This window comes from Amycolatopsis sp. NPDC031561, assembly GCF_055580625.1.
On sequence record NZ_JBVILA010000028.1, the window covers coordinates 1 to 108530 of the forward strand.

Sequence of the window (108530 nt, forward strand, 5' to 3'; positions counted from 1 at the left end):
AATGCCTGGGATGAGTTCACGCCGTTCCTCGACTACGACGTCGAGATCCGGACGATGATCTGCTCCACGAACGCGATCGAGTCGCTGAACGCCCGTTATCGGCGGGCGATCCGCGCGCGGGCATTTCCCGACCGAGCAGGCCGCGATGAAGTGCCTGTACCTTGTGACCCGCAGCCTGGACCCCACCGGGACGGGCCGCGCTCGATGGACGATGCGCTGGAAGCCAGTGATCAACGCGTTTGCCATCACGTTCGGTGACCGCTGGCTGGGAGCCGAAACCTACTGATCAACAACGCCGGAAACACCGATCACGGGATAGACCCCCTGAGGACGAAGGATCGGCGTGACTGCTCAACGGTATGTCGAGTTGCTGAGCATGCTCGACGCTGAGAGCGGTGATCCGGCCGTGCTGCTGCGACGAGTGTGTGAACTGTGCGTCGAGGTGTGCGCGGTGTCCGGCGCCGCGATAGTCGTCCACGGTGATGGTGACGGCACTGCGCAAGCCCTCGCCTGCGCGACCGATCCGGTCATCCTTGTCATCGACGAGCTCCAGCGCACCGTCGGCGAAGGCCCCAGGACGGCGGCGCACACCCTGGGTGGCCCGGTGCTGGTCGCCGACCTGTCGACCGCGGGTACCCGCTGGCCCGCCTTCACCCCCGCGGCGCAGGCCTCCGGTGTGGCGGCGATGTTCTCGTTCCCGCTGCATGTCGGCGCGATCCGGATAGGCACGCTCGACCTCTACCGCGGCAGCGAGGGTTCCCTCGGCCGGGCGGAACTGAGGGACGCGCTGGCGCTGGCCGACATCGCCACCCACACGGTGCTCGACGATCTCGGCAGCCCGGACCCCATGGACGTCGGCTGGCTGTCCGACGTCCATGCCGTGGTGCACCAAGCCACCGGTGTCGTCACGGTCCAGCTGAACGTCTCCATGCACGACGCGTTGCTGCGCATCCGAGCCCACGCCTACGCTCACCAGACCCCCCTCGACGAGGTGTCCCGGCAAATCGTCGGCCGCCACCTCTACCTCGAGACAGGAGACTGACAGCATGTCAGAACAACCCCAGATCACTTCCCCGACGCGGGCCACCGCGGCGGTCACGGGCCGGGAGCAGCGGGTGGCCGACACCTTCGTCGCGCTGGCCGACACCCTGGTCGACGACTTCGACGTCCTGGAGTTCCTGCACATGCTGTGCGGCCAGTGCGTCGAACTGCTCGAGGTGTCCGCGGCCGGAGTGATCCTGGTCGACGAGCGCGGCGGACTCCGCATGGCAGCCGCATCCTCCGAACGGGCCGAACTGCTGGAAGTGTTCGCCGTGCAAACCGAGGACGGCCCCTGTATCGACTGCGTCCGCACCGGAGCGCCGAGTGCTAGCGCGGACATCGCCGCTGACGCCGCGCGATGGCCGCGTTTCGCCGCCGCTGCCCACGAGTGCGGGTTCCACGCCGTGCACGCGGTGCCGATGCGGCTCCGCCGTCAGGTCATCGGAGTGCTGACCCTGCTCAAGGCTGACAGCAACGGCGTTCACGACGCCAGCATCCGGCTGGGGCAAGCCCTGGCCGACGTCGCCACGATCGGCATGCTGCAACAGCAGGCCATCGGTAACGCCGACCTGCTCACCGAACAACTGCAGACAGCTCTCAACAGCCGAATCATCATCGAACAAGCCAAGGGAGTGCTCTCGGTCCACAGCGACAACCTGGACATGGACGCGGCATTCACCGCACTACGCGGCTACGCCCGTGCCCACAACCAACGTCTCTCCGACCTGGCCCGCGCGGTAGCGGACGGCACAGCGAACATCCCCGAAATCCTCGCCTACCACACCTGACCGTGGACGTCATGTCGCGGCTCGCCCCGCTCCTGGTGCCGGCGGAGAGCCGATCCGCCCGGATTCGGTCCGCGTAGCGCTCTGTGCCAACCGCTTCGGCGACGACCGGGACGTGTCCCGCGACAGCGGCAGTGGTGAAGCCTGCCCACCCAGTCGTCGAGGTAGGTCAAGCGACCGGGGGAGGACAGCGTCGTGGTGGTGAACATGATCGCGGTGACCGCGGGTCGCTGACCGTGGCGGACGAGGACGTCAGGATTTACGACCTCGCTGAGCCGACGGAAAGTGTTTGGTCGTACGAGAGAACCGGGTAGCCGAGGAGCGACCTGTGGGAAGTTCGGCGGTGAGGGTGGGGTGTATGGCTGTGGCGAAACGGCGTCTGGGTAGGACGACCATGGATGCGAAGTCGGCGCGTCGCATGGCGGTGACGTGGGATCTCTTCGGAGCTGCCTGGCTCATTTTGGGAGTAACCGATGTGGGGCCGATGGACTGGAGGAATTGGGTCAACGTCGGCCTCGGCACGATGTTGGTGCTGGGCAGTGGTTACTACTGGGTCGTGTTCCTGCGCCGGAACCGAAAGGACCCCTGAGCTGCCGGTATGGCGTCGCTGTCGGCGGCGAACAGCGCTGTCGTGATAACGAGCAGGGCGCGCAGGGCGAGGGTGACCTGGCGGGATGGGAGGCCGAACCGGTCCCACTGGGGTGGCGGAAGCTCTGCGGGGTGACCTGGTCGTCTACACCGAGACCGACCAGCTCATCAGGGCGTCGCGGGCGGACTCGGGGACGACCTCCAGCCGTGCCGTGTGCTGACCGAGACTCGAGCGAAGAGCCGGGTGAAACGCTCCACCGGGCCGTCCGGTGTAGGGGCTTCTCCGGTGAGCGAGTATGCGTTCGACCGTCTTGCCGTACCGCGTTATGGTCGGTGCCGTGCCGAGGCCGCCCTCGTCGCCACTTGACCCACGCGTGTTGCTGTCCCTGAGCAAGCCAGGACCACGAGGAGCATTTCCATGACGGTGACTCGTTTCGACTCGGTGGAACTTGTCGCGGTGGACGATGTCGTGCTTGATGATCTGGTCAGGGTGGCGGTCGAGGATGCCTCGGCCGACGACGTGACGCCGCCGCTGACTGCGGACGGCGCGTGGAGCGACGAGCGGATCGCCTGGCTGCGCGCCTATCATCGGGACCGTCGAGCCGGTCTGGCCGGGCTCTGCCGGGAACGTACCTGGGCGGTTCGTGCTGAAGGAATGATCGTGGGAGCGGTGCGCCTCGCCGTTGGCCCGAGCGGAGATGCGGCCGCGGAACTGGGGATCTGGCTTACACGATCGACTCGGGGCCGGGGCATCGGCGCTGAGGTGGTGCGTCTGCTGATCGATGAGGCGTCGGCGGCCGGTGTGGAGACGCTTAGTGCGTCGACTCGTGCGTCCAACCACGCCGCCCTGCGGATCCTCCGGTCCGCAGGCTTCACCACCGACCAGCCCAGTCCGGATGGAGCGGTCGAGGCGTGGCGAGCATCGTCACCGAGCGCTTCCGCCTGACCAATCGAGTTTCAGTCGGCCTGCAGCGTGGTCTAATGAGGCAGTTCTCGGGCTGGGGATGCGAGCCGTACGGGGCCTGTATGGGCGATGCGGCTTGGAGGTGCGGCTTTTCAAGGAACGCCGGGGCAATCGACAGCCGGGCTCCTGGGGGAGACAAATGACGACAGCGGCAGCGCCAAGCCCTGACGCTACTTGTCAGCGAGCTGCAGATGAGCTACAGCTCTCATGCCCCTCTGACGAGCACTGTGGTCGCTGGGTCGACGTCGTGGGCCCAGGCCAAGGTCGGTAACTCCGTTCCGGACAGCCCTGCGAGTTCTAAGGCGGCTTGCCCCGAAAGATGGGCGGACTTAATGGACTGCCCGTTGGCGACGGCGGCGTAGAACTGTGCGGCGTAGACGATGGCGTCCCCGTCCTCGATCTCAGCCCGGTGGTCGAGCGTGGGGTGTTGCCTGCGCTCGTGTCGTGGTCGCGGTTCGCGCTAGGTCAAGGGACGCGCTCGCCCTCGAACTCAGGTAAGCCCGCCACGTCCGACGACCGGCGCCTGCGCGCCGTCGTCGACAGGGCGAACTCTTGCCTGATGCGGTGCTAGCTGCCGGTTGTGCCGTCGAGCATCTCGCGCAGAATGTCCAGATGGCCGTTGTGGCGGGCCGTCTCCTCAGTGAGGTGGAGGAGGATCCAGCGCAGGTCGACGTGGAGGCCGTTGCGGACGGCTCGCTGGGCCTGCTTGTCCAGGCTGTTCCCTGCGACCAGTTCGCGGTGGTGGGCGCTCTGTTCGGCGTAGTCGTCGAGCACCTGCGTGAGCGGGGAGTCGACGGCGATACGCATCTCGCGGTCGGGGTCCTCGTCGGTCCAGGGGCCCCGGTCTTCCTCGCCGAGGAAGACCACTCGGAACCAGTAGTACTCGACCCAGCGGAGGTGATTGATCAGTCCGCTCATGGTCATCAGCGGCGAGCCCGGCAGAAGCGCCTTGCGCGCGTTCTCCTTTGAGACGCCAGCGCATTTGGCGCGAGCCGTGTCACGTGCGTAGTCGAAACGTGATGAGCTGGGTGCGTTCGTCCCACGCAGGCGGTGTGTCGTCGATTCTGGTCATCGTGCGAAGCATCTCCGATCGCCGCGCCGCCTGTCGAAGTATTTACCGGTGATCCCGGCGAACGGAGCGGCAAGCACGTCCGCGAACGCGTCGCCGTGCCACAACGCGAGCGCGTCACCGAGCGTGGCGGTGGCACGTTCGGGCTCGTCCGCCAGAAGCTCACGCCTGCCGTGCGCGGCCAGGACCTCGAACCGGTGCGCGTCCACGCTGTCGGCGGGCAGGGCGAGCCGATAACCTGCCACAGGCGACTTCCCGCTTCGGCAGCGAAAGCCGAAGCAGGAACTCGGGCCTCTTCGGGTTCGCGCTGCCCCGACAGTCTCAGGTGACTCTGCTCGGCAGTGCGCATGCGGCGAGCAGCGCCGCGATTATCCACGCCGTCGGGCCCACGCCCCACCACGTGGACAGGGCACCCGCGGTGACAGCACCGATCGTCTGAGCGCCGTAGAGCACGACGATGTACAGCGCCACCGCCCGAGACCGCAGCGAAAGGGCCACCGTCGCCTGCAGGAAGGCGTTGTTGACCGTGACCATCGACGCCTGCGTGGCACCGAATACGAGGCCTGCCAGCCCGACCTGCGCAGCCTCGCGGGGTAGGAGATCACGTTGTCCGCGCGCGGCGGCTCTCGCCCCATTTGCGGGTGATGAGGTCGCTGATCCGGGCTGGGGGAGGGTTTGGCGGACATGGCGTCACGGGCAATGAACTCACGGTCCGGGCGCCGTAGTGACGTGGCTGGTGCGCGGCACGGTGAGGTAGCCAGCGGTATCCAAGGGCCGGTCGGTGAAGAAACGCCGTGCCAGGTCGGCGACGTCGCCGGCGCGTTCGAGCACGACCCAGTGGTCGGCGTCCTTGATTGTGCGGAAGTGGCTGCCGGGAATGGTCGCGGCGAAAGCGCGTTGGCGGGCGGGTGAGCTGATGGTGTCGTGTTCGCCGGTGAACACGAGCGTCGGCACGCCGGTGAGACCCCCGGAGAACGAGTGGTCGCTAAGCAGAGCGCGGCGTAGATAGTCCATCAGGTTCGGGGTGGTCGTCGCGGCGTGCAGCATCGACCGCCTGACATACCGGTATACCAGGTCCCGCCGCGGGATGTAACGCTCTTGGTCGAGGCAGAGCTGTGCTTCGGTGGCCGCAGTGGCGAACTCGGCAATGCGACCGGCGGCAAGATGCTCGGCCGCCCGGCGTACCCGGTCACGCTGCGCCGCGGTGGTGTGCGGCACAGCACCACCGAGGGCCAGCCGGGCGACGAGCTGTGGCCTGCGTTGCGCGCACCGGAAGACCATCTCTGCGCCGTAGGAAAAGCCAAACAAGTTGACCCGTGGTTCGCCGAGGTCGTCGAGTATCCGGTCGATAGCTGTGCACAGCAGGTCGGTGCCCCGCTCGGCGGGTAGTGGATCGGCATCGCCCATGCCGGGCAGGTCCGCGGTGATCACCGACGCCGCCGGCGCGATCCGATCGTCCATGCTGGGCCAACCGAACATGCCCTGCAGGCCACCGCCGATCACGATGACCGGTTCGGTCTCCGGGGCGGGGTGCCGGAGCAGGCGGTAGGCGAACTGCACGTGGTCAACCGACAGCCGGCGGATGATCTCCTCAGGCATGATCCGTCTCCTTCGGGAAGCAGCGCGCCGCGTCAGCAGGTGCGGGTCAGCACGAGTGCGGCGTTGTGCCCGCCGAAGCCCATCGACGTCTTTACCGCGCAGTCGAACGACGCCGGACGGGCTTCTTTGGCGATCACGTCGATCGGGATGCGGAGGTCACGCGTCTGGAGATTGCCGGTGGGAGGCACCAGCTGGTGTTGCAGGGCGAGCGCGGTCAGGGCGGTTTCGATCCCGCCTGCCGCCCCCAGGGTGTGGCCGGTCATCGCCTTGGTGGAGGTCACCAGCGGTCGGTCGCCGAGCACACGGTGCAGAACGGTGCCTTCGGTCAGGTCATTGATCACGGTCGACGTGCCATGGGCGTTGACGTGCCCGATCTCGGCCGGGTCGATGTCCGCGTCCGCCAGCGCTGCCCGCAAGGCATCTTCGATGCCCGCGCCGTCGGGGGAGGGCGCGACCGCCGAGTACGCGTCGCTCGATGCCCCATACCCGGCGATCCCCGCCCGCACACGAGCGCCGCGGGCCCTGGCATGGTCCTCTCGCTCGAGAACCAGAAGACCGGCTCCCTCCCCGACAACGAAACCGTCACGGTCCGCGTCAAACGGACGACAGGCGGTCGCCGGGTCGTCCCGGCGGGTCGACACCGCCCTCAACTGACAGGCACTGGCGATCAGCAGCCGCGAACACACCGACTCCGCGCCGCCAGCGATCGCGATATCGCACGCACCGGAGCGAAGCAGCTGCAGGGCCGTCCCGATCGCCACGGTGCCGGACGAACACGCTGTCGCCACCGCGAGGCTCGGTCCTCGAACACCGAGGTCCAGGCAGACACTGCTGGCGGCGCTGTTCAACGTGGTCATCGGAGCGAGCTTCGGCGAGACGCGACGCGCGCCCTTCTCCGCGAGCACCGCGGCCTGCTCGTCGTAGAAGGGAAGACCGCCGTGCGCTGAGCCGATGACCACGGCCACCCGGCCGGCGTCCCAGGCTGACGCGTCCAGACTGGCATCGGCCACCGCTTCACGGGCCGCGATCACTGCCAGTTGAGAGAAACGGTCCATCATGCGCAAGGCGGGCAGACCCAAGAGCGCCTGGGTGTCCAGCCCGCCGATCGTGTACATGAAATCGCAGGACAACCCGGCGAGTTCGTTCCGGCGGCGCACGGCCGGAGCGGCCTCCGCTGTCGTCACGCCACGCCAAGTGGCATCGACGCCGACTCCGGCCGCTGTGACCAGACCCAGGCCGGTCACGGCCGCAGTGAGCCGACCCGATAACCGCCCCATCACTCCGCCACCTTGCTCTGCACGGCCTTGGTCAACTGGTTCACCGTCTCCCGCGACGTCAGCTGAACATCCTCGAGATCGATCAGCCACCGTTCCTCGATGAGCAGCCGCAATTCCTCCAGGGCAAGAGAGTCCAAGCCCAGGTCATGCAAAGGGGCCTCCGGCTCGACGGCGGATCGCGGGACACCGAACTTCTCGACGAGCAACAGCGTGACACCATTCGTCACATCCACGTGGTCATACTCCTATTCGGGACCAAGGCCAGCGAACCGCTCGAGCGTGCCCGGTGCCACCGAGCCGACGTCAATAGCACACCGAACGTGGCTACCTCGAGTCGTTGCACCGCCTGCATCATTCACGGCGAATTTCTGTTCGTGATCAACGAGTACGGATGATGTTTTCACGCCATCGAATCAACTCTGGCGAAAGTGCGCGGCACGGCGAAGCGATCACAGGCGGGACAGGGCTCGATGTTCACGATGGGGAGAGCGGGCGGACATCTGGACGGTAATGCAAAGGGGTTAAGAGGGCATGTCCCTGAATGGCAGCGATAGAGACTTGCTGCCGAACATGATGCCTCATGAACATTCCCGTCGCGCAGGGGGTGTCACGCTCCTGAAGACAACATCAACTATCCAGGCCATGCAGCGGGCGGATATTTTAACTCAAGAATCACGCACCTTGTGGCTGAGCAACGTCATGTTGACACCATCGGCTGGTTTCAGGAGTTCCTGGACCCTGTCTTTCGCGGGCGCACAACACGATGGCCGACGCTGTCTGTACTTCAGAAGCCTGGTAGGAAAGGGAAAACTGGCCCATCTTGGTGTTGCCGAGAGACGTCAGTCCAGTCGTGGCCTTCAGAAGCTCAACCGAAGATTGGACTCTATCGAGTGAGAAGGAAGACTGGCTCGCTGCGTCGCGACAAGCAAGCACGTGTCGCGTCATTCCTTCTGCCATCGCTCCAGAACAGGATGGCCGATTGGCACGGGCCGGACGAGCGCGAGCGAGAGTTGTGGGTATGTGCCCTGGTCGCGTTTCTCGCGCACAGCTTCGTCCCCGGTAGCTTTGTCACGCGACACTGCTGTCGTGTCGGTCAATGCCGACTCAATCATTTCCAGGCCCCGGGTGAGCAGCCTGTTTCCGGTGTCGAATCTGGGTGTCACGTAAAGGCCGGGGAACCCGCGAGCAGGCTAACCGGTGCCCAGGCGCGTGGCAGTTCACCGACGAAGCTCTCGGCGCCAGCGTGACGCCGCTTGTCCCTGATGCCGCACCGAGTGACCCTCATTGGTGTCATTTAGGCGTGCACGCGGTTCACCTTTCCGGTGTGCGGGCACCCGCGAAGATCCACAACGCGCTGAACCCAAGAGGGCCATATGCGGCAGAAGGATCCGAAGAGCGTGGACGTGCTGGGCGTCGCGTTTCCCGCGCCGTCGCGGGCGCTGGGGCGTGTCGCCAGGGGACTGGCGGGGCTCGCGCTCGTGCCGTGGGACGGCATTCGCGCCAGGGGAGCCCGGCGTGCGGTTTGGTCGTGCCCGGGAAAGCTCTACATCGAGACACACGGTGTGCAGGGCCCGGACGGTGCCCGGGTCGCCCAGCGTGTGGAACGAGCGGTGGCGAGCATTCCCGGCGTGCGATGGGCCCAGGTGAACGCGCCGACATCACGAGTGGTCATCGCGGTGGCAGATTTGGCACCACGCCGGCTGGAGCTGATCCGGGCCGTCGAACGAGCCGAGGCACGACCGTCCTGCGAGACCACGCGGACCGAGGAAGACGAACTCCACCACCCGGCCGACGGGGTAACGGCGACCCGGCTGCCGTCCACGCTGGCTGCCGACGTCGCGGGCCTGGCGCTGTCGATGGCGTCGAAACTCATGCCGTGGGCGCCGCTGCCCTCGGAGGCCGCCGCGCTGTTGTCGCTCGTGGATCTGCATCCACGACTCCGTGCGCTGGCGGATCGGAAACTGCACGGGCGCGAGCGGGCGGACTCGGCTACCTCGATCGGGACGGCAGTGATCCACGGCCTGGCGGCGGGAACTGAGGGAACCGTGCTGGGCATCGTGGTCCGCAGTACGCAGTGGCGGGAAGCCAAGGCGCACCAGCGGGCTTGGTGCGCGGCGGAGACACGGCTGGTCCGGCAGCGCGAGCACGCCGGCGCGGAGCCTGTGGAGGGGGAACGACCGTGGCCGCTGCCGGAGAGTGCCGCGGACCGGCACGCGCGACGATCCATCACGGTCGGCGCGGCGGCCGCTGCGGCGACCCTGCCGTTCGGCGGACCGAGGCGCGCCGCCGCGATCGGGATTGCCGCGCTGCATTGGCGTCGCAGCCGGTGATCGAGCAGGCCAAGGGCATGATCATGTTGTTGCGGAACTGGAGTGCCGATCAGGCGTTCGCCGCGCTGCGGCATGTCTCCCAGCACGCCAACGTCAAGCTGCACGACGTCGCGGCCGTGGTTGTGGCCGCCGGCACCACCGCTGAATCCTCAGACGTGGACCACGTAGTCACGCAACTGGTGCTGTACGAAGTCCGCCTCCACGTTCTGGGCGCGGGTTTCGGCCCCGGACGCCCCCGCGTACCCCGGCCCCGCTGATGCTCGGCGTCCCGCCGGCTCGCTGCTGAACCGGCAGGACGACGAACCATCGCGTGCTGCTCCGACGGTTCACCTCCGGGGTTCCGCAGCCTCACGGGGATAATTCCAACCGTCATGCGAACGCGGAGTGGTCAGCCGGGGATGTCGCTGGGGTCGTGGCCGTAGGTGTTGCGTTGGCCGATCTGGCCGTCCTTGTTCTTGATGAAGTGCTCGGCCTCCGTTCCCGCGCCATCTCCCGGCCCTTCTCGACCGCCTCAATCTTCGTTTCATGAGTACTGGCCGCACGGGTGCTGCCCTCGACCTTGTTCTTCCACTGGCCGCCCTCGAAGTAGGTTTCGATGTCGCCCTCCACCGTGGTGCTCCTTCCACACGACGTCACTGACACCCCGGATACCCCGTTTGGTGGCCGTCCGAACAGCGCCCGGTCGGCTCTCGCCGGTACGAACCGGGCAGATGTGTACCCGGTCCGCTGCCCCCGGCCTGGACCTCGCCCCGTGAAGCCGGACCGTCGGGCACACCTTCCCCTTCCGTCGCCGAGGGCGTGCCCTGTTCAGCGGGGAGGGGTGATGGCCGCGGCGTTGAGGGCGGCGGTCTGGTCGGGATGCACGGTGAACAGGTTCAGCAGGCCCATCAGTTCCAGCGGCCGCCGCACGATCCGCGGGCCGGGGACCAGAAGCAGCTGCACGTTCGCCTCGCTCGCCCGGGTGTGGAGCGCGACCAGCTCGGTGATCCCGGCTGTGGCGAGGAACGTGACCCCGGACAGGTCCACGACTAGAGAGGTGGTGTCCGGCCCGGGCTCCGCCGCCACTGCGTTCGTCAAGCGTGGCGTGGTCGCCATGTCCAGCTCGCCGGCGACGTCGACGACCACGCGCCCGTCGCCGAGTGGGGTCACGCTCACCTCGAACGCGTTCCCGCCGGCCGCGGCGGTCCGTGCGGCCACCTCGCGATGTTCTTCCGTGCTCATCTCGACCTCCTCTGCGGGACACCCAGCCCGCTGCCGCTTGTGACAACCGTTGACGGTAGCCGAGGTGCCGTGGCCCGCCACTCATGATCACCTGCACCCGAGCGCTGGGGGTTTGCGCGGAGCCGAGGGGTGGAATTCGGGAGCGCGGATCGTTTGTCGCTGGGGGTGAGCGGTCCGGGCCCGTCAGTCCAGCAGCGGGCTGGCGGGGCGCCCAGCCTTCCTGGCGCCCGGCCGGGACTGCTAGTCGCCGAACCCGGCTCCGAGGTTCCGCCGCTGGACTTCGTGCCGCACCCGCCGCGCGACGTTCCCGGTGACGCCGGAGGACTCGGCCCTGGTGCCGGAGGCGACGACCACGGCCGCGACGTCATGGAGCTTGACGTTGGCGTGCTGAGAGACCTCGCGTAACGCGGCGAACGCCTGGTCGGCGTTCAAGTCCCGGAGCATCATGATCATCCCTTTGGCCTGCTCGATCACCGGCTGCGAGGCCAGCGCGGTGTGGAGGTGATCGATCGCGGCCTGCAGGTCGGCCGGTTCGTTGGACGTACTCACCCCCCGAATTCTTCCGCATGGATGCTCGGCACAACCAGGATGTACCCGGCACGGATGCGATAACGGTGGCTGGCGCGAAAGCGACGGGACCTGCTCGGACCGGCCCTGCATACGGACGACGCGGTGATCGTGGACCTGTCGGCGGTAACGTACCCCGTCCAAGCCCTACGCCGTGTTTGGCGCGGTTGTCGGCGTCGCGATGATCATCTTCGATCTGGTGCGGTTCCCGCTGCGCGAGCCGTTCATCTGGCTCTGGCTGGCCGTCGCGGTGGGTGTCGTGGGCTTCAGCCTGTGGGCGGCGTTTGCCAAGCGCGGCGCCGAGAAAGTGGTTGTCGAAGATCGCCCGCAGTCGGATTCCTGAGTGGTACGTCCGAATTCGGTCAGTCCGTCTGATCGTCGGCAAGTGCTCGCGTCGCGGCCCCCGGAGGTCACCGGCCCGAGCAAGCGATAGGCACGTCATGCAGGCGAAACCCCATTGCTTGGTCAGAGCTTGACGGCGTGTCGATGCAGAGTTGCAGAGCATCGGCTTGGCCGCGTTGGCCGAGTGCTCGTCGACTTCGATGAGGTTGTGTGCAGGGTTTCGGGGTGATTGTCGCCCAGGATGCGGCGAAGCCGGTTCCGGCTCAGCCCAGCACCGTGCCCGAGTTCGCGGTGTTTCGGCTGCGCTTACGAGAGAACGCACACAGGTCGATCTCCAGGCCGGTGCGCGGGGCCCGGAACCGGACGGGCGACGCGTCGTGGTCGACGCCGTTCTCCACCTGGTTGATCAGCTCCGTCATCAGCTGCCCCACGACCGGCGCGTTCTTGAACTGGTTGCCGCTCGTTCCGATCGCGACGTAGAAGCCCTCGAGTTCGGTGCGGTCGTAGATCGGCGTCCAATCGTCGGTGACGTCGTAAACGCCCACCACGCCGCGCGCCCGGTTGGGCACCGCCAGATCGGGCAACCGCCGCGCGGCCCGCGTCACCTGAGCCTCGAAGACTGCGGCCGTCGGGTGGATGTCGACAGTGTCCGGGTCGTCGGTCCACTGCAACGGGTCACACTCCGGTTCCGTTCCGCCGACGAGCAGGCCCCCTCCTGCTTCACTGCGGAAATAGGTGCCCAGGTCCATGTCCGCCACCACGGGCCCGCCGTAGCCCTCCGGGACCGGCACGTGCGCCACTTCCTGCCTCATCGGGCGCACCCCGGCCGTGAAGTCGGAACCCACGCCGGCCAGCCGATTCACCGCGCCCGACCACGGACCGGCCACGTTGACCACGACGGCACAGGGAATCCGGGTGCCGTCCGACAGCCGCACCGACGTCACGCGCCCGCCGGCCTTCTCCACTGCTGTCACCGTGCTGCGAAAGCGAAACTCCGCCCCGGACGCCGAGGCAGCGGCGGCGAGGTTCACGGCGGCGAGGCTCGGGTCCGAGACGTAACCGGCGTCCGGCGTGTACACGCCACCGAGCGAGTGCTTTGCGTTCTCCCAGAATTCGTCCTCGTCGAGCCGCTTCGGCGGCCAATAGCGGCCGGCGTCGATACCCGGAACGCGCTCGGCCAAGGTCGCGCTGTCCCATTCCTCGTAGGGAACACCGATCTCATCGAACAGCGGAAGCCATGACGTACGCGGAGCCGCCTCAACGTCCAGCATGACCAACCCGCTCTTGCGGAACATCGCGAGGTCGCCGACGTCGTGCCCGAGGTGGCCGGCCCAGTCGAGCCAGCCGAAATGTGCCTCCCACGCCGTCGTCACCCCGGCGGTGGTAGAAAAGTTGAACCGGACGATCGCACTCGATGCCGAGGTCGATCCCTGGCCAGCTCCTGGGGCCCGATCGAGCACGATCACCCGGTGCCCTGCCCGGGCAAGCTCAAGGGCGATCGACGAACCGATCACCCCTGCCCCGATCACGACCACGTCGGCACTCATACGTCGCCCTCTCTCCTGAGGCACATCCGGTGATCGCGCTTACAGGGCACGGCAGGTCCTGAGGTAGCTGAGGAACGAGGCCTGCAGGCCGGTCAGGTGCGTTTCGCGTAGGACCGCGCTGGTGACTGCTCCGCCGCGTGAAGTGAGGGGGTGCAGGACGGTGGCCGTGTTCTGCGCGAGGTTCTGGTACACGGCCAGGTCTCCGAGAAGCTCTTGTTCGTTGAGGGTGACGTGAAGCTTGGCGGCAGGCAGGCGGTCGCCCAGTTCTTCGAGCATCGCGAAGACCTGACTGTCTTCACCGACGACACCGGGGCTGCCCGCTCCGATGCTCTCGAAGAGCGTGCTGCCGGTGAGCCAGGTGTAGAGGCTGAAGAGTCCGCCGTAGGAGTAGCCGAAGAGGCCGTGGCCGCTCGCGGTGGTGCCGTAGTCGCGTTCGATCCGCGGGTGCAGTTCCGCGGTGAGGAAGCTCAGGAACGCATCGGCCTGGGTGTCGTGCAATTCGGCGAGGTAGGCGTCGGCTTCCGCGCGGGTCATCGAGCCTCTTCGGATTCCCGTCTCCACGGCGTCGATGAACTCCTGGGCGATGGGCTCGCCGGGTGGCACGAGGTCTCTGTTGCGCAGCCGTGCCCAGTGCTGTGCGTCCTCGCCTGCGTAGCCGACGCTGACTTGGATGTAGGGCTGGATCTGGTGCATGGGGTCTTTCTGGGTGACGATGAGCGGAGCCGTCATGCCCACGGCCCAGTTGCCGTCGAGCACGTACACGGCAGGCGCGTGCGTCGTGGCTGGGTTGTAGCCCGGTGGCGTGGTGACCCAGACGCCGTAGTCGTGCCCGCCGCTGGAACGCAGCTCGAAATAGTCGGTGTCGGCGAGGCAGCCCTGCCACATGATGCTCATCGAAGGTCCTTTACAACTCGGCCGGCCTGGAGAACGAGGACGGCATTGGCGGGATCAGCGAACAGCTCGGGGTCTTCGACCGGGTTGCCGTTCCACAACACGAGGTCGGCCTGCGCGCCGGGAGCGATGACACCGACCTGGCCGGAGAGGCCGAGGATCTCGGCGTTGGTCTTGGTGGCCGCCACGAGAGCGTCCATCGGTGTTTCGAGCTTGGCGCGCAGCCTGAGCTCCTCGCCTCGACGGTGCTGAGCCGGGCCGATGAGATCGGAACCCAGCCCGATCCGTACTCCGGCCTCCTTGGCGACAGCGAGCGCCTCGGTCATCCGCTCACGAACACCCAGCACCCGGTCGCGGGTCGATTCGTCGAGGCCCGCTCCGGCGGTGTCGTGCAGCAGTTGCTCGACAACGGCGAACGTGGGCACGAGGGCGACCTCGCGACCGGCCATCAGGGTGGCCGTGGCTTCGTCGAGATCGGTGCCGTGCTCGATGCAGCGCGTCCCGGCCTCGATCGCGTTGCGGATGCCGTCGTTGTTGTGGGCGTGCACCGTCACGTAGGTGCCCCGCGCCGCGGCTTCCTGGACAGCGACGGCGATCTCCTCGATCGTGAACTGGGTGTCGGTCAGCCGGTCGTGCGCGCCGACCACTCCGCCTGTCACGCAGAGCTTCAGGAAGGAGGCTCCGCGACGGAACGCCTCGCGCACGTTGCGCCGCAACTCGTCCGCGTTGCCGGACATCATGGACAGCGCACACAGGCCGGGTAGGTGATGGCTGCTCCACAGCTCGGTGGGTTCCCAGTCGGCTCCGTAGTAGCCGTGTCCACCGATCTGGCACTGAACCGGTCCGCATGACAGGACGCGCGGCCCCCTGACCTTGCCCTTCGCGATCGTGGTGACGAGGCCGCCGTCGACCCCGCCTGTGTCCCGGACGGTGGTGAAGCCGGCATCGAGCGTCGCGCCGGCCGTGGCGAAGATGTCCGCCGCGAGCTCGGCGGCGCTGATCCGGAACGAGAACTGCGGCTGGATCGGGCTCGACAAGCCCAAGTGGACGTGAGCGTCGATCAGGCCGGGCGTCATCGTCAAGCCTCCGGCGTCGAGGCGCTCGCCGTGGGCGCCGGAGGCCCCGACCTGGGTGATACGCCCGTCTTCGATGGTGAGGTCAACGTCGACCGGGTCGCGACCCGACCCGTCGACAACCGTCGCGCCGACCACCTGCCACCGTCCCACGAGTCGTCCCTCCGCAGTTGCCATCTCTCTTTTCCAATGGATAAACTGTGAGGGTGACCCTGTCAAGCTCGGAACGCAAAGGCGACGCCCGCGAGCGGCTCTTGGCCCGGCTGCTCGACGCCTTCGGTGATGCCCTACCCGCACCGGAGGTGTCGCTCCGCGAGATCGCCGCCAGGGTCGAGACCAGCCACGCCCTCTTGCGCTACCACTTCGGGTCACTCCCGGGCGTCTTGGCGGCCATGCTCGAGACACAGCGATCTCGCGACAACGAGGCACTGCTCGAGACCGCCCGGCAAGGCACCTTCGACGACCTCGTCGTGGCGATCTGGCGGGCCTACACGCGCCCGGAGCAACTGTCGCGGATCCGCGGCTTCTTCCACGTCGTAGGGCTCGCCGCGTACGGCCCGGGGGACTTCCGTGAGTTCATCGACTCGCTCGCCGACCTGACCAAGATGCTGGCCTCGCTCGCCGAACGCGAAGGGCTCGACACCGAGGAAGCTCTGACTTTGGCCACCGTCACCGTTGCCGCGATCCGTGGCCTGCTCTTGCAGGAGGTGCTGACTCCAGCAGGCCATTCGGAGGACGCGGTCGCGTTGATCCTGCGCATGAGCAAGGACCAATCCGTTCCACGGACACGCCCAGGGCCTTGAACAGGTAGCCGCCTTTCGCCTGCCAGACACACCAAGGTCGGTGTCGACACCCCTTCGCCGACGGCGGCGGCGACCCACTACGTCCGCAACTCGGCATGACCGGATGTTTGATGCCGTCGCGCCCGTGGCCGCTACCGCGTCGGTTCATCGTGGAAATCCGGGCGGAGCCGCCAACCGAGCAATCCCTGAATCGGCTCATCGCGGCCGGCGGTCTCGGGGGCCGGGGTCGTGTCGGTAAGCGAGACATGGGGGAGATCGTCGAGGTGCAAAATGGGTTCATGGTCGAACTGCCAACACTCGTTCTCGTACACAGTCCGCTGGTGGGGCCATCGACCTGGGAGTCGGCGGCGGAATGTTTCCGGCGTAAGGGCTATCCCGTTGTGGTGTCTTCGCTCGACGGAGTCGTGGATGACGGTGCCCCGTACTACCGCGGGTTCGCCGAGGCCGCGGCCCGCGCTGTTGTCGCCACCGAAGGCGACCGTCCGGCGGTGCTGGTCGGTCACAGCGGCACCGGAGCGCTGCTGCCGTCGATCGCCGACGCCGTGGGAGACAGTGTTCACGGCGCTGTCTTCGTGGATGCGATCCTTCCGCACCCGGGCGGCAGTTGGTTCGATACCGCACCCCGCAACTGCGCGACCACCTGGCTGGCCTGGCCCAGGCTGGGTGGCTCCCTCCGTGGAACGAATGGTTTCCGGCTGAGGCGTTCGACACCTTGCTGCCCGACGAGGACATGCGAGAGCGGTTCGTCGCCGAGCTTCCGCGGCTACCGGTGACCTACTTCGAGGAGTCGGCGCCGGTCACGCACGGCTGGCCCGCGGTTCGCTGCGCCTATGTACGGCTGAGTGAGGCCTATGACCGGTCGGCGGATGAGGCAGTACGCCGAGGCTGGTGGGTGCACCGCGAGAATGCCGATCATCTGGCGATGCTCACTCAACCCGACCGAGTCACGGACGCGGTCGTCCAGGCGGTCGTCGCCGTGGCTGACATGTGACCGAGGTGCGCCTTCGCGAGATATCCCGCCATCCACACGGGGCACCTGCACCTGCTCATCGACACCCACCGTATCGCGCTGGCCAGTACCCAGGCGCTGGGTGACACCGAGGCTGGGGTGGAGATCCGCAAAGCCTCGGCCTTGGCTACTGGCGCGCAGGACGCGATCAACGAACATCACCACGCCCTGGAAGTGGACCGAGCCAACGACGACACCTGGGGTGCGGCCAAGACTCACAACCATCTCGGGTTCATTCACGCCCGCGAGGGCGACCACATCACAGCGCTTGAACACCACCAGCGGGCAGCCGAACTGTATGAGGAGACCGGTGACCGCTGCGGCATGGCACGGGCGCTGGTCGGACTCGGCTCCTGCACTACCACGCAGGTCGCGGCGGCGCAGGAGCCGCCCAATTCCGGCAGGCACTCCATCTCGCACGCGAGGTGGGCGACCGCTGGGCGAAGGCCTGGCCTCGATCGGCCTGGGCTTCACCAGCCCACCGCCCCACGGTCGGCAACACCTGGAACACGCCCTGCGGCTTACCCGCGGGACCGGTGACCGGTGGGCCGAGTCCATGGCACTGACCGGACTCGGCATGATCCTGACTGACGCAAACGCCGCCGACGAGGCCGTCAACTACTACCGTCAGGCCGGCAACCTCACCCAGGAAGTCGGGGACCATTGGTGGAAGCAGAGGGCCACCGCCAGCCTCGCCAGCCTGCGTCAGCACCTCGGGCGTCGTGTCCCGACCGAAACCCCCGGCTACCGCATAGCGCGGCACTGCCGACGCCACAACGCTCGGAAGCGCAGTGCCGGGACGATGCCGACACAACGGGTTCTGGCCAGTAGCTGATCTGTGGCATGAGCGGACGGGTGTGCCGTGGCGTGATCTGCCTGAGCGGTAGGGGTCGTGGAAGACCGCGCATGAGCGGTTGCGGAAGTGGACCGCGGACGGGACGTGGGATCGGAACCTGGAGCACGTCATCGTCAAAGACGCCTTACTCGGGACACTGGAAGACAATGTCGAGTTCGTGATCAGTGTCGATTCCACGAGCGTCCGGGCCCACCAGCACGCCGCAGGTGCCCGGAAAAAAGGGGCTGCGCGGACTGGATCGAAGACCTCGCGATCGACGGGGAATGCCTCGGACGCTCCCGAGGCGGACTAACCAAGAAGATCCACTTGGCCGTCGACAGCGTGGGCCTGCCGTTGGCGATGATCTTCACCCCAGGGCAGGCCGGGGACAACCCGCAACTCCTGCCGCTGCTGGACGACATCCGGGACCTCGACATGAATGGCCAGCGGGTGCGGGTCGGGAGAGTGCTGGCCGACAAGGCCTACACCCACCCGAGCACCCGCCAGGCGTTACGGGAAGGACGGATCAAGGCCACCATCCCCGAACGCGCCGACCAGATCGCCCGCCGCAAAGCCAAAGGTTCGGCCGGTGGCAGGCCACCGGCCTTCGATCCGAGCTCTACAAACTCCGCAACATGGTCGAACGCTGCTTCAACCGGCTCAAACAATTCCGAGGCCTGGCAACACGGTTCGCCAAACGGGCCGCCTACCACCGCGCTGAAATCATCCTCCACCTCAGATGAAGATCCGCAGGACACGCCTAGTAGGCATCGTGACTGGGACAGACCCCACCCGCGAACGGTTACGCGGGGTATTCGATGTGCCGCACACGTCGAAGTACACACGAAGCCGTGCACCATTGGACCACGAAATCGCAAGCGAAGAAGAGACACCCTGAACTTCTACGTAAACCAGAATGTCTCGGTAAATAGCGGCATAAATAGAACGCGTATGGTTCTCGAGGGATTCATTCGACCTATAGAATAGTTGTCTGGCGTCTAGCTGTGGGACCGTCCACTGTGGAGTTCTCCGCCTGCACCTGGGCCTTTCGTGATCGGCCGCACGCGATGCCTACCTGCTCTGGGTGGTCGAAAGTGGAGACTCGGCAGCGGCGACGTCCGCGTCAGGTGTATGAGCCTGGATGTCCCTCGATGGCCTTCCTTACACCTGTCCGACGGGGCCCCTGCGACCGGTTGGGCGTCGACGTCAGCGCGTGCTGGCGATGTCTGTGCTGGTCAGAGTTCTTGGTTCAGTGTGAGATGTGGCTCAAGTCGATCCACTCAGCCACCGTGCAGGCCGGGCTTTCCTGCCTAGGTCCGTCGGTTTTTCAACGCTCGAGACGCTGTCCGATGGGTCTGCTGCCAACCGTTGTCGGTGGCCCCAAACAGCGTTTGGGGCCACCGGTTTCATCTGGGTACATATAGAAGTTAACGGGGCTGGTTGGCCCACCATTTCTGGCCGGCTTCGGGCAGTGTGGAGATCGGGTCGTAGTAGGGGTAGCGGCGCTGCAAGGCTTCGGGGTCTTCGTGTTCGATCCCGGTGCGGTAGTTCTTGGTCCAGTAGGAGATCCCCAGCTCACGGTCATATTCTGCGAGCTGGTGGACCCAGCGCTTGCCCACGTACGGGACGTCGCAGACGATCCGTGGAGTCGCGTAACCGGGCAGATATCCCATGATCGCGTGCTGCAATTCTTGGGCTTCCCAGACTGCTACCCGCCAGTGTTCTGCGTTCGGGATCATGTCGCACATGTAGAAGTAGTACGGCAGGATGCTCGCTTCGCCCTGCAGCGCGAAGCACAGGTCCAGCAGCTCGGCCGGGGTCGCGTTGACGCCCTTCATCAGCACGCCCTGGTTGCGGACGTCGCGGACGCCGACGTCGAGTGCGGTCCGGGCGGCTTCCGCGACCAGCGGGGTGACCGACTGCGCGTGGTTGACGTGGGTGTGGATCGCGAGGTTGACGCCGCGGCGCTGGGCGGTGCCGGCGACGCGCTCGAGGCCTTCGACGACCTTCGGCTGGATCCAGTGCTGCGGCAGGGCGGCGAGCGCCTTGGTCGCGAGCCGGATGTCGCGGACGGTGTCGATGTCCATCAGCCGCATGAGGAACGACTCCAGCTGCGGCCACGGCACGTTCGCGACGTCGCCGCCGGAAACCACCACGTCGCGGACGCCGGGGGTTTTCTTCAGGTACTCGATCATCGCGTCCTGGCGGTCGACCGGCTTGAGCGAGAGCTTGTGCTTCTCGATCTGCTCGGTCGAGTTCCCGACCAGGTCCATCCGGGTGCAGTGCCCGCAGTACTGGGGGCAGGTCGAGATCATCTCGGCGAGGACCTTGGTGGGGTAGCGGTGGGTCAGCCCCTCCACGACCCACATCTCCGCCTCGTGCAGCGAGTCCCGTTCGGAGTGCGGGTGGCTCGGCCATTCGGTGTCGCGGTCGCTGCGCACCGGGAGCATGTAGCGGCGGATGGGGTCGGCGTACCAGGCCTCGGTCACCTTCGCCGGGTCCGTACCGGCATTGGGCGCCATCGTGTTGATCATCTGCGGCGGCAGCAGCATCGACATCGTGGCCATCTCGCGCTGGTCGGCGAGCATGTCCTCGTAAAAGCGCTCCTCGAGCTGGTCGCCCATCAGAGCGCGCAGTTGCTTGGCGTTGCGGATGCAGTGCACTCGCTGCCACTGCGCGTCGCGCCACTCTGCCTCGGTCACGTCGTGCCAGCCGGGGAAGCGGCGCCAGTCGGGTTCGATCAGCTCGACTCGGGTGTAGTCGTAGGGCTGATCGTAGGCGGCCACCGGCGAGGTCGGTTGCTGGATCGCAGTCACTTGTACTCCTCGTCGTCGGAAACGCGTGAAAATATCCTGTCACATCGTTCGGACGACGTAAATATTCCTGTCGTGCTCGGTGTGTCAGACGGACACTGCCTCCGGCTTTGAGCGGGTGCGAAGGTGATCGACAGCAGCGATTCCGGCGACCAGCGCGGCGGCGAAGACCAGTAGACCGGCCGAGTAGCCGAGGTGGTGAACCAATTCAAGCCGGGTCGATGGCGCGTTCTGGTCGCGGATACCGACCGCGGTCATCGCCCCGGTGCCGCCGAAGACCAGCATCGAGGCCAGCGGCCCGAGCACGGGCACGACGACACCGTCTTCCGCGAGCCGAGGACCGGTCGTGACGACCACGGAGACGACGGTCGCGCACAGCAGCGCCAGCAGCAGCGCTCCCGGGATCACCGCGTCGTGGTCGATCAACTTCTCCGGCACCCCGCCGGTCCCCAGATCCACGATGAACAGCACGAGCGCGGACACCACGGCCCCGCCGACGGCGAACTGCACCCTCCAGCGCGACGCGCCCACGAGACATCCGGCGGCGACCCCCACCGCGGCCGCCAGCCAGCTCAGCACCGGCTGGAACGCGACGGAGTACACCGCCAGCAGCAGCGGCGCCATCGCGCCCACCTGCACACTCGCCGACGTCGCCGCGGCGAAGGAGGCCCGCGATCCGGCGATCGCGCACGCGACGACCCCGCCGATGGCCACCGCGTGCCTGCCGATCGACGCGACAGGCAGTTCGAGGATTTCGCTGACCTTCAGGACGTCCACCGCGCCCGCGGCCAGGGAAAGCAGCACGGCCAGGATCGTGGCGGCCGCGAACCGGGCAGGCAGCGGACGCGGCTCGGGCCATTCCGGATCCTGCGTGCGGGAACCGCGCGTGACGACGGCCAGCACGGCTCCGGCCACGCTCAGCGCGGTGAGGACCAGATGCCAGACCAGGCCGCCTGTAGCGAGCATGAGCCACGACGCTCCCGCCAGGCTCGCGGCGAACAACTGCGTTCCCACGGTGAGCCCGATGAGCACGAGCCCGGCCGCCCGGGCGCCTCGCCGCAGGAGTTCCTGTGCCGCGGCGAGTACCGCCAGCAGCACCACCGGCGGCCCGGCCAGCGCGACGATCGTCAGCGACGGATGCCCGCCCAGGTCCGGGAACAGGCGCACGAGAGCGGTCGGCAGGGACAGGGCGACCCCCGCCACCAGCAGCCACGGCCACCATCGCGTCAGGAACACGGCGGCGAGCACCGCGGTCAGCGGCACCGGGGACACCAGCACCAGATCGGACGGTCAGCCCCGTGGCGCCGCCAGCGCGATCAACGGCCGCAGGATCGAGGTGTCGCGGACCGCGGCGAAAACGACCACCACCCCGAGCCCCAAAGCCGCCGACACAGTGGTCCCGACGACGGCGCGACCTGCTTCCGTCTTCATGTTTTCAGCTCCCCAGCTCATTTCATCGACCCTAACCACGTGGTGATCATCCGCACGCTGCAAACTCGGAAGGGTGACGAACGCGCGAACCACGCTCCTGCTCGGCGGGCGCATCTACAGCCCCACCGCCCCTGACGCCACCGCCATGGCGATCACGGACGGCACCGTCGTCTGGGTGGGGCAGGACGGCCCGGCCAAAGCACTGCATCCCGACGCCGAGGTGGTCGACCTCGACGGCGCCTTCGTCGCCCCCGCCTTCGTCGACGCGCACGTCCACGCCACCGCGACCGGCCTGCACCTCACCGGGCTGAACCTCGCGAACATCCGAAGCGCCGGCGAGCTGCTGGCTGCGGTCCGCGACGCGGTCCGGCCCGGCCAGGTGCTGGTCGCGCACGGCTGGGACGAGTCCCGCTGGTCCGACGGCAGGCTGCCCAGCCGCGCGGAGATCGACGAGGCCGCGAGCGGCACCCCGGTGTACTTGAGCCGGGTCGACGTCCACTCCGCGCTCGTCTCCAGCGCGCTCGTCGCTTTGGCGCACGGCGTACACGACGCGCCGGGCTGGTCCGCCGACGGACCGCTGACCCGCGACGCCCACCACCGCGTCCGTGCCGCGATGCGCGAGGCGATCACCCCGCGGCAGCGCCGCGAGGCCCAGCGAGCGTTCCTCGCCGAGGCCGCCGCGCGCGGGGTCGTCAGCGTCCACGAATGCGCCGGCCCGGACATCTCCGGCGCCGACGACCTCACCGATCTGCTCGCGCTCGCCGCGGAACCGGGACTGCCCGAGGTCGTCGGCTACTGGGGCGAACGCGGGGGAGTCGACACCGCCCGCGCGCTGGGTGCCAGGGGAGTCGCGGGCGACCTGTTCGTCGACGGTGCCCTCGGTTCCCGTACCGCCGCGCTGCACCAGCCGTACGCCGACGCCCACGACACCTCCGGGACGCTCTACCTCGACGCCCCCGCCATCGCCGAACACGTCGGCGCCTGCACCGAGGCCGGGTTGCAGGCCGGATTCCACGTCATCGGCGACGCCGCCGTCGCCGAGGTCGTCGAAGGCTTCCGGCTCGCGGAGAAGACTGTCGGCCGTCGTGCGTTGGCTGCCTGTCACCACCGGCTCGAACACGTCGAGATGATCGACGTCGAGCAGGCGCGGGCGCTCGCGGGCTGGGGTGTGGTCGCGTCGGTCCAGCCGCAGTTCGACGCGGAATGGGGTGGCACGCAAGGGATGTACACCGACCGCCTCGGCAGCGAACGGGCTGTGAAACTCAACCCCTTCGCCGCCATGGCCGCCGAAGGGCTCCTGCTCGCCTTCGGCTCCGACGCCCCGGTCACACCGGTCGACCCGTGGGCCACCGTCCGCGCCGGGACCTATCACCGCACCCCGGGATCGGGACTGTCCGCTCGCGCCTCCTTCACCGCCCACACCCGCGCGGGGCACCGCGCCGCCGGGGTCAACGACGGCGCCACCGGCAGCCTGGTCCCCGGCGCTCCCGCGCACTACGCGGTCTGGGACGCCACCGACCTGGTCGTCGCGACACCGGACTCGCGGGTGCAGCGCTGGTCGACCGATCCGCGGGCGGGCGTACCCCCGCTGCCGAACCTGGAAGAGGGAGCCACCTTGCCCCGCTGTCTGCGCACGGTCCGCGACGGGCAGGTCATCCACGACGCGTTCACCCGGACGGCCTAGGGTTCAGGGGTGTCCTCGACCGTGGCGAATCCGGCTCCCGAAGCAGACAGGCGAAAGCGGTTCTCCCGCGCCTGGCTCCTGCGTTTCCTCGTCGCCGCGGCGTCGGGTTTCACGCTGTACCTGAGTTTCGCGCCGCGCCCGTTGTGGTGGCTCGCTCCGCTGGCGTTCACCGGCTTCGCACTGGTGGTGCACGGACGCCGGTTCCGCGGCGCCTTCGGCTACGGGTTCGTGTTCGGGCTGGGGTTCTTCCTGCCGTTGCTGACCTGGTTGCTGGACTTCCTCGGGCCGGGCTTCGGGCCCTGGCCGTGGCTCGGGCTGGCGATGGCGCTGTCGGTGTATCTCGGCTTCGGCGGGGCATTCGCCACCGTGGTGTGGAGGCTGCCGCTCGGGCCGCTGTGGGCGGCGCTGGTGATCATCGCGATGGAGACCCCACGCACCTGGTTCCCCTTCGGTGGGTTCCCGTGGGGCCGCGTGGCGTTCAGCCAGCCCGAAGGCGCCTTCGTCTCACTGGCCTCGATCGGTGGCGCCCCGCTGGTCGGTCTCGCCGTCGTGCTGACCGGTTTCGGTCTCGCGGCGCTGTGCCTGCGGCTCAAGGCCGCCGATCCGCGGCGCTCCGTGTTGGCCGCGGCCGCCGTCACCCTCGTGCCGGTGGTGGCGGGCCTCGCGGTGTGGCCCACGATCGGCACCGAAGCCCAGGACGGCGAACTCACCGTCGCCACCGTCCAAGGCAACGCCCCCGACATCGGGCTGGCGCTGGAAGGCCGTCGTGACGAACTCCGGAACAACCACCTCGCCGAGAGCGCCCGGCTGCTCGAGAAACTCAAGGCGGACAACACCAAGGTCGATCTGCTGGTCTGGCCGGAGACCGCGATGGCGATGCGGACCGGTGACGCGGGCGTCGACCAGATGGTCCGCGACTACGGCGTCCAAGCGATCATCGGCGCGCTGGTCCGGCTACCGGACGGTTCGGCGCAGAACTCCGCGCTCGTCTGGGACCCCGTCACCGGTCCCGGCCAGCGCTACGCCAAACAGCAGCTCGTCCCGTTCGGCGAGTACGTCCCCGCCCGCGAGCTCGCGAAGCTGGTGACCCCGTTCGTCGACAGCGTCGCGAACATGACCCCGGGTGACGGCGGCAACTCCGCGCTGTCGGTCGCGGGGACCAAGGTCGGGGTCTTCATCTGCTACGAGACCGCGTTCGACTACCCGGCCCGCGAGTCCGTCGCCAACGGCGCGGAACTGCTCGTCGTGCCGACCAACAACGCTTGGTACGGGCCGGGGGAGATGAGTTACCAGCAGCTGGCGATGTCGCGGCTGCGAGCGGTCGAACATGGCCGCGCTGTGATCGTCTCCGCCACCAGCGGGGTCAGCGCGATCGTCGCGCCCGACGGTTCGATCACGGCCTCTACCAGCCTGTTCACCGCAGATTCCCTGGTGGGGCGCGTACCGCTGAGGCAGCAGACTACGCTGTCGGATCTACTCGGTGTGACGACGGAGTACGGGCTGCTCGCCCTGGCGATCGCCGGGGTTACCGGCGGGTACGTGCTGCGTTTCCGCACCCGGCGCGCGAGCGCCGCCAAGGCAACGAGGGAAGCGGCGGGCTGACCCGCCGGAACACGGAGGAAAAGCGGATGGCGCAGGCGCCACGGGGGGACCAGGGAATCGAGCCGGTGCTGGTGGTGGTCCCGACGTACAACGAGCGGGACAACATCGGGCCGATCCTGGAACGCCTGCTCAAGGCACTCCCGGACGTGAACGCCCTCGTCGTCGACGACGGCAGCCCGGACGGGACCGGCGACATCGCCGACGAGCTCGCGAAGGCCGACGAGCGGATCCAGGTCATGCACCGGACCGAGAAGGCCGGCCTGGGCGCCGCGTACGTCGCGGGGTTCCGCTGGGGTCTCGCCCGTGACTACGCCACGATCGTCGAGATGGACGCCGACGGCTCGCACGCGCCGGAGGATCTGCCCCGGGTGCTGGCGGCGCTCGAGGACGCGGACCTGTCCATCGGCTCCCGCTACGTTCCCGGCGGCAGCACGGTGAACTGGCCGTTCCAGCGCAAGGCGCTGTCCTGGGTGGCGAACTTCTACGCGAAGGTCGCGCTCGGCATGAAGATCAACGACATCACCGCCGGCTTCCGCGCGTACCGTCGTTCGGTGTTGGAGAAGCTCGCGCTCGACGAGATCGCCTCGCGCGGCTACTGCTTCCAGATCGACCTGGCGTTCCGGACGAAGCTCGCCGGGTTCGAGGTGGTCGAAGTGCCGATCACCTTCACCGAACGTGAGATCGGTCAGTCGAAGATGAGCGGTTCGGTCGTGCGCGAGGCGATCGTCATGGTCGGCATGTGGGGGATCAAGCGTCGCTGGCAGCAGCTTCGCGGGCTGGTCAAGAAGGGCTGACCCCCAGCACGCTCACGCCGAGCTTCCCCAGTTCCTTCACCGTCGGTTCGTCCGGCGCCGCGTCGGTGATCACACCCGCGACGTCGGACAGGGGGAGCACGGTGAACGGCGAGGCCGCGCCGATCTTCTCCGAGCTGGCCAGCACGTAGGTGTCGGCGGCGCGTTTGGCGAGCGTGCGTTTCATCGCGGCCTCGTCCGAGTCCCCGGTGGTGAGCCCGGTCTCGGGGTGCACGCCGGTGACGCCGAGGAAGAACAGATCGGCGTTGATCCCATCGGCGGCCTCCGCAGCGGCCGCGCCGCAAGTGACGGCGGAGTGCTTGAAGAGCCGTCCGCCGATCAGGAAGACCTCGACCTTCGGATGGGGGACGAGCGCGGCCGCGACCGTGGGGCTGTGGGTGACGATCGTCGCCTCGAGATCGACGGGGAGCGCCTTCGCCAGCGCGAGCGCGGTCGTCCCGCCGTCGAGGATGACGGTCGACCCCAACCGGATCAACGCTGCTGCACGTTTCGCGATGCGCTTCTTGCCCGCGATGCTGACCGCCATCCGCGTCGCGTAGTCCGCGGTGGCGGGGGAAACCGGCAAGGCTCCGCCGTAAACCCGCTGACAGAGCCCGGCTTCCGCGAGTTCTCGCAGGTCACGGCGAATACTGTCCTCGGACACGCCGAGTTCGGCGGCGAGATCCTTGGCCACGATCCGGCCCTCGGTCTTCAGTCGTTCCAGCAGCAGGTCTCGACGTTGCGCAGCAAGCATCTGCACGATCCTCCTTGTTCTTGCCGATTGTTGCACATTATGCTCCGGTTCATGACCAAACCTCTGATGATCCTCATCGCCGGCCCGTACCGTTCCGGCACCGGTGACGACCCCGAACTGCTCGCCCGCAACCTCGCCCGGCTCGAAGAGGCCGCCTGGCCGATCTTCCGCAGCGGGCACGTGCCGATGATCGGCGAGTGGGTCGCGCTCCCGGTGCTGCGCGGCGCGGGCGGGAAGACCGTGGCCGACCCGGTCGCGAAGGAGGTCATGTACCCCACGGCCGACCGGCTGCTGCACCACTGCGACGCCGTCCTGCGCCTGCCGGGGGAGTCCACCGGCGCCGACCAGGACGTCGCGATCGCACTGTCCCGTGGCCTGGCGGTGTACCACCGCGTCGAGGACATCCCCGGGTACCGCGCCTAAAGTTCCGCCAGCACCGCCTGGATCGCCGGGCTCGCCTCGGCGCTGCGGCGCCACGCCGCGTGCACCTCGCGCGTCGGCGGGCGTCGCAGCGGACGGGCGACGAGCCCTTCGGCCAGCGGCGGACGCGCCAGTCTCGGGATCAGCGCCAGGACCTCACCCGAGGCGACCAGCGACAGCTGCGTGGAGAAGTCGTCCACCAGATGCCGCACGTCGGGCTCCTCGGGCAGACCGGCGAACAGGCGGCGGAACCACTGGTGACAGACCGTGCCGGGCGGGCTGGTCACCCACGCGTACCCGGCCAGGTCCGTACTTTCGAGCGGCGGCTCGGCTCGCGCCAGCGGATGGGTCTCGGCCATGACGACGTCGCCGAGATCGGTATGCACCAGGCGCCGGGACAGCGCGGGCGACAGCGGGACGGGCAAACCGTCGGCGTCATGCAGGAGCGCGAGGTCGGCGGTTCCGGCGTCGACGGCGTGCAAGGCCTGGCCCGGGTCCTGCTCGCTGATGTGCAGGCGCAGGTCGGGGTAGCTCTTCAGCAGCCGCGGATGAACGGGCGCGAGCAACCCACGGATGGCGGTCGAGAACGCGGCCACGCGCAGGACACCACGGGGCGCACCCTCCGCGACCGACTGGGCGGCCTCGGCACAACGCTCGAGCGCCTGGAACACCTCCAGCGAAGAGTCGACGACCGCCTGCCCCGCCGGCGTGAGCACTACTCCGCGACCCGCCGGAGCGAGCACGGGCGTCCCGATCTGCCGCTCCAGCCGTTTGAGCTGCTGCGACACCGCGGAGGCCGTAAACCCCAGCTCGTCCGCCGCCCGCGCGAGCGTCCCGAGCGCGGCCACCGACCGCAACGCCCGTAAAGCCCCGACCTCGATCATGAAGCAAGGCTACGCAATATCGGCCAAAAAGCATCGCTGGACCGCAGGTATCGGCGCCGACAGGATCGAGCGCATGACCGAAACGCTCTTCGGCTCCAACCTCGTCGCCATGGTCACCCCGATGGAACCCGGCGGCGCACTCAGCGAACCCGGCCTCGCCCTCCTGGTCGACCATCTCCTGACCACCGGATGCGACGGCATCGTCGTCGGCGGAACCACCGGCGAGTCACCCACCCTCACCGACACCGAAGCCACCCTGCTCGTCCGCACCGTGGCGACGCGAACCGGGAACCGGGCCCGCGTGATCGCCGGCGTCGGCACCTATGACACCACCGCCTGCATCCGGCGGGCTCACGAAGCTCAAGCGGCCGGGGCGGACGCGCTCCTGCTGGTCTGTCCTTACTACTCCAGGCCGACACAAGCCGGGATCGTGGCGCACTGCCTGGCGGTGGCCGACGCCACCGAACTACCCGTGATGCTCTACGACGTCCCCGCCCGTACCGGAACGGCCATGGAAGCGGCCACCCTGCTCGAACTCGCCCGCCACCCCAGGATCCGGGCCGTGAAGGACGCCAAGGGGGACCTGTTCGAGGCGATGTCCGTCATGGCAGGCTCTCCGCTGGCGTATTACTGCGGTATCGACGAACTCAACCTGCCCTACCTCGCCGCCGGTGCCACCGGTCTGATCAGCGTCGTCGGCAACGCCTTCGCCGACCGCAACGCCCAGCTCATCAGCGCGGTACGCGGGGGAGACCTCGACACCGCGCGGGTACTCAACGCGGCACTGCACCCCTTGACCGAGGCGATCATGCGCACATCACAGGGGGCGATCATGGCGAAGGCGGCGCTGGCCGAACTCGGCATCATCCCGCACGCGACGGTCCGGCTGCCGCTGCTCGAATCGCCGCCCGAACACCTGCGGCGGCTGACCGACACCCTGGCGCCGCTGGTCGCCGGACTGGTCCCGGCTTGACCCCGGACATGACGAAGCCCCCGCGGAGGGAGGTCGCGGGGGCTTCGCCGTGTTCGTGGTGGGGCTAGCTACTTGGCCGTTGCGTCAGGCGGACCGGGTGGTCCTGCGTCCCTTCAGCTCGGCGAGACGTTCGTTGAGCAGATCTTCGAGCTCCGGAATCGAGCGGCGCTCCAGGAGCATGTCCCAGTGCGTCCTCGGGGGCTTGACCTTCTTCTGCTCCGGCTGTCCGCCGTCCACGATCTCGGACTCGCTGCCGTGCAGCCTGCACTCCCACACCGAGGGGATCTCGGCGTCGTCGGAGAAGGGCACCTCGAACTCGTGGTTCTTGGGGCAGGCGTAGCGCACGGTGCGCCGAGGAGCGAGATCGTGGTTGCGGTCGGTCTCGTAGCTGACCGCTCCCAGCCGGCTTCCACGGAGAACACGGTCGGCCATGATGGGGGTCCTTTCAGTCAGCTCCGGGTGGAGCCAGGGTGATGCTCACCCTATGCAACGACGGGGAGGGCCAGAGGATTCCCTGGACACCATGTCCTTGCTCACGATGAGCTGTGTCACCCGGTGGCAACAGCTTCTCCTAGTAGGAGTGGTTTCGCGCTCTGGCGTGACGTCAATACGGCCATCTTGGTGCGGATATCCCCCAGATGGGCTAGTAGTACGCCTGTCATGTCAACCGTAACTGACCGTGTTGGGCCGAGGTAGGCCCCAGGTCGCCCAGTCGAAAGTGCCGACGGCACAATACCTGATAACGGACAGTGTTCAATTCACCCTCAGAACGTGATGTCAATGAAGTTTCAACTAGCGGTTGCTCGGTATCCGCCACCACAACGGTGTCCCCGGCTCTCAGCACCTCACCGTCGGACACCCTCGCGTTGAACCGTCCCGTCTGCCCACACCAGCACAACACCTCGACCTGAACCGGCTGCAACTCGTCCGCCAGTTCGAACAACCGCGCCGCACCCGGGAACAACATGCTCCGGAAGTCTGTCGCGATACCGAAGCAGTACACGTCGATTTGGACGTCATCGGCCAGTTCAGCCAGCTGATCCACCTGAACAGGTGACAAAAACTGAGCTTCGTCGACGATCAAGTAGTCCACGTGCCGTCCCGCCGCCCACTGCTCACGCACCAGCAACCGCAGATCGGTCTCGTTCCCGACCTCGGTCGCCTTGCGCGTCAGCCCGATCCGGCTGGTGATCTGCGGCTCACCGGAGCGATCGTGCCGCACCAGCACCATCCCGCGACGACCCTGCCGCGCGTGGTTGTGGTCGATCTGCAACGCCAGCGTCGACTTCCCGCAGTCCATCGGCCCGTAACAGAACTTCAACTTCCCGACGACCGGCACACCCCGCCGTGAACCCGCCACCGGCACCGACGACAACGCGTCCGTGGGGTCCGGTCCACTTTCCTTCAGTACGGTCACGACGCCCGACCCTATCGGCACGCTCCCGGCTCACAGCACCGCCGGTGGTCGGTTACCCGCCGCCTCGATCGCCCGCCGCACCGGGACCAGCCACACGAACACGAAACCGAGCACGAAGAAGATCACCAACGCGATGATCGCGTACCGGAACGAACCGGTGATCTGCCCGACCGCGGCGAACAACAGGGGACCGAGCCACGACGTCCCCCGCTCACCGACCACGTAGAGCGAGAAGTACTGCGCGTCCTTCCCCTCGGGGATCATCTGCCCGAACAACGATCGCGACAACGCGTTCGTTCCACCGAGCACCAGCCCGATCCCGACCGCCACCACGTAGAACTGCAACGGCTGCCCAGCCTGGATGAAGAACGCGAAGCACAGCACGACCGTCCAGGCCACCAGGCTGCCCAAGATCGTCTTCTTCGCCCCGATCCGGGCCGCGATCGCACCGTGGATCATCGCCCCGGCGTACGCGAGGAACTGGATCACCAGGATCGTCACGATCAGCACCGTGGTGCTGTACTTCAACTCGTCCTTGCCGTACTGCGCCGACACCGCCACCACCGTCGTGATCCCGTCGGTGAAGACCAGATAGCTCCCGAGGAACGCCAGCGTCAGCGGATAGGCCCTCGCGTCCTTGATCGTCCGCTTCAGCTCCTTGAACCCCGCCGTCAGCACCGACAGGCCACGCTCGGCCGACTTCGGCACATGAGTCTGGGGGAGTGCCCGCACCGCCGGGAGCGTGAACACCGCCCACCAGATCCCCGACGTCAGGAAGCAGATCCGGATCGCGAGATGTTCGCTCACCCCGAACGCCTCATGACCCATGAAGAACCCGAGCTGCAACGCCAGCGCCAGGCCGCCGCCGAGATACCCGAACGCCCACCCCCTCGACGACACCGAGTCCCGCTCGTCCGGCTCCGCGATGTCCACCAGAAACGAGTAGTAGACGACAAGCGCGCCGCCGTACCCGATGTTGGCGAGGATGAACGTCCAGACGCCGACCTGCCAGTTCGTCCCCGCGATGAAGAACATCAGCGCCGACGCCACCGCGCCCAGGAACGCGAACCCGCCGAGGATCCGCCGCTTGTGCCTGCTCCGGTCCGCGATCGCACCGGCGATCGGCAACACCAGCACCTGCGTCACCGTCGCGATGGACAGCAGATACCCCCAGAGCGACCCCGCCGGGAAATTCAACCCGAACAACGACACGTCACAGCTTTGAAGAGTGCTCGAAGCACCACTCGAATCGGTGCACGGCCTGTCCCCGTTAAGGGTGAAATTCGCCTTGGCATCCGAGGACGCGATATCGCTCAAATAGAGCGCTCCGAACACCGTGATGACCGACGAATAGAACGGCGAATTGGCCCAGTCGTAGAGGTACCAAGCCCGCCATACCCGCTTGCGTTCACGGGTCACGGCCACCGTCATGTACTGCTCCTGAAGTCGAGAACGTCGAGGTCAGCGGGAGACTACTGGTGATCGCGGCCCCCTGTCCGGCACGAGTCCGGACCGTGTTCGTTTCGACGCGAGACGAACTCTTCCCGGCCACCTTCCCGACCATCGTCGGCGTGTCGCTGCCACGGTCGACGTGTGTTTCGTGTGAGGCTGGTGGTTGTGTTGTGACTCTTGTGAAGCAAGTGTCCGGTATTTACTGTTCCGCTCATGAGGACCCATCGCCTTCGCACAGCACACCGCGTAGTGGCGAGAACGCTCCTGCTCGCCCTCGCCGTGACGGGCCTGCAGATCGCCACCACCGGATCCGCCGCCGCGGATCCCCACGGCTCCCACTGGGCCAAGCTCCGCATGTGTGAATCGAGCGGGCGCTACAACATCAACACCGGCAACGGCTACTACGGCGCCTACCAGTTCGACCTGCCCACCTGGCGCAGCGTCGGCGGCCAGGGACGACCCGACCAGGCCAGCCCCCGCGAACAGGACTACCGGGCCCTCTACCTCTACCGCATGCGCGGCTGGCAACCCTGGGAATGCGCCGGCAAACTCGGCTTCCGCAACGACGGCGACGGCCGCAGCAAACGCGTCCCGTCCTACGACGACTCCGCCTACATCGGCGGGGGAGGACAACCCGCCCCGCCGCCCCCGCCCAAGCCGAAGCCCACCCCGCCAGCACCGCCCGGCGGCCCAAAACCGGCCTGGCCCGGCGTCGTCTACGCCTACGGCGACTGCGCGGCACCGCTCAAGCTGTTCCAACTGCGGATGAACGCCTATGGCTACGGCTTCACCGGAACCGGCTGCTACTACGAGAAGACCCGCGAAGCCGTCCTCGCCCTCCAGCGAGCCAACGGCATCAACGACTCAGGCCGTCTCGGACCCAAGACCTGGGACGCGGCCTGGAGCGGCAAACCACCGCGGTAACCCTTCCGCCCAATGCTATGAAAGGCCCGTTACTTGCAAAATTTGCAAGTAACGCGCCTTTCATAGCGCGAGCGGAGCGGCAGGCGAGTCACGAAGGCCAAGCGCCCCGCTCCTGAAGCACCTCACGCAGCAGATCCGGCCGATCCGTCACGATCCCGTGTACCCCCAGATCCAGCAGCGACCGCATCTCCGCCGGATCGTCCACCGTCCACGTGTGCACCTCGAAACCCGTCCGCGTCGCCAGCCGCAGGAACGACCGGTCCACCACCTTCAACCGCCCCTGCCGCACCGGCACCTGCGCCATCGCACCCCGCGACAACGCCCGCAGCGAGATCAGTGGCAGGAACCCGTTCGCCCACATCACCGCCACCGAACGCGGTCCCATCGCCGTCACCAGCTTCGGCCCCGCCAGCTTCCGGATCCGCGCCAGCCGCGCGTCGGAGAACGACGCCGCCGCGACCCGGTCGTGTGCCCCGGTCCGCTCGATCGTCCGCACGAAAGGCGCGACAGCCTCGTTCGACTTCACATCGATGTTGAACCGCGCCTCCGGCAACTCCTCGAGGACGTCCTCCAGCCGCGACAACGGCACCCGGCCCCCGATCTTGACGTTCCGCAGCTGCGCCCACGTCTGCCGGGAGATCAACCCCGCACCATCGGTCGTCCGGTCCAGCGAAGCGTCGTGGTGCACGACCACCACGCCATCCGAGGTCGCGTGCACGTCCGTCTCGAGATAGCGATAACCCTCCGTCACCGCCTGTCGGAAGGCGGGGAGCGAGTTCTCCAGCCCTTCCAGGTCACCGAGATGCCAGCCCCGATGGGCGAAGGCACGCGGGAGCGGATCGGCGAGGTACGGAAACAGTGTCGACACCCCACTAGTGTGCACTTCGGTCGTGGCCCCGGCGTGAGCGTCCGATGGCCAGCTAGGGTCTGACCCGTGAGGGAAGTGGCCGAGCACCCGAAGACGTCCGCCGAAGAGGTGTCCGAGTTACGTCGCGCGGGGGCACCCAAGCACTGCGGATGGTGCGGCAGGCGACTCGAACAGGGCGGCAACGTCGGCAGGCGCCGCCGTTACTGTGGGCAATCCTGTCGCCAGCGGGCCTACGAGCGCCGGACCGCCCTCCAGCGCAGCGGCCTCCCCGAGGACGCCGTCGTCCTCTCCGACACCGAGATCGCCGCTCTGCAGGACAGGCTCTTCCAACTCCGCTGCGCGGCCGAGGACGTCGTCACCGCGGCCGACGACGGAGCGTCCTTGGCCGAACTTCGCGGCCTCGCCGACGAAATCGCCCAGGCGGCCAAGGACCTCGAGCAGCTCCGCTGACCTACAAGATCCCGTCCAGCGCCCGATACGTCCGGTTGCTCGCGGCCGCCGCCCGCTGTTCCCGCCCTGTCGCCTCGATGTAGTTCTGACTGGTCGCCAAGCTCGCGTGCCCCAGCAGCGCCATGATCTCCGACGCCGTCGCACCGTCCTCGGCCAGCCGCGTCGCGAACGTGTGCCGCAACGCGTGCAGGTTCGCCCCGACCGGCACGCGGTCGTGCAGCCCCGCCCACCGGTAGCAGGATTTGACAAGGTACTCCAGTGCGCCGCGGCCGATCGGCTCGCCGGCACGATCCCGGAGGAGGGGAGTGGAGGGCCCGAACCGCTGCTGCGCGAAGCGACGGCGACAGGAAGCCAGATACTCCTCGATGATCTTCTCCATGATCGGCTGGACCGGGATCGACCGGTCGCGGCTTCCCTTGCCGTGAACGTGCAGCCGCATCTCACCCTGGCGGCCGACCAGCGACCGCGTGGTCAGGGCTCGCATCTCCGCGGCACGCAGTCCGGCGACCAGGCCGAGCGCGATCACCAGGACGTCCCGCTCCGGCCACGGATCCCGCGTCCGGCGGGAACCATCGGCGGCGGCCGCGAGCAGCTGCTCCGGAGTTTCCTCGCCCCGCAACGGTTTCGGCGTCAACGGCGGAGCCTTCGGCCGGGCGACCGCGCCCATCGGGTTGCCCGCGAGCAGACCGTCGGACACACAGAAGGTGAGGAACTGGTTCCAGGTCGACCACGCGCGCAGGACCGAGCTCTTGGCGTGCGTGTCCGCGAAGGCACCGAAGGCGTTCCGGAGTGCCTGAGCGGTGAGCATCTCGACGGTAAGTTCGTCAGGGGAGCGGTTCGACTCGCGGAGCAGAAGCTCCGTGATGCCGGCGAGGTCGCGGCGGTAGGCGTCGGTGGTGTGAGGAGAATCCTTACGGGGACGACGTGCGGCGAAAAAGGCTTGCTGTGCCTCGGAGACCCTCATGAGAACCTTGTACCGCATGACACCGACAGTCTTACACTGGGTTATATTCTTTTTCATGCATAATAGTGATTATGCATGAAACGGAGTGACGGGTCCGAAAGCCTCCCGCGGGGGATCCTGGTCCGCTCGTTGCCCTCCGAACGTCATGAAAGGGTCGTTCCTGACGCTTTTTGTCCTGAACGACCCTTTCATGACACCTGAGCCACCCGGGAGACCTCGAGCTCTAGGCGGCCTGGATCGGGCGGGTCATGTGTGGCGAGCTGTCGCTGGACGCCTCCGTTGATCATCAACGACCGAGACGCCTGGATTGATTCGTCACAGTGACGTAATGGGCTTGGGTGATCGGTCATCCGTTTCGAGTCGCCGGGGGTGCCCTGACCGCTTCAGGAGACCAAGGGGTGGCTGGGTTTAGGGAGGGCTGATAGGGGTCCATGCCCGCATGGCACGCGACGAAGGGAGCTTTCCCTGCGTGACATGCGACGAAAGGCCCCTTCAGCTCACGTCAGAAACCCCTCTCGGGCTTCGTTATCCAGGTCAGCCAAAGTGCCGATAATGTACATTATGTCAAGTAAGGCTGAGAAGGTGACCTAACCGGCCCCTGACTCGCTCGGCCTGATCGAGCCCGCGTTGGCCACGCGGACGTGTGGTTCGATGCCCTGGTGATTCCGACCGAAGCGGACCTCACGGACGCGTTGACCACGGCCGCTCGTGCCGCTGTCTCGGATCTGTTCCGCGGCAACCCCGGCCAAACCTTCTACTACGTCACGCTGACCACGCCCGGCGAGGCGTTCGGTCCGGCGCTGTCGGCGTGGTCGCGCGAGGCGCTGGCACAGCGATCGGATGCTGACGACATCCGCTACTCCTACGCCGATTCGCCGTTTTCGATCCAGGGTGAGCAGTATCTGAAGCCTGTCCGCGAGCTGTTCGCCGCCCGGCCGGCGGTGTTCGACATCGCCGATGACGACGCGTCCGACGCGGAGTTCGCTCTTCGGCTGCGTGCGATGGAGACAGCGCTGCGCAGGCTGGCTGATGAAGGGCTGTTCGGTGTCGGCGAGGCTCGGGCGGACGTACTGGCCCTGGTCGAGGTCGTTCCTGGCGACGAGGAAAACGTCGACCGAGCTACTCGGCTCAACCCGCCCGGACCGGCGCTGGATGCTTGGCTGGCCTACTGGACCTCGTAGAAACCGCTACTCCCCTGCAGGCCAGGAGCGTTCTGTGAGGACCTCGCGCTAGGGTCTTCCCCGGATCCAACTTGGGGGTTAGACGAAATGTCCGAGAACACCGCTGTGCGCGTCGACCCGTCCAACGAGCGGATGCTGCAGGCTTGGGACGGCAACGACGGCGCGCTCTGGGCGAAGCGTGCACAACGCTTCAACGACGGCGTCGCCGCGTACCGCGACACCTTCTTCTCTGCGGCCGACATCCAGCCGACCGACAACGTCCTCGACGTCGGCTGTGGCGCCGGCCAGACAACACGGGACGCCGCGGGGCAAGCCACTGCCGGTTCCGCGCTCGGCGTGGACCTCTCCAGCGAGATGCTGAGTGTCGCCCGTCGGCTCGCCGAACAGGAACGTGTTCCCAACGTCTCGTTCGAACAGGTGGACGCTCAGGTCCATCCGTTCCCCGAGGGCGGCTTCGATGTGGTGATCAGCAGGCACGGGTCGATGTTCTTCGGTACTCCCCTGGCCGCGTTCGCCAACCTGGCCCGTGCGACGCGGCCTGGCGGCCGTCTGGTCCTGTTGACGTGGCAACCGTTGCGGCTCAACGAATGGATCACCACTTTCCGGACGATCTTCGCCGCGGGCCGTGAGGTGCCGACCTCGAATCTCGCGCTCAGCGATCCGCTCGAAACCGAAGAACTACTGAGCTCCGCCGGCTACACCGACGTCCGGTCGACCGCGGTGGACAAGCCGATGTACTTCGGTCAGGACGTCGACGACGCGGCGGAGTTCATCGTCGAGCAGCACGGCGGACGGCTGAGCGACCTGGACGAGACCACGCGCGCCAAGGCCGTCGAGACCTTGCGCGCCGACCTCGCCGAACACCAGACCGACCGAGGCGTCTTCTACGGCTCGGCGGCCTGGCTCATCGAGGCCCGGCGTCCTTGAGCTACTTCTTGCGGACGATCAGATAGGCCTGCGGGCTGCTCTCGAATTCTTCGGACGGCTCCCGGACGAGCTGGGAAAGCACGCCGAACCCCGCCTCCCCCAGTTGCTCGGCGATCTTCTCCGGCGCGAGCCGGTACGCGTCGCAGGAGATGTCGTGCCCGTAGGCGTGCTCGATGTGGCGCACTTCGTCGCCGACTTGGAACGCCACCAGCAGATGTCCGCCTGGGGCGAGGATCCGGTGGAAGTCGGCGAAGATCTCCGGCAGCCGCTCCCGTGGCGTGTGGATGATCGAGTACCACGCGACGACGCCCGCCAGCGCTCCGTCCTCAATGGACAAACCGGGCATCTCCCCGATTTCGAAGTCCAGGTGCGGGTACCACTTCCGGGCGACGGCGATCATCTCCGGCGAGAGGTCGACGCCGCGGATGTCGAGCCCCAGGCCGTGCAGATAGTTGGTGATCCGGCCGGGACCGCAACCGATTTCGGCGACGCGGCCGCCGCCGGCGGCTTGGACGAGTTCCGCGTAGGCGCCGAGCATGGCTCGATCCCAGGTGGAGCCGGCGAGGTGGTCGCGGAGGAGTTCGGCGTAGTCGGCCGCGACGATGTCGTAGGCGGTTCGGGTCACTTGGAGGTAGTCGGTCACGGCGGGGACCCTATCCCCCGGCACCGACAACAATCGTCGCGTACAGCTCGTCGTCGGTGATCACTTCGGGCGTCAATCCGTTGTGTGCCATGGCTTCCGCTGTGCTCGCGGCCTGGCTCTCCCCTGTTTCGATCAGGAGGTGCCCGCCCGGCGCGAGCCAGTGCGAAGCTTCCGCGGCGACACGCCGGTGGACATCGACGCCGTCCTGCCCGCCGTCGAGTGCGATGCGGGGTTCGTGGTCGCGGGCCTCGGGCGGCATCATCGCGATGGCGTCCGTCGGGACGTAGGGCGCGTTGACGACGAGGAGGTCGACGTGGCCTCGCAGCGACGCGGGTAGGGGTGCGTAGAGGTCGCCTTCGAACACCTCTCCCCCGGCGTCGGCGACGTTGGCGCGGGCGCAGCGGACGGCGGCGGGCTCGATGTCGGCCGCGTAGAGCCGGATTTCGCCGAGTTCGGCGGCGATGGCGGCGCCGAGCGCGCCGGTGCCGCAGCAGAGGTCGAGGACGACCGCTCCTGGTCGGGCGAGGGTGACTGCGTGTCGGACGAGGAGTTCGGATCGTTGGCGTGGCACGAAGACGCCGGGTTCGACGACGATGCGGAGTCCGTGGAATTCCGCCCAGCCGAGGATGACTTCGAGGGGTTCGCCCGCGACGCGGCGTTCGATCATGGTGTCGAGTTCCGCGGGTGTGCGGGCTTCGGTGGCGAGGAGCCGGGCTTCGTCTTCGGCGAAGACGCACCCGGCCGCCCGCAGCCGGTCGATGATCGTCACTTGTCCCGCAGCCTGGTGAGGATGCCGTCGAGGGCCTGCCGGACGGTGTCGGGGACGCCGTTGGTGCGCAGGTCGGTGAGGAAGTGTTCGTTGAGTCCGCCGGGGGTCATGTGCTTGCCGACGAGGGTTTCGAGGGAGCCGTTCTGCTGGAGCAGGGATTGGCCGAGTTGGCCGAAGATGTGGCTGGTGAAGGCGGTGGCGGTGGTGTCTTCGATGCCTTGGTCGGCCATCCAGGCGGCGATGGTGCCGAGGTAGTCGAGGTGGGCGGCGAAGGTGGCCGTGGCGGCGCTGAAGATTTCGAGGTCTTTTTCGGCGTCGGGGACGACGCTGCCGCCGATGCTGTCGAAGAGGGCGCGTGCTTCGGCGTTGTCGGGGTACATGGCGGTGAGGCTTTGGCGGCGGGATGCCGGGGGCAGCGGGATGCTTCGGACGACTTCGCCTGCCGGTGCGGCCCACTCGCGCAGTTGCTCGAGGCGGACGCCGGCGAGGGCGCTGATCAGGACGTGGCCGGGCTGGAAGGTCAGGTCGCGGAGGACTTCCTCGGCGATCGGCGTGCGGACGGCGAGGATGATGGTCGTGGCGCTGTCGACGACGGCTTGGTTGTTGTCGCAGACCGCGACGTTGGCGAAGCGTGCCGAGAGTTCTTGTCCGACGCTGCGGCTGCGCGGTGAGAGGAAGATCGAGGGCGGCTCGGCGATGTCCTTGCTGAGGCCTTCGACGATGGCGGCGGTGATCTCGCCCGCGCCGATGAATCCGTAGTCCATGGTCACTCCTGCTCAGGCGCCGGTGTCGCCGTCGATGCGTTCGCGGATGAGGTCGGCGTGGCCGTTGTGGCGGGCGTATTCGCCGATCATGTGGACGTAGAGCATGCGGAGCGAGAAGGGGTCGCCGCGGAGGTCGAAGGTGTCGTCGAGGGATCCGTCGGCGGCGGCTTCGTCGGCCAGGCGGATTTCTTCGAGGAGGGTGTTGTAGGCCTCTTCGGCTTTGGTGGCGTCGAGGACTTCGAAGTCGTGGTCCTTGCCGAGGGTGGGGTCGTAGAGGGGTTCGATGTCCTGTGCGGTGTAGCGGAGGCGGAACCAGATGCGTTCGACCTTGGCCAGGTGGCGGATGAGGCCGAGGAGGGTGAGGTTCGAGGGCGGGACCGACGCCTGGGCGAGCTGTTCTCCGGTGAGGCCGGCGCATTTGCCGAGGAAGGTGCTGCGGTGCCACGCCAGCAGGGAGGGCAGGAGGATGCGTTCGTCGGCGGCGGTGTCGCCGGACGGACGGGTCACCTCGGGGGCGGTCCATGTCATAGCGGCGATCATGCCATCGGGTGACAAGGGGTTTGTGGTGAGCCGCGCGTCGGGGGCGTGAGCGAGGTCACGTGAGGCGGGCTGAATCCTTTCGCCGGGGTGGCGGCTCTTGTAGGGGCCGGGACGAGCTCGGCGTGGGAGGAGGGGTTGTGGTGGGGGCCGAGTGGCCGAGGGAGTCTTTGATCGTGGCCGCGCAGGGCGGGGACGAGTTCGCTATCGCCGCTCTGGTCTCGGGTTCCCATCCGCATGTGCAGCGGTTCGCGCGTTCGCTGTGCGCTTCGCCGGAGGACGCGGAGGATTCCGCGCAGGAGGCGCTGATCGTCCTGTACCGGAAGATCGGCACTTTGCGTGCTTCCGGGGCGCTGGCGTCGTGGATGTTTCGGATCGTGCGGAACGAGTGTCTTCGCCGGGCTCGGCGGGCGTGGCGTGGTGACGAGCTGATGGGTGCCGATGCGGTGGTCTCGGCGGAGGAGGACGCTCTGCAGCGGTTGGAGGCGCGGCGGGTGGCCGCGGCGATCGCGGAGTTGCCTGCCGATCAGCGTCGCGTCTTGATCATGCGTGACGTCCAGGGGTATTCGGGCCGGGCGGTCGCCGACGCGCTCGGGTTGAGCGCTCCCGCGATGAAGTCCCGGCTGCATCGGGCGCGGGCGACGGTCCGGGCGCTGTTGCAGGTTCGCTGACCTCTTTTCTCTTTTCCTGCTCTATCTCTTGAGGAGTCTTCATGCTCGAAATCGGATCCATGGCGCCTGATCTCGCTCTGGAGGACACCGCCGGGAAGGTTGTCCGGCTGTCGGATTTCCGCGGTACGGACGATGTGCTGCTCTACTTCATGCGCTCGACCACGTGCCCGGTATGCAATGGCCATGTGAAGGACCTCGCGAAGCTCGCCGATGTGCGTGTGCTGTTCGTCGTTCCGGAGGGGCGGGCCGAGGCGGCGGCTTGGCGGGCGAAGCGTGGGCTGTCGCTCCAGGTGGTGACCGGTCGTAGCGGTACGCCGCACGAGGCCGTCGGGTTGGCGAAGAAGGTGTTCGGTGCCCTGCAGCAGTCCGGGAGCGTGCTGATCGGGCGGGACGGGGTGGTCCGCCATGCGCACGGGGCGACCTTGCCCACCGCTGCCTATGACAGGAAGGGCATCGCGAAGGCGATCGAGGAGCTGGTTCGCACGCGTTGACTGAAGGTGTGAATCAGTGCTTCACTTCTTGAGTGCCGTATCGCCGTACACCGAAGGTCCAGGAGCGCCTGGACGCCCAGCGCGACGCCGTCCTCGCCGCTGCCATGGAGCAGCTGGCCGAGCGCGGGTACGCGGGTTGTTCGGTGTCGGCGGTCGCGGAGCGGGCCGGGGTGGCGGTCGGAAGTGTGTACCGCCACTTCCCCACCAAGGCCGCGCTGGTCGTGGAGCTGTTCCGGAAGGTCGTCACGCGTGAGGTCGAGGCGGTGCGCGCGGTGTCGGAGCGGCCCGGCACGCCGGCGGAGCGGGTCGTGGCGGTCTTCGACACCTTCGCGAGCCGTGCGCTGAAGACGCCGCGGATGGCGTACGCGCTGCTGGCCGAGCCCGTCGACGCGCCGATCGAGGCCGAGCGCCTGGTGTTCCGGCGTGCGTTCCGCGATGTCGTGGCCCAGCACGTGGCCGACGGTGTCCGGTCCGGGGTGTTCCCCGCTCAGGACGCCGACGTCACCGCGGCGGCGCTCGTGGGGGCGGCGGCCGAGGTGCTGATCGGCCCGTTGACCACCGGCAGTGCGGACGAGGTGTCCGGGCTGCGCACCTTTGTCCTGCGTTCTTTGGGAGGTTCCGATGCCGGTCACTCATGAGGTCACCAACCAGGTGCCGCCGCTGGCGGAGTACGACGCCGCCGCTGATCCGGCTCTGCTGGAGGGGCTGGAGCGGGCGGGTGCGGGCTGGGCGGTGGCGGAGGTGCACGCCCTCGGCAGGCTGGCCGGGAGCGAGCAGGCCCAGGAGTGGGGCAGGCTGGTCAACGAGAACGAGCCGGTGCTGCGGACGCACGACCGGGTCGGGAACCGGATCGACGAGGTCGAGTTCCACCCGTACTGGCACGAGTTGATGGACGTCGCGGTGTCCCACGGGCTGCACGCGACGCCGTGGCGGGATGCCCGGCCGGGTGCGCACGCGGCGCGGGCGGCGAAGATGTACGTCTGGGGTCAGGTCGACGCGGGGCATACGTGCCCGATTTCGATGACGTACGCGGCCGTTCCGGCGTTGCGGTTCAATCCTGAGCTTTCCGAGCGGTACGAGCCGCTGCTGGCGTCGACGGAGTACGACTTCGGGCTGCGTGAGCCGAGTTCCAAGCGCGGGCTGATCGCCGGGATGTCGATGACGGAGAAGCAGGGTGGTTCCGACGTCCGGGCGAACACGACGACGGCGCGGCCGCTCGCCGACGGCAGCTATGTGATCGTCGGGCACAAGTGGTTCACCTCGGCGCCGATGTCGGACATGTTCCTGACGCTGGCCCAGGCGCCGGGTGGGCTGTCGTGTTTCCTTCTCCCCCGCGTCCTGCCGGACGGCTCGCGCAACGGGATCCGGTTGCAGCGGCTGAAGGACAAGCTGGGTAACCGGTCCAACGCGTCGTCGGAGATCGAGTACGACGACGCGATCGGATGGCTGGTCGGCGAGGAAGGTCGCGGGGTGCGCACCATCATCGAGATGGTGAACAACACCAGGCTGGACTGCGCGGTCGGGAGCGCGTCGGGGATGCGGTACGGCGCGGTGCGGGCGGTGCACCACGCGCGGCATCGTCGTGCGTTCGGGGCGAACCTGCTGGATCAGCCGTTGATGGGCAACGTGCTGGCGGACCTCGTCGTGGAGTCCGAGGCGGCGACGACGGTCGGGATGCGACTGGCGGCGGCCACCGACCGGCCGGGTGACGAGCAGGAGCAGGCGTTCCGTCGGTTGGGGCTGGCGGTGACGAAGTACTGGGTGTGCAAGCGCGGTCCTTCGCATGCGGTGGAGGCGCTGGAGTGCCTGGGCGGCAACGGGTACGTCGAGGAGTCGGGGATGCCGCGGCTCTATCGCGAGGCTCCGCTGATGTCGATCTGGGAGGGCTCGGGCAACGTCGCGGCGCTGGACGCGTTGCGGGCGATGGCGAAGCAGCCGGAGTCGGTGGCGGCGTACTTCACGGAGGTCGAGCAGGCGGCCGGTGCCGACGCGCGGCTGGACGACGCGGTGGGCAGGCTGCGCAAGGAACTGTCCGATCTGTCGGACATCGAGTACCGGGCGCGGCGGCTGGTCGAGTCGATGGCGCTGGTGTTGCAGGGTTCGTTGCTGGTGCGGCACGGGGCGCCGGCGGTGGCCGACGCGTTCTGCGCGTCGCGGCTGGGTGGCGATTGGGGTGTCGCGTTCGGGACGCTGCCGTCCGGTGTGGACACCCGGGCGATCATCGCCCGTGCCGAGGTCTGATAGACGCTCAGTGTCCGCACGACCACGTGGTGCCGATTACCCCGGCCGGACCGGCTCCGAGCACTGCAAACAGCCGCAGGATTGCGGAATTCGGGTGCATCCAGGGCCGTGTGAGTCGGCTACGTTCGTCGGTCATGGTCGATCGCCGAAGATGCCTGGCCCTGGTTCCCCTCGCGCTGTTCGCCGCCGGTTGCGGGTCGGCCGAGCCGACGCCGATCTTCGCCGCGGCGAGTCCGAGGCCTTCGACCGAGAGTGTGCCGATGATGGAGGCGGCGGCCCCGTCCGGCACGCCGTTCGTCGCGGCGGACGGACGGGACTTGAAGGCCTGCGGTGACGGGGAGTGCGAAGTGCTGGTGCGGACCGGCGATCAGATCCCCAACGACGGCGGAGCCGGGCCGCTCTCGGTGACGATCCAGGCCGGGAAGGTGGGTCTCGCGCCCGCTTCCGGCGGGATGGGCGAGGCGGTGTCCGGTCCGCCGGGGATGGTCCATCAGATCAACCGGCAGGTGATCGTCGTCGTCGCGGTGCGGGACGGTGACGGGATCATCCGGCTCAGCAAGAAGTAGCGGGATCAGTTCAGCCCGGCTACGTCCTCGTCCTCCTCGGGGACGGGCACGCGGTGACCACGGTGTCGGCGCGGCTGGGCTGGGCGAACCCCACCAGCTTCATCGAGGCCTTCGTCGCCGTCGTCGGGGAAACCCCGGGTCGCTACCAGACCGGACTACGGCGAAGGTAGCTCTGTACCTACTAGTATGTACGGCATGCATGCGATGCAGTACGAGATCACCCTCCCCGCCGACTACGACATGGGCATCATCCGCGAGCGCGTCGCCACTCGCGGGCATCTGCTCGACGACTTCGGCGGCCTGGGGCTGAAGGTGTACGGGATCCGCGAGCGTGGCGTCGACGGCTCGACGCTGAACCAGTACTCGCCCTTCTATCTGTGGCACGACGAAGCCGGGATGAACGCCTTCCTGTTCGGCGGCCCGTTCAGCGGCATCGTCGACTCGTTCGGGCGTCCCGAGGTGCAGCACTGGACCGTGCTCGGGTTCGAGGAGGGACCGGCATTCGGCATTCCCCCCGTGGCGGCGGGAAAGCACGTCGTGCCCATCCCCGCCGAGACCGACCCGGTCGCCTTCCTGGGCGAGGCTCTCGACGGGCTTCGCGAGCACCTGCGACAGGACGGCGCGCATTCGGGGGCGCTGGCCGTCGATCCGCGGACCTGGCAAGTGGTGCGCTACAGCCTGTGGCGTGACCAGGCGCCGGAGTCGGACGAGGTCCGGTACCGGATCCTCCACCTGTCCTCGCCGCAGCTGGACGAGCTGCGGCGAGGACGGCAGTGGGATCAGCCGAGCAGTGCGGCGAACAGCGCGCCGGGATCGGTTTCGGGCGGCCCGGCGGGCCACTGATCCCGGTACGGGTACCAGAGTCCGTCCTTGCCCAGCCGCACCTGCACCCCCGTCCCGTGGACGGTGCACTGGTTGCGTTCGACGTCCAGGCCCTCGCCGGGATCGTCGACCACTTCGGTGAAGGCGGCCCGTGCGCGGCCCATCGCCTGCGGCGGCGGTGTCCACGCGGTCTCCAGGACGTCGAGACCGGCCCGGCCGCCGTGCCGCCAGGCGAGCACCGCGCGGTCGAACTCCGCACCGTTCTCGGCCGGGCGCAGCCGATCGGCGGTCTCCGGACGGGTCGCGGCGAGACGGACGGCGTCCTGTTTGCGGGTGAGCTTCGGCTGCGACGTCAGCAGCGCGCCCGCCGCCTGGCTCGCGTTGGCGGCCAGCAGGGCGAAGGTCTCCGCGGGGATGCCGGGCGCCCCGGGCACGGTCGGTCCTCCGGCGGGCGCGAACCCGGCGAGGTCCGGCAACGGGCCGGGCTCGTCGGCGTAGGCCCGCTCCGCAGGTGTGTCGTCGTCCCCGGTGCGCACGAACCGAGGCGCGTTGCGCCACTGCAGTTCGTCGAGGAGCTCCCGCTCCCCCTTGCCACGCATCAACAGCAACACGAACGGATCCGCGTCGAGCAGCCACGAGGCCTGGAACGACAGCGCCGCGGCGTGACGGCACGGCAGTTCCCAGCCGGGACAGTCGCAGTCCGGGTCGAGGTCGCCGATCCCGGGCAGCAGATGCACCCCGGCGTCGTCGGCCGCTTCGACGAGGTCGTGCGGCATGTCCCGGTCCAGCAACGCCGCGAGATGCCCGGCACGGGAAGCGACCCTGTCGAGGAAGCGGTCCCATTCGGTGTCGGTCAGTTCCGCGAGGCGGACCTCGGTGCGGTACTGGCCTTCCTGGTCGTCGACCACGGCGCCGATCCGCCCGGGGCTGACGGTGATCGGGCCGACCCGGCCCCCGGCGGCGTACTTACGGCCCTGTTTGAGCTGCCGCAGGTCCAGCGCGGTGTCCTCCATCGCGTTGATCCACGCGCGGCCCCACCACGAGCGGGCGAACTGGCCGTGTCCGCCCTGGGCCCCGAAGGCGGGGAAGCCGCGGACGCGATCGTCGGGCGTGCTCATCGGCGACTCCTCAACTCGACCAGGTCGGCCAGTTCCGCGTCGGTCAGTTCGGTCAGGGCGGCCTCGCCGCCGGCGAGCACCGCGTCGGCGAGCGCGCGCTTCTCCCGCAGCATCGCCGCGATCCGGTCTTCGACCGTGCCCTCGGCGATGAGCCGGTGCACCTGCACTGGCCTGGTCTGCCCGATCCGGTACGCGCGGTCGGTCGCCTGGTCCTCCACGGCGGGGTTCCACCAGCGGTCGTAGTGCACGACGTGGTCGGCGTGGGTGAGGTTGAGCCCGGTCCCGGCTGCCTTGAGCGACAGCAGGAACACCGGGACCTCACCGGCCTGGAACCGGCGCACGAGTTCTTCGCGTTTGGGCACCGGAGTGCCGCCGTGCAGCAGTTGGGTGGCGATGCCGCGCTGCGCGAGATGTCGTTCCAGCAGCCGTGCCATGGCGACGTACTGCGTGAACACCAGGACCGCGCCGTCCTCGGCGAGGATCGTGCCCAGGAGCTCGTCGAGCAGTTCGAGCTTGCCCGACCGGCCGTCCAGCACCGCGTCCGACGGTTCCTTGAGGTACTGCGCGGGGTGGTTGCAGATCTGCTTGAGCCCGGTGAGGAGCTTGACGATCCGGCCGCGCCGCGCGATGCCCTCACTGTCGGCGATCTCGGCCATCAGTTCGCGCACCGTCGCCTCGTACAGGGCGGCCTGTTCGGCGGTGAGCGTCACCGGCCGGTCGGTTTCGGTCTTGGCGGGCAGTTCCGGTGCGATCCCCGGATCGGATTTACGGCGGCGCAAAAGGAAGGGCCGCACCAGCCGGGACAGCCGTTCCGCGGCCTCGGGGTCCTTTCCGGACTCGACCGGTTTCGCCCACACACGGCGGAAGTCGGCCATGGTGCCCAGCAGCCCGGGCGTGGTCCAGTCGAGGATCGCCCACAGCTCGGAGAGATTGTTCTCCACCGGGGTGCCCGTCAACGCCACCCGGGCCGACGACGTCAGCGTCCGCAACGCCTTCGCCGTGCCGGAGCGGTGATTCTTGACGTGCTGGGCCTCGTCGGCGACCAGGAGTCCCCAGTGGACGCCTCCCAGCGGTCCCGGGTCGACGCGCAGGGTGCCGTAGGTCGTGAGCACGAATCCGTCGCCGAGTTCGTCGAGCGAGCGCTCGGTGCCGTGGAACCGTCGCACCGGGACACCGGGGGCGAACCGGGTGATCTCCCGTTCCCAGTTCCCCAGCAGCGACGCCGGGCAGACGACCAGCGTCGGGCCTTGCGCGCGGTGCAGGTGCAGCGAGATCAGCGTGATCGTCTTGCCGAGACCCATGTCGTCGGCGAGGCAGCCGCCGAGCCCGATCGACGTCATGGCGGTGAGCCACTGCAGCCCGCGCAACTGGTAGTCGCGCAGGGTCGCGGCCAATCCCCGGGGCGGGGCCTGCGGTTCCGGCGGCGCGAGCAGCCGTTCCCGCAAGGCGGCGAGCCACCCGTCGGTGAGGACGTCGACGCGTTCGCCGTCGACCTCGGCCGTCCCGCTCAAGGCGGCGCCGAGCGCGTCGATCGGGGTCAGTGGTTTCAGGGCGCGATCGCGGGCCTTGGCCGCCAGTGCCGGGTCGACGAGGACCCACTGGTCGCGCAACCGCACGACGGGCCGGTGGGCCTCGGCCAGCGCGTCCATCTCGGCCGCGGTGAGCGGTGCGCCGCCGAGGGCCAGCTGCCAGTCGAACTGCAGCAGGGTGCCGCCTGCGAAGAAGGACGGGAGGTCGTCCGGCGGTGCGTCACCACCGCCGACGACGGCTTTCGCGCTCAGGTCACGGGCGAGATCGGCGGGCCAGTGCACGTCGATGCCCGCCGTGGCCAGCACGGGAGCGGCCGTGGTGAGCAGCTCGGTGATGTCGGTGTCGCGGAGCCCGACCTCGTCGGGGACCGCCGCGCCGAGCAGAGGTTCCAGCGGCGGCCACAGCTGGGCCGCGCGGCGCAGGGCCAGCATCACGTCGATGCGGGCTCTCGGGCCGAAGCGGTCGTCGCCGGACCAGAGCGCGGCGGCGTCGATCAGGACGCCCGGATCGGCGAGGCTGTGCACCTGGACGACCCCGGTGAAGCGGCCGCTGGTGAAATCGTCGCCGGGTGCCTCGATCCGCACCGAGACCCGGACCCCGGAGTCCAGCCCGGCCGCGACCTCGGCAGCCCAGTCCCGCAGCGGCGGGACACGATGCGAGGGCGCGGCGGCGAAGGCTTTGACGCCTGCCGCCTGCGCGGCCGCGGGCGTGCGAGGAAGGGTGTCGGCGACGGCGTCGAGGAACGCGCGCAGCAGCGGATACCGGGCGGGCAGCAGGTTCCCGTCGCCCGGGATCGCCCGTGCCCGCGCCGGCATCGCCTCGGACAGTTCACGCAACCAGGCCGCATCGGCGGGCTCCAAAGGACCCGCGCGCCAGGCGTCCACATCGGACTCCGTGACCCCGGGAAGTAGCCTGCCCGCCTCGGCGAGCTTCAACGCCGCCGCGGCGGCCGTGCTCCAGAAGCGCGCCGAGGAGTCGTCACTCGTGCGCAGTCGCAGGAGGGCGGGGAGCGCTTCGGACATCGGGAGCCGGACACAGGGGACTGTGGCGACCTCGGGGAGGGCTACTGTCACCTCCCCGGTTCCCGGCGTGCCCCCCTCGGCGTTCCAGAAGACGAATCCGCTGGTCCGGGCCGGAATCTTCGGTTCGAACGCGACACTGTCGAAACCGTCGTGAGACGTCACTCAACCCCAATCTCTGTACGGTGTACAGTTCAGGATAGCACAACTCTGTACACCGTAGAGAGAAGCAGGATGACGGACGCGGACCACACCGGCACGGGCGATCCACGACGAACCATCGAGCTGCTCTGGGGCGTGCGGGAGAAACCTCGCCGCGGCCCCAAGCCGAAGCTCACGGTCGAGGAGATCGTCACCGCCGCGATCGAACTCGCCGACGCCGAGGGGATCACCGCGCTGTCGGTGCGCCGGGGCGCGGAGAGACTCGGCGTCTCCCCCATGTCCATCTACACCTACATCCCCAGCCGCGCGGAACTGCTCGACCTGATGATGGACCGGGTGCACGGCGAGCTGACCGACCCGCAGCCGAGTCACGACTGGCGGGCCACGATGACGATCCTCGCCGAGGACGCCTGGGCGATGTACCACCGGCACCCGTGGATGCTCCAGCTCACCACCAGCCGTCTCCCCCTCGGCCCGCACACCTTCACCAAGCACGAACGCGAACTGGGCGCCGTCGACGCCATCGGGCTCACCGATCTGGAGATGGACGCCGTGGTCGCGATGGTCAACGGCTTCGTCCAGGGCATCGCGCGGGGTTCGGTCGAATCGGCGAGTCTCGTGCGGCGGTCCGGGCTGACAGACCTGGAGTGGTGGACGGCCAGTGCCCCGGTGCTCGCGGAGATCCCGGAAGCCGACGCGGGCCTGTTCCCGCTGGCGGCGCGGATCGGCCAGGCGGCCGGGGAGGCGCACGGCGCGGCGAGCGCGCCGCTGCACACCTTCCGGTTCGGGCTGGCGCGGATCCTGGACGGGGTCGAGCAGCTGGTGACCGGGGAGGCGCAAGGCTCGGAACGGGAGCTGCCCTCGTGAGTGGTAAGGACGGTTAGAACCGTCCTTACCACTCACGAGGCGCCGGATTCTTCTTGCGCGGCACCGGCGATGTTGTGAAAGACGCCTTTATCCCGCCGCCCGCCACAGTGGCCTTCCCCTCAATAAGGACGCTCGCGGCGTCGTAGCAGCCAGCGGTACAGCAGCCACAGTGCCAGCGCGACCGGTGTCAGGACCGCCGCGAACAGGATTCCCGCGAACATTCCGTAGCCGTGCGGATCGGAGGACACACCGGTGGCGCTGAGCACCGCCGTGCCGACCAGCAGCACGATCACCGCGGCGACGCAGACGAACGCGCCGAGCACGACGCGCCGGATAACTGGCCTGTCCATAGAACATCACTCCAGGTCGGGAGTGCAGACGGTCAGGAACGACTTCCGGTTCTCGCGCTGGACGTCCGTGCCGTCCATCCAGCCGCGCTCACCGAACAGGTAGCTTCCGGACGGGTGCTGGGCCGACTCGCGCAGCACCTGGGCGACGTCGGCCTTGGCACCGTTCGCTTTAGGACCGTCGACGGCGACGGCGACCGAGCCCGCCTTGGTCCAGTCGTAGCCAGTGGGCAACGGTGTCCGCACCTGGAGAGGCCCGTCCGGCGACGATCCCCCGCCGGTTCTCAGCAGGTCCAGGCGTTCCACCTGCACCCCCGGCCGCGGCGCGGTCCACACCTGTTCCGTGCTCTGCTGGGTGCCGGAGTCGAAGGTCAGTCTCAGACCGGTGACGCCCTCGCACGGGGTGCCGGTCCACAGTTTCAGGATGCCGCCGTCGACGCGGAACCCGGCCGCGGGCGGCAGCGACGGCGCGAACTGCGCCTTGGTGTCGCACGCGGCCACCGCCACCACGAGCAAGGCGGCGCAGGCGGCGCGCGGCCACTTAATGGTATCCGCCATCGGACAGTCCAGCGTCTTCCTCGGTCTCGTTGCCGCCGGTGACCTGCTCCCACGCGTAGGAGGCGAGGAAACCCGTATAACCTTCGCGCCCCCATTGCTGGGAGTGGCGCTCTTCGTGGTGCAGCAGCCGGTCCATGTCGAGCGACCCCTGGGACGCGCCGTTGTCGTCCTCGTACCAGGCGTGGCCCGACTTCGCGACCTCGCGAAGCTGTTGTGCCGGGTCCTTCGAGTCGTCGATGTTCAGCATGAACGTGTCGCCCCAGGTCGTCCCGCCGCGCTGGCTGAACTGATCCTGGACGAGGTTCCCGCCCAGCCCCATCATCATGCCGTTCGGGGTGGTCACCAGCCGCCCGCCGTTGTCGTGCACGAAGCCGACGTCGTCGTCGTAGCTCCAGGAGTTCTCCCGTTGCCGCTCGGTGATCCGCCGCAGTTCCTCGGATCCGTACGGGGTCGGCGCGAAGTCGGTCTTTTCGCCTTCGGTGCCGTAGTCGGTGCCCGCGTTCATGACGTAGGTCATCCGCACCGCCTTGGCGGCGTCGTCCCCGCTGATGTCGGTCGGCATCAGGAAGTACGACTTGAAGGTCCCGTCGCCGTCCTCGTCCTCGCGGACCTCTTCCATCCCGTCGAGGATCTCGAAGTCCTCCGGCGTGATGTCGTGTTCGTCGGCGATCTTCTTGATCGTGTCGATCGGAACACCCCGGAGGACGGCGTTCTCGAGCCACTGCCGGTAGTGGCCGGACGCGGGCGGCCCGCTCAGCAGCCCGGCGTCGCGCAACGCCTGTTCCATCTCGACCACCTGGGCGTCGATCTCGCCGCCCTTCTTGGCGCCGGCCAGGGTGGTCGCTCCGTGGTCGCTGATCTTGCCGTCCTGCGCCAGCCGCATCACCCTGGCGAGGGCGGCGTCGATGTTGTTCGCCGTCGTGAGGATCGCCTTGGTTTCCTGCTCCAGCTGCTTCCTGATGGTTTCGCGGTGCCGCGCGGTCTCGGCGCGGTCTTCGGCCTCGAACCGCGACTTCGGCGGAGGGTCGGCGGGCTTGCCGTCCACGATCGCGCCGTCCGCGGCGATGCGGAACTGGTAGGTGTCGGCGAGGGAGTCGTTGTTGGCGACCCGGGTCTTCAGAGCGGATACGTCGTCCGACGCGTTCTGCAGGCCGCGTTCGACAGCGGACAACTCCGCGATCAGGATCTCGGCCTTGTCCCGCGTGTCTCCCAGCGAACCGCGGGCGCGCTCACCGGCGGGGCCGTGCCAATCGGGCAGCTTCCTGGCGTCGTCGAGTTCGTCCTGCAGCCCGATCAGTTTGTCCCGCCGCCCACTCAGGTTGGTGGCCGACGCGTTGAGCGCCTCAGCGTCCCATTTGCGGACGTCGTCGTAGCCGACCGTCATTCCCCGAAAGCCTCTTCCGCGGAGCGCTCGTTTTCGGAGTACGCCTTCGCGGCCGCCGTGATCGATTCACTCCACCGGTCGATCTCGTCGGCCCGCCCCTTCGCGCGCTCGTTGAACGTCGAGGCCAGAGTGGGCGCGCTCTTCGCCGCGTCCCCACCCGGCAACGCCGTCGCTATCGCGTCCAAGCCTGTACCGGGTTCCACGCCCCTGGCCTGGTCCGCGGCGGATCCCGCGGCCTTGGCCGCGTTCCGCAGCTGACCGATCTCGACCTCGTACCCGCTCACCGCCCGCGACCCCCAACCCTGGATAGGTCAGCGGACTCTACTTGAGCTCCGAGGCCTCCACACCCGATTCGGGCGAGAGAGCGGGCGCTTCCTCCACCACCGGCGGACGGGCGAGTTCGGCCAGCTGCCGGACGACGTCGTCGTACCGCGCCTGATCGGCGACCGCGCGAGCCTGCGCCCGCTCCAGTTCCTCGCCCAGCGCTGTCGCTCGCGCCTCGGCGAGGCTCCTGGCCGTGTGTTCTTCCGCGAGTGACGCCCGGACGCGGTCCAGATCTCCGCGCAGGACGGCGGATTCCGCCCGTGCGGCGACACAGTCCTTTTCGGACACCGTCACCCGGGCCTTCGCCTCGTCGAGCCGGTCCAGCAAGGCTTCGAGTTCGGCCACCGCGCGGGCCAGCGCCGTGTCCCGCTCACCCAGATCCGCTGTCAGCTGGGTCTTTTCCTCCCGGACGGCCGCGAAGTCCTCACGCAGGGTCCGGAGATCGGAGACCAGCGCGTCGCGGGCGCGTTCGGCCGCCACGGTCGCGGCTTCCGCGGCGCCTCGGGCCCGTTCATGGGCGGCGATCTCGGTCCACGAACGCTGACGGGTCTCCTCGGCGTCCTTCAAAGCCTGCTCGGCGGTACGTTCCGCCTTGGCCTTGGCCATCTTGTCGTCCCGGGACGCGGCCAGCGCGGTCGCGCGCGCCGTGTCGGCCTTCGCCGCCGCCTGCTGGGCGTCCTCGGCCTCGCGCTTGGCCGCGGCAGCCTCGGTCTCGGCTTCGGTGACCCGGCCCAGCGCCGCCTCGGCGGCGTCGTCGAACCGCGAGCGCATCGCGTCCAGCAGTTCCACGAGCGACGCGGCCGCCGGGGTGAACTCGTCGGCGATGCGGCGGACCTCGAGCAAGGGATCGGCCACGCTCGCCACCGCGGCGGCACGGCGGGCCCGCGACGCGGCGTCGGCGTGCGTCTTACTGCAGTAGGCCGACGGCCGCCCGCCCTTGCGTCTTCCCTCGGCGTCCACCGCGGGCGGGGGCAAGGGGCTCTCGCAGCCTTCCAGCGCGCACAGCCGGACCTCGTCGGCGTCCGTATCGATCACCGCAGCAGGGTAGCGCTGCCCCGTGGGGTGCGAAGCGGGGCAACGCCGGGAAAACCGTCGGACCCGCCGATAGGGTCGACTTCGTGCGTGTTCTCTTCACTTTCGCCGGCGGCAACGGTCACTTCCGACCACTTCTCCCGATCGCCCGCGCGCTCGTCGAGGCGGGCCACATCGTCGCGTTCACCGGCGAGCCGATGATGGTCCCGATCGTCGAGACCGCCGGTTTCCCCGCGTTCCCGTCAGGCCCCAACCTCGGCAGCAAGGGTGAACGGCACCCGTTGCTCCCCGTCGACCGGGACCGCGAAGACGCCGACCTCCGTGACGGTTTCGTCCGCCGCACCACACCCCTGCGCGCAAAGGACGTCTCGGCCCTGTGCGCGGAATGGGCACCCGATCTACTCGTCTGCGACGAAGCCGATCACGGCGCGATGATCGTCGCCGAACGGCTCGGTCTCCCTCACGCGACCGTCCTGGTCACCGCCGCCGGTGCCCTCATCCGCCCCGATCTGGTCGACGACGCGCTCAACGAGGTCCGCGCCGCCCACGGGCTGCCCCCGCAACGGGACCTGGAGATGGCCTACCGCCATCTCGTACTCTCCCCGTTCCCCATGAGCTTCCGCGATCCCCGCTTCCCACTGCCGCCGACCGCGCAGCCCTTCCACGAACCCGTCCCCTGCCGTGGACCGGCGCCGGAGTGGCACGTCGAAGGACAGCCGACGCTCTACTTCACCCTCGGCACGATCTTCAACACCGAGTCCGGCGATCTGTTCACCCGGGTGCTGGCAGGCCTGCGGGAGGTCGAGGCGGCCTGCGTGGTGACTGTCGGGAACCTCCTCGACCCCGCGGAGTTCGGCCCGCAGCCGGACCACATTCACCTCGCGAAGTACCTGCCGCAGGACGACGTCCTCCCGTACTGCGACGCGGTCATCAGCCACGGCGGCTCGGGCAGTCTGCTCGGCGCGCTCGCGCACGGACTGCCGATGGTCCTGCTGCCGATGGGCGCCGACCAGCCCCACAACGGCGACCGCGTCACCGAGCTGGGGCTCGGCACCGTCCTCGACGTCATCCACGCGACACCCGAGGACATCCGTGACGCCGTGACCTCCGCGCTGCGGGAACCGTCCTATCGGGACGTGGCCGAGCGGCTACGGGACGAGGTCACCGCGTACCCGCCGCCGGAGAAGACCGTTCCGCTGCTCGAGGGGTTGCTCGGGTGACCACCGAGCTCGACACCGCGATCACCCGGGCGTTCCGAGAGGAGTCCGGTCAGGTGTTCGCGACGCTGATCCGGGTCACCGGCGACTGGGACCTGGCCGAGGAATGCGTCCAGGAGGCGTTCGCGCTCGCGCTGCGCACCTGGCCCCGCGACGGCGTCCCGGCGAAACCCGGTGCCTGGCTGACCACGACCGCGCGCAACCGTGCCACCGACCGGATCCGGCGGGAAGCCGTCGGCGCGGAGAAACTGCGGGAAGCCGCCGAACTGATCGCGCCCGCCGAGCCGGAATGGGACGAGAGCGGCCTCCACGACGACAGGCTCCGGCTGATCTTCACCTGCTGCCACCCCGCCCTGCCGATGGAAGGCCAGGTCGCGCTCGCACTGCGGACGCTGGCCGGGCTCACCACCGCCGAGATCGCCCGTGCCTTCCTCGTCTCCGAGGCGACGATGTCGCAGCGCCTGGTCCGGGTGAAACGGAAGATCCGCACCGCGGGCATCCCGTACCGCGTGCCGCCGTCGGATCTGCTGCCCGAACGCACGGCCGCCGTGCTGGGGATGCTGTACCTGCTGTTCAACGAGGGCTACTCGGCCAGCGCGGGCACCGATCTGCTGCGGACCGACCTGTCCGCGGAGGCCATCCGCCTCGCCAGGATCCTCGCCGGACTGATGCCGGGCGAACCCGAGGTCCTCGGCCTGCTGGCCCTGCTGCTCCTGCACGACGCCCGCCGGGCCACCCGGGTCGACGGCGAGGGCACCCTCGTCTCGCTCGAAGACCAGGATCGCGGCGGCTGGAACACCGCCGAGATCACCGAGGGCACCGAACTGCTGGAGACCGCGCTCCACCGGGGAGTGCCGGGGCCGTACCAGATCCAGGCCGCCATCGCCGCCTGCCACGCGACCGCGGCCCGCGCTTCCGACACCGACTGGGCCCAGATCTCCGCCCTCTACGGGGAACTGCTGCGTTTCGTGCCCTCGCCGGTCGTCGAGTTGAACCGCGCGGTCGCCGTGGCGATGGCCGAAGGCCCCGAGGCCGGACTCGGACTGGTGGACAAGCTCACCGCGGACGGAAGTCTCCCCGGCTACCACCTGCTTGCCGCGACCCGCGCGGACCTGCTCCGGCGTCTCGGCCGGTTCGAGGAGGCGGCGGAGGCCTACCGCGAAGCGCTGACGCTCACCGGTACCGAGGCCGAGCGTGCCTACCTGACGGGGAAACTCGCCGAAATCTCCTGACGCCGGGATGTCGGTCACCGGTGACGCCGTTCGTCGGGTGGGCGACGACACGCTGCGCCTGCTCGACAGCGTCACCGACGAGCCCGCGGCGGTCTTCGCGTCGAGCGCCGGCTGCCTGCAGGCATTCGACCTCGTCGCCCGCCGCCCCGGCCGGGCAGCCCGCGCACGAGGCCGCCGTCCTCGCCGCCGGTCTTCTCGGGGTGAAGCCGACCCACTTCCCGGGTGACCATGGCGGTTTCGCCGGGGAGGCTGCTGCTTTCGCCTCGCTGCTTCGGGAGGCTCTGAGCGCCTGACTCCCGATGTCATGAAAGGGGCTTTCAAGACGTTTTTCGTCCTGAAAGCCCCTTTCATGACACTCGCGGAGCGGATCAGGCGCGGGCGTGCACGATCAGCCCGCCCACCAGAGCGCCGAAGCCGCCGATCGCGGCCAAGGTGCGGACCAGGTTCCACCGTTCCCAGACACCCTCGAACTTCGCCCGCAACGCTTCGAAGTCGGTGTTGGCGCCGTCGAAGCCGGCTTCGAGCGCGTTGTTCAGCGGCACGTTGATCGCCATGGTCACGATCAGCATCACCAGCAGCAGCACGAAACCCGCGATGATCCACGGCAGCGCCGACCGCAGCTCCGATCGGAAGTGCAGTGCCGCCGCCGCCGCGGCGAGCAGGGGCGCGCCGCCGAAGCTCAGCGCGAACCAGCCGTTGAGGATCGCGATGTTGATCTCCCGCATCCCCGTCACGTACGTCCGTGCGTCCGCCCGCGCCAGTCCCGGCATGACCGAGCACGTGTAGGCGTAGAACAAGCCCGCGATCAACCCCGCCGCGATGACGGCCGCGATCAGGACGATCTCGCTGAGCGTGGACATTCCCGTCGCCTCCCTTCCGATTCCCGTTCGTTTCATCGATTCCAGACCCCGGTGGCCGCGGCCTTCGCGGCGTAGTCGGAGAAGTCCCTCGCGGGCTTGCCCAGCACCTTCTCGACGTCACCGGTGAGCGAGGAGTTCCGGCCGTCGAGGATCCGCGTGAACAGGTCGGTCAGGCCCTCGATCTCTTCCTCCGGCACGCCCTGTTCGGCCGCGCCCGCGGCGAACTCCGCCGCGGAAACCGGAACGTACCGGACATCCCGCCCCGAAGCCTTGCCGATTTCCGCCGCCACGTCCGCGAAACCCAGCAACCGGGGACCGGTCAGCTCGTACACCCGGCCGTCGTGCCCGTCGGTGGTCAGTGCCGTCACCACGACGTCGACGATGTCCTCGACGTCGATGAACGGCTCGGTCACCTGCCCCGCCGGAAGCACGATCTCGCCGGCGAGCACCGGCTCCAGCAGGAAGTGCTCGCTGAAGTTCTGGGCGAACCAGCTGGCCCGCACGACCGTCCACTCGGCACCGGAGTCACGGACGCCCTGCTCGCTGACCACGGCTTCCTCCTCGCCGCGGCCGGACAGCAGCACCAGCCGCCGGACACCGTGTTCCACGGCCAGTTTCGAGAAGTCGCGGATCGCTTCGGCCGCGCCGGGGAAGGCGAGGTCGGGGTAGTAGGTCAGGTAGGCCGCGCCGACGCCGGTGACCGCGGCGGTCCAGGTCGAGCGGTCGTCCCAGTCGAACGCGGGCCGCGAGGCCTTCCGCACCTCGATCCCCCGCTCGGTCAGCTGCTGCGCGACCCGGCGCCCGGTCTTGCCCGTCGCTCCGAGGACCAGGACCGTTTCGGTGTTCTTCGTGTTTGTCATGGCACTAGTCAAGCGCCTCAGAATGAGACGGAACATAGTTCAAAGGCTCTGTTCCATGTTTCATCGTCTACACTTCGTGAGTATGGATCCCCTCGCCGGTCTGCTCGACGGACCCCGCGCCCGCGGTGCCTTCCTGCTCAAGTCGGTCATGACCCCGCCGTGGTCGCTGCGCGTCGAGGACGAGGCGCCGCTGACGGTGATGGCACAGGTCCGCGGCGAATCCTGGGTCGTTCCCGATCGCGGGGACGCCGTCCGTCTCGGCACCGGCGACATCGCCATCGCCCGCGGACCGGACCCGTATCTCGTCGCGGACGACCCGGCCACCCCGCCGCAGGCGATGATCCTGCCGGGACAGGAATGCCTGACACCGGACGGACAGCACCTCACCGAACTGTCCGACCTCGGCGTCCGCACCTGGGGCAGCGACCCGGACGGCCCCGTCGTCCTGCTCACCGGCACGTACCCGCTGGAAGGCGAGATCAGCAAACGGCTCCTCAACGCGCTACCGTCGCTGCTGGTCGTCCGGGACGAGGACTGGGAGAACCCGCTCGTGCCGCTGCTCGCCGGGGAGATCGTCAAGGACTCGCCGGGCCAGGAAGCCGTCCTGGACCGCGTGCTCGACCTGCTCCTGGTCGCCGCGCTGCGGACCTGGTTCGATCGGCCCGGCGCCGCGGCACCGGCCTGGTACCGCGCGCATAGCGACCCCGTCGTCGGGCGGGCGCTGAAACTGTTGCAGCACAAGCCTTCCGAGCCGTGGACGGTGGCGAGCCTCGCGGCCGACACCGGAGTCTCCCGGGCCGCGTTCGCCCGGCGGTTCACCGCCGCGGTGGGCGAACCGCCGATGGCCTACCTCGCCGGCTGGCGCATCGCGCTCGCCGCGGACCTTCTGCGCCAGCATCCCGACGTCACGATCGGCGCTGTCGCCCGGCAGGTCGGCTACGGCAGTTCGTTCGCGCTCAGCACCGCGTTCAAACGCGAGCACGGCGTCAGCCCGCAGGGTTACCGCACCGGCGTCGCGTAGCGCTCGACCAGTTCGGCGCCGATCCGCGCGAGCTCGTCCTGGACCGAGGGCGGGCCCAGCACCTCGATCATCGAGCCCCAGCCCGCGAGCTGCTGGGCGATCATCCACGCCACCGGCGCCGACACCGTCACCCGCACGCGCCCGTCGTCGAGCGTCTCCTCGACGACGGACTGCCGTCCGAAGTGGTCCTGCAGGATCGGCAGATGCCGCTCGGCGATGAGCACGGTCGCGTCCAGTCCCGAACGGCGCTGCTCGACCTGGTCGACCACCTGCTCCCATGCCCGCGACAACTCGAAGTCGTCCGGGCGCCCGGCGGGCAGGTCGCTCACCTCGGCGTCGGACATGCGATCGACGCGGAAGGTGCGCTGGCCCTTGTCGGTGCCCGCGATGAGGTACCAGACGTCGTCCTTGTCCACGAGCCCCCACGGATCCACGACCCGCTCGACCGGTTCGGCGCCCTTCTTCGCGTAACCGAAGCGGATCTTGCGGCGGCGGACGATCCCGGCCTGCAGCACGGTGAGCATTTCGGGGCGTTCCTTTTCCCGTTCACCCCACCGCGACGGGTCGATGACGACCGCGTCCGCGGCGGCCTGCGCGTCGGCCCGGAAGGTGTCCGGCAAGGCACGGACCAGTTTCCGCAGCGCCGACTTGACCTCGGGAGAGACCGACGCCGCCGGCCCGGCGAGCAGGAACAGCGCCTGAGCCTCCGATGCGGACAGTCCACTGAGGTCGGTGCGCGCGCCGCCGATCAGGGACCAGCCGCCGCCTCGTCCCGGCTGCGGGTACACCGGTACTCCCGCCGCCGAGAGCGCCTCGAGGTCGCGCCGGGCCGTGGCGATGGAGATCTCGAGTTCGTCCGCCAGTTCGGAAGCCGTGACGCGGCCACGGGCCTGCATCAGCAGGAGGGTGGCCACCAGGCGATCGGCACGCATGCGCCTCAGTCTGGCAGCCAAACCGCTCATCCGATGCGCACTTTGCCCGCGTTCCGAGGACGAAACGCGCTTGACCCTCACACTGATGTCAGGCTTTAGGGTCGGCCGCAACCGACCTCGAAGGAGCAGACATGGCAGGCACAGTGATCATCGGCGCGGGACCGGGCATCGGCCGCTCGGTCGCACTCCGGTTCGCCAGGGAAGGGTCGCCGATCACCCTGGTGGCCCGCAGCGCGGCGACGCTGGATCCGCTGGCCGCCGAGATCGGGACCGCGCTGGCGCTCGCCGCCGACGTCACCGACGAGAAGTCCCTCAAGACCGCTCTCGACACCGTGGTACGCGAGCACGGTGAGCCCGACGTCGTGGTCTACAACGCCGCGATCATCCAGGCCGACACCCCCGGCGAGCTGTCCGTCGAACGGCATCTCGCGGCGTGGTCGGTCAACGTCGTCGGAGCGATCACGACCGCCGCCCACGTCGCACCCGGGATGGCCGAGCGCGGTTCGGGCACGATCATCGTCACCGGCGGGATGCCCGAAGCCGTACCGGCCTACACGAGTCTCTCGCTCGGGAAAGCCGGTGTGCGGGCGCTGGTTTCGTTGCTGGACACGGAATTCGGCCCGTCAGGGGTGCACGTGGCGACGGTGACCGTCGCCGGGGCCGTCGCCAAGGGGACCCCGTTCGACCCCGACGACATCGCCGAGCACTACTGGCGGCTGCACACCCAGCCGCGGAACGAGTGGGAGCAGGAAATCGTCCACACAGGACTACCAGTGAGCGGGGTGTGAAAGCGACTCCGGCAGCTTCGTCGTCGCGTCACCCTTCGCGGCGTCCAGCTGTGACTGGATGAGGAAGAGAGCGTCCCGGAGATCGGCTCCACGGACGTCGGCGTCACGCAGGTCCGCCCCGATGACGTCGGCCTGCCGCAGATCGGCGCCCCGCAGATCCGCGCCGATCAGGTAAGCCCCGCGCAGAAGCGCGCCGCGCAGGTTCGACCCCTTGAGCTTCGCGCCGATGAGGTCGGCACCGCGCCGGTCCTTCTTCTTGCCCGGCACTTCGGCACGCGCGAGCTCGCTCGCGCGCAGCAGCAGCCCGTTCACCGAGCCCCGGTGCGCGTGGACGTCCAGTTCCCGCAGCACGCCGGGTTTCTCCAGGGTCATCCGCTCGGTCTGGTCGACCATCTCGGCCAGGTCGGCGCGGATCGGCGCCGACGACGGGAGCGCGGCCGCTTCGGTGAGGTAGTAGAGCAGTTCCTGCAGATCCCGCATGACCGGGAAGACCGCGAACATCGACCTCGCCGTCTTCGGCGCCTTCCGCCAGTCCTCGCCGCCGAAGGTGATCTGGGAGACCTTCTGACCCGCGCCGAAGCAGTCATAGACCGTGCAGCCGGTGAAACCCTTCGTGCGGAGCTTGTCGTGGATGCCGCACCGGGAGTCCTCTCCCAGATTCGGGCACGCTTGGCCCGCCGGTTTGGTGATCGCGAAATCGGCCGACGCCGCGAAGGCCGGGACGACACAGCACAGGCCGAAGCAGTTTTCGCAGTCGGCTCGCAGGCTCGAAGGGGCTGGCACGGTGGTTCGGACTCCAGATGCTCGAGAGGTGTTCCACCCACAGGGTACGGAGGGGCCGACGTGCACATTCCGTGCAGGGCACCCGCCGCCAATGGCCGCCAGACGAAGGTCGGGTCCTGCCCCATTCAGTCGGTATCGGACATGTCAAACGCTCAATAACCTCGATCTTCGTGGGATTCGGCAGGTGCCGTCCCATGCGGTCGAGCTGGACCGCTTTCCGCCGCTGTGGTCTTGACCGGCCGGTCCCCTGCGAACGACAGGACGAACACATGCGAGAGATGAGACAAGCGCGTTGGCTGTCGCGTGCCGGAATGGCGAGCGCCGTCGCGGTGGCGATCAGCGTGACCGCCGCTCCCGCGCAAGCCGCCGAGGGACAGATCCTCGCCGCGGGATCCCCCGAAGCGATCCCGAACAGCTACATCGTCACGCTGAAGGACTCCGGCGTCGTGGACGCGCTGGCCAGCCGCTTCGGCGCGAAGGTGGAGCGCGTCTACAGCAGCTCGCTCAAGGGCTTCTCCGCGACGCTGTCGGAGAGGCAGGCCAAGCGGCTGGCCGCCGACCCGACGGTGGCGTCCGTCGAGCAGAACCAGGTCGTCCACGCGGACGCGACGCAGGTCAACCCGCCGTCCTGGGGTCTCGACCGCGTCGACCAGCGCAACCTCCCGCTCGACAAGAGCTACAGCTACACCTCCACCGGCGCCGGCGTGAACGTCTACGTCATCGACACCGGTGTGCGGATCAGCCACCAGACCTTCGGCGGCCGCGCCCGCAACGGCTACGACTTCGTCGACAACGACGCCGTCGCCCAGGACGGCAACGGCCACGGCACCCACGTCGCGGGCACCATCGCCGGTTCGCAGTACGGCATCGCCAAGGGCGCCACGATCTACGGCGTCCGCGTCCTGAACAACTCGGGCAGCGGCACCACCGCCGGCGTCATCGGCGGCATCGACTGGGTCACCAAGAACCACGTCAAGCCCGCCGCGGCCAACATGAGCCTCGGCGGCGGTGCCTCCACCACCCTCGACGACGCCGTCCGCCGGTCGATCGCCGCGGGCGTCACCTACGGCGTGGCCGCCGGGAATTCCAACCAGAACGCGTCCGGCTTCTCCCCCGCCCGCGTGACCCAGGCGATCACCGTCGGCTCGACCACCAACACCGACGCGCGGTCCAGCTTCTCCAACTACGGCAACCTGGTGGACATCTTCGCGCCGGGCACGAGCATCACGTCGTCGTGGAACACCAGCGACACCGCGACGAACACCATCAGCGGCACCTCGATGGCGACCCCGCACGTGGTCGGCGTCGCCGCCCGCTTCCTGCAGAACAACAAGACCGCCACACCGGCGCAGGTGGCCACCGCGCTCATCAACGCGGCCACCCCGAACAAGGTGACCAACCCGGGCTCCGGTTCCCCGAACCGGCTCCTGTACTGGGCGCCGACCGCCTGATCGCGTTCCCGTACATGTCATGAAAGGGGCTTTCAGGACGAAAAACGTCCTGAAAGCCCCTTTCATGACACTCAGCTACAGCACCTTGCGGATGCTCGGCACCACGGCCGCGAGTCCGGCGGCGTTCGGGTGCAGTGGCGCGAAGCTGTTGTTCACCACCGACGGGATCAGCCCTTCGATCCATTTGACGCCGATCGGCTGACAGGCGTCGTGACCGATGCTCGGCGTCCGGATGTCGACGTACTTCGCGCCGTGCGCGGCGGACTGCTCGGCCATCCGCGCGTTGAGCCGGTCGATGTTGCCCTGGATGTAGTCGGCGTCCTGCGGCAGCACCGGGACGAGCGGCCAGCAGCCGCCGGGTTTGATCCCGGTCGGGTAGCCGACCATGACGATCGTGGCCCGCGGGGCGCGCTGACGGATCTGCTCGATGGCCGTGCCGTAGGTCGCGGCGAACGCGTCGATCTTGACGGCGTACTTGTCCACCCCGCCCGCGGTGTTGGCCGCCTTGCACGACGCGCCCACCGGAAGCAGGTTCACGCACGACGTGGCGAGCCCGACCAGCCCGATGTCGTTGCCGCCCATACCGACCGTCACCAAGGTCGTGTCGGCCGAGAGCGCGTCGAACTGCGGCGGGTTGGTGCCGGAGATGATGCCCTTCTGCGGATTGGTGAAATGAGCCGTGGTCGCGCCACCGCAGGTGACGTCGCGCAGTTCGTCGACCTTGAGCTGCTTCGCCAGCAGCCCCGCGTAGTTGATCGAGGAACGGGCACAGGTGAACAGATCCGACTGCGGCAGGACCACGGAGCCCGCCGAGAACGAGTCGCCCATCGCGACGTACACCTGGCGCTCCGCCGCGGCGAGGGCCGGTGTCCCGATTCCGACGAGGGTGAGTGCGGTGCCCGCCACCGCGGCGATCCGAGCGAGTCTTCCCCAGCGAGAACGTGTCACTGCCGCCTCCTGCATGCGTCGTCGAATGCTCTGGTCAGCGTCCGCCGGGAGCGCGTGAACCACTAGAACGGAGGCGCGCGTACTTGATCGGAGTTTTGTAGGTTGCCTCTATGACCATGCCGTCGGGACAGCCCTGGCGACGGCTCGACGCCTCGGTGCTGACCCGGCTGGAGCCGGACATCGCCGCAATCGCGTCCGCCGCGATGGACCAGGTCCGTGCCGGGCTTCGGACCCCGCTGGACGACCGGACGGCCGCGAACCTCCACCTCACCCTCGACGTCGCCCTGGACGCCTTCTTCAGCGAGATCGGTCATCCCGACGTCACCACCGATCGCGAGGTCTACCGCGCGCAGGGCCGGGCCCAGCACACCGCCGGGCGCAGCCTGGAGGAGATGCTCGGCTTTTATCAGTCGGCCGCACTGGGGGTCTGGCGGCAGCTCACCTCGGCGGCGCCCGCCGTGGAACTGCCGACCCAGGCGATCGTCGAACTCGGTGAGGCGCTTTTCGCCTTCATCGCCGAACTTTCGGCCGCTGCCGCCGACGGGTACGCTGAGGCGCGGTCACAGGCGGCGCGGGCCGGGCAAGCACGGCGGGACCGGCTTCTCGGCCTCCTGCTCACCGAACCGGCGGCCGCCCGGGAAGTGCTCGACGACGCCGCGAGCCAGGCCGCGTGGGTACTGCCCGGCCGTCTCGTCGTCGCCGTCACCAGCGCCGATGTCGCGCCGCAGCTGCTGGACCGGATGCCGGGGCGGGTGCTGATCGGCCGCCACCACGACCTCACGGCCGTGGTCATGCCCGCCGACCGCATCGAGTGGTATCTCGGCCGGTTACGGGACCTGCTCGGCCACCATCAGGCCGGGGTCGGCCCGGTGGTGCCGCTTCACTCGGCCGCGCTCAGTGCCCGCCGGGCGAGTGCGCTGTGGCGGCTGACCCGCACCGGCGCCCTCGGCGACAGCGCCCTCGTCCACACCACGGACCACCGCATCGACCTGCTCCTGACCACCGATCCCGAACTCGCCGCCGAGTTCTCGAAGGACGTCCTCGCGCCGCTGGCGGGTCTGCCGGAACCGGCGAGGCAACGGCTGACCGCGACTCTCGCGGCGTGGCTCGCGCGGCCGGACCAGCCCCAGGCGATCGGCGTCGAACTGCACGTCCACGTGCAGACCGTCCGATACCGGATCCGGCAGTTGCGGACGCTCTTCGGCGGCACGATCGACGATCCAGCCGGCCGGTTCGCCTTGGCCATCGCGCTGAGGATCGATCCACTGGTATCGAGGGAACCTACAAAGCACTCAGAGCGGGACGTCCATCCGCTGCGTCCCGACGACCGATAGCAGCCGCAACGCGTTCTCCGACGGACTTCCGGGCTCGGCGGTGTAGATGACGACCTGCTGGTCCCGGTCGCTGATGTCGAGGACGTCGCAGTTCACGTTGACCGGGCCGACCGCCGGATGCTGGAACGTCTTGCACAGGGTGGGCGCGGCGGAGACGTCGTGCGCGGCCCACAGCCGGGCGAATTCCTCGCTGCCCACGAGGAGTTCGCTGATCAGGCCGGTGATCTCGGGATCGTCGGGGTAGCGGGCGGCGGTGGCACGCAGGTTCCGGACGGCGCTCGCGGAGAACTCCTCGACGTCGGACACCCCGTACATCCGGCGGCTCGGCGATCCGAGGAACGCGCGCCGGACGAGGTTGCGGTCGCGACGGGGCAAGGCGGAGAAGTCCTCCATCAAGGCCGCGGCGAGGTCGTTCCAGGCGAGCACCTCGTAGGTCGCGGACAGCACGATCGCCGCGGCCTGCGGAAGCCGTTGTAGCAACGCGAGAATGCTCGGCCGGACTTCACGGGAGGGGCCGGGCGGCGGTCCCGGTGGGGCGCCGGCGAGATGGTGCAGGTGATCGCGTTCCGCGTCCGACAGCCGCAGCGCCCTGCTCAGCCCCGCCAGCACCTCACGCGAAGGCCGGGGACCGCGGGCCTGCTCCAGCCGCGTGTAGTACTCGGTCGAGATGAACGCCAGCTGCGCCACCTCCTCGCGGCGCAGCCCAGGGGTCCGGCGCCTCGGCCCGGCGGGCAGCCCCACGTCGGCGGGGGTGATCCGCTCGCGCCTGCTGCGCAGGAAGTCCGCCAGTTGTCGTCTGTCCACCCCTCCAGTGTGGACGATGGCGGCACGCCAGCCAGGTACCGCCGATGCCTGGATAGGCACCGGACGCGGGTGAAGTCTCGGTGCCATGACCACCACAACGACTGTTTCGGGCCTGCTGGACGGCAAGGTCGCCTTCGTCACCGGCGCCGGCCGCGGCATCGGCGCCGCCGCCGCGCGGCTGTTCGCCAGGGAAGGTGCCCGCGTCGTGCTCGCCGCCCGCACCGAGACCCAGCTGAAGACCGTCGCCGAGGAGATCCGCGCGGCGGGCGGCGTCGCGGACCACGTGGTGTGCGACCTCGGCGACGCGGCGAGCATCCGCGCGGCCGTCGGCCGTGCCGTGGAGTTGCACGGCAGGCTCGACGTCGCCTTCAACAACGGGGCGACGAACGTGCCGCCCGGGCCGATGGATCTGGTGACCGAGGCCGATTTCGACCACATCTACGCAGTGAACCTCAAGGGCCCTTGGCTGTCGATGGTCGCCGAGATCGAGGCGATCCGGGCCACCGCGGGGACCGGGGCCATCGTCAACAACACCAGCGTCGGCAGCCTCATGGCCAATCCGGAACTCCCCGCGTACGGCGCGATGAAACGAGGCGTCAACAGCCTCACCGCATCGGCCGCCGCCACCTACGGGCCGGAGGGGATCCGCGTCAACGCCGTCGCTCCCGGTACGACGATGACCGAGATGTTCGGCGAATGGATGGAGAGCTCTCCGGGCATCCTCGAACAGCTCAACGCCCAGACCCCGTTGGGACGCGTGGCCGAGCCGGAGGAGATCGCCCAGGCCGCCGCGTGGCTGCTGAGCGACCGCGCCTCCTACGTCACCGGAACGGTCCTGCGGGTGGACGGCGGCATGGTGAGCTAGCCCGTTCGCGTGAGGTGGCGCCGGAACCAGGCGACGAGACCGGCGTCTACCTCGCGAGCCGACGGCAGTTGCGGTGCGGGTTCGATGCCGGGCTCCTCGGCCAGCGGATGTTCCAGCCCGGGGATCGACAGCAGTTCGGACCGGTCCCCCAGCGCTTCGGCGAGCCGGATCGCGTCGGCGCGGAGATCCGGGTGGTCCTGCTCGCCGCTGACGACCAGCAGCGGCGCCCGCTCGGCGATGACGTCCGCCCGGGGAAGAAAGTCCAGACTGTCGACGGCCTTCTCCGACTCGGTGTCATACGGGTACTCACCGGGGAACAGGTCCACGACGGATCGCATCTTGATCGCGGCGTTGACGACGGCGCCGGCGAAGACCGGGATCTCGGTGTCGGCGAGAACCCGCAGTGCGACGGCCCCGCCCAGCGAGCCGCCGAGCACTCCGATCGGACCGTCACCGACCGGCAGCTGTGCCCGGATCGAGGCCAGCGCATCCGGGAATTCGTCGGTCGCCTGCTGGACGAACGGGTGCAGGAAGGACATCAGGACGTCCTCGCGCACCAGCGCCAAGCCCGCGTCCATGGTGCCGTCGACCATGCGCGCCCCGCACATCGGCATCCCGAGGTGCACCCGCCACGCGGGCAGGCCGTGCATCGGCAGCGCCGCGGCGAAGGCGGCGTCGGACCTTGGCGCGTCGAGCATGTGCCAGGTGACGATCAGCGGCGCGTTCTCGTCGCCGTCCGGTGGTAACGCGGTGAACGGCACTCCGGCGGCGGTGCCCGTGATCGGTGAGTTCATACGGCCACCGTAGGGCGGCGATCGCCCGCGGGGTGCCGGTATCGCCACCGGCGAAATCCGGTCGGTTCTCCTCGTCAAACTCCCTTTTTGAAGGCAATACGCGATACGTTAAACCGGTTACGCGTCTTTGCAACGCGTAACCGGGGTCGCAAGTATGCACAGTGATAATGCCCCTTATGACTGAGCATCCGGGAAGACAGCGTGCTGAGGCTCGATCGGCCGCTGCGCCCGCTCAGAAGTGCGGCGCGAAAACTGGGCACGTCGATCGCGAAGGCCGCTCGCGAGAATCGGAAATCGCTGGGGTGGATCACACCCGGAGGGCGGATTTCGGCGCTCAGCGGCGATCTGAGAGCGTTTTGCCTGGTCAGAGGCTTGTTATTTGCGGCCGGTGAGCCAGGCCGGGCGATCACAGGACGAGCATGAGCTTGCCGCCAGGGCGGCGGGACTGGCTGAGCTCGGCCGCTTCCTGGATCTGGTCGAGCGTGTAGGTGCGGGCGACCGGTACGACCAGGATGCCCTCGCCGGCGAGCCTGGCGAACTCTCCCATCTGGTCGTAGCGGATCTCAGTGGTGATCCGGACGCCCAGGTCGGCCGCCGCGGCGAAGTCCGAGGCAGTGAGGACGCGGTCGGGGTCGCCGGTCAGCTCGATCAGAATCGGCAGCGAACCGCCGGCCGGGCTGGGCTGATCGGCGCGGTCGATCCGTCCTCCGGTCGGTGTCGCGTCCAGGGCGCGGTCGACGCGGCCCCCGGCCAGCGCGCTGACGCGTTCGGCCATGCCCTCGCCGTAGGTGGTCACCTGGGCGCCGATCTCTTCCAGGGCGGCGGCCCGAGTGGGCCCGGCGGTGGCGATCACCCGAATATCCCGGTGTAGCGCGAAGCGCACCGCCGCCTCACCCACGGTGGTACCCGCGCCGTGAACGAGCAGGAGCTCACCCGGCTGGACGCCGAGATCGTCGAGCGCGCGCCACGCTGTCTCGGCCGCCATCGGCAACGCGGCGGCCTGCTCGGCGGTGACGCCGTCGGGGATGGGTGCCCAGGCCGGCATCAGTGCGTACTCGGCGGCGCCGGCCGTCGGGCCGTCGAAGGTGGCCGGACCGAAGACACGGTCGCCGATCCGGACGCCCTCGACGCCCTCCCCGAGCGCGTCGACGGTGCCCGCGATCTCGAAGCCGAGCCCGCGCGGCAGTGGCGGCAGATGGTCGGCGAGGAGACCGTCGACGACGTGCCAGTCGGCCGGTGTCAGGCCGCATGCCCGCACGGCGATCCGAATCTGACCAGGTCCGGGCTCCGGCTGCGGGACATCGCGGAGCACGATCACGTCGGGGGAACCGAACCGGTCGAACTGAAGAGCCTTCATGACGATCTCCTAGGTGATGACAGCATCTGTTGTCATCGACCGTACCAGCATGACGACAGATGCTGTTGTCGTACTCTGGCGGGTATGCCGCGATGGGAATCCGACGCACAGGGCCGACTCGAGCGCGCTGCGCTCGAACTGTTCGAGAACCAAGGGTTCGAGCGCACCTCGGTCGCGCAGATCGCTGATGCCGCCGGACTGAAGGAACGCTCCTTCTACCGCTACTTCCCCGACAAACGGGAAGTCCTCTTCGCCGGCAACGAGCTCGAGACCCGCCTCGTCGCCCAGGTCGAGGCGACCGACCCGGGCCTCACGCCGTTCGAGGCGGTACTGACCGCGCTGAGAACCGCCGAGGAGATCTTTCGCCCACGCGAGTTCCTGCTGCGCCGCGTCAGAGTGATCGCCGCCAACCCCGCATTGGCCGAACGTGATCTGATCAAGCTCGCCGACATCGCCGACGCACTGGCACGGGCACTCGAGCACCGCGGTGTCGAGCCTGGCAAGGCCCGCTTCATCATCGACGTGGTGCTGGCGATCCACCGTCGCGCCGTGTCCCGCTGGCTGGCCGAACCGGCCGTCTCACTCTCCCAGCTCATCACCCAGGCCGCGGACGAACTGCGCGAGGCCGGTCGCTGAACCGGCTCAGGAAGCCAGTCGAAGCTAGGCAGCCTCGAGGACGAAGAACAAGAAGCACAGGAAGGCCGTCTTGCCCGCAAGCTCCTCCGGGAACCGCTCGCGCGCACCCGGCGCAGGGTGGGGCTCGCTGACGACGGCAGTTCGGAAACCGGCCGCGGTGAAAGCGTCGGTCATCGCGTGCAGGGGCCGGTGCCAGTAGGTCAGCTCGGCTGTCTGGCCGTTGAAGCTGTACTCGTCGGACCACTTGACGGTCGCGAAGTAGTCGGCCTCGGGATAGAGCAGCTTGAAGCTGAGCGGGTGATTGACGGCCAGGATCAGCCGGCCGCCGGGTTTCAGCACGCGCCGGAGCTCGGCCAGCGGCGCGTCCCAGTCCTCCAGGTAGTGCAGGACGAGTGCCGCGACAACATCATCGAACTCGTCGTCAGGAAACGGCAATGGCTTGCCGATGTCGGCCACTCGCAAGGCCGCGTCGTCGCCGAGCCGCTTCCTGGCCAGTTCCACCATCTTGGCGCTGAGGTCGAAGCCGGTCATGTCGGCGCCCCGATCACGCAGAGCTTCGAACAGCGGGCCCGCCCCGCAGCCCGCGTCGAGGATCCGACTGCCGGACACGTCCCCGGCGAGATCCAGGATCGCGGGCCGCGTGTAGTAGGCGTTGATGAGACTGGTCTCGTTCTCGGCCGCATACGCCTCGGCGAAGGCGTCGTAGTCGTTCTCCGCGTGACTCTCGGAAGTGACAGGCATATGGCCCAATATGGCACAACCGGCTTGCTCCCGGTCCAGGGTTCGAACCTGGCCTGACGGAGTCAAAGTCCGTCGTGCTGCCGCTACACCAACCGGGATCGGGTGTGGTGCCCCCACCAGGATTCGAACCTGGACTGGACGCGTTCTGAGCGCGTTGCCTCTTCCGTTGGGCTACAGGGGCGTCGGCGCCGTGGCGCCGGGAGTGCGGTTCCGGGGATTCGAACCCCGACTGTCCTGGCCCTCGACCAGGTGCCTCTGCCAATTGGGCTAGAACCGCGAAAAGAACTGCGTCGACGAACAGTGGAATAGAAAAAGCCGCCCTGATCGGTTTTCCGATGGGCGGCTCCCTGGCATGACGTTTTCGGTCACGGCGGGGAGCCTGAACAGGCCAGAAGGCCTTGGTCGCACGACGAAAGCACGAGAGTGGACGTCCCCTGCTGTCGCGTGTTCATCATGGCTGCTCCTTTGAATTCCGGTATGCGACCATCATTGCCAATGTCGTCGACGGACGTCAATCGCATTAATCGGAAGACTCTCCACCGACTGCCCCGTCGCCCTGCTCACCGTGTCCCTGGGCTCCCAATGTCGCATTTGAGACGCTCATTGTCTCAAATGCGACATTGGGAACACCCGTCATTAGGTCAGGGTGCTGCCGAGGAGGGCGAGCAGCCGCTCCCAGTGGCGTTGTGATCCGGCGGGGTCGAAGGCGTCGGTGTCGGCCATGGTGAAGCCGTGGACGGTGCCCGGGTAGATCTCGCAGGAGTAGCCGACTCCGGCGGCGTCGAACGCCTGGCTGATCTCGGTGATGGCCTCGGGTGTCATGTCGTTCTCGGCGAGACCGAGGTGGACCTGGGCGGTGAGGCTCGGGATCTGCCGGTGCGGGCTGTCGGGTGCGTCGGTGACCAGGGCGCCAGGGTGGAATCCGGCGACGGCGGCCACCTTGCCGGGATGGGCGGTCGCGGTGCGCATCGCGAGGACGGCGCCCATGCAGTAACCGATCACGGCGACCGGTCCGGGACGGACCTCGGGCTGGTCGCCGAGAAAGCCGAGGAAGGCTTCGGCGTCGAGCAGGGTGCGTTCGGCGGTGTGCGCCTGGACGAGAGGCATGATCTCGCCGAAGAGCGCAGGCCGGTCTTCGGCGGTGATGTGCTCGGGAAGGTCGAAGACCGGTGCCGGGCGGTGCCGGTAGAAGACGTTGGGGACGAGGACGTAGTACCCGTTGTCGGCCAGCTCGCGAGCCATCTTCCAGAGGACGGGACGTGGTCCGAAGGCGTCCGGGTAGAGCAGGACGGCCGGGTGCGGACCGCCGTCGGGGAAGGCTGCGAAGGCGTCTGCCTGGCCGTCCGGGGTGGGGATCTGCGCTGTGATGGTGGGAATGGCGGTGCTTCCTTTCTTGCTACTCGGACAACGGAGCCTTCGGGCCGACGCGGATGTGCGCGCGTTCGCCTTGCCGTCCGATGAGACTCAGGTACTCGACGGGACCGGCGCCGGTGGCGCCGAACCAGTGCGGGGTGCGGGTGTCGAACTCCGCGGCTTCCCCGGGTTCGAGGAGGAGGTCGTGCTCGCCGAGGACCAGTCGTAGCGTGCCGTCGAGGACGTAGACCCAGTCGTATCCCTCGTGGGTGCGCAGGTCCGGCTCGGTGTCGTCGTCGCCCCGGGGAAGGACGAACTTGTAGGCCTGGATGCCGCCCGGCCGTCGGGTCAGCGGCAGGATGGTGGATCCGTCACCGCAGGCGATCGGGCGCAGGTTGATCCGGGGGTTGCCGGTCGGCGGCGCGTCGACGAGCTCGTCGAGGGTCAGGCCGTAGGCGTGGGCGAGCGGCAGGAGCTGCTCCAGGGTGGGGCGCCGCAGTCCGGCCTCCAGCCGCGACAGAGTGCTGACCGAGATGCCCGTTTCCCCGGCGAGGTCGGCGAGGGTGATGTCGTGGCGCTGACGTAGGTGCTTCAACCTCGTCCCGACGGCGTCGAGCGTGCGATCCAGCGCCTCGGCCATCCGTCCATTTTGCCATTCGGCAACAAAATTTGCCAGCTTGCCTTCACGGTCGTCACCATTACCGGAGACGACCGGAGAGGATCGACCGATGACGCACGGGTTCGACAAGGAGTACTGGGAAGAGCACTGGCAGCGGGACGGCGCAGGCAGCCCACCGAATCCGCATCTCGTCCGTGAGGTCGGCGAGCTGGCGCCTGGTACGGCGTTGGACGCGGGCTGTGGTGAGGGCGCCGAAGCGATCTGGCTCGCTTCGCGGGGGTGGGAGGTGACCGCCGCTGACATCTCGTCGGCGGTGCTGGCCCGCGCCGCCGAACGTGGCACGCCCGAGCTGCTGCGGTGGGTCGAGGCGGATCTGAGCACCTGGGATCCGGGCGTGAGATTCGACCTGGTCACCACGCACTACGCGCATCCGGCGATGCCGCAGCTGGAGTTCTACGACCGCGTCGCGGAATGGGTCGCGCCCGGCGGGACGCTACTGATCGTCGGGCACATCCACACTCACGAGGGCCACGGTCACCATCCGCCCGCCGAGGCGTCAGCCACCGCCGCGGCCATCACGGCGCGGCTGGACGAGGAGGCATGGGAGATCGTCACCGCCGAGGAGGGCCAACGCGTCCTTCCTGGACGAGACGCCCCGCTTCATGACGTCGTCGTGCGCGCGACCCGGCACCCGTAGGCCGGATCCGATCAGGCGCCGTGCCGGTCGAGGCAACCGTGGTGAAAGACCACCGCGCGCCTCGAGCGGCTGTTCACAGCCCTCCGGGATGGAGTCGGTCCACCAAGCCCGCCGCGGTGAACGCGGCCACCAGGTCGTCACGGCCTTCGGTGAAGTGCTCCCAGCTGTCGATGTGGACGGGGACGACGACGCGGACGCCGAGGATCCGCGTCGCTTCGGCGGCCAGGGCGCTGTCGAGGACGAGCAGCGCGCCGTCGAGGACCGGCTTCAGTCGCGGGGCCCCGACGAAGAGCACGGCGGCGTCGACCGGGTCGAACCGGTCGGCGACCTGACGGACGGCGTCGAGCGAGGCGTTGTCGCCGCTGACGTAGACCGTCGGAAGATCCTGGGCGGTGAGCACGAAGCCGACGACGTCGCCGGTCACCTTCTCCGCGCCCTCCGGACCGTGGAGCGCGGGTGCGGCGGTCACGGTCACCGTTCCTCCGCCCGGGCGGGTCAGCTCGACCGTCTCCCAGGTCTCCAGACCCTTCGCGGTGCCGCCCAGCCTGCCCGCGCCACTGGGTGTGGTGAGCGTCAGCGGTACGCCTGCCAGCAGTTCCCGGCCGGAGTTGTCGAGGTTGTCGGGGTGCTCGTCGTGGGACAGCAGGACGGCGTCGACGCGGCCGAGATCCGCCGGGCTCACCGACGGCGGTGCCGTCTTGGTCAGGCCGGGTCGCCCGTCGGGCCTCCCGTAGTGGCCGGGCTCGTCGAAGGTCGGATCGGTCAGGAACCGCAGGCCGCCGTAGTCGATCAAGGCGGTCGGCCCGCCGAAGACCTGGACGGAGAGCTGGTCGCTGATCTGGTTCGTGCCGGCTGCCATCATCCACCTCACGGATATGTATTCTTCTTTCCGTGAGGAACGTTATCTCGTTCTCACGGAAGAGTGCAACCATTTCCGTGAGGCTTTCTCATGGTTGAACCCGGCGCCTACCATGAGGACGTGCACGACAACGCCGGTACCGATCTCGACGCCGCTGCCCTGCCGCCCGCGCCGGGCGCCGAGCAGTACGTCGCGCTGGCGCTCGCCAACACCGCGATCGCGCTGCCTGGCGGCCAGTTCACCGATCTTCTCGGCAACCCGGCCCTCGCGACGGATTGGCTCGTCGAACACGGACTGGCCCCGGTCGACGCCGGTCTGCAGGAGATGTGCGCGGGACTGGTCCGCTCGCTGCGCGAACAGGTGCGTGTCCTGCTCGCCTCGAAGTCCTGCTCGGATCCGGCCCCGCAGAGCGCGCTCAACGCCGTCAACGACGCGCTGAGCAAGGCCCCGACGGCGGAGCTGCTGCGCTGGGATCCGGTCCACGGCCTGCATCGCATCGCGCCGCATCCGGTCACCCAGATCGTCGAGCACGCGTTGGCGACGCTCGCCGCCAACGCCGCGGACCTGCTCACCGGCCCGGACGCCGAGCGGATCGCCGCCTGCGGATCGGCTCCGTGCACCCGGTTCTTCCTGCGCAACGGACGCCGCCAGTGGTGCTCCGTGCGCTGCGGTGACCGGGCCCGCGCCGCCCGAGCCTACGCCCGGCGCTCCCAGCACGAGCCGGTCTGAACTCGTGAGTGGTAAAGACGGTTCTGGTGGACTCGTATTTGTCTACCCACTGGATCCTCATGTCGTCTCGGTGAGGTTGTTCTGGATGGTGATGTGGGTGAGTGGGGAGGATTTGGGACGTTGACCGTCTCAAATCTTCCCCGCTCGGCTGCCGTCCGCGGGGTTGCATGAGCTTGATCGACGGAGGATCGGGGACGTTGAGTGTCCCCGATCCTCCGTTGATCAAGCTCCGAGACCGGCCCTGCCCTCGACGATGAAGGAATCGGGACACTCAACGTCCCAATTCCTTCATCGTCAACACCCGGGACACGCGTGAGCCGCCATCCCGTAGTGGTCAGTGGCCGCGTGAACCGAGTGTGGAGGATTTAGGACGTTGAGCGTCCCGAATCCTCCACGCTCGAACCCTGCCGCGGTGAGATTCCGGTGTCATCGAGCCCCGAGACCGGAGCGACCCCCTCGACTACCGCACCTCACCTTCGCCCTGGTCACACGTAGGTAGGCAAATACCGGTCCGCTCTAACCGTCTTTACCACTCACGAGGGACCTGCACGGGGGTGCCGTAGTCGCCGGGTGGCAACGCGGGACGGCGGTGGTGCTTCCACACGCCGATCGCCGTCGTCCCGAGCGCGAGGACGGCATAGGCGATCAGCCAGCCGGTGAACTCGGCGGGCGCCTGGTCGCCGACGACCCTGGCGAACAAGACGATCACCGGGTAGAGACCGGGTATCGCGGCTTGGCTGTCCAGGACGCGCAGTTCGGTGTCGACGGCCGCCGAAGCGGTGTCCTCGGCGTACACCGGCCGGCGCAGGGTGCCGATGAGGATCACCGCGCAGCAGAGCGCGGCCCAGCCGAGCATGGCGGCCAGCCCCCACGCGTACGCCTTCGCCGGGGTGGTGAGGTGGATGGCCGCCACGAGAGCGGCTCCACCGCCGAAAGTGATCACGAACGAGGCCACGTACCAGCCGCCGAGGATCGCGAAGGCCGAAGGCCGCCCGGAGCGCCGGTCCATCACCGGCAACGGTCCCAGTGCCCGCTCGCGGTGCTGGTACGACAGCCAGAGTGCGACTTCCATGGAGGCACAGATGAGGCAGAGGAGGACCTTGTTGCTGTCGAGTCCCACGGATCCGAAGGCGATGCTCAGCAGGATGCTCAACGCCGCCGCTCCGGCGAGCCAGCGGAAACGGCCGGGTGAGCGCCGGCTCAAGCGGGCGCCGACCCGGGCGGCGAGCAGCCTTGACGGCTCCTCCACCTCGATTCCGCGTTTGCCCAGCCATTGCCTGGTCGCCGTGATCTCGTCGAACCCTGGTTCGCCGGGCCAGCCCGTCATCGCGTTCGCCATCGTTCCCCCTCGCGCGCCTGATGGATCTACGCCCGGCGCCGCGCGGTGGTTGCCTCAGCGGTAGGACGCGAATCGTTCCAGCAAGGGCTTCGGGGAGTCTTCGGCGAAGCAGAGCACGAGGCTTTCGGCGGATTCGGCAGCCGAGGCTTCGCTGCGCGGGAACAACGCCTTCTCGTATGCGGCCAAAGCGGTGTCGACGTCGCCGGGGTGAGCGGCGAGGGCCAGACCGAGTTCGGCACCGTCGATCATCGCGAGGTTGGCGCCCTCTCCGGCGAACGGAGACATCAGGTGGGCGGCGTCGCCGAGAAGGGTGACTCCGGGCACGCGGTCCCACCGGTGTCCGATCGGCAGCGCGTGGATCGGCCGCGGGGTCAGGGCTCCGTCCGCGTCGGTGATCAGTGCCCGAAGGCCGGCGTCCCAGTCGTCGAAGTGCTCCAGCATCGCGGCCTTCGCGGTGGTGGTGTCGGTGAAGTCGATGGTGGAGATCCAGTCTTCGGCGGTCTTCAACGCGATGTAGACGTGCAGGCTGCCTGCCGAGTCGTGGTGCGCCAGGAATCCTTTGCCCGCGCCGAGCGCGAAGAACATGCCCCCGCCGATCAGTGCGGTGCTCACGGGATGACGGGTCACGGCGTCGTGCAGGTGGACTTCGACGAACGAGAGCCCCTCGTAGGCCGGTTGGGCGTCGGAGACCAGGGGACGGACTTTGGACCACGCGCCGTCGGCGCCGATCAGCAGGTCCGTGGTGAACGTGGTGCCCTCGGCGAGGGTCACTTCGTGTGTGCCGCCGCCGAGCGGGCGGGCGCCGGTGATCTTGGCGCCCCAGCGCACGGTGCCTTCGGGCAGTGAGCCGAGCAGAAGGTCCCGGAGGTCGCCACGGGCGACTTCGGGGCGGCCTCCGTCGCCGTCGTCGGCTTCTTCGCGGTGGACGACGCCGTGGCGGTCGAGGATGCGCATGGCCTCCCCGCCGGGGTGCACGAGCGCGCGGAATTCGTCGTGGAGGCCGGCGGCCCGGAGTGCTTCCTGGCCGGATTCGTCGTGGATGTCGAGCATCCCGCCCTGCGTCCGGGCCGACCTCGACGCGTCGAGGTCGAAGACCGCTGCTTCGATGCCGTTGACGTGCAGGACGCGGGCCAGGGTGAGGCCGCCGAGGCCGGCGCCGATGATCGCGATGGGGTGATGTGTGGTCATGTCGGGTTCCTTTCGGGTGGTAGGGCGGTGTGCGTGATCCCGGTGATCAGCACCTGCAAGCCCCACGACATCCGCTGCTCGGGCCGTCCGGTGAGCAGATCGGCCGCGTGGGCGGCGAGCTGCGGGTGGGTCGTCTCGTCGGCGTCCCGTACGGCGAGGGCAAGCGCGTCCCAGTCGCCGTGCGATTCCTCGTCGGCGTGCTCGGCCGCGGTCGTCGTCGCGTACTGCAGGAGGAGGTCGATCCCCCAGGCGCGCCGTTCGGGAGGCACGTCGCCCTCGGCGAGCAGGACGAGCAGGTTTTCGACCAGGCCGAGGTAGTTCTCCCCGCTCGGGCGGGCCACCAGCGCGGACAGGGCGAGACCGGGGTATTCGAGCAGCATCGCGGTGTAGGCCGTGAGCAGCCGCTCGAGCCGGTCACGCCAGTCGCCCTCGGACGGCGGCGGGGCGATCGTGCCGAGGAGTTCGTCCAGGATCGCCGCGTGCAGCTCGGCGGTGCTGCGGACGTAGACGTAGAGCGAGGCCGCGCCGGTGTCGAGTTCCTGCGCCAGGCGGCGCATCGTGACCTTCCGCAGGCCTTCTTCCCGCAGGATCCCGACGGCCGCGGCCACGATGCCGTCGCGGCTCAGTGCGGGTTTGGCCGGACGCTCCCGGCGACTCTTCTCTGGTGCCATACGTCCACGATAGCGAACATGTTCGTGACGAACCAGTTCGTAGCGAACATGTTCGTCACAGATCACAGTGAAAGCAACGAGGATTTCGGGAAAACAGACTGTCCAGAGCGGACGAAAAAGGAGGGGTTCTCCCCCTCCCCTTCAAGGTATAGCGCACCCTGGGGCTTGCGGCAAGCCCCCCATCGTGCTTCACAATCACTCGCCGTAGGGCCTCAACCTGCGGAAATCAGGGGATTCATGAACCATGAGCTTGATCAATCGGGGGGACTCATGATCGACGTCATCATCGCCGGCGGCGGACCGACCGGCATGATGCTGGCCGCCGAACTGCGGCTGCACGGCGTGCGCGTCGTCGTGCTGGAACGGCTGACCGAGCCGACCGATCACGTCCGGTCGCTCGGCATCCACGTGCGCAGCATCGAGGTGATGGCCCAGCGCGGTCTCCTGGAGCGGTTCCACGAGACCGGCAAGCAGTACGAACTCAACGGCCACTTCGCCGCCATCGTCAAACCGAGCGCGCCGCGGCTGGACTCCGCGCACGCCTACGTCCTCGGTATCCCGCAGCCCGCCACCGAGCGGCTGCTGACCGAGCACGCCGTCGAAGCGGGGGCTGAGATCCGGCGCGGCGCCGAGGTCGTCGGGCTGAGCCAGGACGACGAGGGCGTAGAAGTCGAGCTGGCCGACGGCACCCGGCTGCGGTCTCGCTACCTCGTCGGCTGCGACGGCGGGCGCAGCACGGTGCGCAAGCTGCTCGGTGTCGGTTTCCCCGGTGACCCGGCCAAGAACGAGAACCTGCTGGGCGAGATGGAGGTGACCGCGACGGCGGAGGAGATCACCGCGGTGGTGACCGAGATCCGCAAGACCGAGAAGTTCTTCGGCCTCGGCCCGTCCGGCGAGGGCGTGTACCGCGTCGTCGTCCCGGCCGAGAGTGTGCGGGAGGACCGCACTGTCGAGCCGACACTGGAGGAGTTCAAGCAACGGCTGCGGCACTACGCGGGCACCGATTTCGGTGTGCACTCGCCGCGCTGGCTGTCCCGGTTCGGCGACGCGACCCGGCAGGCCGAGCGCTACCGTGCCGGCCGGGTACTGCTGGCGGGCGACGCCGCGCACGTCCACCCGCCGCTGGGCGGGCAGGGGCTCAACCTCGGCATCCAGGACGCGTTCAACCTCGGCTGGAAACTGGCCGCCGAGATCGCGGGCTGGGCACCGGAAGGCCTGCTCGACAGCTACCACGCCGAACGGCACCCGGTGGCCGCCGAGGTCCTGGACAACACCCGGGCGCAGGCCGAACTGATGTCCACCGAACCCGGCGCCCAGGCCGTGCGGCGGCTGCTGTCGGAGCTGATGGACTTCGAGGAGGTCCACCGGTATCTGGTCGAGAAGATCGTCGCGATCGGGATCCGCTACGACTTCGGCGACGGCCACGCCCTGCTCGGACGGCGGATGCGGGACGTGGCGCTGAAGGACGGCCGCCTGTACGACCTCACCCACGCCGGCCGCGGCCTGCTGCTCGACCAGACCGGACGGTTTTCGGTCGGGAGCTGGGGAGAACGGGTCGACCACGTCGTCGACGTCAGCGAAGAACTGGACGTACCGGCGGTCCTGCTGCGGCCGGACGGTCATGTGGCGTGGGCGGGCGAAGACCAGGAAGGGTTGGACGCCGCGCTGCGCCGGTGGTTCGGAGAGGGCGAAGTCCGGGAGTCGGCGGGACAAGGCTGACACCCCGGGGCCCGTGACCGGACCGGTCACGGGCCCTGCGGTCCCCGGTAGGGCAGCGTCTGGTTGTAGACGATGTTGGTGTTCGTGCTCCCGAACAGCGCGAGCTCGTTGACGATCTCCTCCAGGCGCCCCATCGACGGCGCGGCGATCTTCAGCGAATAGCAGTCGTCGCCGGTCGTCCGGAGGCATTCGAGGATCTCGGTCCGCTCCGCAAGGAGCTTGTACAGCGGCGTGTGCTTGCTGCCCGGGTACTTCAGCCGCACCACCGCGAGCACCACGTACCCGGCTTTTTCGAGGTCGATGTCGGCGCGGTAGCCGGTGATCACCCCTGCCGACTCCAGCCGCTTGACCCGTTCGGTCGTCGCCGACGCGCTCAGGCTGACCCGTTTCCCCAGCTCGGTGAGCGGGAGGCGCCCGTCCTTCTGGAGCTCGATCAGGATCGCCCAGTCCGTCGCGTCGAGAGTCTCGGCCATCCGGCCAGAATACCGGCAGATCCACGGCGGGAACGCCCGCACACCGGGAAAGATCTCTTCCCGGGTCGCCGTCGCACGGATAGCCTTGACCTGTGCGAATAGGTGTCAATGTCCCGAATTTCGGACCGGGGACCGACCCCGGGATCCTCCGCGGCTGGGCCACCACGGTCGAAGGCCTCGGCTACGACCTGCTCATGGTGTCCGATCACGTCGCCATCACCCCCGACGTCGCCGAGCAGTACCCGGCGCCGTTCTACGAGCCGTTCACGACGCTGTCGTGGCTGGCAGGCGTGACGACCAGAATCCGGCTGGGCACCACCGTGCTCATCGTCCCGTACCGCCATCCGCTGCTGATCGCCCGCATGGCCGCGAACCTGAACCAGCTCAGCGGCGGACGGCTCGTGCTCGGTGTCGCGTCCGGATGGGCCCGGCAGGAGTTCGAAGCGCTCGATGTCCCGTTCGGGAAACGAGGACGGCTGACCGACGACCACCTCGACGCCGTGCGGAAGGCGTGGGCGAACGACGCCGACTACCGCGCGGGCGACATCCCGATCTGGGTCGGCGGTAACAGCGACGCCGGGATCCGCCGCGCCGTCCGCGTCGGCGACGCCTGGCATCCGCTGCGGACCTCGCTCCCCTGGCTCACCGAAGCGCTCACCAGGGTCAAGACGATCGCCGATGCCCAAGAACGGCCCGTCCCCGCGTTCACCCCGCGGATCCTGCTGAACGTCACCGACCGTCCGATCACCGGACCCGAACGCCTCGCCGGGGAAGGCACGATCGAGCAGATCGTCGACGACCTCGACCGGCTTCGCCACCTCGGCGCCGAGACGGTCGTGCTCGACCCGTTCTCCGGCGACCCCGAGGAAACACTCCGCCCGGAAGCCGCCTGGCAGGCTTTGGCGACCGTGGCAGCACACTGGGAACTGGGCCGATACCGGCCGGAACGGGAGCGATCATGACCGACGAAGACGAGAAGTTCCTCCGCCACGCCATCGAGCTGGCCGCGAAGTCCCGTAAGGACGGTGACCCGCCCTTCGGCTCGCTTCTCGTCGGCCCCGACGGCACGGTGCTGGCCGAAGACCACAACACGTCGGTGTCGCAGTCGGACATCAGCCTGCACCCGGAACTGAAGCTCGCCGTATGGGCCGCGCGCGAACTGGACCCTGCCGTCGCCGCGGAGACGACGATGTACACCAGCTGCCAGCCCTGCGGGATGTGCCAGGGCGCCATCGAACGCTCCGGCCTGGGACGGGTCGTGTTCGCCCTGTCGGGCGAGCAGGTCACCGCGCTCAAGCCGCCGTCCACCGCGCCGGCCGTGCGGCTGGAAGGGCCGGCGTTGTTCGACGAGGCCCGTGTCCCGGTTGCCGGGTACTACACCTGAGAACCGGCGAATCGGAATTCCGGTGGGGCCAGAATCGGCCCCATCACCGGATTTTCCTTCAGCAGTTCGATTTTCCGGGCGGGTAATTCATCCCAGCATTCCAGGACCTTGGCGGTCGCCTGGTTCACGAAACGCGATCCGACACAGGCGGCCGCCCCGAAACCGTAAGGGAGATAGACGGACTTGTAGCCCTGCGGCGGATTCTCCCAGCGTTTCGGCAGGTACTCGTCGGCGTCATTCCATACTTGTGGATCACGGTGCAGGAGGAAACTGCACAGAAAGAGCCTTTCGCCCGGTGACAGCGCCACCCCGCCCACTTCGATCGGGGTCGTGACCTTCCGGGACATCAGCCAGGCCGTCGGCCACAGCCGCAACGCCTCACGCACCCGGTTCTCCACCGGATCGGCCGGTTCGCCCCTGGTGAGCGTGGCACCGGCGGGCATCCCGACGCGCCACCCGCTGTCGAGCAGCACGCACCAGGCGAGCACCATCGCGGTCGCCCGGCACAGTGCCCCGATCAGGCCGTGCAGCACCAGGGCGACATCGTCCATCGACCCGACAGCGTCGTGGACGGCCTTCTGGAAGCCGACGTCCCCGTCTCGGCCGGACGCCCAGCGGTGGAGCGCGGCCTCCGCCCGGCTGTGCGCGATCCGGCGGCGGAACGCGATTGTCGCGGATCGGTCCCGGTCACGCCGGTTCGACAGCGACAACGCCCGGTGCAGGGCCTTCCTCGCGGACGGGGAGAGATCGGGCAGCAGCCGATCGCCGAACAACCGCAGGTACAGGTCCGACACCGCCGAGGGCCAGGCGTCGCCGTCCATCGCGCCCCGGAGTTCCTCCGCGATCCGCTCCTGCGGCAGCGACCGCAGCACGGTGTCCAGCTCCCGCGCGATGGCGGCGTTCACCGGACGGCTCTTCTCCGAGCCCGGGATCCAGTCCGCGACAGCGCCCAGCGTGGCCGCGCGGGCCTCGAACGGTTCTGTCGTGCTCGCGAGCACCGTCCGGGCGATCTCCGCGTCCGTCACCAGATACCGGCCCGGTTCGAACAGGACCACCGGCGGAGTGTTCGCCCGGTCCCACGACAAAAGGGGGCGCAGGGGATCGGCCATCAGGCCACCCGTGACGCCCTCGACGACTGTGTGCACAATTCCCCCAGAACGCGACGGTTGCGGCGGCGATCCCGAGATCGCCGCCGCAACCGGAAAACACTTCAGGATCAGTAATCCATGTAGTAGATCACCCAGCCCGATTCCTTGCTGCGCATGCTACGCAGCATCGAACGCGTGAAGAAACGAACAGCCTTCATTGTGTCAACCCCCAATCCCCAGTGCGTCATCAACGTGACGAGCAGAAAAATATGGGGCCCATTACGAACTTGTCAATAGCGGAACAAGACGAGGACCGGACAAGCCGAGTTTCACCGTCGTGAAGGGCCGCGTTGCGTTAGGATGATCGTGATGTCCGCCGAACTCGTGCCCGCAGCCCCGAAACTGCCGGAGACCAAGGCCGAGAACCGGCGACAGGTCCTCGCCGAAGCCGTCGCGTTGCTGCCCGCGCTCCCCCCGGCCGACCCGCTCGACCGGTACGCCATCAGGCACATCACCACGCTCTGGCTGGAAACCGACAAGACCGACCACACTCGCCGCGCCTACTACGCCGACCTCGCCGCCTGGCTCGGCTGGTGCGACCGCACGGGACTCGACCCGCTGACGGCACGGCGCGCCGACGTCGACGCCTGGAAGAACACCCTCACCGTCACCGGCAGGGACGGCCTGCCCCGGCCCGCCGCCGACTCCACCGTCGCGCGCACCCTCGCCGGCATCTCCAGCTGGTACCGGTACCTGCAGTCCAACGACATCGCCGACCGCAACCCGGTCTCCGCGGTCAACCGGCCCAAGACCGGCAAGACCCCGCCGCTGCCCGCGCTCGGCGGCGAGTCGACGGCGAAACTGCTGAACCACATGGAGAACCGGGCCCGCGCCAACGATACCGAAGCGTCCTGGCGCGACGCCGCCGTCGTCGCGATCCTGTTCTACACCGGCCTGCGCGTCTCCGGCCTGACCACCGCCACCGTGCGCGACCTCGACACCGACGCCGGGCACACGATCCTGCGCTACACAGCCAAAGGCGGCCACCGAGACTTCGTCCCGCTCGTCCCCGCCGCCCTGCACCCGCTGCGCCGCTACCTCGACCTGAGGGCGGCCCGCACCGGCGTCCGCCCCGACGAACTGACCGGACCGTTGCTCGCGACCATGCCCCACCGCTACGACAGCACCAAAACCGGCGGAAGACCGTTGGCGCAACGCGATGTCTGGTTCCTCCTACGGGCACAGGCCAAGGCAGCCGGACTCACCGAAGCGAACACCATCTCCCCGCACACGGCGCGGCGGACCACCGGAACCCTGTTGCTGGCCAACGACGTCCCGGTCCAGAAGGTCCAGGACCTGCTGGGCCACGCCGACATCCGCACCACCCGCGACCGCTACGACGCCCACCGGCACAAGCTGGAGACCTCCCCCGTGCACGCGCTCGCGCAACTGCTCGCCGACGCACGCCACCGTCAAAGCTGAGCCTGTCCCAGCTGGGACTTCGTCGCCCCGATCACGACACCGTCGATTCGCGCCAGCCAGCTCCCGCACAGGCACCGGACGTACTCGAGCCTCCCTTGGGAGACCCGCTGGGACTTCGTCGCGCTTCCGGGCAGTTCCGCCAGCGGCCACCCACACCGCGGGCACAGGTTCGATTCCATGCCCCGATCGTGCTGTAATGGGTCAATGCACTTCAACCCTTACGGCGGGGCGGCCGCGCAGATCGCCGCGGATCTGGTCAACCTGGGCGAGGCCGCCGGCCCGGCCACGCTGACCGCGATCTTCAAAGACCGCATGACCGTCCCCGCCGTCCGGGAACCCGAATCGACCGAGATCATCGCCTGGACCGCCAGGCTCCGGAACGTCTTCGAAGCGGATCCGGACGCGCGGGTCGACCTGGTCAACGCGCTGCTGCACGATTCCGCGTCCAAGCCGTACATCTCGACCCACGACGGCAAAGCACCCCACCTGCACTACGTCGACGCGCACGCCGGCACCGCCTCCCGGGTCCGGGCCTACACCGCGGGCGGGCTCGCGCACCTCGTCTGCGACGCCCCGGACCGCTTCGGCGTCTGCTCACGCGAAGGCTGCGAAACGGTCTACGTCGACGTCTCCCGCAACGGACGCCGCCGGTTCTGCTCGACCCGCTGCGCCACCAGGGTCCACGTCGCCGACCACCGCACCCGGCAAGCGAGCTAGGGCGTGTTTCATAAGCCATGTTCGCGGTCTTCGCGCCCAGGCGGCCCCTGACGGCACGGGCGGATGCGGCCGAGTACGACCCGGTACGAGGCCGATCCGCCCGCACCGTCAGGAACCACCTGGATCACGAAGCCCATCGAACAGACTTATGAAACACGCCCTAGACGCTGCCGGGGTCGGCCCGCTGGTTCAGGCGTCGAGGTGCTGGGTGAGGAAGAGGGTGGCGCGGTCGAGGGCCTGGTCGGATTCGTCGAGCTGGCCGGTGAAGGACTGGAAGACGTGTGGCACGCCGGCCGTGACGTCCAGGATGACGTCGACCTCGGCGTCGCGGGCACGTTGGGCCAGGCGCACCGAGTCGTCCAGCAGCAGTTCGTTCGTCCCGACCTGCAGCAGCAGCGGAGGGAAGCCGGTCAGATCGGCCAAGACGGCCGGGGCGAGCAGTTCCTGGTGGGGGTTCTGGCCGGCGAGGTACATCTCGCCGGTGCGGGCCATGCCTTCGGGGGTGAAGAAGGGGTCGATCCCGGCCTTCGTCGTCATGGTGGCGCCGGTGCGGGTGTGGTCCAGGCCGGGCGAGAAGGCGACGATGGCGCCGGGCACCGGCAGTCCGGCCTTCCGCGCGGCGAGGGTGGTCGTCACGGTCAGGCCGCCGCCGGCCGAGTCGCCGGCGAACGCGATGGACTGCGCGCTGACCCCGTCGTCCAGTAGCACCTGGTAGGCGGCGAGGCAGTCCTCGATCGCGGCGGGGAAAGGGTGTTCCGGCGCGAGCCGGTAGTCCAGCGACAGGGCCCTGTACCCGGTGCGGGTGACGAGGCCGGCGGTCAGGCCCATCGCCGTCTGCGGGGAGCCGAGGGAGAACGACCCGCCGTGGAAGTACAGGATGGTGCCCGGGCGCTGCTCGCCTTCCGGCTCGACCAGGACCGCGGGCCGCCCGCCCAGCTCGGTGCCGGTGGTGCGCACCTGCGGGACGGTGAACTGGGCCATCATGCGGGCGAAGTTCTCCCGCATCTGCTCGACGGGCTGCGGATCGAACCCCTGCGGGCCCTGCTCCAGCAGGGCGGCGATGGCTTCGCGCTGTTCCTTGCTCACTGAAATCTTCTCCTCGGCGCACTGCGGGTAAATTGCATGCCGTGGAAGATAATACATATGCCCAGGCATACAAAACGGGTGACAGGGCGGCGACGGCGACGTTCTTCAGCGATCTGGTGCGGTGCGAGACCCGCCTGTACAACGCGCTCAACGACCGGCTGCGCCGCCGCCACGGGATCACGGCCTCGCAGTACGAGTTCCTGCGCTACCTGCGCGACCGCCCGGACGCACGCGTCGGGGACCTCGCGGGCTTCTTCTCCATCGGCGTCGGAGCGACCAGCAAGGGAATCGACCGCCTCGAAGGGCGCGGCTTGGTCAGGCGCGTTCCCGATCCCGCCGACCGCCGCTCCTCACTGCTGGAGCTCACCGACACCGCCACGCAACTCGTCCACGAAGCGGATGAGACGTTCGCGGCCATCGGCACGCTCATCCACGCGGCCCTCGACCCCGCGCAACTGCACGACGCCGCGCAGGCACTGCGGCAACTCCTGATCGCGCTCGAACACGACAGGATCGGCACCCCCGCCGGCTGAAGCGGAGCGCCCGAGCGTTGACGCACTCCGCGGCGCGAACGGCCGCTGCAAAACCGCCCGCACCGCCAGGAACCACCTGGATCACGAAGCCCATCGAGCAGACTCACAGGACAGCGCCTAGATCGCGTACCGCCACGCCGTCAAGGCATGCGCCGAGAACCAGGCGCCCAGAACCACCCACGCCACCGCGGCCGCGACCGCCGTGACCGTCCGCCGCTTCGCCAACCCGATCGCGATCGGGATCAGCACCGGGAACGCGGGCAGGATGAACCGGATCTTCGCGTCCGGCAGCCCCCGCGTCCCGATCGCCAGCATCAGCACCCCGGCGCCGTACAGCGTCAACGGCCACGGCACCCGGATGCACGCCGCCACCACCGCCAACGCCACCGCGCCCAGCAGGAACAACACCGTCAGCGTGCTGAACACCGACTCGTCCCCGGTCAACCGGGCCAGCACCGACTCCGCGGTCTCCACCCCGAAATCGAACTCGGTGTTCCAGCCCCGCAGTTCGATGTCCTGCCAACCGGTCCAGCTACCCGTCCGGTACGCGACGAACCCCAGGTACCCCACCACTCCCAGCGGCGCGATCACCGCACCCACCAGCGCCCACCGCCGCTCCTCGGCCCGCCGGAAGACCGCGATCAACGCCGCGACGACGACCACCGCGACCAGCACCACCGCCGTCGACCTCGACAGCCCCGCCCCGAAGGCGCACAACCCGGCCAGCACCCATCGCCGTTCCAGCACTCCCACCAGCGCCCACACCGCGAACGCGCAGAACACCGCCTCCGTGTAGGCCATCGAGAACACGATCGCCATCGGCGCCCCGGCCCACAAGGCCACCAGCAGCAGCCCGGTCCGGTCGCCGCGTTCCGGCGACACCGCCCGTCCGATGCGGATCAACCCGCACGCCAGCACCAGACCGGCCAGCACCGAGACCGTCAGCGCCGCGGTGACGACGTCGGGCCCGAGCCACATCACCGCCTCGACCAACTTCGGATACAGCGGGAAGAACGCCATCGGCGCGTCCGAATACGGCTGCCTCGCCGCGTCCAGCGTCCCCGGCAGATCGGCGTACCCGTGCACCGCCAGGCGCAGATACCACTGCCCGTCCCACGCGGTCAGCCGATCGGTCAGCGACGCACCACGCCGGTCAGCCAACAGGTCGAGCAGCTGGACACTGGCCGTGCGGATCACGAGATACAGCAGGATCGCCTTCGGGTAGGGCGACCGGGCCAGTCTGTCGAGAACTCTGTCGAACGCACGCGCCGGGCGCCCCTGCCGGGGCGCCGTTTCGGGAACGGCGGGCTGATCAAGGTCGTCGACTTCTCGGAGCACGATCAGAGTGTCCACAATGTGAAGTCATTTCGCCGTTCGATCTCGAAGATTCGCAGTACGGAAGGCGTGGTGAAGGCCACAAGGCGGGCCACCCACGAGCCTCCCTCGCTACCCGGTCCAGTCCTCGCCGCTCCGCCGGTCGTGGTGATCCAACAGCCTCGACAGCAGCTCGGTGAACCGCGCTCGCTCGTCGGACGACAGCGGTGCCAGCAGTTCGTCCTGACGCTCGGCCAGCTGTTTCTCCAGCAGCCGCAGCTGCTGTTCACCCGCGGTGGTCAGCGAGATGACGTTGCGCCGCCGGTCGGCGGGATCCGGGGCGCGTTCGACCAGCTCACGCTCGGCGAGCTCGTTGATCGTCGCGACCATCTCGCTGACGTGGATCCCGCTCCGGCGGCCGAGTGTCGCCTGACTGGCGGGACCGGACTCCTCCAACGTCGCCAGCACGCGGTAGTGGTAGCCCCGGGCGTTGACGGCGGAGAATCCATCGGTCACCAGGCGATGCGCGTGGTTCGCGGTCTGCGTGAGCAGCCAGCTGGGCAGGCTCTTCCAGCCGCCGTCCGGCCCTTCCGAAGGGTTCTCCATGTGACGAGTCTAACGAATCGTTGGGCGACCGAACGATTGCGCTATCGTTTGTCACCTAAACGTTTGGTGCCCGAACATTATGGAGCCGAGACATGATCAAGCCCTTCCGCATCGACATCCCCCAAGCCGACCTCGACGACCTCAACGACCGGCTGGCCCGCACCCGCTGGCCCAACGAGATCGCCGACGCGGGCTGGGACTACGGCTTCCCCCTGCCACGACTCAGAGAACTCGCCGACCACTGGCGCACCGGCTACGACTGGCGCGCCCACGAAGCCGAGCTCAACGAGCTTCCGCACTTCACCACCGAGATCGAAGGCCAGAACATCCACTTCGTCCACGTCCGGTCCGCGAACCCGGACGCGCTCGCGCTGATCCTCACCCACGGCTGGCCCGGTTCGTTCCTGGAATTCCTCGACGTCATCGAGCCACTGTCACGCGACTTCCACCTGGTGATCCCGTCCATCCCGGGCTACGGCTTCTCCGGACCGACCCGGGAACGCGGCTGGGACCTCGTCCGGATCGCCCGCGCCTGGGCCGAACTGATGCACCGCCTCGGATACGAGCACTACGGCACGCAGGGCGGCGACTTCGGCTCGGGAATCTCGATCGCGCTCGGCACGGTGGCACCGGACCACGTCGTCGGGGTCCACGTCAACTACCTGCCGACCCGGCCCGACCCGGACGCGGGCATCGAACTGTCCGAAGTGGACCAAGCGCGACTGGACAAGGTCAAACACCTGATGGCGAACCGTCCGCCGTACCAGGCGTTGCAGGCCGCCACCCCGCAGACCATCGGCTACGCCCTGACCGACTCGCCTGTCGGCCAACTCGCCTGGATCGCCGAACGCTTCGCACAGTGGACGGACCCTCACTCCCCCGTCAGCGACGACCGGATGCTCACTGACGTCTCGCTGTACTGGCTGACAGCCACCGCCGCCTCCTCCGCACGGCTGCACCACGAAACCCAGCGAGGGAACGCGCCTTGCCCCGTACCGCTCGGCGTGGCGGTGTTCCCGCACGACATCACGCAGTCGGTGCGGCCACTGGCCGAGCGGCTCTACGACATCAGGCACTGGTCGGAATTCGAGCGCGGCGGCCACTTCGCCGCGATGGAAGTACCGGACCTGCTCGCCGAGGACATCCGGGCCTTCTTCCTCAAGCTGTCAGGCCCGCGCTGACCATCCAGATGTGCTCGCAGGTCGAAGACGCCCGCTGCAAGCTCTCGCGGGACTCCTGCGAAGCGTGATAGAAGGTCCGCTCGATCATCCAGCACAAGGCACGCGCCATCGCCGACGCCTGTTCCGGTTCGGCACCGGCCCGGACACCGGCCCGTTCCAGAACAGCGGTGATGGCCGCGCTGAACAAGTCGGCCGTCCGGCTCCACAGCTCGCCGATCTCCGGCACGGTCAACGACAGGTCGATCGCGGTCCGCATGACAAGACCATGCTCGTTCCACAGCTCGACCGTGCGCCGCATCGCCGCCGCGATGGCCTGGACAGGCTCGTCGGCCTCCGCGGCGACGCGGGACCGTTCCCACAGATGCTCGACGGTCCTGGCCACCAGCGCGGTGACCACTTCCTGCTTGGAGCCGAAGTAGAAGTACAGGGCGCCACGAGTGATCCCGGCCCCCTGGGCGATATCCCCGACGGTCATCGCCTCATAACCCTTTTGTGCCAGCAGGACTTCGCAGGTGTCCAGGATGGCCCGCTCCCGGACATCGCCCTTGCGCTCGGCAGTACGCCTGGACATCAGAGCTGTGCACCCTCGGCGAAGTCGGTCGTCCGGGAGAGCGCCTCCCACGTCCGGATGTCCTCGTCCACGGCCGTGCGCGCGGCGGTGACCAGCCGCAGCGCGTCCGAGCCCAGCAACAGATGAGACGGCGGCCGATCGAGCGACGTGATGTGCACGAGGGCCTCCCCGGCCTTCGCCGGATTGCCCAACTGGTTGCCACTGGCCTTCTGCCGCGCTTCACGGATGGGGGTGAACAGCTCGTCGTAGTCGTCGATCGTCCGGGTGGCACGGGACATGGACCGCCCCGCCCAGTCGGTGCGGAACGAACCCGGCTCGATCGCCGTCACGTGGATCCCGAACTGCGCCACCTCCTTGCCCAGCGCCTCGAGAATGCCTTCCAGCGCGAATTTGCTGCCGCAGTAGGCGGACATGCCGGGCACCGCCATCAGCCCGCCCATCGAGGTGACGGCCATCAGATGCCCGCGGCGGCGCTCGCGCATGTGAGGCAGCGCCGCCTGCAGGGTGGCCACCACTCCGAACACGTTCACCTCGAACTGCCGCCGCACTTCGGCCAGCGGGGTTTCCTCGAAAGTGCCCTCCACGCCGTAGCCGGCGTTGCCGATGACAACGTCCAACGGGCCGACGCTCTGCTCGACCTCGGCGACCACCGCCGAGACGGCGTCGTCGTCGGTCACGTCCAAGATGCGGCCGTGAGCGGCCCCGGGCTCGAGCTCTTCAAAGGCCCGCAGATCCTCCTGGGACCGGACCGTTCCCACGACGGTGTGCCCGGCGGCCAAGGCGGCTTGAGCGAAGGCACGCCCAAGGCCCGTGCTGACACCGGTGATCAGCCACTTCTGCTTGCTCATCGCCCCTCCAGAGGACTCGAAACGATCTCCTGAGTACAAAGTCTACACCATGTCGATTTTTATCAGCGACATGCAGATTCCATGGTCACGCGCCCGGAGAAAAGGGGTGGACGAGCCGAACCCGGGCTTGTACCTTGCACTCGACCGTGACATCGCCCCAGGAGGTGAGACCCATGAACGCAGTATCGATGTGGGTGCTCCCTCTTGCGTTACGGTCGGGCGATTGACGTAGGTGTCGCCGGGAGCGCCTCGACAACAGGCACTCCCGAAAGGCGCCACCTATGCACCTTCAGCAGTTCACCCCCGAGCCGTCACCGGCCTCCGGGACCGATGAATTCGACGTGATCATCGCCGGATGCGGGCCGACCGGCGCGATGCTGGCCGCCGAACTCCGGCTGCACGACGTACGGGTACTCGTCCTGGAGAAGGAAACCGAGCCCGTGTCGTTCGTCCGGATCGTCGGTCTGCACATTCGCAGCCTCGAACTGATGGCCATGCGCGGACTGCTCGAGCGCTTCCTCGAACGCGGGAGAAGGCGTCCGGCCGCCGGTTTCTTCGCCGCTATCGGCAAACCCGAACCCGAGGGCCTGGATTCCGCGCACGCCTACCTGCTGGGCATCCCGCAGCCGGTCGTCGATCACCTGCTCGAAGAACACGCGATCGGACTCGGCGCACAGGTCCGGCGTGGTTGTGCGCTGACCGGTTTCGAGCAGGACGACGACGGGGTGACCGTCGAACTGGCCGGCGGGGAGCGGCTGCGGTCGCGGTACCTCGTCGGCTGTGACGGCGGGCGGAGCACGGTGCGCAAACTGCTCGGCGTCGGCTTCCCCGGCGAGCCTTCGCGGACCGACACACTGATGGGCGAGATGGCCGTCGGCGTACCGCAGGAGGAGATCGCGGCCAAGGTGGCCGAAATCCGTGAGACCAACAAGGTTTTCAGCCTCGGCCCCTTCGGCGAAGGGGTCTATCGCGTCGTCGTCCCCGCTGCGGGAGTCAGCGAGGATCGCGCGGAACCACCCACCCTCGACGATTTCAAACGAGAGCTGCGCACCATCGCCGGAACCGACTTCGGCGTGCACTCACCGCGCTGGCTGTCCCGCTTCGGCGATGCCACCCGGCTGGCCGAGAAGTATCGGGTCGGGAGGGTGCTCTTGGCGGGCGACGCGGCGCACATCCACCCGCCCGCCGGCGGTCAGGGCCTCAATCTGGGGGTGCAGGACGCGTTCAACCTCGGCTGGAAACTGGCCGCGCAGATCCGCGGCTGGGCGCCGGAAACCCTGCTGGACACCTACCAGACCGAACGCCACCCGGTCGCCGAAGACGTACTGGACAACACCCGCGCCCAGATCGCACTGTCGTCCATCGAACCGGGTCCGCAGGCCGTGCGCAGGCTGCTCACCGAGCTGATGGACTTCGACGAGGTGAACCGCCATCTGATCGAGAAGATCACCGCGATCGGCATCCGCTACGACTTCGGCGAGGGCCCCGACCTGCTCGGCCGCCGCCTGCGCGACATCGAGGTGAAGCAGGGCCGCCTGTACGATCGGCTCCACCTCGGCCGAGGCCTGTTGCTCGACCGCACCGAACGCCTGGCCGTCGGCGGCTGGTCGGACCGGGTCGATCACCTCGCGGATCCCACCGCGGCACTGGAGGTTCCGGCTGTTCTGCTCCGCCCCGACGGACACATCGCCTGGATCGGTGAGCACCAGCAGGATCTGAACGACCACCTCGCACGCTGGTTCGGCGAGCCCGTCAACTGAAGTCCGTGAATGCCTCCTTCCCTACTCTCAAGGCAGGGAAGGAGGCATTCACGGTCAGTGCAGATCTTTTCAGGGTCGGCAACTCCTGCTTTTGAACGTCGCCCCAACGTATAGGGCGTTATACACTTAGAAGATTCAGTGACCCAACGGCAGTTCGGCGACCTCGACCGACCTTCGGTCCTCCAGGACACGCTGCTTCGCGTTCTCGATGTGTCGCCGCATCCGGGCGGCCGCTTCGTCCGCCTCCCCCGCCACCAACGCCTCGTAGACGGCGCGGTGCTCCTCCGCCGCCAGCCCAGGCGCTCCCCTGGCCGAGCCGAGCTTCGCGAAGAACCGGAACCGCTGCACCTGGCCACCGAGCGACCGGTAGGCCTTCTCCAGGAACGGGTTGTCCGCCTGCGCGGCGATGAGCAGGTGGAACCGTTCGTCGATCGTCCAGTACGCGCTGAAGGCCGCGGTGTCCGGCGAAGTGGCGGCGCGCGCGAGGTCGTCGACGCTCTCCAGCACCTCCCCCAGGAACTCGGGCGTCGTCCGGCGGGCGGCTTCGTAAGCGAGGGCGGGCTCGAGGACCAGACGGGCGTCCATCAGCTTGATCAGTTCGAACTCGGTGAGCAGCGGGGCGACCCGGTAGCCCTTGAGCGCCTCGCGGCGGACGAGCCCGGTGTGCTCAAGCCGCGCCAGCGCCTCCCGGAGCGGCGTCTGGCTGACGTCGAGTTCCCGTGACAGCGCACCGATGTTGACCGGCTCGCCCGCGGACCATCGGCCGTCGGTGAACTGGCCCAGCAGCACCTCGTACATCCGGTCGGCGAGCGGCTGCCGTCCGGACCTCCGCGGGGAAGCCATGTGTCCCTCCTTAGTCGCCTCACGATATCCCGCGTGTCCGGAGGCCTTGATCTTGCCTCACTATACTATTGACATGGATCCTATAGTATTTGCATCAGGCAGCTTCGAACAGGAGAAACGAACCGGATGACCATGCGCGTACTCGTGACGACCTCGTATCTGAAGCCCGGCGGCGAGGTCGACAAGCTGCTCTCGGATGCGGGTTTCGACACCGCCTTCACCACCCCCGCGCAGCGCGAGGCCACCGGCACTCCCCTGGCCGACCTCGTCCGCGACGCCGACGGGATCGTCGCGGGCACCGACGCCTTCACCGCCGACGTCATCGAGGCCGCGACCCGGCTGAAGGTGTTCGGCCGCTGCGGCGTCGGCTACGACAACATCGACCTCGACGCCGCGACCCGCGCCGGCGTGGCCGTCACGTTCACCCCCGGCGCCAACCGCCGGTCGGTCGCCGAACACGTCCTGGCCCTCATGCTCAACTGCGCCCGCTTGATCCCGCAGAACATCGCGAGCGTCCAGGCCGGCCGATGGGAGCAGCGCAGCGGCCGGGAACTCGACGGCGCGGTGCTCGGCCTGATCGGACTGGGTTCGATCGGCAAGACCGTCGCGCGGCTGGCGCTGTCACTCGGGATGCGGGTCGTCGCCCACGATCCCTACCCCGACCACGACTTCCTGGCCGAGACCGGCGTCGAAGCCCGCACCTTCGACGAAGTACTGGCCGAGGCCGACTTCCTCAGCCTGCACATCTTCCTCGACGACTCCACCCGTCACCTGATCGACGCGTCCGCGCTGCGGAAGGTCAAGCCCGGGGCTTTCCTGATCAACACGGCGCGCGGAGAGGTGGTGGACGAGGAGGCCCTCGCCGACGCGCTGGAGAACGGCGCGCTGGCGGGCGCGGCCCTGGACGTGCTCACGGAGGAGCCCTTGCCACTCGACAGCAGGCTGCGCGGCCTCGACAACGTCGTGGTCACCGCACACATCGGAGCCGCCACGGAACAGGCCCGTTCGCGGTCCAGCCTGATGGCCGCCCAGCAGGTGATCGACGTCCTCCAGGGCCGCGATCCCGGCAACCTCGCCAACCCCGGATACCGCCGATGATCCTCCACAACGGACTTCGCCTGGACGCCAACCTCAAGTGGCTGTTCACGGAACTCCCCTTCGAACAGCGCTTCGACGCGGCAGCGGCGGCAGGTTTCACCGCCGTCGAGTACGCCTCGCCGTATCCCTTCCCCGCCGCCACACTCGTCCGGCGCCTCGCCGACGCGGGCCTGTCCCAGATCCTCGTCAACTCCCCCACCGGCGAACCCGGCTCCCCCGAGCGGCTCGGCTACGCGTGCCTGCCCGGTCGCGCGGCCGAGTTCCGCGCGGGAGTGGAGCTCGGCCTGGAGTACGCGGTGGCCCTGGGCAGTTCCTTCCTGCACCTGCCCGCGGGGATCCGGCCCGCCGGCGTCTCCCGGGACCGTGCCTTCGCGCAGTACGTCGCGAACGTCGCGTGGGCGGCGGATCAGGCGCGCGGCAGCGGCGTCCGGCTGCTGCTGGAGGCGCAGAACAAACAGGACGCGCCGGGTTTCGTCCTCGACGGCCAGGCACACGCGGCCGCGGTGGCCGACGCGATCGGTCAAGACCACGTGAACCTGCTCTTCGACGTCTACCACGCCTCCATCGACGAGGAAGACGTCGTCTCGGCGCTGCGGGAGTTCCTGCCCCGGACCGCCCACGTGCAGATCGCCGACTCGCCCGGCCGCGCCGAACCCGGCACCGGCGGCATCCCCTGGGCCGACGTCTTCGGCACCTTGAAGTCCGAGGGCTACGCGGGGTGGATCGGCTGCGAATACGGGCCCGCCACCACCACCGAAGCGGGACTGGCCTGGATCAAGGAGCGACTCCGATGAGCCCGCGCATCGCGCTGATCAGCGCCACCCCGGCCGCGATCCCGCCCGCCGTCGACGCGTTGGCGACGGAATTCCCGCAGGCCCGGCCCTGGAACATCCTCGACGACCGGCTGCTGGCCGACGTCGGCGAAGACGGCCGGACCCCGGCTCTGGACGACCGGATGCGCCGCCTCATCGACTACGCGGTCACCGGCGGCGCCGACGGCGTGCTGCTCACCTGCTCGCTCTACGGCGAAGTCACGAAGCAGGTCGACGCGCCGATCCCGCTCCTGGCCCCGGACGAAGCGGCCTTCGACAACGCGCTTTCCAGCGGACACAGCAGGATCCTCGTGGTCGCCTCGCTGGCCTCGGCACTGAGCGACTCGACCGCGCGTTTCGAGCAGGCGGCACGCGACAAGGAAAACACCGTCGAGGTCGGCGGAGTACTCGCGCCGGACAACCTCGTCGAAACCTGTCGAGCGCGGGCCGACGGCTGGGACCTCGTCCTGCTCGCCCAATACTCCCTCGCCCCGGCCGCGGAGGAACTCGCCGCGGCACTCGGCGTGCCGGTCGTGTCCGGGCCCCGCAGCGCGGCGGCGAGACTGAAGGCGGTGATCGGGGGATGACCGGCACCCTCGGCGCGATAGCCGACGACTTCACCGGCGCGACCGACGTCGCGGTCGCCTTCCGCCGTGGCGGACTGCGCACCCTGCTGTTCTTCGGTGTCCCGCCCGAAACCGAAGTACTTCCGCCACACGACGCGATCGTCATCGCGCTCAAGAGCCGCGCGATCCCTGCCGAGGACGCGGTCTCGTCGTCCTTGGAAGCGTTGCGGTGGCTGCGAAACCGGAACGCGGAGCAGATCTACTTCAAGTACTGCTCCACTTTCGACTCGACGCCACACGGCAACATCGGCCCGGTTCTCGACGCACTGTCGCGGGCACTGCCGTCCGCCAGTGCCGTGATGACGCCGAGTTCGCCGGAGCACGGGCGCACGCAGTACCAGGGGCACCTCTTCGTCGGCGACACCCTGCTGGCCGAATCGCCCATGCGCGACCATCCCGCGACCCCGATGACGGACTCCCACTTGCCTCGGCTGCTGCGGGCGCAGACCACCACGCCGGTCGCTCTCGTCACGCACGACGTCGTCCGGCGCGGTGAAACCGCCGTGCGCGAAGCGATCGACGGCAAGAGCGGCTACGTCCTCGTCGACGCGCTCACCGAAGACGACCTCCGCCTCCTGGGCCGGCTCGTGGTGAACGCGCCGCTCGTCGCGGGCGCGGCGGGTCTCGCGGCCGGCCTCGCCGCCGCGCGTGCCTCCACCACTCCCCTGCCGACGGAGACCTACGCACCGGGGGGTCCGGCCGTGGTGCTGTCCGGAAGCTGCTCGGCGCGAACGCTGGAGCAGGTCGCCGTCATGCTGCGGCTCGGCCGTCCCGCACACCGGCTCGACCCGGTGGCGACGCCGGATCCGGACGCCCTCGCGGCGGAAGCACTCGCCTGGTACGACTCCTTGACCGAACCCGGACCGCTCGTCTACTCGTCGTCGAGTCCGGCGGAGCTCAGGCGCACCCAAGAAGAACTGGGCGTCGAGCGGTCGGCCGGGATACTGGAGAAGGCGACCGGGCTCATCGCCCTCGGCCTCGCCGGACGCGGTGTGCGCCGTCTCGTGGCCGCCGGCGGTGAGACCTCCGGCGCGATCGTCACCGCACTCGACGTCCGCGGCGGCGTCATCGGGTCGGAAGCCGCACCGGGTGTGCCGTGGATCCACCCCGTCGACGACCGACATCCCGCCTTGTTGCTCAAGTCGGGCAACTTCGGCGCTCCGGATCTCCTCGCGACGGCGTCCGCCTCGTGACCGCCGACCGGCTCCACCGCGAACGCGTCATCGCCGCGGCACGATCGCTGTACGACCGCGGGCTCACCCACGGCCGCACGGGCAACATTTCGGTGCGCCACGGCGAGCAGATCCTCGTCACGCCCACCGGAGCCTGCCTCGGCACCGTGCGACCGGGGGATCTGTCGCTCCTCGACGCCGACGGAAACCACCTCGCCGGACCACCGCCGTCGAAGGAAGCCTTCTTCCACGCGATCGTGCTGCGGCAACGCCCGTCCGACAGCGCGGTCGTGCACACCCACTCGACACATTCCGCCGCCGTCTCGTGCCTGGACGGCCTCGACCCGGACGACGCCATCCCGCCGCTGACCGCGTATTTCGCGATGCGGGTCGGCCGCCTCCCCCTGCTCCCGTTTCACCCGCCAGGAGACCCCGGCATCAGCGAGCCGATCGCCCGCGCCGCGGTCGGCCATCCGGCGCTGCTGCTGGCCAACCACGGCCCGGTGGTCGCCGGGACGAGCCTCGACACCGCCTTGGACACCCTCGAAGAACTCGAGCACACCGCGGAGATCTTCCTGCTCCTGCAGGGTCTCCCCACCCGTCCGCTGACCGATCGCCGGCGCGACGCCCTCCACTCCCCACCCGCTCGAAGGGACACCCCATGATCACCCTGTTCAGCGCCCTCTCCGTCAAGAAGGCACTCGACGACGTGCTGCTGCACGCGTTCACGAAGGAGCACGGCGTCGAGGTCGAGGTCACGTTCGACCCCACCACCATCCTGGTCGAGAAGATCACCCAAGGCGCTCAGCCCGACGTCGTGATCGCCGTGTCCAGCGCCTTCGCCGGACTGGCGGCCGCGGGCGCGATCACCGCCGATTCCCGTGTGGTGCTGGCGAAGAGCGGGATCGGCATCGCCACCGCACCGGAACTGGACAGTCCCGACATCGGCACGGTGGACGCGCTCCGCACGGCCCTCACCTCCGCGCGATCCGTCGCCTACTCACGCAGCGGCGCGAGCGGCATCCACTTCGCCCGGCTGATCCAGGACCTGGGCGTCGCCGACGAGGTGAACGCGCGAGCCACCATCGTCGAGAAGGGCTTCACCGCCCTCGCCGTCACCGACGGCCGCGCCGACCTCGCCGTCCAGCAGATCAGCGAACTGAAGTTCGTCCCGCAGGCGAGGATCATCGGCCCGCTCCCCGACGGGGCTCAGCACTACAGCGAACTCTCCGCCGCGCTCGGCCCCGCGGCCCCGCCCGAAGCCGCGGACCTGCTGCGGTTCCTCTCCGGAACGGAGGCGAAGACCGCCTACCGCGACGCCGGTCTCGTCACCGACCACTCATCCCGGACCCGCGGATGAACGCGATCCTGGCGCTGATCGCGTTCATCGCCGCCATCGTCGTGTGGAACGCGGTCTTCAAACGCAACATCGGCGAAGCGATGGTGGTCGGCTTTCTCGTCACCGCCGCGTTCGCGGGCACGGACTTCTTCACCGTCGCCTGGGAAAGCCTGGTCGATGGGCTCAAATCCGAGATCACCTTCGCCGCGCTGGCGTTCGTCTTCGTCAGCGAACTGCTCACCAGGACCGGGCTGGTGCAGCGGATGGTCGACATCCTCAGCTCGTTCCTGGGCCGACGGCGGGGTGGATCGGCCTACGCGGCGACCGTCGCCTCCGGACTGTTCGGCGCGGTCGCCCACAACGGTGCCGCGATCGTCGCCACGGTCGGGTCGATCACCATCCCCTGGATGAAGCGGTCCAAGGCCAGCGGCGAGACCGCGGCCCTCGTACTGTCCGGGAACGCCGGTGTCGGCGCCACCTTCCCGTTCAGCGGCGCGTTCTTCATCCTCCTGGCCGCGCCGACCGTGATGCCGGTGCTCGGCGCGGGCGACATCGTCGCGACGATCTTCGTCACCGGCGCGTGGATGGTCGGGATGCGGCTGATCATGGCCTACGTCATCGTCAAACGCCGCGGCGTCCAGGCGATGGAGCCGCAGGACATCCATCCGCTGCGCGCGTCGTTCAAGGTCGGCTGGCCGTCCCTGGTCGTCCTCGGCTCGATCGCCGTCCCGATCCTGCTCACCGCTCCGCCGACCGCGGACTTCGTCTCGGCCCGCATCGGCATCGACGCTCCCGACGCGATCCCGCTGCTCATCTGGCTGCCGATCGTCATGTTGCTGGTCGGCCTGCTCGTCGAACGGAAACTGCTGCCGAAGGGGCGGGCTCAGTGGTGGGACCTGTTCGGCGCGGTCGGGCCCAAGCTCGGCCTGGTCGGGGTCACGATGATCTCCGCGTTCGCCGCGTCGAACGTGCTCAAGACGCTCGGCCTCGACGACCAGCTGAAGCCCTACCTGGAAGGACTCACCGGAGTCTCCCCGCTGGTGGCAGCCATCGTGGTCGGCGTCGTCATCGTGCTCGTCGCGGGACCGCTCAACACGACGTCCACGGTCGCCGCGGTCGGCCCGGTGGCGTTCGCCGCGCTGACCGCCGCCGGCATCCCTCCGCACGTCGCCTTCGCCGCCATCCTCGTGTGGGCGTCGTCGGAGGGATGCTCACCGCCGGGCGCGGCACCGCTCTACGTCGCGGCGGGCATCGCCGAGATCAACCCGGTACGGATCTTCGTCCCGGTCGTCCTCTACTACCTGTTGCCCACACTGCTGTTCGGCGTGCTCATGGCCGTCGGCGTGCTGTGGCTGCCTGGAGCGTGATCACCGTGTACCGGATCCTGCTGGCCGCGACCCGCGTCTGCCTGTTCGCCTTCCTCGTCGGCGGCGGCGTGGTCGTCGCCGGGCAAACCCTCGGCATCATCGTCGGCTCAGGACCGCTCGTGACGGCGTTCGGCACCGATATCGCCGACAACGTCTGCGTCATCGCCGGAATCGCGGGGATTCTCGCGTTCCTTTTGCTCTATACGCCGGAAGGAAAGGAAAACGTGCCTGACGCCGAAGAATGAGCCACGACCGTCCGAATCCGGGATCTGGCCCACGACGAGCGACTGTCCACGCTGCACGGCAGTGTCGGACGGGTACGCCAGGGCGGCTGTCTGACGATCGATGGCCGCCCTGCGGTCCGGCCTCCGTCAACCCAGCCGGATCCCCCGAATGGCGAGTTCGGTAACATCGTTTTATGACCGACCGCTTAGTTTGTCTCGGTGACTCCTTCACCGAGGGTGTCGGCGACGAGGACCCGTCGTCGCCCAACGGCGTCCGTGGCTGGGCCGACCGCGTCGCCGGCCAGCTCGCGGGCAACCACCAGGACTTCCGCTACGCGAACCTCGCGATCCGCGGCAAGCTCCTCGGGCAGGTCCTCACGGAGCAGCTCGACCAGGGGCTCGCGCTGAACCCGGACCTCGTGACGCTGTACGCGGGCGGCAACGATCTGATGCGGCCGAAGGTCGACATCGACGCCCTCCTCGACGACTACGACGCCGCTGTCGGCAAGATCGTCGACAGCGGAGCGCGCGTCGTCCTCTTCACCGGTGTCGACGGGGTCGAGGACGCACTGTTCCGCCGGATCCGGGGCCGCGTCGCGATCTACAACGAGCACGTCCGCGGTATCGCCGCACGGCACGGGGCGTTGCTCGTGGACATGTGGGCGATGCGCCAGCTGCGCGATCGGCGCCTGTGGGCACCGGACCGTCTGCACCTGAACTCGTTGGGGCACAACGAGGTCGCCATCGCCGTCCTGGACGGGATCGGCGAACCGCACAAGCTCACGCCCGCCGAGCTGGGGCCGCGACCGCTCCTGAGCCCGCAGGCACGGCGCACCGAAAACCTCCAGTGGGGCAAGGAGCACGCGGTGCCGTGGATCAAGCGCAGGCTGCGTGGCGAATCCTCCGGCGACGAGCTCGCGCCGAAGCGGCCGACGATGGATCCTTACGCCTGACGCGGACGAAGTCCGTCGAAGAGAATGCAGATCGTCCGGGTCCGCAGCTGCGGCCCGGCGTGTTCCGCCGCCTTCGCCGTCCCGATGATGACCGGGATCAGTTCGTCGACGCCGAGATCCTTGCGGACGTCGCCGGTGTCCTGCGCGCGGCTGAGAAGCACGCCGAGCGCCTCCTTGAGCCGGACGCCGATGACCGATCCCGTCGTCGGAACGCTGATTCCGGCCGCGGACAGGGCTTCGAAGTAGGCGTTCTTGGCGTCGGCCATCTCGATCCAGCCGGTCAGGAAGCCGAAGAACGCCGCACCCGGATCGGGTGAGTTCGCGGCCACCGTGGCTTCCGCTTCATCGACGAAGCGGTGAAGGCGCGCGTAGAGAACGGCTTCCAGCAGGGCTTCCTTCGTCGGAAAGTGCCGGAAAACCGTGCCGACTCCGACGCCTGCTTCGCGGGCGACTTCTTCGGTCGGCGCACTGGTGCCCTTGGCCGTGAAGACGCGCTCCGCAGCCTCCAACACCCTTGTCCGGTTACGGCGGGCATCGGCTCGGAGCGGTTTTTCGTCCGTCACAAGCGGGGATCCTAGACCCGGTGTCGAGAGCCGGTCCGGCGGCTGGGTCGTGAGTGGTGGACTCCCTAGTCCGGCAGGTCGGCCAGGACGCGCGCCAGCGCCTTCGGGACCCCGGTGCGCCAGCCACCGCCCATGATCCGGCGTGACATCCGCTGGAACTCGTCGTCGGGGTCGAAGCCCTCGTGACTGAGGAACAACCGGGTACCCCGACCCTCCGGCTCGAGGCGCCAAGTGACCGTCCATTCCGGACCCCAGCTGATGCTGAGCAACCGCTCCTGCTCGACGGCCAGCACCTCGCAAGCGACCGGGCCACCCTCGAATCCGGCGGCGGGAACGGGATCCGCAAGAAGTTCGAACCGGTGACCCACAACGGGTTTGATGTCGTTCGGCATCCGCAGCCAGCGTTCCAGCAGATCCGGTTCGGTCAGTGCACGCCACACCTTGCGCGGCGGATGCGCCAGGAACTGGTCGACGTGGATGGCCGTCGGGTCTTCGCCGTTCAGAGGTCCTCCTCGTCCAGCAGGTCACGCAGGTTGCCCAGCTTCCCGCGCCAGTACCGCTCGTACGGCGAAAGCCAGTCGGAGACTTCCTGCAGCGGAGCGGCTTCCAGCGAGTAGACGCGGTTGCGCCCCTTTCGCTCTTCCCGGACGAGCCCCGCTTCGCGCAGCACCCGAAGGTGCTCCGACAGACTCGGCCGCCGCATGTCGAAACGTTCGGCGATTTCCCCCGCGGCGCGCGGACCGTCGAGGAGGATGCCCAGCACCTCGCGGCGGGCGGGGTTGGCGAGCGCGGCGAAGACGTCGTCGTTGACCGGCATTAGCGCGGCCAGTTCCCGTAGCTCGAAGGTTCGAGCAGGCCCATCGCGTTGCCATCCGGATCCTTCACCGACGTCACGCGACCCCACGGCATCTCCTCCGCGTCCTCGACGTCGATCCCGCGGGCGCGAAGCTCCGCGATGTCGGCATCGACATCCTTGGTACTCAGCTGGAAGTGCACACGCGTGCCGTGATCGAGGCCGCCGACGGCGCGATCGACCAGGACGATTCCGGTCTCCGCTCCCTTGGGGCCGACCATGACGAAAGGGCCGTGCGGACCGCTGACGTCGACGAGCAGGTCGAAGCCGAGCTCGCCGACGTAGAAGTCCCGCGCCTCGGCCTGGTCGGAGACCGGCACGGTGAGGAACTGGATGCGGTCGATGTTCATGCCGCGACCATACGTAGGAGATTACCTACGTGTCAATCGGTGAGCACCGGGTACGCCTCGGGCATGACCGACGCTCTCCCCGGTACCGCCTTGCTCGGTATCTACCTCAACGACCATCTGGCTGGCGCGACAGCGGGCACCGGACTCGCCAAACGGCTCGCCGCCGCCGAGCGCGGACAGCGCGGGGAAGCGGTGTTGAGCAGGCTCGCCGAAGAGATCGCCGACGACCGGGCCGCCCTGTTGACCTGTATGTCCGCACTGGAGGTCCCGGTCCGCCACTACAAGACCGTGGCGGCCTGGGCGGGCGAGAAGCTGGGACGGCTCAAGCCGAACGGGCGGCTCGTCTCGCGGTCACCGTTGAGCTCGGTCGAGGAACTCGAACTGATGGCCTCGGCGTCGAGGGCAAGGCGGCGGGCTGGCGGACCCTGCGGGTGCGTGCCGATGCCGATCCCCGGCTCGACGGCGGACGGCTGGACGACCTGCTCGACCGGGCCCGGCGCCAGATCGACGAACTCGAAGACCTCCGTGTCCACGCGACGGCGGCGGCCTTCGGCGGCTGATCCTCAAGTGGCGATCCGGGCGTAATCGGCCACGTCGGCCCAGCGGAAAGCCGGCGTGTTCCCCAAATCCGGATACGCCACGGCCATCCCGCGTTCCGGCGCCATCGACCACAGGAGCGCGTCCGGGGACGCCGCGTGCGCCGCCCAGGCCTCGGTCCATTCCGGAACGTAGCGCTCATAGATGCGGCGGATTCGCGGAAGATCCTTCGGTTCGAGTCTCGCGAGTCCGGTCACGCGTACCTGGCGGACGTCGTCCGGTGGGGCGAACGTCGCGATCATGACCGCGACCTCACGTTGAAGGCGGGCGGCGTCGAGGAACGGCGCCGGTCGGCCGTCGGGGGCCGGAGTGTGGAACCAGAACCGGTTTTCCTCGGCCACGAACCACATCATCGCCAACGCGGTGGCGCCGCGACGGGTCGTCGTGGCGACGCTGGCCGGACGTTCGCGTTCATCCAAAAACCCCCGCACATCGAATCCCGGTCGCTCCATGGCCGCACCGTACAACCTCGACCTTCATAGAGGTCCAGGGATCGTGAGCAAGACCGCAAACGGCTTGAGTTCACCTATGGACGAGCTTTTAGCGTCTTCGGCATGAGCACAGAAACCACCGCACAGTCCCCACTTCGCCTCGCCGTGATCATCGGCAGCGTCCGGCACGAGCGGTTCGCCGACGCCATCACGGGCTGGCTGCTGACCGAACTCGCGACGATCGACGGCCTGGAGGTCGACGCGATCGACCTCGCCGACGTCGATCTCCCGCTGCAGGGAACGCGGCCCGGTGGCACCGACACGGTGATCAGCGGCAGGCTGCACGCGGCCGACGCGTACCTGATCGTCACTCCGGAGTACAACCACAGTTTCCCTGCCGCGCTGAAGAACGCGATCGACTGGCATTTCACCGAATGGGCGTACAAACCCGTCGCGTTCGTCGGCTACGGCGCCGGTTCGGGCGGTATCCGCGCCATCGAGCAGCTGCGGCTGATCTTCCCCGAACTGCGGGCCACCACCACCCGCGACGCGGTGCTGATGAACGCTCCGTGGACCCGGTTCGGCCCGGACGGCTACGAGAGCACCGAGGGCGAGCGCGCCGCCCTGGCGGCGACCATGACCGAGCTCGGCTGGTGGGCCCGCACCCTGCGCGCCGGACGCGTCGCGGACCAGGCGAGTGCGGCATGAACCGGCTGACCGGACAAGAACTGCGCATCGCGGCGGTGATCGCGCTCGGCGGGCTGATGGCCGTTCTCGACACCACGATCGTCGCCGTCGCGCTGCCGCAGTTCATGACGACCTTCTCCGCGTCGCTCACGACGATCCAGTGGATCGCGACCGCCTACGCCCTCGGCATGGTCGCGGCGATGCCGCTCGCGGCGACCCTCGCCCGGCGTTGGGGAGCCCGCCGGGTTTATCTGGCGGCGCTGCTCGTGTTCGCGGCGTCGTCCGCGGCCGCCGGAGCGGCGGGTGATCTGGGGTGGCTGATCGCCGCGCGGACCGTCCAAGGCCTCGCCGGCGGTCTGATCAATCCCTTGGGGATGACCATCGGTTTCGGCGCGGTGGCACCGGAACGCCGGGGCCGGATGACCACGATCACCGGGCTGCCCCTGTTGATCGGGCCGATCCTCGGCCCGCTGCTCGGCGGCGTCCTGCTGGACAGCCTGTCGTGGCGGGCGCTGTTCTTCATCACCGTGCCGCCCGCTCTGCTCGCCGTCGTGGGTGTGCTGCGCTGGGTGCCCGCCGGAACGCGGTCGGCCGAACGCGTCCCGATCGACCTCGTGGGCGGCCTCCTGCTCGTCCCCGGCGTCGTCGCGGTGGCTTACGGATTCAGCGAAGAGACGCTCGCGACGGGGCTCCGCGCGGCGATCGTCCTCGCCGGACTGGCGCTCGTGGCCGTGTTCGTCCGCCGGTCGTGGCACCATTCCGCGCCGCTGCTGAACGTCCGTCTGCTGCGTGACCGGACATTCGGGCGCAACGCAGGGGTCCTCTTCCTGTACGCCGCGCCGTACTTCGGCTCGATGTTGCTGATGCCCGCCTACATCCAGATCATGCGCGGTGACTCGACCATGGTCAGTGCGCTGATGATGGTGCCGAGCACGATCGGGATGGGCCTCAGCATCCAGCTCGCCGCCCGCGTCCTGGAACGTTTCGGTCCGCGGATCGTCGTCGGGATCGGACTAAGCCTGGCGATCGCCGGGACCGGACTGACCGTGCTCGTCCTCACGCCCGATACGCCGTACCTGGTACTAGCGCTTTTGGGAGTGCTCCAGGGAGCGGGCACCGGAGCGATCATGATGCCCACCATCGTGAGCGCCGGCCGGAACCTGCACGGCCCGGACCTCGCGTCCGGTTCCGCGATCCTTCCCCTGGCCGCCACCATCGCGACCGCGGTCGGCACCGCGGCGGTGAGCGCGACGTTCACCGGGTTGATCGCGACGGCCACGGGAGGGCGGGGTCTCGCGGCGCTGAGCGACCCTGTGGCGAGCGCGACGCTCACCGCGGAGATCGTCTCCGCGTACCGTGTCACCCTCGTCGGTGTCCTCGCGGTCATGGTGATCGCCCTGGTGGTCAGGTTGAAGACCCGGCCCGCCTCGATCGCGGAGCCGACCACGGTACGGAGCGCGGTATGACGACTCAGACCACGATCGACGCCCGGCTGACCATCGGCGACGTCGCGAGCAGGGCCGGGGTGTCGGCCAACGCCGTCCGCTACTACGAGCGCTACCGCGTCATCACCGCCGAGCGCACCGCGGGCAACGCACGCCGGTTCACCATCGACGCCGTCTGCCGGATCCGGCTCGCGGTCGCCGCCCAGCGGGTCGGTCTCAGCCTCGCCGAAAGCGCGGAGATCCTGTCCGAGATCCCGCAGATGTCCCCCGACCTCGAGCGGTGGTCGGCAGCAGGGCAGCGCCTCATAGACGCAGGGCAGGCCCGCATCGCCGAACTCGCCGCGGTGGTCGACGAGTACCGGACGCTCGACTTCCTCAGGAGGTGAAGGGGGCTTTCGCCGCGTGGCATGCGGCGAAAGCCCCCTTTTTCAGCTCCGGTATCGCCGGGCGAGCAGCACACAGGTACCGCTGAGCAGGGCGAGCGCGGTGATCCAGTAACTGGGCGCGAGGGTGGATCCGGTGGCCGAAATCAGCAGGGTGATGGCCAGCGGGGTGACTCCACCGAAAAGGATCACGCCGATGTTGTAGCTGATCGACAGCCCGGTCCCCCGGTTGCCGACCGTGAACATTTCGGCCATAGACGCGGGCAGAGGGCCCGCGTACCAGGCTTTGACCAGGCCCATCAGCGCCAAGGCCACCACCACCGTGACCATTTCCGGTACGGCGCGGATGAGCAGGAACAACGGGATGCTGATGACCGCGATGACGGCGGCGGCCACGGTGAGCATCCGGGTTCTCCCGATCCGGTCGGAGAGGTGACCGGCCACGGGGGTGAACACGGTGAGGATGACACCGGTCACGAACGTCGCGGTGAAACTCGTCGAGGGCGACATGCCGAGCTGCCGGATGGCGAACGTCGGCATGTAGGTGATCAAGTAGGAGAATCCCGTCGATACCGCGATCATGCCCATGACCAGCAGCACCCGTGCCTTGTCGTTCCGGAAGAGGTCGACCAGCGGACGGGCCGGACCGGGGTCGGCCGTGGCACGCGCGGTGGTGAACTCGGGCGAGTCCCGCAGCCGGGTACGGATGTAGTAGCCCGCCGGGCCGAGGAGCAGGGCGACCACGAACGGTATCCGCCAGCCCCACGCGTCGAACTGCGCGGGACTCAGGAAGCTGCTCGTGGTCGCGAGCAATCCCGTCGCGAGCAGGACCGCGAACGCCTGGCTCGCGGTCTGCCAGCTCCCCATGAAGCCTCGCCGCCCCGCGTGACTCTCGACGAGCAGTGCGGTGGCGGAACCGAACTCACCGCCCGCGGAGAATCCTTGGATCAGCAGGGCGATCAGCATCCCGATCGGGGCGAACACCCCGATCTTCTGATAGTCGGGCAGGAGCACGATCAGGAGCGAGCCGAGGGTCATCAGCCGGATGGCCACGGTCAACGCCGCCAGCCGCCCGGCTCGGTCGGCGTAGACACCCAGCACCACCGCGCCGATCGGCCGGGCCAGGTAGGCGGCCACGGCCGTCCCCAGCGCCAGCATCAACGACGTCACCGGGTCGGCCGACGGGAAGAACTGCCGCGCGACGACGTCGGCGACCAAGGCGTAAGCGGTGAAGCTCAGCCATTCCAGCATGTTCCCCGTCGAGGCCGCCGCGACGATCCGCACCGTCGCGTTCATCGACGGCCGATGCTGGACAGGACACTGGCCGCGGTCACGATGCCCTGATGGAACCGCTGTAGTTCGAAGTTCTCGTTCGGCGCGTGGTTGCGCTCGTCGACGTTCGCCAGCGCGATGCCGTAACACGGCAGCGCGAGACCGTCGGTGAGCGCCGCGATCGGCAGGCTCCCGCCCAGCGCCGGCACGGCCAACGCCTGCTTGCCGTGTGCCTCGGTCACTCCCCGCAGCACGAGGTCGGCATACGGCGCGTCCGGCAGGGTGCGGGACGCCTCCATGATCGCCCCGAATCGCAGCTCGGCGTGCGGCAGGTGTTTCTCGACGTGAGCGCGGAGCGCGTCGATGACCGTTGCCGATCGCTGCCCGCAGGCCAGCCTCAGATCGCAGCGCGCCACCGCGACCGACGGGATGACCGTCCGGTGCTCGTCGTTGTCCCTGCAGGTCAGCGAGTTGATGGTGAACGTGGGCGTCGCGAGCCGTTCGTTGATGTCCTGGCCGTGGCCGGCGTCCATCCGGTCCAGTCCCGCTCCCGCCAGCATCGCGGCAGGGTCGATCGGCAGTGCTCGCAGCGCGTCGAGCTCGGTGTCGGTCAAGGGCGTGACGCCCGCGTCGTAGCCGTCGACGGTCACCCGGCCGTCGGGTGCGCGCATGGTGGACAGCAGCCAGGTCAGCTCCCAGGCCGGATTCGGCGCGACGTTGCCCCAGTTGCCGGAATGCAGCGCGCTGTTCGCGCCGCGCACGGTGATCTCGAAGGCCACGGCCCCGCGCACGCCGAGCGCGACCGTCGGCTCGTAGCTGTCATGCACCGGCCCGTCGCTCCACACCGCGAGATCGGCGGACAGTTCCTCGCGCATCGCGGTGAGCGTGGCAGTCAGGTTCGGGCTGCCGATCTCCTCCTCGCCGTCGAGCAGGACGGTCACCGAGCACGGCAGTCCCCCGTCGACGTCGCGCAGTGCCCGCAGCGCGAGGAGCTGCGCGAGGTGCTGTCCCTTGTTGTCGCCGGTGCCCCGTCCGTACATCCGGCCGTCGCGGATACTCGCCTCGAACGGCGGACTGTGCCATTCCTCCGACGGCCCCGCAGGCTGGACGTCGTAGTGCCCGTAGATCACTACGTGCGGGCTGTCCGGCGGCCCCGCCGCGTGCCCGACGACCAGCGGCCAGCCGCCGGTGTCGACGATCCGCGCGTCCAGTCCGCTGCGTTCCAGCAGCTCCAGCGCGTACGGCGAGGCCTGCTCCATGCCCTCGCCCGTGGCGCTCACGCTGGGCACCGCGATCCAGTCGGCGAGCTCCCGCTCGTGCCGCGGCCGGTGCCGCCGCACGTATTCCTTGACCG

124 protein-coding genes, 3 tRNA genes and 1 pseudogene (1 of these 128 running past the window's edge) are annotated in these 108530 nt (G+C 68.7%); 60 read left to right on the forward strand and 68 right to left on the reverse strand.

The features are described from left to right. From ACZ5IK_RS37365 to ACZ5IK_RS37380, 4 genes and pseudogenes are all read left to right on the forward strand, one after another. Positions 1–286, forward strand: a pseudogene (locus ACZ5IK_RS37365) (transposase); the annotation flags it as partial. A 57-nt stretch (positions 287–343) separates the two neighbouring features. Continuing rightward, complete coding sequence (locus ACZ5IK_RS37370) at positions 344–1042, forward strand: GAF and ANTAR domain-containing protein (RefSeq protein WP_465491987.1); 699 nt, start codon at positions 344–346, stop codon at positions 1040–1042. A 4-nt stretch (positions 1043–1046) separates the two neighbouring features. Further along, entirely contained in the window at positions 1047–1829 is a 783-nt protein-coding gene (locus ACZ5IK_RS37375) for a GAF and ANTAR domain-containing protein (RefSeq protein WP_465491988.1), read from the forward strand. A 1003-nt stretch (positions 1830–2832) separates the two neighbouring features. Next, complete coding sequence (locus ACZ5IK_RS37380; protein WP_465491989.1) at positions 2833–3360, forward strand: GNAT family N-acetyltransferase; 528 nt, start codon at positions 2833–2835, stop codon at positions 3358–3360. 585 nt (positions 3361–3945) lie between these two features. Here ACZ5IK_RS37380 and ACZ5IK_RS37385 read toward each other — a convergent pair. From ACZ5IK_RS37385 to ACZ5IK_RS37410, 6 genes are all read right to left on the reverse strand, one after another. Next, the gene (locus ACZ5IK_RS37385; protein WP_465492114.1) at positions 3946–4425 is read right to left on the reverse strand and encodes a DinB family protein; all 480 of its coding nucleotides are present in this window, start codon (positions 4423–4425) and stop codon (positions 3946–3948) included. Positions 4426–4446: 21 nt separating this feature from the next. After that, positions 4447–4692 (reverse strand): BTAD domain-containing putative transcriptional regulator, encoded by a 246-nt coding sequence (locus tag ACZ5IK_RS37390; protein WP_465491990.1) that lies wholly within the window; start codon positions 4690–4692, stop codon positions 4447–4449. 76 nt (positions 4693–4768) lie between these two features. Then, a complete protein-coding gene (locus tag ACZ5IK_RS37395; RefSeq protein ID WP_465491991.1) occupies positions 4769–4981 on the reverse strand; it encodes a hypothetical protein in 213 nt (70 codons plus the stop codon). Positions 4982–5152: 171 nt separating this feature from the next. Next, positions 5153–6046: an alpha/beta fold hydrolase gene (locus ACZ5IK_RS37400; protein ID WP_465491992.1), complete on the reverse strand. Its 894-nt coding sequence runs from the start codon at positions 6044–6046 to the stop codon at positions 5153–5155. Positions 6047–6078: 32 nt separating this feature from the next. Beyond that, the gene (locus ACZ5IK_RS37405) at positions 6079–7290 is read right to left on the reverse strand and encodes a beta-ketoacyl-[acyl-carrier-protein] synthase family protein (protein WP_465491993.1); all 1212 of its coding nucleotides are present in this window, start codon (positions 7288–7290) and stop codon (positions 6079–6081) included. 32 nt (positions 7291–7322) lie between these two features. Beyond that, the gene (locus ACZ5IK_RS37410; protein ID WP_465491994.1) at positions 7323–7556 is read right to left on the reverse strand and encodes a phosphopantetheine-binding protein; all 234 of its coding nucleotides are present in this window, start codon (positions 7554–7556) and stop codon (positions 7323–7325) included. A gap of 1140 nt (positions 7557–8696) precedes the next feature. Here ACZ5IK_RS37410 and ACZ5IK_RS37415 point away from each other — a divergent pair. Both ACZ5IK_RS37415 and ACZ5IK_RS37420 read left to right on the forward strand, forming a co-directional pair. Next, positions 8697–9653: a heavy-metal-associated domain-containing protein gene (locus ACZ5IK_RS37415; RefSeq protein ID WP_465491995.1), complete on the forward strand. Its 957-nt coding sequence runs from the start codon at positions 8697–8699 to the stop codon at positions 9651–9653. Then, positions 9650–9910, forward strand: a complete 261-nt coding sequence (locus ACZ5IK_RS37420; RefSeq protein ID WP_465491996.1) for an ANTAR domain-containing protein — start codon at positions 9650–9652, stop codon at positions 9908–9910. Before ACZ5IK_RS37415 ends, ACZ5IK_RS37420 begins: the two co-directional genes overlap by 4 nt. A 112-nt stretch (positions 9911–10022) precedes the next feature. Here ACZ5IK_RS37420 and ACZ5IK_RS37425 read toward each other — a convergent pair whose 3' ends face one another. From ACZ5IK_RS37425 to ACZ5IK_RS37435, 3 genes are all read right to left on the reverse strand, one after another. Beyond that, on the reverse strand, positions 10023–10295 hold the full coding sequence (locus tag ACZ5IK_RS37425; RefSeq protein WP_465491997.1) for a DUF2188 domain-containing protein: 273 nt from the start codon (positions 10293–10295) through the stop codon (positions 10023–10025). Positions 10296–10460: 165 nt separating this feature from the next. Continuing rightward, positions 10461–10874, reverse strand: coding sequence for an STAS domain-containing protein (locus ACZ5IK_RS37430; RefSeq protein WP_465491998.1), 414 nt, complete (start codon positions 10872–10874; stop codon positions 10461–10463). A 240-nt stretch (positions 10875–11114) separates the two neighbouring features. After that, positions 11115–11423: an ANTAR domain-containing protein gene (locus ACZ5IK_RS37435; protein WP_465491999.1), complete on the reverse strand. Its 309-nt coding sequence runs from the start codon at positions 11421–11423 to the stop codon at positions 11115–11117. Between the two features lie 199 nt (positions 11424–11622). Between ACZ5IK_RS37435 and ACZ5IK_RS37440 the strand changes: the two genes are divergently transcribed. Beyond that, entirely contained in the window at positions 11623–11784 is a 162-nt protein-coding gene (locus tag ACZ5IK_RS37440) for a hypothetical protein (protein WP_465492000.1), read from the forward strand. 262 nt (positions 11785–12046) lie between these two features. On the opposite strand, the gene ACZ5IK_RS37445 is transcribed toward ACZ5IK_RS37440, so the two are convergent. Genes ACZ5IK_RS37445 through ACZ5IK_RS37455 form a run of 3 tightly spaced genes read right to left on the reverse strand, consistent with a single transcriptional unit; the run spans position 12047 to position 15447 of the window. After that, entirely contained in the window at positions 12047–13330 is a 1284-nt protein-coding gene (locus ACZ5IK_RS37445; RefSeq protein WP_465492001.1) for an NAD(P)/FAD-dependent oxidoreductase, read from the reverse strand. Between the two features lie 39 nt (positions 13331–13369). Beyond that, on the reverse strand, positions 13370–14224 hold the full coding sequence (locus tag ACZ5IK_RS37450; protein ID WP_465492002.1) for an alpha/beta hydrolase: 855 nt from the start codon (positions 14222–14224) through the stop codon (positions 13370–13372). Next, positions 14221–15447 carry a metal-dependent hydrolase family protein gene (locus tag ACZ5IK_RS37455; RefSeq protein WP_465492003.1) on the reverse strand — a complete coding sequence of 409 codons (1227 nt, stop codon included), beginning with the start codon at positions 15445–15447 and terminating at the stop codon, positions 14221–14223. Before ACZ5IK_RS37455 ends, ACZ5IK_RS37450 begins: the two co-directional genes overlap by 4 nt. Before the next feature lie 53 nt (positions 15448–15500). On the opposite strand from ACZ5IK_RS37455, the gene ACZ5IK_RS37460 reads away from it, so the two are divergent. Continuing rightward, on the forward strand, positions 15501–16097 hold the full coding sequence (locus ACZ5IK_RS37460) for a TetR/AcrR family transcriptional regulator (protein WP_465492004.1): 597 nt from the start codon (positions 15501–15503) through the stop codon (positions 16095–16097). A gap of 245 nt (positions 16098–16342) precedes the next feature. Further along, a complete protein-coding gene (locus ACZ5IK_RS37465; RefSeq protein ID WP_465492005.1) occupies positions 16343–16870 on the forward strand; it encodes an alpha/beta fold hydrolase in 528 nt (175 codons plus the stop codon). Here the strand turns inward: ACZ5IK_RS37465 and ACZ5IK_RS37470 are convergent. After that, on the reverse strand, positions 16861–17385 hold the full coding sequence (locus ACZ5IK_RS37470; RefSeq protein WP_465492123.1) for a hypothetical protein: 525 nt from the start codon (positions 17383–17385) through the stop codon (positions 16861–16863). The genes ACZ5IK_RS37465 and ACZ5IK_RS37470 overlap by 10 nt on opposite strands. Here ACZ5IK_RS37470 and ACZ5IK_RS37475 point away from each other — a divergent pair. From ACZ5IK_RS37475 to ACZ5IK_RS37485, 3 genes are all read left to right on the forward strand, one after another. Then, positions 17281–17646: a tetratricopeptide repeat protein gene (locus ACZ5IK_RS37475; protein ID WP_465492115.1), complete on the forward strand. Its 366-nt coding sequence runs from the start codon at positions 17281–17283 to the stop codon at positions 17644–17646. The genes ACZ5IK_RS37470 and ACZ5IK_RS37475 overlap by 105 nt on opposite strands. A 16-nt stretch (positions 17647–17662) precedes the next feature. Further along, complete coding sequence (locus ACZ5IK_RS37480) at positions 17663–17941, forward strand: hypothetical protein (RefSeq protein WP_465492006.1); 279 nt, start codon at positions 17663–17665, stop codon at positions 17939–17941. 105 nt (positions 17942–18046) lie between these two features. Continuing rightward, entirely contained in the window at positions 18047–18928 is an 882-nt protein-coding gene (locus ACZ5IK_RS37485) for a transposase (protein WP_465492007.1), read from the forward strand. A 440-nt stretch (positions 18929–19368) separates the two neighbouring features. Here the strand turns inward: ACZ5IK_RS37485 and ACZ5IK_RS37490 are convergent, their stop codons facing one another. The 3 genes from ACZ5IK_RS37490 to ACZ5IK_RS37500 all read right to left on the reverse strand — a co-directional run bounded on the left by ACZ5IK_RS37490 (position 19369) and on the right by ACZ5IK_RS37500 (position 22185). Continuing rightward, positions 19369–20757, reverse strand: coding sequence for a KamA family radical SAM protein (locus tag ACZ5IK_RS37490; RefSeq protein ID WP_465492008.1), 1389 nt, complete (start codon positions 20755–20757; stop codon positions 19369–19371). Positions 20758–20841: 84 nt separating this feature from the next. Continuing rightward, positions 20842–22032, reverse strand: a complete 1191-nt coding sequence (locus ACZ5IK_RS37495) for a hypothetical protein (RefSeq protein WP_465492009.1) — start codon at positions 22030–22032, stop codon at positions 20842–20844. Between the two features lie 12 nt (positions 22033–22044). After that, positions 22045–22185 (reverse strand): hypothetical protein, encoded by a 141-nt coding sequence (locus tag ACZ5IK_RS37500; protein ID WP_465492010.1) that lies wholly within the window; start codon positions 22183–22185, stop codon positions 22045–22047. Between the two features lie 73 nt (positions 22186–22258). Between ACZ5IK_RS37500 and ACZ5IK_RS37505 the strand changes: the two genes are divergently transcribed. From ACZ5IK_RS37505 to ACZ5IK_RS37515, 3 genes are read left to right on the forward strand one after another with little or no spacing between them, the layout of a single operon-like run. Continuing rightward, positions 22259–23869 (forward strand): amidohydrolase, encoded by a 1611-nt coding sequence (locus ACZ5IK_RS37505; RefSeq protein ID WP_465492011.1) that lies wholly within the window; start codon positions 22259–22261, stop codon positions 23867–23869. A gap of 9 nt (positions 23870–23878) precedes the next feature. Then, the gene (gene lnt / locus ACZ5IK_RS37510; RefSeq protein ID WP_465492012.1) at positions 23879–25471 is read left to right on the forward strand and encodes an apolipoprotein N-acyltransferase; all 1593 of its coding nucleotides are present in this window, start codon (positions 23879–23881) and stop codon (positions 25469–25471) included. 26 nt (positions 25472–25497) lie between these two features. After that, entirely contained in the window at positions 25498–26265 is a 768-nt protein-coding gene (locus ACZ5IK_RS37515) for a polyprenol monophosphomannose synthase (protein WP_101607829.1), read from the forward strand. On the opposite strand, the gene ACZ5IK_RS37520 is transcribed toward ACZ5IK_RS37515, so the two are convergent. Beyond that, a complete protein-coding gene (locus tag ACZ5IK_RS37520; RefSeq protein ID WP_465492116.1) occupies positions 26252–27016 on the reverse strand; it encodes a DeoR/GlpR family DNA-binding transcription regulator in 765 nt (254 codons plus the stop codon). The two genes, ACZ5IK_RS37515 and ACZ5IK_RS37520, sit on opposite strands and share 14 nt — an antisense overlap. 51 nt (positions 27017–27067) lie before the next feature. Between ACZ5IK_RS37520 and ACZ5IK_RS37525 the strand changes: the two genes are divergently transcribed. Beyond that, positions 27068–27439 (forward strand): DUF4406 domain-containing protein, encoded by a 372-nt coding sequence (locus tag ACZ5IK_RS37525; protein WP_465492013.1) that lies wholly within the window; start codon positions 27068–27070, stop codon positions 27437–27439. On the opposite strand, the gene ACZ5IK_RS37530 is transcribed toward ACZ5IK_RS37525, so the two are convergent. Then, positions 27436–28320 carry a LysR family transcriptional regulator gene (locus tag ACZ5IK_RS37530; protein ID WP_465492014.1) on the reverse strand — a complete coding sequence of 295 codons (885 nt, stop codon included), beginning with the start codon at positions 28318–28320 and terminating at the stop codon, positions 27436–27438. The genes ACZ5IK_RS37525 and ACZ5IK_RS37530 overlap by 4 nt on opposite strands. A 73-nt stretch (positions 28321–28393) precedes the next feature. On the opposite strand from ACZ5IK_RS37530, the gene dapA reads away from it, so the two are divergent. Continuing rightward, on the forward strand, positions 28394–29293 hold the full coding sequence (dapA, locus tag ACZ5IK_RS37535; RefSeq protein WP_465492015.1) for a 4-hydroxy-tetrahydrodipicolinate synthase: 900 nt from the start codon (positions 28394–28396) through the stop codon (positions 29291–29293). An 84-nt stretch (positions 29294–29377) separates the two neighbouring features. Here the strand turns inward: dapA and ACZ5IK_RS37540 are convergent, their stop codons facing one another. From ACZ5IK_RS37540 to ACZ5IK_RS37550, 3 genes are all read right to left on the reverse strand, one after another. Continuing rightward, positions 29378–29725, reverse strand: coding sequence for an RNA polymerase-binding protein RbpA (locus ACZ5IK_RS37540; protein ID WP_005151365.1), 348 nt, complete (start codon positions 29723–29725; stop codon positions 29378–29380). 226 nt (positions 29726–29951) lie between these two features. Beyond that, a complete protein-coding gene (locus ACZ5IK_RS37545; RefSeq protein WP_410599042.1) occupies positions 29952–30710 on the reverse strand; it encodes a thymidine kinase in 759 nt (252 codons plus the stop codon). Positions 30711–30740: 30 nt separating this feature from the next. Beyond that, positions 30741–32141 carry an MFS transporter gene (locus ACZ5IK_RS37550; protein ID WP_465492016.1) on the reverse strand — a complete coding sequence of 467 codons (1401 nt, stop codon included), beginning with the start codon at positions 32139–32141 and terminating at the stop codon, positions 30741–30743. Between the two features lie 234 nt (positions 32142–32375). Between ACZ5IK_RS37550 and ACZ5IK_RS37555 the strand changes: the two genes are divergently transcribed. Further along, entirely contained in the window at positions 32376–33086 is a 711-nt protein-coding gene (locus ACZ5IK_RS37555; protein WP_101607835.1) for a transglycosylase family protein, read from the forward strand. A gap of 88 nt (positions 33087–33174) precedes the next feature. On the opposite strand, the gene ACZ5IK_RS37560 is transcribed toward ACZ5IK_RS37555, so the two are convergent. Beyond that, positions 33175–33954, reverse strand: coding sequence for a glycerophosphodiester phosphodiesterase (locus ACZ5IK_RS37560; protein WP_465492017.1), 780 nt, complete (start codon positions 33952–33954; stop codon positions 33175–33177). Positions 33955–34020: 66 nt separating this feature from the next. On the opposite strand from ACZ5IK_RS37560, the gene ACZ5IK_RS37565 reads away from it, so the two are divergent. After that, complete coding sequence (locus ACZ5IK_RS37565; protein WP_184905013.1) at positions 34021–34404, forward strand: hypothetical protein; 384 nt, start codon at positions 34021–34023, stop codon at positions 34402–34404. 1 nt (position 34405) lies between these two features. On the opposite strand, the gene ACZ5IK_RS37570 is transcribed toward ACZ5IK_RS37565, so the two are convergent. Then, positions 34406–35386 (reverse strand): tyrosine-type recombinase/integrase, encoded by a 981-nt coding sequence (locus tag ACZ5IK_RS37570; RefSeq protein WP_465492018.1) that lies wholly within the window; start codon positions 35384–35386, stop codon positions 34406–34408. 641 nt (positions 35387–36027) lie between these two features. Here ACZ5IK_RS37570 and ACZ5IK_RS37575 point away from each other — a divergent pair. Both ACZ5IK_RS37575 and ACZ5IK_RS37580 read left to right on the forward strand, forming a co-directional pair. Next, positions 36028–36549, forward strand: a complete 522-nt coding sequence (locus tag ACZ5IK_RS37575; protein WP_465492019.1) for a DUF4303 domain-containing protein — start codon at positions 36028–36030, stop codon at positions 36547–36549. Positions 36550–36636: 87 nt separating this feature from the next. After that, a complete protein-coding gene (locus tag ACZ5IK_RS37580) occupies positions 36637–37476 on the forward strand; it encodes a class I SAM-dependent methyltransferase (RefSeq protein ID WP_465492020.1) in 840 nt (279 codons plus the stop codon). 1 nt (position 37477) lies between these two features. Here ACZ5IK_RS37580 and ACZ5IK_RS37585 read toward each other — a convergent pair whose 3' ends face one another. The 4 genes from ACZ5IK_RS37585 to ACZ5IK_RS37600 are packed head-to-tail and all read right to left on the reverse strand — an operon-like array spanning position 37478 to position 40192. Further along, entirely contained in the window at positions 37478–38119 is a 642-nt protein-coding gene (locus ACZ5IK_RS37585) for a class I SAM-dependent DNA methyltransferase (protein ID WP_465492021.1), read from the reverse strand. A gap of 10 nt (positions 38120–38129) precedes the next feature. Continuing rightward, positions 38130–38888 carry a putative protein N(5)-glutamine methyltransferase gene (locus ACZ5IK_RS37590; RefSeq protein WP_465492022.1) on the reverse strand — a complete coding sequence of 253 codons (759 nt, stop codon included), beginning with the start codon at positions 38886–38888 and terminating at the stop codon, positions 38130–38132. Continuing rightward, complete coding sequence (locus ACZ5IK_RS37595; protein WP_465492023.1) at positions 38885–39652, reverse strand: NAD(P)-binding domain-containing protein; 768 nt, start codon at positions 39650–39652, stop codon at positions 38885–38887. Before ACZ5IK_RS37595 ends, ACZ5IK_RS37590 begins: the two co-directional genes overlap by 4 nt. A 12-nt stretch (positions 39653–39664) precedes the next feature. Further along, on the reverse strand, positions 39665–40192 hold the full coding sequence (locus ACZ5IK_RS37600) for a DinB family protein (protein ID WP_465492024.1): 528 nt from the start codon (positions 40190–40192) through the stop codon (positions 39665–39667). A gap of 140 nt (positions 40193–40332) precedes the next feature. Here ACZ5IK_RS37600 and ACZ5IK_RS37605 point away from each other — a divergent pair, with 140 nt between their 5' ends. The 6 genes from ACZ5IK_RS37605 (at position 40333) to ACZ5IK_RS37630 (ending at position 45001) form a co-directional block, all read left to right on the forward strand. Beyond that, on the forward strand, positions 40333–40860 hold the full coding sequence (locus ACZ5IK_RS37605) for an RNA polymerase sigma factor (protein WP_465492117.1): 528 nt from the start codon (positions 40333–40335) through the stop codon (positions 40858–40860). A 41-nt stretch (positions 40861–40901) separates the two neighbouring features. After that, positions 40902–41351 carry a peroxiredoxin family protein gene (locus ACZ5IK_RS37610; RefSeq protein WP_465492025.1) on the forward strand — a complete coding sequence of 150 codons (450 nt, stop codon included), beginning with the start codon at positions 40902–40904 and terminating at the stop codon, positions 41349–41351. Positions 41352–41383: 32 nt separating this feature from the next. Then, positions 41384–41989, forward strand: a complete 606-nt coding sequence (locus tag ACZ5IK_RS37615) for a TetR/AcrR family transcriptional regulator (protein ID WP_465492026.1) — start codon at positions 41384–41386, stop codon at positions 41987–41989. Beyond that, a complete protein-coding gene (locus tag ACZ5IK_RS37620) occupies positions 41973–43592 on the forward strand; it encodes an acyl-CoA dehydrogenase family protein (RefSeq protein WP_465492027.1) in 1620 nt (539 codons plus the stop codon). The genes ACZ5IK_RS37615 and ACZ5IK_RS37620 overlap by 17 nt, the downstream gene beginning before the upstream one ends. Positions 43593–43726: 134 nt before the next feature. Then, on the forward strand, positions 43727–44158 hold the full coding sequence (locus ACZ5IK_RS37625) for a hypothetical protein (RefSeq protein ID WP_465492028.1): 432 nt from the start codon (positions 43727–43729) through the stop codon (positions 44156–44158). A 195-nt stretch (positions 44159–44353) separates the two neighbouring features. After that, the gene (locus tag ACZ5IK_RS37630; RefSeq protein ID WP_465492029.1) at positions 44354–45001 is read left to right on the forward strand and encodes a DUF4865 family protein; all 648 of its coding nucleotides are present in this window, start codon (positions 44354–44356) and stop codon (positions 44999–45001) included. On the opposite strand, the gene ACZ5IK_RS37635 is transcribed toward ACZ5IK_RS37630, so the two are convergent. Next, positions 44938–46098, reverse strand: coding sequence for an SWIM zinc finger family protein (locus ACZ5IK_RS37635; protein ID WP_465492030.1), 1161 nt, complete (start codon positions 46096–46098; stop codon positions 44938–44940). The two genes, ACZ5IK_RS37630 and ACZ5IK_RS37635, sit on opposite strands and share 64 nt — an antisense overlap. After that, complete coding sequence (locus ACZ5IK_RS37640; protein WP_465492031.1) at positions 46095–48812, reverse strand: DEAD/DEAH box helicase; 2718 nt, start codon at positions 48810–48812, stop codon at positions 46095–46097. The genes ACZ5IK_RS37635 and ACZ5IK_RS37640 overlap by 4 nt, the downstream gene beginning before the upstream one ends. 69 nt (positions 48813–48881) lie before the next feature. On the opposite strand from ACZ5IK_RS37640, the gene ACZ5IK_RS37645 reads away from it, so the two are divergent. Further along, positions 48882–49676 (forward strand): TetR/AcrR family transcriptional regulator, encoded by a 795-nt coding sequence (locus ACZ5IK_RS37645; RefSeq protein WP_465492032.1) that lies wholly within the window; start codon positions 48882–48884, stop codon positions 49674–49676. Positions 49677–49795: 119 nt separating this feature from the next. Here ACZ5IK_RS37645 and ACZ5IK_RS37650 read toward each other — a convergent pair whose 3' ends face one another. Genes ACZ5IK_RS37650 through ACZ5IK_RS37670 form a run of 5 tightly spaced genes read right to left on the reverse strand, consistent with a single transcriptional unit; the run spans position 49796 to position 53324 of the window. Beyond that, entirely contained in the window at positions 49796–50026 is a 231-nt protein-coding gene (locus ACZ5IK_RS37650; RefSeq protein WP_465492033.1) for a hypothetical protein, read from the reverse strand. A 6-nt stretch (positions 50027–50032) separates the two neighbouring features. Beyond that, the gene (locus ACZ5IK_RS37655) at positions 50033–50581 is read right to left on the reverse strand and encodes a hypothetical protein (RefSeq protein ID WP_465492034.1); all 549 of its coding nucleotides are present in this window, start codon (positions 50579–50581) and stop codon (positions 50033–50035) included. Next, positions 50565–51965: a hypothetical protein gene (locus ACZ5IK_RS37660; protein WP_465492035.1), complete on the reverse strand. Its 1401-nt coding sequence runs from the start codon at positions 51963–51965 to the stop codon at positions 50565–50567. Before ACZ5IK_RS37660 ends, ACZ5IK_RS37655 begins: the two co-directional genes overlap by 17 nt. After that, on the reverse strand, positions 51962–52249 hold the full coding sequence (locus ACZ5IK_RS37665; RefSeq protein WP_101607858.1) for a hypothetical protein: 288 nt from the start codon (positions 52247–52249) through the stop codon (positions 51962–51964). The genes ACZ5IK_RS37660 and ACZ5IK_RS37665 overlap by 4 nt, the downstream gene beginning before the upstream one ends. 37 nt (positions 52250–52286) lie before the next feature. Next, complete coding sequence (locus tag ACZ5IK_RS37670) at positions 52287–53324, reverse strand: hypothetical protein (protein WP_465492036.1); 1038 nt, start codon at positions 53322–53324, stop codon at positions 52287–52289. An 83-nt stretch (positions 53325–53407) separates the two neighbouring features. On the opposite strand from ACZ5IK_RS37670, the gene ACZ5IK_RS37675 reads away from it, so the two are divergent. From ACZ5IK_RS37675 to ACZ5IK_RS37685, 3 genes are read left to right on the forward strand one after another with little or no spacing between them, the layout of a single operon-like run. Beyond that, positions 53408–54541 (forward strand): glycosyltransferase, encoded by a 1134-nt coding sequence (locus tag ACZ5IK_RS37675; protein ID WP_465492037.1) that lies wholly within the window; start codon positions 53408–53410, stop codon positions 54539–54541. Next, positions 54538–55770 (forward strand): RNA polymerase sigma factor, encoded by a 1233-nt coding sequence (locus ACZ5IK_RS37680; RefSeq protein WP_465492038.1) that lies wholly within the window; start codon positions 54538–54540, stop codon positions 55768–55770. The genes ACZ5IK_RS37675 and ACZ5IK_RS37680 overlap by 4 nt, the downstream gene beginning before the upstream one ends. A gap of 37 nt (positions 55771–55807) precedes the next feature. After that, positions 55808–55996 (forward strand): hypothetical protein, encoded by a 189-nt coding sequence (locus ACZ5IK_RS37685; protein ID WP_465492039.1) that lies wholly within the window; start codon positions 55808–55810, stop codon positions 55994–55996. Positions 55997–56138: 142 nt separating this feature from the next. On the opposite strand, the gene ACZ5IK_RS37690 is transcribed toward ACZ5IK_RS37685, so the two are convergent. Next, the gene (locus tag ACZ5IK_RS37690) at positions 56139–56630 is read right to left on the reverse strand and encodes an anthrone oxygenase family protein (protein WP_465492040.1); all 492 of its coding nucleotides are present in this window, start codon (positions 56628–56630) and stop codon (positions 56139–56141) included. A gap of 32 nt (positions 56631–56662) precedes the next feature. Next, complete coding sequence (locus ACZ5IK_RS37695) at positions 56663–57490, reverse strand: Rossmann-fold NAD(P)-binding domain-containing protein (RefSeq protein ID WP_465492041.1); 828 nt, start codon at positions 57488–57490, stop codon at positions 56663–56665. A gap of 82 nt (positions 57491–57572) precedes the next feature. On the opposite strand from ACZ5IK_RS37695, the gene ACZ5IK_RS37700 reads away from it, so the two are divergent. After that, positions 57573–58511 carry an AraC family transcriptional regulator gene (locus ACZ5IK_RS37700; RefSeq protein ID WP_465492042.1) on the forward strand — a complete coding sequence of 313 codons (939 nt, stop codon included), beginning with the start codon at positions 57573–57575 and terminating at the stop codon, positions 58509–58511. Here the strand turns inward: ACZ5IK_RS37700 and ACZ5IK_RS37705 are convergent. Then, a complete protein-coding gene (locus ACZ5IK_RS37705) occupies positions 58490–59443 on the reverse strand; it encodes a helix-turn-helix transcriptional regulator (RefSeq protein ID WP_465492043.1) in 954 nt (317 codons plus the stop codon). The genes ACZ5IK_RS37700 and ACZ5IK_RS37705 overlap by 22 nt on opposite strands. A 131-nt stretch (positions 59444–59574) precedes the next feature. Between ACZ5IK_RS37705 and ACZ5IK_RS37710 the strand changes: the two genes are divergently transcribed. Further along, positions 59575–60231: an SDR family NAD(P)-dependent oxidoreductase gene (locus tag ACZ5IK_RS37710; RefSeq protein WP_465492044.1), complete on the forward strand. Its 657-nt coding sequence runs from the start codon at positions 59575–59577 to the stop codon at positions 60229–60231. Here the strand turns inward: ACZ5IK_RS37710 and ACZ5IK_RS37715 are convergent. Next, complete coding sequence (locus ACZ5IK_RS37715) at positions 60211–61014, reverse strand: pentapeptide repeat-containing protein (RefSeq protein ID WP_465492045.1); 804 nt, start codon at positions 61012–61014, stop codon at positions 60211–60213. The genes ACZ5IK_RS37710 and ACZ5IK_RS37715 overlap by 21 nt on opposite strands. A 269-nt stretch (positions 61015–61283) precedes the next feature. Between ACZ5IK_RS37715 and ACZ5IK_RS37720 the strand changes: the two genes are divergently transcribed. Continuing rightward, a complete protein-coding gene (locus ACZ5IK_RS37720; RefSeq protein ID WP_465492046.1) occupies positions 61284–62465 on the forward strand; it encodes a S8 family peptidase in 1182 nt (393 codons plus the stop codon). Positions 62466–62540: 75 nt separating this feature from the next. Here the strand turns inward: ACZ5IK_RS37720 and ACZ5IK_RS37725 are convergent, their stop codons facing one another. Continuing rightward, complete coding sequence (locus ACZ5IK_RS37725; RefSeq protein WP_465492118.1) at positions 62541–63371, reverse strand: SGNH/GDSL hydrolase family protein; 831 nt, start codon at positions 63369–63371, stop codon at positions 62541–62543. Positions 63372–63523: 152 nt separating this feature from the next. On the opposite strand from ACZ5IK_RS37725, the gene ACZ5IK_RS37730 reads away from it, so the two are divergent. Next, positions 63524–64747: a PucR-like N-terminal domain-containing protein gene (locus tag ACZ5IK_RS37730; protein ID WP_465492047.1), complete on the forward strand. Its 1224-nt coding sequence runs from the start codon at positions 63524–63526 to the stop codon at positions 64745–64747. On the opposite strand, the gene ACZ5IK_RS37735 is transcribed toward ACZ5IK_RS37730, so the two are convergent. Then, positions 64706–65551, reverse strand: a complete 846-nt coding sequence (locus ACZ5IK_RS37735) for a helix-turn-helix transcriptional regulator (protein WP_465492048.1) — start codon at positions 65549–65551, stop codon at positions 64706–64708. The two genes, ACZ5IK_RS37730 and ACZ5IK_RS37735, sit on opposite strands and share 42 nt — an antisense overlap. Positions 65552–65636: 85 nt before the next feature. Here ACZ5IK_RS37735 and ACZ5IK_RS37740 point away from each other — a divergent pair, with 85 nt between their 5' ends. Further along, a complete protein-coding gene (locus tag ACZ5IK_RS37740; protein WP_465492049.1) occupies positions 65637–66416 on the forward strand; it encodes an SDR family NAD(P)-dependent oxidoreductase in 780 nt (259 codons plus the stop codon). Here the strand turns inward: ACZ5IK_RS37740 and ACZ5IK_RS37745 are convergent. Together ACZ5IK_RS37745 and ACZ5IK_RS37750 are read right to left on the reverse strand one after the other, a co-directional pair. Continuing rightward, on the reverse strand, positions 66413–67210 hold the full coding sequence (locus ACZ5IK_RS37745; RefSeq protein ID WP_465492050.1) for an alpha/beta hydrolase family protein: 798 nt from the start codon (positions 67208–67210) through the stop codon (positions 66413–66415). The genes ACZ5IK_RS37740 and ACZ5IK_RS37745 overlap by 4 nt on opposite strands. 406 nt (positions 67211–67616) lie before the next feature. After that, complete coding sequence (locus tag ACZ5IK_RS37750; RefSeq protein WP_465492051.1) at positions 67617–68567, reverse strand: NADP-dependent oxidoreductase; 951 nt, start codon at positions 68565–68567, stop codon at positions 67617–67619. A gap of 84 nt (positions 68568–68651) precedes the next feature. Here ACZ5IK_RS37750 and ACZ5IK_RS37755 point away from each other — a divergent pair, with 84 nt between their 5' ends. Further along, positions 68652–69203 carry a TetR/AcrR family transcriptional regulator gene (locus ACZ5IK_RS37755; protein ID WP_465492052.1) on the forward strand — a complete coding sequence of 184 codons (552 nt, stop codon included), beginning with the start codon at positions 68652–68654 and terminating at the stop codon, positions 69201–69203. 24 nt (positions 69204–69227) lie between these two features. Here ACZ5IK_RS37755 and ACZ5IK_RS37760 read toward each other — a convergent pair whose 3' ends face one another. The 6 genes from ACZ5IK_RS37760 to ACZ5IK_RS37785 form a co-directional block, all read right to left on the reverse strand. Further along, positions 69228–69944 (reverse strand): class I SAM-dependent methyltransferase, encoded by a 717-nt coding sequence (locus ACZ5IK_RS37760; RefSeq protein ID WP_465492053.1) that lies wholly within the window; start codon positions 69942–69944, stop codon positions 69228–69230. Between the two features lie 27 nt (positions 69945–69971). Next, positions 69972–70042 (reverse strand) — tRNA-Gln (locus ACZ5IK_RS37765). 7 nt (positions 70043–70049) lie between these two features. Further along, positions 70050–70125: transfer RNA gene (locus ACZ5IK_RS37770), tRNA-Leu, on the reverse strand. Positions 70126–70147: 22 nt separating this feature from the next. After that, a tRNA-Leu gene (locus ACZ5IK_RS37775) sits at positions 70148–70221 on the reverse strand. A 359-nt stretch (positions 70222–70580) separates the two neighbouring features. After that, positions 70581–71321 carry a dienelactone hydrolase family protein gene (locus ACZ5IK_RS37780; RefSeq protein ID WP_465492119.1) on the reverse strand — a complete coding sequence of 247 codons (741 nt, stop codon included), beginning with the start codon at positions 71319–71321 and terminating at the stop codon, positions 70581–70583. A gap of 19 nt (positions 71322–71340) precedes the next feature. Beyond that, a complete protein-coding gene (locus tag ACZ5IK_RS37785; RefSeq protein ID WP_465492054.1) occupies positions 71341–71937 on the reverse strand; it encodes a helix-turn-helix domain-containing protein in 597 nt (198 codons plus the stop codon). Positions 71938–72025: 88 nt separating this feature from the next. Here ACZ5IK_RS37785 and ACZ5IK_RS37790 point away from each other — a divergent pair, with 88 nt between their 5' ends. Next, a complete protein-coding gene (locus tag ACZ5IK_RS37790) occupies positions 72026–72613 on the forward strand; it encodes a class I SAM-dependent methyltransferase (RefSeq protein WP_465492055.1) in 588 nt (195 codons plus the stop codon). A gap of 73 nt (positions 72614–72686) precedes the next feature. On the opposite strand, the gene ACZ5IK_RS37795 is transcribed toward ACZ5IK_RS37790, so the two are convergent. Beyond that, positions 72687–73472 (reverse strand): MBL fold metallo-hydrolase, encoded by a 786-nt coding sequence (locus tag ACZ5IK_RS37795; RefSeq protein ID WP_465492056.1) that lies wholly within the window; start codon positions 73470–73472, stop codon positions 72687–72689. A 90-nt stretch (positions 73473–73562) separates the two neighbouring features. On the opposite strand from ACZ5IK_RS37795, the gene ACZ5IK_RS37800 reads away from it, so the two are divergent. Next, a complete protein-coding gene (locus ACZ5IK_RS37800) occupies positions 73563–74201 on the forward strand; it encodes a CGNR zinc finger domain-containing protein (RefSeq protein WP_465492057.1) in 639 nt (212 codons plus the stop codon). Between the two features lie 526 nt (positions 74202–74727). Here ACZ5IK_RS37800 and ACZ5IK_RS37805 read toward each other — a convergent pair. The 3 genes from ACZ5IK_RS37805 to ACZ5IK_RS37815 are packed head-to-tail and all read right to left on the reverse strand — an operon-like array spanning position 74728 to position 77399. Next, positions 74728–75540, reverse strand: coding sequence for a hypothetical protein (locus ACZ5IK_RS37805; protein ID WP_465492058.1), 813 nt, complete (start codon positions 75538–75540; stop codon positions 74728–74730). A 54-nt stretch (positions 75541–75594) separates the two neighbouring features. Further along, positions 75595–76728, reverse strand: coding sequence for an FAD-dependent oxidoreductase (locus ACZ5IK_RS37810; RefSeq protein WP_465492059.1), 1134 nt, complete (start codon positions 76726–76728; stop codon positions 75595–75597). Next, positions 76725–77399 carry a TetR/AcrR family transcriptional regulator gene (locus ACZ5IK_RS37815; protein ID WP_465492060.1) on the reverse strand — a complete coding sequence of 225 codons (675 nt, stop codon included), beginning with the start codon at positions 77397–77399 and terminating at the stop codon, positions 76725–76727. The genes ACZ5IK_RS37810 and ACZ5IK_RS37815 overlap by 4 nt, the downstream gene beginning before the upstream one ends. A gap of 270 nt (positions 77400–77669) precedes the next feature. Here ACZ5IK_RS37815 and rox (ACZ5IK_RS37820) point away from each other — a divergent pair, with 270 nt between their 5' ends. Then, complete coding sequence (gene rox / locus ACZ5IK_RS37820) at positions 77670–79118, forward strand: rifampin monooxygenase (protein WP_465492061.1); 1449 nt, start codon at positions 77670–77672, stop codon at positions 79116–79118. 26 nt (positions 79119–79144) lie between these two features. Here the strand turns inward: rox (ACZ5IK_RS37820) and ACZ5IK_RS37825 are convergent, their stop codons facing one another. Then, positions 79145–79591, reverse strand: coding sequence for an Lrp/AsnC family transcriptional regulator (locus ACZ5IK_RS37825; RefSeq protein ID WP_465492062.1), 447 nt, complete (start codon positions 79589–79591; stop codon positions 79145–79147). 92 nt (positions 79592–79683) lie between these two features. Between ACZ5IK_RS37825 and ACZ5IK_RS37830 the strand changes: the two genes are divergently transcribed. Together ACZ5IK_RS37830 and ACZ5IK_RS37835 are read left to right on the forward strand one after the other, a co-directional pair. After that, a complete protein-coding gene (locus ACZ5IK_RS37830) occupies positions 79684–80553 on the forward strand; it encodes an LLM class flavin-dependent oxidoreductase (RefSeq protein ID WP_465492063.1) in 870 nt (289 codons plus the stop codon). Further along, positions 80550–80975 carry a nucleoside deaminase gene (locus ACZ5IK_RS37835; protein ID WP_410598987.1) on the forward strand — a complete coding sequence of 142 codons (426 nt, stop codon included), beginning with the start codon at positions 80550–80552 and terminating at the stop codon, positions 80973–80975. Before ACZ5IK_RS37830 ends, ACZ5IK_RS37835 begins: the two co-directional genes overlap by 4 nt. Here ACZ5IK_RS37835 and ACZ5IK_RS37840 read toward each other — a convergent pair. Then, a complete protein-coding gene (locus tag ACZ5IK_RS37840; RefSeq protein ID WP_465492064.1) occupies positions 80966–82084 on the reverse strand; it encodes a cytochrome P450 in 1119 nt (372 codons plus the stop codon). The genes ACZ5IK_RS37835 and ACZ5IK_RS37840 overlap by 10 nt on opposite strands. Positions 82085–82432: 348 nt before the next feature. Here ACZ5IK_RS37840 and ACZ5IK_RS37845 point away from each other — a divergent pair, with 348 nt between their 5' ends. Beyond that, positions 82433–83545 (forward strand): tyrosine-type recombinase/integrase, encoded by a 1113-nt coding sequence (locus ACZ5IK_RS37845; protein ID WP_465492065.1) that lies wholly within the window; start codon positions 82433–82435, stop codon positions 83543–83545. Here the strand turns inward: ACZ5IK_RS37845 and ACZ5IK_RS37850 are convergent. Next, a complete protein-coding gene (locus ACZ5IK_RS37850) occupies positions 83536–83724 on the reverse strand; it encodes a hypothetical protein (protein ID WP_465492066.1) in 189 nt (62 codons plus the stop codon). The genes ACZ5IK_RS37845 and ACZ5IK_RS37850 overlap by 10 nt on opposite strands. Before the next feature lie 25 nt (positions 83725–83749). Between ACZ5IK_RS37850 and ACZ5IK_RS37855 the strand changes: the two genes are divergently transcribed. Then, the gene (locus ACZ5IK_RS37855; RefSeq protein WP_465492067.1) at positions 83750–84262 is read left to right on the forward strand and encodes a CGNR zinc finger domain-containing protein; all 513 of its coding nucleotides are present in this window, start codon (positions 83750–83752) and stop codon (positions 84260–84262) included. A gap of 189 nt (positions 84263–84451) precedes the next feature. Here ACZ5IK_RS37855 and ACZ5IK_RS37860 read toward each other — a convergent pair whose 3' ends face one another. Continuing rightward, the gene (locus tag ACZ5IK_RS37860; protein ID WP_465492068.1) at positions 84452–85348 is read right to left on the reverse strand and encodes an alpha/beta hydrolase; all 897 of its coding nucleotides are present in this window, start codon (positions 85346–85348) and stop codon (positions 84452–84454) included. 41 nt (positions 85349–85389) lie between these two features. Between ACZ5IK_RS37860 and ACZ5IK_RS37865 the strand changes: the two genes are divergently transcribed. Continuing rightward, entirely contained in the window at positions 85390–85881 is a 492-nt protein-coding gene (locus ACZ5IK_RS37865; RefSeq protein WP_465492069.1) for a MarR family winged helix-turn-helix transcriptional regulator, read from the forward strand. Positions 85882–85998: 117 nt separating this feature from the next. Here the strand turns inward: ACZ5IK_RS37865 and ACZ5IK_RS37870 are convergent, their stop codons facing one another. Both ACZ5IK_RS37870 and ACZ5IK_RS37875 read right to left on the reverse strand, forming a co-directional pair. Further along, a complete protein-coding gene (locus tag ACZ5IK_RS37870; protein ID WP_465492070.1) occupies positions 85999–87219 on the reverse strand; it encodes a hypothetical protein in 1221 nt (406 codons plus the stop codon). A 108-nt stretch (positions 87220–87327) separates the two neighbouring features. Next, entirely contained in the window at positions 87328–87801 is a 474-nt protein-coding gene (locus tag ACZ5IK_RS37875) for a MarR family winged helix-turn-helix transcriptional regulator (RefSeq protein WP_465492071.1), read from the reverse strand. Between the two features lie 92 nt (positions 87802–87893). Here ACZ5IK_RS37875 and ACZ5IK_RS37880 point away from each other — a divergent pair, with 92 nt between their 5' ends. Beyond that, positions 87894–88982, forward strand: a complete 1089-nt coding sequence (locus tag ACZ5IK_RS37880; protein ID WP_465492072.1) for an epoxide hydrolase family protein — start codon at positions 87894–87896, stop codon at positions 88980–88982. Here the strand turns inward: ACZ5IK_RS37880 and ACZ5IK_RS37885 are convergent. Together ACZ5IK_RS37885 and ACZ5IK_RS37890 are read right to left on the reverse strand one after the other, a co-directional pair. Continuing rightward, complete coding sequence (locus ACZ5IK_RS37885; RefSeq protein ID WP_465492073.1) at positions 88960–89553, reverse strand: TetR/AcrR family transcriptional regulator; 594 nt, start codon at positions 89551–89553, stop codon at positions 88960–88962. The two genes, ACZ5IK_RS37880 and ACZ5IK_RS37885, sit on opposite strands and share 23 nt — an antisense overlap. Continuing rightward, positions 89553–90401 (reverse strand): oxidoreductase, encoded by an 849-nt coding sequence (locus ACZ5IK_RS37890; protein ID WP_465492074.1) that lies wholly within the window; start codon positions 90399–90401, stop codon positions 89553–89555. The genes ACZ5IK_RS37885 and ACZ5IK_RS37890 overlap by 1 nt, the downstream gene beginning before the upstream one ends. A 281-nt stretch (positions 90402–90682) precedes the next feature. Between ACZ5IK_RS37890 and rox (ACZ5IK_RS37895) the strand changes: the two genes are divergently transcribed. Further along, a complete protein-coding gene (rox, locus tag ACZ5IK_RS37895) occupies positions 90683–92161 on the forward strand; it encodes a rifampin monooxygenase (RefSeq protein WP_465492075.1) in 1479 nt (492 codons plus the stop codon). Between the two features lie 135 nt (positions 92162–92296). Here the strand turns inward: rox (ACZ5IK_RS37895) and ACZ5IK_RS37900 are convergent, their stop codons facing one another. Then, on the reverse strand, positions 92297–93004 hold the full coding sequence (locus ACZ5IK_RS37900) for a GntR family transcriptional regulator (protein ID WP_465492076.1): 708 nt from the start codon (positions 93002–93004) through the stop codon (positions 92297–92299). Between the two features lie 126 nt (positions 93005–93130). On the opposite strand from ACZ5IK_RS37900, the gene ACZ5IK_RS37905 reads away from it, so the two are divergent. From ACZ5IK_RS37905 to ACZ5IK_RS37945, 9 genes are all read left to right on the forward strand, one after another. Next, positions 93131–94102 carry a phosphoglycerate dehydrogenase gene (locus ACZ5IK_RS37905; protein ID WP_465492077.1) on the forward strand — a complete coding sequence of 324 codons (972 nt, stop codon included), beginning with the start codon at positions 93131–93133 and terminating at the stop codon, positions 94100–94102. Then, complete coding sequence (locus ACZ5IK_RS37910) at positions 94099–94896, forward strand: hydroxypyruvate isomerase family protein (protein WP_465492078.1); 798 nt, start codon at positions 94099–94101, stop codon at positions 94894–94896. Before ACZ5IK_RS37905 ends, ACZ5IK_RS37910 begins: the two co-directional genes overlap by 4 nt. Further along, the gene (locus tag ACZ5IK_RS37915) at positions 94893–95501 is read left to right on the forward strand and encodes a hypothetical protein (protein WP_465492079.1); all 609 of its coding nucleotides are present in this window, start codon (positions 94893–94895) and stop codon (positions 95499–95501) included. The genes ACZ5IK_RS37910 and ACZ5IK_RS37915 overlap by 4 nt, the downstream gene beginning before the upstream one ends. Beyond that, the gene (otnK, locus tag ACZ5IK_RS37920) at positions 95498–96733 is read left to right on the forward strand and encodes a 3-oxo-tetronate kinase (RefSeq protein WP_465492080.1); all 1236 of its coding nucleotides are present in this window, start codon (positions 95498–95500) and stop codon (positions 96731–96733) included. Before ACZ5IK_RS37915 ends, otnK begins: the two co-directional genes overlap by 4 nt. Continuing rightward, positions 96730–97377: a class II aldolase/adducin family protein gene (locus ACZ5IK_RS37925; RefSeq protein ID WP_465492081.1), complete on the forward strand. Its 648-nt coding sequence runs from the start codon at positions 96730–96732 to the stop codon at positions 97375–97377. The genes otnK and ACZ5IK_RS37925 overlap by 4 nt, the downstream gene beginning before the upstream one ends. Continuing rightward, positions 97374–98072 (forward strand): molybdate ABC transporter substrate-binding protein, encoded by a 699-nt coding sequence (locus ACZ5IK_RS37930; protein WP_465492082.1) that lies wholly within the window; start codon positions 97374–97376, stop codon positions 98070–98072. Before ACZ5IK_RS37925 ends, ACZ5IK_RS37930 begins: the two co-directional genes overlap by 4 nt. After that, entirely contained in the window at positions 98069–99418 is a 1350-nt protein-coding gene (locus ACZ5IK_RS37935) for a TRAP transporter large permease subunit (protein ID WP_101607757.1), read from the forward strand. The genes ACZ5IK_RS37930 and ACZ5IK_RS37935 overlap by 4 nt, the downstream gene beginning before the upstream one ends. Beyond that, a complete protein-coding gene (locus ACZ5IK_RS37940) occupies positions 99415–99663 on the forward strand; it encodes a hypothetical protein (RefSeq protein WP_465492083.1) in 249 nt (82 codons plus the stop codon). Before ACZ5IK_RS37935 ends, ACZ5IK_RS37940 begins: the two co-directional genes overlap by 4 nt. 173 nt (positions 99664–99836) lie before the next feature. Then, the gene (locus ACZ5IK_RS37945; protein ID WP_465492084.1) at positions 99837–100595 is read left to right on the forward strand and encodes an SGNH/GDSL hydrolase family protein; all 759 of its coding nucleotides are present in this window, start codon (positions 99837–99839) and stop codon (positions 100593–100595) included. Here the strand turns inward: ACZ5IK_RS37945 and ACZ5IK_RS37950 are convergent. The 4 genes from ACZ5IK_RS37950 to ACZ5IK_RS37965 form a co-directional block, all read right to left on the reverse strand. Next, complete coding sequence (locus ACZ5IK_RS37950) at positions 100586–101158, reverse strand: TetR/AcrR family transcriptional regulator (protein ID WP_101607755.1); 573 nt, start codon at positions 101156–101158, stop codon at positions 100586–100588. The two genes, ACZ5IK_RS37945 and ACZ5IK_RS37950, sit on opposite strands and share 10 nt — an antisense overlap. Before the next feature lie 65 nt (positions 101159–101223). After that, the gene (locus ACZ5IK_RS37955; protein ID WP_465492120.1) at positions 101224–101661 is read right to left on the reverse strand and encodes an SRPBCC family protein; all 438 of its coding nucleotides are present in this window, start codon (positions 101659–101661) and stop codon (positions 101224–101226) included. Beyond that, positions 101658–101975, reverse strand: a complete 318-nt coding sequence (locus tag ACZ5IK_RS37960; RefSeq protein WP_465492085.1) for a metalloregulator ArsR/SmtB family transcription factor — start codon at positions 101973–101975, stop codon at positions 101658–101660. The genes ACZ5IK_RS37955 and ACZ5IK_RS37960 overlap by 4 nt, the downstream gene beginning before the upstream one ends. Then, positions 101975–102361, reverse strand: coding sequence for a VOC family protein (locus ACZ5IK_RS37965; RefSeq protein WP_465492086.1), 387 nt, complete (start codon positions 102359–102361; stop codon positions 101975–101977). Before ACZ5IK_RS37965 ends, ACZ5IK_RS37960 begins: the two co-directional genes overlap by 1 nt. A gap of 63 nt (positions 102362–102424) precedes the next feature. Here ACZ5IK_RS37965 and ACZ5IK_RS37970 point away from each other — a divergent pair, with 63 nt between their 5' ends. Next, entirely contained in the window at positions 102425–102946 is a 522-nt protein-coding gene (locus ACZ5IK_RS37970) for a hypothetical protein (protein ID WP_465492087.1), read from the forward strand. Here the strand turns inward: ACZ5IK_RS37970 and ACZ5IK_RS37975 are convergent. Then, positions 102925–103410, reverse strand: coding sequence for a pyridoxamine 5'-phosphate oxidase family protein (locus tag ACZ5IK_RS37975; protein WP_465492088.1), 486 nt, complete (start codon positions 103408–103410; stop codon positions 102925–102927). The two genes, ACZ5IK_RS37970 and ACZ5IK_RS37975, sit on opposite strands and share 22 nt — an antisense overlap. Before the next feature lie 102 nt (positions 103411–103512). Here ACZ5IK_RS37975 and ACZ5IK_RS37980 point away from each other — a divergent pair, with 102 nt between their 5' ends. From ACZ5IK_RS37980 to ACZ5IK_RS37990, 3 genes are read left to right on the forward strand one after another with little or no spacing between them, the layout of a single operon-like run. Then, positions 103513–104097 (forward strand): NADPH-dependent FMN reductase, encoded by a 585-nt coding sequence (locus tag ACZ5IK_RS37980; RefSeq protein ID WP_465492089.1) that lies wholly within the window; start codon positions 103513–103515, stop codon positions 104095–104097. Then, positions 104094–105542 (forward strand): DHA2 family efflux MFS transporter permease subunit, encoded by a 1449-nt coding sequence (locus ACZ5IK_RS37985; RefSeq protein ID WP_465492090.1) that lies wholly within the window; start codon positions 104094–104096, stop codon positions 105540–105542. Before ACZ5IK_RS37980 ends, ACZ5IK_RS37985 begins: the two co-directional genes overlap by 4 nt. Further along, positions 105539–105907 carry a MerR family transcriptional regulator gene (locus tag ACZ5IK_RS37990; RefSeq protein WP_465492091.1) on the forward strand — a complete coding sequence of 123 codons (369 nt, stop codon included), beginning with the start codon at positions 105539–105541 and terminating at the stop codon, positions 105905–105907. The genes ACZ5IK_RS37985 and ACZ5IK_RS37990 overlap by 4 nt, the downstream gene beginning before the upstream one ends. A gap of 42 nt (positions 105908–105949) precedes the next feature. On the opposite strand, the gene ACZ5IK_RS37995 is transcribed toward ACZ5IK_RS37990, so the two are convergent. Together ACZ5IK_RS37995 and ACZ5IK_RS38000 are read right to left on the reverse strand one after the other, a co-directional pair. Next, positions 105950–107200, reverse strand: a complete 1251-nt coding sequence (locus ACZ5IK_RS37995) for an MFS transporter (protein WP_465492092.1) — start codon at positions 107198–107200, stop codon at positions 105950–105952. Next, positions 107197–108530: the 3' portion of a M20/M25/M40 family metallo-hydrolase gene (locus ACZ5IK_RS38000; RefSeq protein ID WP_465492093.1), read on the reverse strand. The gene runs 7 nt beyond the window's last position; only the last 1334 of its 1341 coding nucleotides appear in the window; its start codon lies off the right edge, out of view — the gene reads right to left on this strand; the stop codon is at positions 107197–107199. Before ACZ5IK_RS38000 ends, ACZ5IK_RS37995 begins: the two co-directional genes overlap by 4 nt.

Bases quoted from the DNA above. Each gene is read 5' to 3' on its own strand.
- ACZ5IK_RS37690 (WP_465492040.1), bottom strand. From the start codon at position 56,630: ATGTCCACGCTCAGCGAGATCGTCCTGATCGCGGCCGTCATCGCGGCG.
- ACZ5IK_RS37450 (WP_465492002.1), bottom strand. From the start codon at position 14,224: ATGAGCATCATGTGGCAGGGCTGCCTCGCCGACACCGACTATTTCGAG.
- ACZ5IK_RS37430 (WP_465491998.1), bottom strand. From the start codon at position 10,874: ATGAGCACGGAAGAACATCGCGAGGTGGCCGCACGGACCGCCGCGGCC.
- ACZ5IK_RS37660 (WP_465492035.1), bottom strand. From the start codon at position 51,965: ATGACGGTCGGCTACGACGACGTCCGCAAATGGGACGCTGAGGCGCTC.
- otnK (WP_465492080.1), top strand. From the start codon at position 95,498: ATGACCGGCACCCTCGGCGCGATAGCCGACGACTTCACCGGCGCGACC.
- ACZ5IK_RS37375 (WP_465491988.1), top strand. From the start codon at position 1,047: ATGTCAGAACAACCCCAGATCACTTCCCCGACGCGGGCCACCGCGGCG.
- ACZ5IK_RS37695 (WP_465492041.1), bottom strand. From the start codon at position 57,490: ATGACAAACACGAAGAACACCGAAACGGTCCTGGTCCTCGGAGCGACG.
- ACZ5IK_RS37550 (WP_465492016.1), bottom strand. From the start codon at position 32,141: ATGACGGTGGCCGTGACCCGTGAACGCAAGCGGGTATGGCGGGCTTGG.
- ACZ5IK_RS37835 (WP_410598987.1), top strand. From the start codon at position 80,550: ATGACCGACGAAGACGAGAAGTTCCTCCGCCACGCCATCGAGCTGGCC.
- ACZ5IK_RS37705 (WP_465492043.1), bottom strand. From the start codon at position 59,443: ATGCGTGCCGATCGCCTGGTGGCCACCCTCCTGCTGATGCAGGCCCGT.
- ACZ5IK_RS37700 (WP_465492042.1), top strand. From the start codon at position 57,573: ATGGATCCCCTCGCCGGTCTGCTCGACGGACCCCGCGCCCGCGGTGCC.
- ACZ5IK_RS37740 (WP_465492049.1), top strand. From the start codon at position 65,637: ATGACCACCACAACGACTGTTTCGGGCCTGCTGGACGGCAAGGTCGCC.
- ACZ5IK_RS37810 (WP_465492059.1), bottom strand. From the start codon at position 76,728: ATGACCACACATCACCCCATCGCGATCATCGGCGCCGGCCTCGGCGGC.
- ACZ5IK_RS37445 (WP_465492001.1), bottom strand. From the start codon at position 13,330: ATGAGTGCCGACGTGGTCGTGATCGGGGCAGGGGTGATCGGTTCGTCG.
- ACZ5IK_RS37910 (WP_465492078.1), top strand. From the start codon at position 94,099: ATGATCCTCCACAACGGACTTCGCCTGGACGCCAACCTCAAGTGGCTG.
- ACZ5IK_RS37990 (WP_465492091.1), top strand. From the start codon at position 105,539: ATGACGACTCAGACCACGATCGACGCCCGGCTGACCATCGGCGACGTC.
- ACZ5IK_RS37465 (WP_465492005.1), top strand. From the start codon at position 16,343: ATGGGGGAGATCGTCGAGGTGCAAAATGGGTTCATGGTCGAACTGCCA.
- ACZ5IK_RS37595 (WP_465492023.1), bottom strand. From the start codon at position 39,652: ATGGACTACGGATTCATCGGCGCGGGCGAGATCACCGCCGCCATCGTC.
- ACZ5IK_RS37825 (WP_465492062.1), bottom strand. From the start codon at position 79,591: ATGGCCGAGACTCTCGACGCGACGGACTGGGCGATCCTGATCGAGCTC.
- ACZ5IK_RS37395 (WP_465491991.1), bottom strand. From the start codon at position 4,981: ATGGTCACGGTCAACAACGCCTTCCTGCAGGCGACGGTGGCCCTTTCG.
- ACZ5IK_RS37815 (WP_465492060.1), bottom strand. From the start codon at position 77,399: ATGGCACCAGAGAAGAGTCGCCGGGAGCGTCCGGCCAAACCCGCACTG.
- ACZ5IK_RS37880 (WP_465492072.1), top strand. From the start codon at position 87,894: ATGATCAAGCCCTTCCGCATCGACATCCCCCAAGCCGACCTCGACGAC.
- ACZ5IK_RS37800 (WP_465492057.1), top strand. From the start codon at position 73,563: ATGGTTGAACCCGGCGCCTACCATGAGGACGTGCACGACAACGCCGGT.
- ACZ5IK_RS37480 (WP_465492006.1), top strand. From the start codon at position 17,663: ATGGCACTGACCGGACTCGGCATGATCCTGACTGACGCAAACGCCGCC.
- ACZ5IK_RS37620 (WP_465492027.1), top strand. From the start codon at position 41,973: ATGCCGGTCACTCATGAGGTCACCAACCAGGTGCCGCCGCTGGCGGAG.
- ACZ5IK_RS37610 (WP_465492025.1), top strand. From the start codon at position 40,902: ATGCTCGAAATCGGATCCATGGCGCCTGATCTCGCTCTGGAGGACACC.
- ACZ5IK_RS37790 (WP_465492055.1), top strand. From the start codon at position 72,026: ATGACGCACGGGTTCGACAAGGAGTACTGGGAAGAGCACTGGCAGCGG.
- rox (WP_465492075.1), top strand. From the start codon at position 90,683: ATGCACCTTCAGCAGTTCACCCCCGAGCCGTCACCGGCCTCCGGGACC.
- ACZ5IK_RS37960 (WP_465492085.1), bottom strand. From the start codon at position 101,975: ATGCCGGTCAACGACGACGTCTTCGCCGCGCTCGCCAACCCCGCCCGC.
- dapA (WP_465492015.1), top strand. From the start codon at position 28,394: ATGACCGAAACGCTCTTCGGCTCCAACCTCGTCGCCATGGTCACCCCG.
- ACZ5IK_RS37630 (WP_465492029.1), top strand. From the start codon at position 44,354: ATGCATGCGATGCAGTACGAGATCACCCTCCCCGCCGACTACGACATG.
- ACZ5IK_RS37525 (WP_465492013.1), top strand. From the start codon at position 27,068: ATGACCAAACCTCTGATGATCCTCATCGCCGGCCCGTACCGTTCCGGC.
- ACZ5IK_RS37500 (WP_465492010.1), bottom strand. From the start codon at position 22,185: ATGAAGACGGAAGCAGGTCGCGCCGTCGTCGGGACCACTGTGTCGGCG.
- ACZ5IK_RS37645 (WP_465492032.1), top strand. From the start codon at position 48,882: ATGACGGACGCGGACCACACCGGCACGGGCGATCCACGACGAACCATC.
- ACZ5IK_RS37745 (WP_465492050.1), bottom strand. From the start codon at position 67,210: ATGAACTCACCGATCACGGGCACCGCCGCCGGAGTGCCGTTCACCGCG.
- ACZ5IK_RS37415 (WP_465491995.1), top strand. From the start codon at position 8,697: ATGCGGCAGAAGGATCCGAAGAGCGTGGACGTGCTGGGCGTCGCGTTT.
- ACZ5IK_RS37890 (WP_465492074.1), bottom strand. From the start codon at position 90,401: ATGAGCAAGCAGAAGTGGCTGATCACCGGTGTCAGCACGGGCCTTGGG.
- ACZ5IK_RS37580 (WP_465492020.1), top strand. From the start codon at position 36,637: ATGTCCGAGAACACCGCTGTGCGCGTCGACCCGTCCAACGAGCGGATG.
- ACZ5IK_RS37440 (WP_465492000.1), top strand. From the start codon at position 11,623: ATGATCATCTTCGATCTGGTGCGGTTCCCGCTGCGCGAGCCGTTCATC.
- ACZ5IK_RS37930 (WP_465492082.1), top strand. From the start codon at position 97,374: ATGATCACCCTGTTCAGCGCCCTCTCCGTCAAGAAGGCACTCGACGAC.
- ACZ5IK_RS37650 (WP_465492033.1), bottom strand. From the start codon at position 50,026: ATGGACAGGCCAGTTATCCGGCGCGTCGTGCTCGGCGCGTTCGTCTGC.
- ACZ5IK_RS37540 (WP_005151365.1), bottom strand. From the start codon at position 29,725: ATGGCCGACCGTGTTCTCCGTGGAAGCCGGCTGGGAGCGGTCAGCTAC.
- ACZ5IK_RS37755 (WP_465492052.1), top strand. From the start codon at position 68,652: ATGCCGCGATGGGAATCCGACGCACAGGGCCGACTCGAGCGCGCTGCG.
- ACZ5IK_RS37855 (WP_465492067.1), top strand. From the start codon at position 83,750: ATGCACTTCAACCCTTACGGCGGGGCGGCCGCGCAGATCGCCGCGGAT.
- ACZ5IK_RS37850 (WP_465492066.1), bottom strand. From the start codon at position 83,724: ATGGAATCGAACCTGTGCCCGCGGTGTGGGTGGCCGCTGGCGGAACTG.
- ACZ5IK_RS37805 (WP_465492058.1), bottom strand. From the start codon at position 75,540: ATGGCGAACGCGATGACGGGCTGGCCCGGCGAACCAGGGTTCGACGAG.
- ACZ5IK_RS37750 (WP_465492051.1), bottom strand. From the start codon at position 68,567: ATGAAGGCTCTTCAGTTCGACCGGTTCGGTTCCCCCGACGTGATCGTG.
- ACZ5IK_RS37795 (WP_465492056.1), bottom strand. From the start codon at position 73,472: ATGGCAGCCGGCACGAACCAGATCAGCGACCAGCTCTCCGTCCAGGTC.
- ACZ5IK_RS37570 (WP_465492018.1), bottom strand. From the start codon at position 35,386: ATGCGGTACAAGGTTCTCATGAGGGTCTCCGAGGCACAGCAAGCCTTT.
- ACZ5IK_RS37980 (WP_465492089.1), top strand. From the start codon at position 103,513: ATGAGCACAGAAACCACCGCACAGTCCCCACTTCGCCTCGCCGTGATC.
- ACZ5IK_RS37710 (WP_465492044.1), top strand. From the start codon at position 59,575: ATGGCAGGCACAGTGATCATCGGCGCGGGACCGGGCATCGGCCGCTCG.
- ACZ5IK_RS37965 (WP_465492086.1), bottom strand. From the start codon at position 102,361: ATGAACATCGACCGCATCCAGTTCCTCACCGTGCCGGTCTCCGACCAG.
- rox (WP_465492061.1), top strand. From the start codon at position 77,670: ATGATCGACGTCATCATCGCCGGCGGCGGACCGACCGGCATGATGCTG.
- ACZ5IK_RS37945 (WP_465492084.1), top strand. From the start codon at position 99,837: ATGACCGACCGCTTAGTTTGTCTCGGTGACTCCTTCACCGAGGGTGTC.
- ACZ5IK_RS37885 (WP_465492073.1), bottom strand. From the start codon at position 89,553: ATGTCCAGGCGTACTGCCGAGCGCAAGGGCGATGTCCGGGAGCGGGCC.
- ACZ5IK_RS37985 (WP_465492090.1), top strand. From the start codon at position 104,094: ATGAACCGGCTGACCGGACAAGAACTGCGCATCGCGGCGGTGATCGCG.
- ACZ5IK_RS37900 (WP_465492076.1), bottom strand. From the start codon at position 93,004: ATGGCTTCCCCGCGGAGGTCCGGACGGCAGCCGCTCGCCGACCGGATG.
- ACZ5IK_RS37555 (WP_101607835.1), top strand. From the start codon at position 32,376: ATGAGGACCCATCGCCTTCGCACAGCACACCGCGTAGTGGCGAGAACG.
- ACZ5IK_RS37905 (WP_465492077.1), top strand. From the start codon at position 93,131: ATGACCATGCGCGTACTCGTGACGACCTCGTATCTGAAGCCCGGCGGC.
- ACZ5IK_RS37935 (WP_101607757.1), top strand. From the start codon at position 98,069: ATGAACGCGATCCTGGCGCTGATCGCGTTCATCGCCGCCATCGTCGTG.
- ACZ5IK_RS37655 (WP_465492034.1), bottom strand. From the start codon at position 50,581: ATGGCGGATACCATTAAGTGGCCGCGCGCCGCCTGCGCCGCCTTGCTC.
- ACZ5IK_RS37720 (WP_465492046.1), top strand. From the start codon at position 61,284: ATGCGAGAGATGAGACAAGCGCGTTGGCTGTCGCGTGCCGGAATGGCG.
- ACZ5IK_RS37995 (WP_465492092.1), bottom strand. From the start codon at position 107,200: ATGAACGCGACGGTGCGGATCGTCGCGGCGGCCTCGACGGGGAACATG.
- ACZ5IK_RS37625 (WP_465492028.1), top strand. From the start codon at position 43,727: ATGGTCGATCGCCGAAGATGCCTGGCCCTGGTTCCCCTCGCGCTGTTC.
- ACZ5IK_RS37600 (WP_465492024.1), bottom strand. From the start codon at position 40,192: ATGATCGCCGCTATGACATGGACCGCCCCCGAGGTGACCCGTCCGTCC.
- ACZ5IK_RS37635 (WP_465492030.1), bottom strand. From the start codon at position 46,098: ATGAGCACGCCCGACGATCGCGTCCGCGGCTTCCCCGCCTTCGGGGCC.
- ACZ5IK_RS37785 (WP_465492054.1), bottom strand. From the start codon at position 71,937: ATGGCCGAGGCGCTGGATCGCACGCTCGACGCCGTCGGGACGAGGTTG.
- ACZ5IK_RS37730 (WP_465492047.1), top strand. From the start codon at position 63,524: ATGACCATGCCGTCGGGACAGCCCTGGCGACGGCTCGACGCCTCGGTG.
- ACZ5IK_RS37970 (WP_465492087.1), top strand. From the start codon at position 102,425: ATGACCGACGCTCTCCCCGGTACCGCCTTGCTCGGTATCTACCTCAAC.
- ACZ5IK_RS37530 (WP_465492014.1), bottom strand. From the start codon at position 28,320: ATGATCGAGGTCGGGGCTTTACGGGCGTTGCGGTCGGTGGCCGCGCTC.
- ACZ5IK_RS37400 (WP_465491992.1), bottom strand. From the start codon at position 6,046: ATGCCTGAGGAGATCATCCGCCGGCTGTCGGTTGACCACGTGCAGTTC.
- ACZ5IK_RS37760 (WP_465492053.1), bottom strand. From the start codon at position 69,944: ATGCCTGTCACTTCCGAGAGTCACGCGGAGAACGACTACGACGCCTTC.
- ACZ5IK_RS37915 (WP_465492079.1), top strand. From the start codon at position 94,893: ATGAGCCCGCGCATCGCGCTGATCAGCGCCACCCCGGCCGCGATCCCG.
- ACZ5IK_RS37840 (WP_465492064.1), bottom strand. From the start codon at position 82,084: ATGGCCGATCCCCTGCGCCCCCTTTTGTCGTGGGACCGGGCGAACACT.
- ACZ5IK_RS37845 (WP_465492065.1), top strand. From the start codon at position 82,433: ATGTCCGCCGAACTCGTGCCCGCAGCCCCGAAACTGCCGGAGACCAAG.
- ACZ5IK_RS37515 (WP_101607829.1), top strand. From the start codon at position 25,498: ATGGCGCAGGCGCCACGGGGGGACCAGGGAATCGAGCCGGTGCTGGTG.
- ACZ5IK_RS37380 (WP_465491989.1), top strand. From the start codon at position 2,833: ATGACGGTGACTCGTTTCGACTCGGTGGAACTTGTCGCGGTGGACGAT.
- ACZ5IK_RS37875 (WP_465492071.1), bottom strand. From the start codon at position 87,801: ATGGAGAACCCTTCGGAAGGGCCGGACGGCGGCTGGAAGAGCCTGCCC.
- ACZ5IK_RS37975 (WP_465492088.1), bottom strand. From the start codon at position 103,410: ATGGAGCGACCGGGATTCGATGTGCGGGGGTTTTTGGATGAACGCGAA.
- ACZ5IK_RS37520 (WP_465492116.1), bottom strand. From the start codon at position 27,016: ATGCTTGCTGCGCAACGTCGAGACCTGCTGCTGGAACGACTGAAGACC.